The following is a 105,375-nucleotide window of genomic DNA, read 5'->3' on the forward strand; positions in this document are numbered from 1 at the left end:
CGCTACATTGAGCATCTTGCTCGCTACATTGAGCATCTTGCTCGCTACATTGAGCATCTTGCTCGCTACATTGAGCATCTTGCTCGCTACATTGAGCATCTTGCTCGCTACTAATACCCAATTTAAATGCATGACAGCTTAAATGATTTATTATAGACTCAGCTAGCCGATATGGGTTTAGCTAGTCAGATGCTGAAGTCAAGATACATTTCCAGGGATTTAACGTAGTGACACAGACAGCCACATTAGCGGTAACACCATTTCGCCAAAAACTGAGGACACCTTTAACTAAAAACAAAATTACAGTTCTGCAAATCAATCTGGGAAAACGCTGTAATCTCGCCTGTACCCATTGCCATGTGGAAGCGGGACCCAAACGCACGGAAGAACTGACTCCAGAAATTTGTGACCAACTTATCGAACTAATTCATCGCTTTCCGCAAATCCAAACCGTTGATTTAACCGGGGGTGCGCCGGAAATGAATTATGGGTTTAAACCCTTAGTTGAAGCAGCGCGGGCAACGGGAAAAGAAGTCATTGTACGGTCAAATCTAACCATTTTCTTTGAACCGGGATACCAAGATTTACCCGAATACTTTGCCCAGCATCAAGTGCGCGTGGTTGCGTCGCTTCCCTGCTATTTAGAGGATAATGTGGATAAAATGCGGGGGAAAGGAGTTTACAATGATTCGATTCGGGCAATTCAACGGTTAAATCAATTGGGGTATGGAAAAAATCCGCAGTTAATCCTGGATTTGGTTTATAACCCGGCGTTGCCTGTGAGCGAAGATTTTTCCTTAACGCCGAATCAGGTGAAGTTGGAACAGGATTATAAATGGTTCCTTAAGGAAAATTTTGATATTGAGTTTAACCAGTTGTTTACGATTACCAATTTGCCCATTGGCAGAACTAAGTTTTATCTGCAACGAACCAAGCTGTATACGCCGTATCTGAAGTTTCTGGAAGATAATTTTAATCCGACGACGGTGGAACATTTGATGTGTCGGAATGAACTCTCGATTGATTATCGCGGAAATGTTTACGACTGCGATTTTAATCAGATGGAAGAAATACCCGCTAACTCTGGTACTGGGGAAACGTTAACCGTGGGTAAGCTATTAGCAGCAGGAAGCTTAGATATCATTGACGAAATTCGCACAGCTTCCTATTGTTACGGTTGCACCGCCGGGTGTGGTTCGAGTTGCGGTGGTGCTTTGACTTGAGTGCAGCGGGCATAAAAATACTGGGGAAGCTTCGTAGATACGATGAAGCTGGGGAAGCTATTTCTGAGGTACACAGACAGATCCCCGACTTCTTCAAGAAGTCGGGGATCTTGCTTAATTTATAATGACAAATGACCAATGACAAATAACCAATAACAACTCATAATTCATCATTTCTCATTTGCAGTGCTAATTTGGCAGCCCCAACCATTCCCGCCTGATTACCTAGTGTAGCGGGAAGTAACTGTAAACCTGTACGAGAACTCGGTAACACTCGACGTTGAATTTCTGCCCAAGCCGCCGGGAAGAAAAATTTGGCACTTGCACTAACTCCACCGCCAATAATAATCGCTTCTGGAGTAAGGATATAAATCAAACTCGCTAATCCTGCGCCTAAATCCCGTCCGTAATGGTGCCAAAATTCTAACGCCTTTGGATTGCCTTCATTTGCTAAAATCCCAAGTTCAGTTGGTTCTTTTCCGGTACGGCGACGAATTGCCCCAATGGACAGATATTGTTCCAGAGAACCTTGATTGCCACTATTACAAGGCGGACCCTCTGGATTTAACGTGATTAACCCTAACTCCCCGGCTGCGCCCTGATGACCAACAAAGAGTTTCCCATCTAGAATAACTGCACCGCCGACGCCAGTACCCAACGTCAGCATAATCAGATGGCGAAACTGACGTCCTGCACCTAACCAAGCTTCGCCTAAACCCGCACAATTGGCATCATTGGCGATAATCGTCGGACAACCTGTTTTAGCTTCTAACCAATCCGCTAAGGGAATATCATGCCAATCATTGAGGTTAATCGCCACTCTCGCAATTCGTCCGGTTGCATCCGCAGGTCCGGGAGTCCCCACTCCAATGGCAATCACGCTATGGTTAGTATCAAGTTGTGCGATCGCGTCAGCGATTACCTCAACCACGGCTTTTGGAGTTGAGGGTTGGGGCGTCGCCACCGTTAATGATTGGATGCAAGTGCCATTTTTCTGGAAAAGTCCCAGCTTAATCGCGGTTCCACCTAAGTCAATACCAATTACGTCATTTGTCATTTGTCAGGGAACAGGGAACGGGGAACACCTCGACTTACCTCGACTCCGCTCGGTAACACGCTCGGTGTGTCACAGGGAACAGGCTATATTAAACCATACTAATCAGCAATGTTGAATGAATTCCAAAAGGCTTGGAAGTCTTGTTGGGCGCGGCGGTAACTAGCTTCTTTCTGTTCTAAAACAGCTTGGGAGATTTTGCCATCTTGGTATTGTTCTTGGGCGAGTTCAAATTCGAGTTTAGCAATCTGATACGCTTGTTTTTTAAGCGTGCCTTCTACAGAACCCACCCAGTTGGGAAAGCCCAGATACTGCGTTTCCCAGTCAGTATGACCAATTTCGGCAATTTTGCGATCGCCTAAAATGGGTTGGCTGGTTTCGGTTAACTCTTGGAAGCTGGACAGGGCATTTTTAATTTGTTGAATGCGTTCTAGAGAGTTTGACAGAGAAAAGCGTTCGTTTAGAGTATAGTCAATGGGTTCATCAGGATGAACCGGAGAAAGAGATGAGTTATTTTGAGATACATTAGCGGGTTTAGGCAGTTGGGCGACAGAACTTGTCCACCAAAACCCTGCACTAACTAGGGGAATGAGTAGTAACCCACTCATGGCGGCGAAACGTATAGACTTGGGTTGGATAAATTTCATAGAAATTGGCTGACAGAATTCCCAGCCTTGAAAAGTTATGTCTTAATTATTCGACGAGAATGAGATGATTTCCGGTTCCTGGAAAAGTTTTGACCCTTCGCTGCGCTACGGAACCTGATTTGTAGGGGCGGGTTTAGGGACTTTCTTTTCACTATTGATGATAACATTGGTGCAAAACCCTGATTTGTAGGGGCGGGTTTAGGGACTTTCTTCTCGCTATTGATGATAACGTTGGTGCAAAACCCGCCCTGACTAAGGTTGGGCTTAAGCTATCATGCATTTAAATTGGGTATTAGTAGCGAGCAAGATGCAAAGCCTGCGGCATGGCTTCGCTTAACGCACTACATACAAGGATTTCGCCATTATTGACATTAAGGTTTAAACCCCCTGCTTCCCCAGCTCCCCCAGCTCCCCCAGCTTCCCCAGCTCCCCCAGCTCCCCCAGCTCCCCCAGCTCCCCCAGCTCCCCCAGCTCCCCCAGCTCCCCCAGCTTCCCCCACTCCCCCAGCTTCCCCCACTCCTACAGCATTAAAACGGCGATTGTGTCAAAGTGTTAATGATTGTATATAGTGTTTCAATAAATAAGGAATTGGTGAAATTAATGATTGGGACAACTATATCCCGTCAACATGAAAACGTCCGGCAAGTGATTCAGAGCTACTACCAACTCACAAAACCTCGCATTATTCCTCTGCTGTTGATTACGACAGCCGCAGGGATGTGGATGGCATCTGAGGGGCAAGTTGATCCCTTGTTACTACTCATTACCCTGGTTGGAGGAACCTTAGCTGCTGCTTCGGCTCAAGTCCTCAATTGCATTTATGATCGCGATATCGATTATGAGATGCTACGCACCCGTAGCCGTCCAATTCCCTCAGGGCGGATACAGACTCGTGATGCCTTGTTATTCGCGATCGCTCTCGGATCTGCATCGTTTACCCTATTAGCCGTCTTTGCCAATCTTCTAGCTGCATTATTGGCAATGTCGGGCATTATCTTCTACATGGGGATTTACACCCACTTACTCAAACGCCATACACCCCAAAACATCGTGATTGGCGGTGCAGCCGGGGCAATTCCAGCACTGGTGGGTTGGGCGGCGGTGACGGGAGAGTTGAGTTTACCCGCCTGGTTACTGTTTGCCGTCGTCTTTTTGTGGACTCCTCCCCATTTCTGGGCGCTGGCTTTGATGATTCGCGAGGATTACGCCAAAGTCGGGATTCCCATGTTGCCTGTTGTAGCAGGTGAAGAGTCTACAACCCGTCAAATCTGGGTTTACACGTTGTTAGTTGTTCCAGCGTCGCTGTTATTTATTTATCCGTTAGGAGTATCGGGTGTGGTGTATGGTGCGATCGCGCTGGTGTTAGGTAGTATTTTTCTGCAAAAAGCATGGCAGTTATTACAAAGTCCCACCGATAACCAACTGGCGCGAGGGCTGTTTAAGTACTCGATTCTGTACATGATGCTGTTATGTACTGGCATCGTGGTGGATAGTTTACCGATTACCCAGCAACTCTCAACCGCTTTAGCTGACAATTTGCAAACCTTGGTGAGTGCGATCCCGTTTTTGCCGTTTCCGGTTTAATGGGAATAACCAACTGTGGTAGAGACGTTGCATGCAACGTCTCTACTAAATGATTCGTGCTAATCGATGTCTGAGGTTATGCAATGCTAAAATTTCATCAAGCTCCTGATGCAAGAGGCTAGTCAGCATGACGAAGATCGAAGTTGAACTCGACCAAAAAACCCTTGAAAGTGCCAAGCTTTTGGCAGAGTCTCGGCAAAGTACATTACCGGAACTGATTGCAGACGTTATCAAACTACTAGTCCGGCAAAAAAGAACAAAAGATCCTTGGTTAGGATTAGTTGCTGATGAACCGGAACTTGTTGGTGAGATACTTGAAGAAGCCCTAAAAAATCGGAGAGTACAGTTATTCAACGAAAAAATTGGAAAAGGCACTGCTTGACACAGACATTTTGTCTGAAATTTTTAGGAGAATTAATCAAAGGGTTATAGCTAAAGCTACTGCTTATCGTGCTGTTTTCGGTTGCTACACAATTTCGGTTATTACCGTTATGGAGGTTGTCCAAGGTTGGCATAAACGTCAACGAGAAGATCGTGTTCACGAGTTTTTAGCTACACTTACCTCTGAAGAGGTTTTGACACTAGAACTGCCAGATGCCGCATTAGCAGGGCGTATCTATGCGGATTTAGAACGAATAGGACAACCCATTGGTTATCCTGACTCAATGATTGCTGCGATCGCTCTACAACATAATCTTACTTTGGTAACTGGCAATTTATCTCACTATCAGCGAGTTCAAGCCTTAGGTTATCCTCTGAGGTTGGATAATTGGCGAATTTAAATCGAAACGTTTAGTCTATAATTTTTCTTTATTTTCCTACTCGACAACGATAAAGTTTATATTTATATTCACCAGCCCATGACCCATAAGAGCGATCGCGAAAACAAGGCTGCGCGTCTAAATCAACTTTAGTCCGAAAATCCACTAACCATAAATCGAAGGGGCGTGGCAGTTCAGTTAATGTGTTTTGTAAGCGTGCGATCGCGTCTGTATAGGTTCGGGTTTGGGGATCACGATCCGCTAGAAAAAATTGGGCAGATGTAGTTCTATCCGTTTCAGAATTATTCCTATCCGATAATCGTTTAAATTCCCAGGCTAACCCCATCAGTCGCCCAGTTTGTCCATGATGCTTGTGAGTGGTGGCGATGAATACGGGAGATTGAGACGCCTCTTGGATTACAGGTGCAAGCAAGTCGGGACGGTGATTTTGTAAGTACCCTAAATTCCCAATTGCGGTGAATCCTCCCATTAATCCCATCAGCCAAATCATGACCACAATTGCTTTGCCATGCTTTAGTCTAGAAGCTGAATCAAATGTCACCTGATGCCAAACTCCAGCCAGTATCCCCGCAAATAACAGGATCACAGCCGGAAAGTAAACGAACTGAAACCGCGCCCCTAGAGTTAAGTCCATACTTAAACCGTAGGTGATGCCCAAGACTAACGCGATCGCACTCCCTAAATATACCGACAAAATCTGCAAGGCTAAACGGCGATCAGAAAAGTGCTGTTGGAGTTTCCAGCCATTAGCGAGTCTCGGTATCAGGCTAACCACAAATACCACCGTTACGATACCGGAGATTACCACGATCCAAATCGGCAGAACAGTTGTGGCGGTGGGAAGCAAGACGATCATACTCAGCCCCCAAATAAACAGCCGCCCGATGGGTGCTAACCATTCACCAGTCAGATCCCCGTCGGCTATCCAGGCTGTGGGTTCGCTACCGTAGATACTGGATAAAGCAGGTAGCCAGACTAAACCCCCGACAAGCGTCCCTAAAGCAACCCCATAGATACGCCGCCAATGCGATCGTACCAAAATCTGAGGATATTTCCTTCCCTGTTGCCAAGCCTGCGTCAACAGCACCACCCCTTCGGAAAAGAGGGTTAAGCTGAAAAAATAATGGGTGGCGATTCCCAAACTATTGACACCCACCCACACTAATCCCATTCCTACTGATAACGGTTCCTCACGGTGGATACCCTGAATTGCCACAACTAAACAGGATAAAGACGCAATCACCCATAAAATCGCCAGAGTGTAGTGACGTGCGTCTTGGGCGAGGAAAATCCCGTAAGGTGAAACCGCCATCATCGCGGCGGCAATTTGACCGACTAACCGAGAACCAAACGCCCAATACCCCAAAGCATATAGGCTGGGAATAGCCGCAATTCCCGATAATGCCGAGAGCGATCGCGCCCCCCATAAGGATACCAATCCGTCATCGGTAAGAAATACCTTTATCCACAAATGGGTTAAGACAAAATAAATCGGCGGATGTGTACTTTCTTGGCTTAAATAGTTGACAACTGAACTAATATCTGAATCAGCCACAGGATGCAAGGGATAGAGCAAGATATCTGAACTAATCCACTGATTCAGTGGCACGGTTTGAAAACTGTTGCCTAAACTAAAGACCATCGTGGCGAACTCATCAGTCCATGGGGGTAGAGACACCAAACGACTCAAGCGCAAAATTGCACCAAGGGCTATCCATAACACGAGTAGCCCAAAGTGCAACCAATGTCGTTGTTTAGGGTTCATGGTTCATGGCAATTGATACACCAAGGCTTGAAACCAAGCAAAAAGCGATACCTGACCGAAAAAATGGGTCTCAAGTCTCGTCCTTCTAGGACGGCTTTTTTATGCCCTTGATCCAGTCTCGAACTACTTCTGATATCATTCTGTCTGTTTGTTCAGCATACTGTTTAAGTGTCTCAAGCTCTCTATCTGAAAGCCGTACTCTTAATGTTTTTTCTCTGGGCATCGTGGCAGATATTGTGCTACTCTATACAAGTAGTCTAGCACAGGCGAAAATTCGTGAGTATCGCCAATCGAACAATCGATATTTATCACGTCAAGTGATGCTAGTACATGAGGCGCGAGTAACAAGACTGAACAACGCATGGACTCAAACGAGTGCCGATACCGCCAAAAGTGCACGACTTGCGGGCTGTCATAAGACTAGAAAAATGTACGGTAGGGCATACCGAAACGTAGAGAGAAATCTCTAAACGCTTAGGGAGCAGGTTCCCTCTGGGGTTATCTAAGTTAGGCTCAATACTTGGTAGTTTTCTACGGGTAGAAAGGTTTAAGTATTGCAGCAAGGATAGATAACTGTAAGGTGTGTCGCGGAACTAAGAATCCCCGTACTTGTAGGACGGGGAGTGTCAAAAGACTGTCTAGATATCGCTCTTTAGCTTAATCAGCGAGAAGCCTCACGTCTCACCCCAAAGGGAAGCGTGGCATGAATCGCCAGTAATGCCAATAAATAAAAGTGGCATTGCATACCCCAGGATGTGGATCGCATTTTTCTGATGCTAGGCTGTAGACTCGCGGGAGTCTCAGGGGGTTAGAAGCTGTTACTCTGCCTCTTCTGCCTCTTCTGCCTCTTCACCCTCGACGGCTTCTTCACCCTCTACGGGTTCCTCGACGGCTTCTTCACCCTCGACGGGTTCCTCTACGCCTGCATTTTGGCAAGCGCCCAAACTAACTCCCAAAGCCAATACCAGCAGCAAACTCAGTAATTTCTTAGTCATACACTCCCCTTGGTGTTAAGGACTGCGTCAAATCAGACGTTATGTTAGCTTACTATAACTTTATAGTTTTAACACGACTACTGCTTTTTTCCTTAATCCAGCGAGAATGATCCCACTCTAACTGATCGATAAGAGTAGTACTTCGCTACGCTGCGCTTACGCGCCGTTTGGCTAACGTAAGAGTGAAGGAAGATGTATCAGATAGACTGGAATGACATTCACCCGCTTGTCTGACCCAGTTGTCTGAAGATTGGTTATGATTCAGTAAATTCTGAAGAACTACGTAGTCTAACTAAATTAGCTGCATAATTGTTAATATAGGGTTTCTTTAGCGGTTTAGCCTATAAAATCAGGACAAGCCGTCAAAGTGGGTGCGGAGGATTGTTTAAGGAATGCATTGTGTTTTCTAATTTTTATCACGCTTTTCAATTGATCCAAGCTTGGATCAAGTATCCCCCAAGGCAAGCAGCACTAACCCAAAAAATCGTTGATCGCATCCGTAATTCCCTGGAATTGCAAGTTGTTGTGCAAACAGCCGTAGACGAAATTGCGGCGTTGCTTCGACTTGATTGTTGTAGTTTTTTCTGGTACTGGGAAGAACGGGAACAAGTTGAGATTGTCTGCGAACGCCGTCAGCATGAGCATCAGCCTTCGTATTTGGGAGAGTATCCCCTAGAATGTTTTGGTACTATGGCAAGGGCGATCGCCGAAGGGAAACGGATCGTTAATCGTGGCACAGCGCACTTGACACCCACAGGACTACGGTGGAGAATTCAACAGCTTTTACACAAATCCTCTGCCAATCCCCCATCACTCATTGCCAATCCCTCCCTCTGGGACTATAAAGCCAGCTTATTGATTCCCGTCACAGGTAAAGAAAACGGAATTGGGTTTATTGCTTGTCTTTGTGAGCAATCTCGGTTTTGGGCAACTCCAGAAATTCAATTTTTAGAGTCTATCGCGGAATCCTTAGAAATTGGTATCCGTCAAGCTCAACTCTATGAACAAACCCAGAACCACGCCATTCGGGAACAACTCGTTAATCATATTACCAATCAAACTCGCCAGAGTTTTGATCCCCAGACCATATTAACGGAAGCGATTAGCCATCTGTGTTCAGCGTTGGAAGTGGATCGATGTTTGGTGCATTTAGTCAAGGATTACCAAACCTCAGATCTGCCAGCCGTCAACTCAGAAACCGCCGCTACCTGTAATGGTGAGTCATTAAACCGGGATCATCTCTATGAGGTGTATCGCCAACCCTTTACCCCTTGCAAGGACACGTTCAATCCCCAGGGTCCAATTACCCAGTGGATTATTCAGCACCGACGGGCGGTAGTGATTCCTGACGTAACCCAAGATGAACGGATTGATACCAACAACGAAGAATACCAATCTGCCCAAATCAAATCCTCGTTAGTGGTTCCGGTTCAAGCCCATGGTAAACTTTATGCCATTTTGTTCCTCAATCAATGTGCTTACATTCGCTATTGGTCAAAACACGATCAAGAACTGGCACAAGCTGTCGCCGATCAGCTCGCTATTTCCCTGCAACAGGCATATTTATATACCCGCACCCAGCAACAAGCGGCACATAATGCCATGCAAGCCCAAAAACTGGCAGAAATGATTGAAGAACTGCGGCTGACCCAAGTCCAACTGATTCAAAGTGAAAAAATGTCCAGTTTAGGCAGAATGGTAGCTGGGGTGGCTCATGAAATCAATAATCCCATTAGTTTCATCTATGGTAATATTCCTTACTTAGAAAATTATGTCAATGACTTGCTGCGCTTAGTGCAAGCCTACCAAACTGAATATGCGAACCCCTCACCGACACTGGAAAACCTCTTAGAGGAAGTGGAAATTGACTTTTTAAGCAAGGACTTACCGAAAATTTTGCAATCCATGCAATCAGGCACCCGGCGAATTCAGGAAATCGTACAGTTATTGCAGAGATTTTCTCGGCACAACGAAGCCTCCTTGAAACGGATTGATATCAACGCGGCATTGGAAAATACGTTGTTAATCCTGCACAACCAATGCATCAATACGATTAAGATAGATCGGCATTACGACAACCTGCCTCATATTGAATGTTACCCTAAGCCGATCAATCAGGTATTTCTCAATCTGCTGACGAATGCCATTGAAGCACTCAATCGTTCGCCCAATTCTGATAAAATGATTACCCTGCGAACGCAATGGAAACCGAGCATCCATTCCTCTGATGAGGATCGGGTAGAAATTAGTATCGCTGACAATGGTGTAGGCATTAATCCAGAGGTTCTCTCAAGTATCTTTGAGCCATTTTTCACCACCAAAGCCGTTGGAGAAGGTCGAGGTTTGGGTTTAACCGTGAGCTATCAAACCATTGTTAATCAACATCAGGGGCAACTAGACGTGCGATCGCAACCGGGTCAAGGGACTGAGTTTATTTTGCAAATCCCAGTGCGCCATCATCATGCCCTAAAATCGAGTCCCTCGTCCTCTCAATCCCCCACTCCTGCTTCTGACTTGTCACGGGAAGTCGCTAAACCTAGTTGACAGGGGAGATGGGGAGATGGGGAGATAGGGAGATGGGGAGATGGGGAGATGGGGAAGAATTTTCTCAGTCAATGGTTAACAGCCAACACTCTTGCCCTCAAAACTCGGTAGGGGCGAGTTTTGTCACATCCGTTGTCAGGTAAGAAATGATAATAGTCAAACTTGCTCCTACACAAAACTAAAAACTCAAAACGCAAATATCTGCCAAACGCTTATGAATGCTGTCTCTCGTTCTGTTCCAATTCAACGTCATCCTTCTCGCCAAGTTCCGGTTTCCTCGAGAAGGCGGTCATCTCGATCAAGCCCTGTGTCCCCCTTGGCGTCTAGAACCAGTCGCCAAAAGGTAGAAAGGCTTGACACCTCACGAGAACGGACTCCTGGCTGGTTGCGATCGCTGATGATTCTGCAACGCGGTTCGGATGTGATCACGCTGATCCTGGGTATTGTGACACTAACCATTTATTCCTGGACTGTATATACCCAGCAGCAGTGGACGCAAGAATACCGAAAATTGGGAACGCTCCAGCGAAATGAGCGTGATCTGACAACGACGAATGAAATCATCAAAGATCAACTCGCTCAACAAGCGGAACGCCCTGCCACAGGTTTGGTAACACCTACTACTGCCAATACCCTTTTGCTCTCTCCGGCACCTCAGCGCCAATTCCAGGAATCTCCGAATCAGACGCCTGATCAAGAAACCCTGGCACAGACTCCTTTGGGATACTGAGGGAGCAAAGGGGCAAAGGGGCGGAGGGGCGGAGGGGCAAAGGGGCGGAGGGGCGGAGGGGCGGAGGGGCGGCGATAATATATTGCACCTAGCTAATCTCTCAACTCCAGTTGGGCAGGATGAATGATCGAATGCAGAACTCAAAACTCAAAACCAGGTTCCCTACGAGGGTCACGAAGGGTCAACACTCAAAACTGAACACTCAACAGTCAAAACTGTTTCAACGCCCTGGGTTTAGATTGCTGTTAATTTGGGTAATCATGATGGCAGGGAGTTTTGGGCTGTTATTCAATTTATATCGGCTGCAAGTCGTCATCTCACCTAGCTTGGAAGAAAAAGCAAGGCAACAGCAGATGATTTATATGCGCCCGTTTATTCCGCGTCGTCCAATAGTTGACCGTAATGGTAATGTTTTGGCGGTGGATCGGCGCGTATATACCCTTTACGTTCATCCCAAACTGTTTAAGCTATCCAAAGCCAATATAGCGACTCAGCTAGCGCCAATTCTGGACAAATCGTCTACTGACTTGGAAACGCTATTTAATAAAAGAAATACGGGGATTCAAGTTAGCGGGTCATTAACGGAAGATACAGCGAACAAAGTTACTCAATTAAGTTTGGATGGGATCGAACTGATTCCCAAATATTCTCGCCTTTATCCTCAGCAAGAATTAGCCGCTGATGTGGTTGGATACGTCAATGTTGATCATCAAGGTCAGGCAGGAATTGAGTATTCTCAGGAAAAATTATTAGAACGAGAAATTCGCACGCTGCGAATGAGTCGGGCAGGTAATGGTACATTGATGCCGGATCATATTCCAGAAGGGTTTCTCCACTCAGATGATCTGCGGTTGCAACTGACCCTCGACAGTCGCTTACAACGTGCGGCACGTTCTGCCCTTAAGCAAAAAATTAAGGAATTTAATGCCAAACGAGGTACTGTAATTGTTATGGATGCCTTGGATGGTTCCTTGTTGGTGTTAGTCTCAGAACCAACCTATAACCCGAATCACTATTCGACCTCTGACATTAGTTTGTTTAAAAATTGGGCATTGGCAGATTTGTATGAACCGGGTTCCACATTTAAGCCCTTGAATGTGGCGATCGCGCTGGAATCTGGAGTCGTTCGTCCTGATAGTTTATTTAATGATACGGGTTCGATTCAGATCGGTCGGTGGCCCATTGCCAACTATGACAAAAAAGCCCATGGCATGATCAATCCGGCACAAATCCTGCGACATTCCAGTAACGTGGGCATGGTGCGGATGATGCAGCAAATGCAGCCTGAGGTTTACTATGGTTGGCTAGAACGATTGGGATTAGGGCAGAAACTGGAAACAGATCTGCCCTTTGAAACCGCCGGACAGCTCAAAAATCAGCGAAATTTTACCAGTTCCCCCATCGAACCCGCAACAACAGCGTTTGGTCAAGGCTTTTCCCTAACGCCGCTTCAGCTTGCTCAACTCCATGCTACGTTAGCCAATGGGGGTAAGTTAGTTATGCCTTATATGGTACAAGGACTTTTTGATAGTCAAGGTCAGCTATATTGGCAACCACGCCTGAGTGCGCCCCGCCCTATCTTCTCACCAGAAACCAGTCAGAACGTTCTGGAAATGATGGAAACTGTGGTTAGCCAAGGAACGGGAAAAACGGCTCAAATTTCAGGGTATCGAGTGGCGGGGAAAACGGGAACGGCTCAGAAAGCTAGTCCCACGGGTGGGTATTTTACCAATGCCAAAATTACCAGCTTTGTGGGAATTCTCGGTGTGGATTCTCCTCGTTATGTGGTGATGGCGGTGGTGGATGAACCGAAGGGAAATGCTTTTGGTTCTACAGTCGCTGCACCGATTGTTAAGTCAGTCATGGAAGCTTTAATCGCGATCGAGCAGATTCCGCCAAGTCAGCCCACAGTAGCGACAGAATGACACGTCCAAGGGTGGCAGAAAAAATCTGGCTAATCACCTTTTCAGCTCCCCTTGTGACACATTTAGGTTTATTAGCGGTTGGAGAAGTGGGCATATCGCTGCTGGTGGATTATTTCGAGTCGGGATAATGCCTCTGGTGTATAGCGTTGGGCTTCAATACATATTGATTGCCAGAGGATATTGAGGGCGTCGAGGTTGGGACAATAGCGTATGAGCGTGCGACAAGCGGCAATCCACTGTTCAATTTGGCGGTAGCTGACGAAGTAACCGCCGATTCCTTTGATATGTACCCAAAGAACGTTATGCCATTTTTCCCAGTTGAGGATACGCTCTTGGGGGATTCTCAGGAGCTTGGCGATTTGCCCAAGGGTGATGACGAAGGTTTTGGGGTTGATGCGATGGCGTATGGGTTGCATAGCTTTACTATTGAGGTAGATGCTTTACCGAATTTTTGTGTCAACATATATAATATATGCGGTAGAGCATCAATATGTAAATACCTTCCTTGAAATTAGTTGGAGTGTTCTAGTCTTCTTCTATGACGTGAAATCCAACTTGTTCTGCAATCAGGCTTAAATATTTAGATGTAGCGAGAGTCGGCTCATAAGCGCTGTTTTCCCACTGACTAACTGTCGCCTGTCGTACACCAAGCTTTTGGGCAAACTCTGCCTGAGTTAAACCCATGTAGCGACGTAGTGCCTTGATGAGTTGAGCATTCCATAGCACAGCGTCACCCAGATGCGGAACTTTAGGTTTAGCTGTAGGTTGGCGAAATGTCACCCGTTGTTGCTCGAAATCGACATCCTCAACCCGATATCCGGCTTCCATCCAGGCAGAAGCTTGCAGTGCGCCTTTACTGCGATTGCTCCACCATGCCCGTTTTTTCCGTGCTGAGTCGGGTAAGGTGTCATTCATGAGTTTCTCGATTTCTGCAAAGGTGAGAATGACTTCATCTTGATTACTCTCTTGCAGAAATGCCAGGAGTGGCTGGTACTTGCTATCTGGCTTCATGGGGCAAAACCTCTACGCCCATCAATGTCTGTGGGTTGAGATGTTGGCGGGATTTCTTTTTTGGTGCAGTGAGAAAGGGGCATGAAGCTGTGCTAAGGGACTCTTGACCATCTCTAGGATGCCAGAAAATTGGGGAATGCGATCGCTCTATCCTGCCAAATTGCCAAAGGGTGAGATGTTCAGTCTAACTGCCATAATTGTTTTATGGGACAAGAAAACTTAAAGGAGACTGGCGATGAAGGGACGTAAACTGGGGTCATTTCTATTGATGGGCATGGTACTGGGGTTGACAGCCAATCCCGCTCAGGCGTTACCCGGTCAAACCGTGGAAACCGTCGCCGCTTGGATTGCGGCTCATCCTACCTTAGAACCCGGTATTGGCGATGGGTTAGTCGTGACTAAGCAGAATACCGCCGCTCAACGATTTAAATTTGAAGCCTCGGTGCTTCCTCCAGGTCAAATCGCCTTTCCCACGAATCGCCGCCTGATTCAAAGTGAGCAAATTTCCTTCTATGACATGATTAATGGAGTGACTCCAGAACGACTCACGGAGTCACTGCGAGTTATTTATGGTCCAGCAATCTATCAAGATTACCAGAGAGCTAACCTGGTATACGCTTATCCCACACCCGCAACCATCGATTTAGCTCGGCGACAAAATCGACCCATGCTAATAGCACGACAAGGCGAGCTTTTATTAGGCGATCGCTTTGCCTATTGGTTAGAAGTGACTCGAACTGAGAATGGCAAACCAATTAATGGGCGGATAACGGTTTTCTTGCCCGAAGATTTAGACAAACTTGAAGTTGAATTGCGAAATCGTTAGTCATTGGTCATTGGTCATGTCCGTAGTTATTTGGAAAGGAGTCTTAGCCTTTTCCCTTCCTACCTGCCTGTCATATCATATCCTGACGATTGCCCTTAATGGCAATACTTTAATAACAAGGATTTCAGGCGTTTTTATGAGGAGTATTTGATCGGACATGATATCATTTGTCATTCATTTGCCAAATACCTGAAAAAATACTCTCAACAGCACGAGCAATGCGCTTGAGATCTTCATCGAGCAGGGGGGGCCAATTCACACTAGCCCGACGCCCTGCTTCAAACTGTTCTCGGCTCTCATAAGCCAATAAATATAAGGCGTGAACAAGTTCTCGGTCTAGAGTCGATGCATCTCGCAGACGCTCAAATATCATTTTTAGGGCTAATAAAGTATTGGTAATCTGACCTGGAATCGGTGGTTTGTACGACTTGAGTCGAACCAAAAATGCGTCTTTATTTTGGTCAGATATTGTGGCTTGATTAATCACAAAGTTACGGGCTGTTTTGTAATCCATTGAATTTTAATAGACGAGTTGGCGCTGATGATTTTGTGTGAATATTACTATCACTAAATCCGGATTAACTATTCTCTTTGTGCTGGCTTTGTGCTGGGGACAAAGTAGAAGGAAGATGGCATAGTGCAGAAGGCTGCAAGGAAAAAGTACCCAAATTATAAAGGGAGTTACTTAAGCGGATTTAGTATAATACCATTTCTTTGTAACATTACACATCATATTCACCCCTACCTACTTCATTGACGCAGGAGGAAGGCTCACACTACCTCTGCTTTCTGTTCTCCATTCCTGGTTTTCTGTTCCCTAATCTCCACCATTAAATTCAATTTTCAATCTTATAAGTGCGACAGGTTGATATCCTAAATATCTGGATTTTAGTCTTCATCCATAGTTGCTTCGGTTCGACTCCCTTAGCCATCAAATTTATAGAATTTATTATTTCTTCCAATTTTATGCGGATTTGGCATTGAACTGTCTGAAACAAGTATTACACGACTTACGAATTTGAGATATTTTTTGTAGAGATTAATTTTTAACTCTCCTTAAAGAAGCAAAAACGTCAGTCTTGCTGTATAAGCGCTGCAAATGACATCTACAATGCACATTTATAATTGGGTTTTGCTCGCTAGTCTATCCCTATCTGAACCAGGAAGACTTGATTCCTCTTTTCTGGTAAATCAGCAAAGGTTAGTGCTAGCTTCAACAGAACAAAGTCCGCCCCCTGGTTGTAATCGAACTGATCCTCCTGACTGTCAACCTCGATAGTAGACCACTTTGAAAATAAAGCTAGTTGAAAATACCTCGTCCTAACCCGCTTTTTATAGTCGGGTTATTTATGTTTAAGGACAAATAACTAACGACCAATGAAAACTTTACCCAACCGATTTCCACCTGCCATGAAAACTCAACGGAATGACCTGCGGTAATTGCAGCCGACAGGCAGGTTCTTGATCAAGAGCATCGCTATCATAGATCCACACTTCACTTTGGTTAGAATTTCCATCATAAACGACGGTTAATACCCACCCCTGTTCTGGATTAAGCGCGTCGGGTGCATGGATGGGTTCTGAGGGATAGCGATTCTTGCCCAAATCGGCTTCGATTAGGGTTTGGGTTTGACAATCAAACCGTGCGATCGCACTATAAATTTCGCGACGGTGATCCATATCTTGGCGATGCAGTGCCATATAAATAGAACGGGAGGCTTGACCCACTTGCGCGTCTGGAACCACTGGAAACTCGGCGTATCGATCTAGCAATTCCCGTTCGGCGATAATCATCCCAGTTTGGGGATTGATCTCGACTTGCCATAATGTCTCGTGGGTAACCGTATGAATCTCACCGATTGCGATTTCTTGGAGACGTTGGTTTGTGCCAAAATCCGGATACCGAATAAATTCGACCACGATAGAACCCTGCTGATTCACATAGCCATTGGCAAAATGCCACTGAAACCAAGGATCAGCTTCGCTACGGGCGACTAATGAAAGCGTTTCTCGGTCAACGATTAAAATTTGGGTTCCTAATTGGGGACGCCATTCCATCGCCTCCCCAAAGCTACTCACCCCCAAGGCGGCGGGTAGGAGATTTACTCGTACAGGTGGCACGAAAAAGACAAGATAAGAGCCTGCGAGGACAAAATCATGAACTAGGGGTATGCCTTTGAGTGGTATCGTTCCTTTTTGGATAATTTTGCCTGTTGAGTCGCTTTTGTAGAGATTTAAGCTGGAATTAAGTCCGAGGCTGATGCCAAAGTTAAATATCTCCCCCGTTTCTGGATCACACTTGGGATGGGCTGAAAACGAGTCTCCCTCGCCTAAATAGTCTAAGCGATCGCGCCCCCAGGTTTCTAAGGTTTGCAGGTCAAGTGCATAAGGATTCCCGCCTTCCCACAGGGCTAACAATTTATCCGGTAGGGGTAATACAGAGGTATTTGCCCTGTTTTTCACGGGTTTACCCCACCGTTCCCAGATTCGCCCTGCGGCTTTGGTGCCATAGCTAGGATAAAGTAATGTCCCGGCGGCGGCTTCTTCTTGATAGGCGGAGGTTTGCACGTAGCGATAGACCCCAGTCGCTGTCGCATCGGTGAAATGAACCGCTAAAATAGCGCCATCCCCATCAAACCAATGTCCCATCCGTTGACCTCCTCGTTCTAGACGGGCTGGTCCATTGCGATACAGAGAGCCTCGTAACCCTTGAGGAATTCTGCCAGAGAGAATTGGTAAGGGGGTTAGGGGAATTTCAGTGGCGGGTTGAGCGATCGCGTTTGCCCAAGCTTTACGGGTTGATGGTGGGGTAGCTGTTTGCATGGTTCCCGATTCTGGATGACTGTTTTTTCTATATTAGTTAATTTTTGTAACAAAATGCTGTCTATTTTTTTAGGCAATTTTTATTCAACCCCAGTCATTGACTAGCTTGCAGCAATTATTCTTTGTCCCTCTTTGCCTAAATAGGGGGTTACACCCCTCATCCCCAAAGTGCTATAGTTTGATATGTAGATGCACCCTGATAATCAAGAGAGTCGCGCAAGTGACTCTTTTTTTTTTTCGACATTCTGCCGATTACATTACAGATTTTAACGGAAAGTAAATTAGTTTATCATTTTGATCCCATTTTCCGGAACAGTGATAAATTAAGAATTGAAGCAATCAATCAAGCTTCCAGTGACAGATATTACACTTTCGTTCACTGTTGAGTTCAGGAGGTAAAACGACTATCCATCTTATCTCTGTTGTATCAGTAATATCTGCCACATCAGATAGTGAAACGATCCTAATTAACAATAGCAGCCCACCCATAGCCGCTAATATTTCCTCAATTAACGTGTCGGGAGCAATGCAACTGAAGACAACTCAAGGGTAGTGGTTCAGTGCAACTCTGTTTAGCATAGTGATAGCAAGAGGAAATCCCTTAGATGAGTCAGGTAAGGCTGCTATTGTTTTAGCGGGTTTGGCGATTCGCCTTCCCCTGCTCCCCTAAAGGGCGGGTTTAGTCACATCCATTTCATAAACGATAATAGTGAAACCCGCCCCTACAACCCTGCTCTCCCGCAGATACAAAGCCGCTCAAGTATTTCCATGCCCGCTGTACTAGCTCCCCCTCTCCTCATCCCCCTCATTCCCCTCATCGTCAACGCCTGGTGATCGCTACTATAAGATTTAGGTGTCAATCAGCCGTCGGTTGACCAATAAAAAGGACTAGATAACTAAACCCTTAAATCTGGGGTGGGCTTCAGGGACATGGTTTCCGACGCCGCACCCGACAACGTGACTCGTCATTAGACGAGGCTTTTTGCCCAGCGAAATAGTTTGACAGTTTTGCCATGACAATTTATTTTTATAAGGTTGAGGAACCCTATGGCTGCTTTTCCAACTTCTCTCCCCACCCAATCCAGATCGATGGCTGGTATTGGCAAACCGTTGAGCATTACTATCAAGCGCACAAGTTCGTCGGAACGACAGACGAAGCCTTGATCAGGACAATCAAAAATGTGTCAACACCAATGGAAGCCGCCCTCCTCGGACGCGATCGCACCCGTAATCATCGTCCTGATTGGGAACAGGTTAAACAACAGATCATGTGGCGAGGGGTTTTGACCAAATTTCTCACCCATCCTGATATTCAGGAAATCTTGTTGAACACCGGAGAAGAAGTGATTGTTGAAGATTCTCCCAGGGATTACTACTGGGGTTGTGGTAAGGATCAAACCGGTGAGAATCATTTGGGAAAAATGCTGATGAATGTCCGTCAACATATCCGACAGCATTTAGCACAGGCGAACTGCAAACTCGTGGATCGGTAAATCTGAGGACGACAGGCGCTTACTCTGGGGCTTTCAACTAATTCAGAGGAAACGGTAGAATCAAATTTACCGTCTGATTCGCTTATGTGCATCTAATTTGTCTCAGGGAAATCCTGATCAGGGGTGTAGGGTGTGGGGGTATGCCCATCAAAGGCGTGACATACAACTCAGGGCGTTCAGGTTAGGGCGATCGCTCACGGCTGGGTTTTTATGTGAAAACTGATTTCAGCGCTCAGAATCCTTACACTATTAATTAAGTATATTCACACAGATTTGTGAAGTCGGTGCATCGAGCTAACCATCTGATTCGTAACTTGGATTGCCCTCTAACCCAGAATCAGACCGTGTTTCATAGGAGTAGGACAGTGTTACAGCCAGAACTCGATCAAGAAGACTTGTTGCGCCGGATCACGAATCGGATTCGCCAATCCTTAGAAATACAAGAGATTTTAAATGCCACAGTTGCAGAAGTGCGATCGTTGTTAGGAACCGATCGCGTCATGGTTTACTGCTTTAATGCGTCGGGTGGTGGACAGGTGATTGCTGAATCAGTCAACACCAATCGACTGTCTTCTCTCAACGGATTAAACTTCCCCGCCGATGATATTCCCGAACAAGCCCGTCAATTGTACCTCACCGAGCGCTTGCGTTCCATTGTGGATGTTTCTGGGGGACTGATTGGTTTATCACCCTTAGAACCCTCAGAAACAGAGAATCGCTCCACGCCGCAACCGATTCACTATCGTCCCGTAGATGCTTGTCATGTCAAGTATTTACGAGCAATGGGGGTCCAGTCTTCAATGGTCTTACCCATTGTCCACTATGATATCCAGGCTCAACGCTCCCAGAAACGACTCTGGGGACTTTTAGTCTCTCATCACGTCACATCCCGTACCATTAGCCAACGGGAATTGCAGATTGTCCAATCGGTGGTGGATCAAGTGTCCATTGCTATTGCCCAATCTAATCTCTTATCCCAAACCCGTCAGCAGCATCAGATCGAAGCGACGATTAATCGTGTCTCCACCTTGCTGCATTCATTACCCACGATTCAACTTCAAGCTGCATTACAAGAAACGGTTAGCGCTCTATCGAGTTGGGGAGGTAGACTCTATATAGCCCCAGACCAAGTGAATCCTAGGGCAGAGTGCCTTATATGTGGCACACAACCTACATTTGGAGATCAAGACAGTCCGACGACGATTGAAGAGCATCCTTTGTTTGTCCAATGGGTAACTGGAAATATAACCCCTGACAGGCACAATGGCTCATCCGCATCTAATTCGAGTCCCGTTGGTTGTCAGCCGCTCATCGTCAACGATTTGTATCAAGTTTCAGAGTTGGCGAGTTTGGCTTCAGCTTTTGATGCTACTCCCATTCGAGGGTGGTTAGTAATACCCTTGTATTATCGCTCCTCATTCCTGGGGTATCTGAGTATTTTTCGCTCTCAAGTGATGCAAGAAATTTTGTGGGCGGGAGAGTTTAACCCCAATGAACAACAACGCAGTCCCCGTCAATCCTTTGAACAGTGGCGAGAGGTGAAACGGAATCAAGCTCAACCGTGGACGAATTACGACATTGAACTAGCGATCGCACTCGGTCATCATTTTGCCATGGCGATCGAGCAATATAAACTTTATGCTCAAGTACAAGCCCTAAATAGTAACTTAGAATGCCAAGTGGCTGAACGCACAGCTAAGTTACAACAATCTCTAGAGCAAGGGCGGGCGCTACAGCGAGTGACCAACCAAATTCGCAGTACTCTTGATCTGAAAACCACCCTACAAACGATTGTACGAGAAGTTCGTCAACTGCTGAACACTGACCGAGTGATCATTTATCGGTTTACCGATGATTCCCACGGTCAAGTTATTGTGGAATCGATGACAGGTGAGTGGTTATCGCTTTTGGATATTGATGATCCGCAGCAGTATTTCTCGAAAGCCCAGATTCAAGTGTATAAGCGAGGTAATTTAGGAGTGATTAAGGATATCACTCAAGCCCGATTAACTCCGGATCAACAAGAGTTCTTAAAACGTTGTCAAGTACAAGCCGCTTTAATTGTTCCCATTGGCGTGGAGAATCCTCAAACTAATGAAATACCCATTATGCTGGATAGTCTTCCTTGTCCCAGATGGGAGCAACCTCTGTGGGGATTTTTAATTGCTCAAGAATGTAAAGCTAGGCGAGATTGGCTTCCCTCAGAGATTAAACTGCTAAAAAAGTTAGCCGATCAAGCGGCGGTGGCGATTCAGCAAGCGGAATTATTTACCCATACTCAAGCCCAAGCCCAACAATTGGCAAGTGCGTTTCACCATCTAAAGCAAACTCAAGCCCAACTGATTCAAACCGAAAAAATGTCGAGTCTGGGACAGTTGATTGCGGGAGTCGCTCACGAAATTAATAATCCGGTTAATTTTATTTATGGTAACCTGGTTTATACCAGTCAGTATGCTCAGGATTTACTGAATATTATTCATTCCTACCAGAAATATCATCCTCAGCCAGAGCCAGAAATTATTGAATTGTTAGATGTTATCGACTTGGAGTTTTTAGAAGGAGATTTACCCAAGCTTTTAGAGTCGATGAAAATGGGATCGGAACGGATTCGCAAGCTAGTTTTGTCGTTGCGAAACTTCTCCCGCCTGGATCAAGCCGAGAAAAAGTTAGTGGATATTCATGAAGGGATAGAGAGTACATTACTGATTTTACAATATCGCCTGAAAGGGAAACCCAATTATCCAGGGATTCAGGTGATCAAAAATTATGGGGAGTTGCCGTTAGTTGAATGCTATCCCAGTCAACTCAACCAGGTTTTTATGAATGTTTTGAGCAACGCGATCGATGCGTTAGAAGACTGTAATCCAGATAACCAGAGGATTACGATTTCCACAAGTGTTCAATCTAAGATTAGTGAGAACCAATATAGTCCGAATAACACCACACAAATAGAGAAAAATCAAGGCTCATCTCCAACTCATATCATCATTCAAATTGCTGATAGTGGTTCAGGAATTAGCCCAGAACTTCAATCACAAATTTTCGATCCCTTTTTTACAACCAAGCCGATTGGTAAAGGAACGGGTTTAGGGCTTTCGATTAGTTATCAAATTATCGTGGAAAAACATGGGGGAATATTTAAATGCAGTTCTCAGCCAGGAGAAGGAACTGGATTTTGGATTGAGATTCCCATTCGTCAGTCTCAAAGAGGGGAGTAATAATATTATTTCCTTATCCCGCCGATCGCGTTTTTTAACCCAAGTGCGTAGGGGCTTGGTAACCAAGCCCCTACATTTTTATTATGGGTGAGCAAGCCGGACATCATATTATTCAGGTTTTATGGTAATTTCTCCTACCATACCTGCTTCTGTATGTCCAGGAATTGAACAATGAAGTTCGTAGGTTCCGGGTTTCATTGGCACAAATACCCACTCAGCCTCGCCACCGGGTTTCAGTTCCAGTTCATGGATTGCTCCTTTAACTTCGACTTTGGCGGCTTCAACTTTTTGAGTCCAACTCGCATCAGCAAAGTCTTTGGCGGTGAAGTAGTGCTTTTGGGGACTAGGATTATCCAGCAACAGTTTATAGCGTTTACCTGCGACAAACTCAAATTGGTTAGGGAAGAACTTCAATTCATCGGCTGAATTGCCCAAACTCACGTTAACCTCTATGGCTGGAGTCGCCGCGATCGCTGGGAAGCATACTAGGTTAATTCCTAGAATTAGTCCAATGATTGCGGTTAAGCATCGGCGAAGGCATTGATTTTGCCAGGGGTGATTTAAGGATAGTTTTTTGAGCATCATAGTATTCAGATATTGCACTATTTGGATCACATCGTTACGATTACTAGATTATCAGGATGGAGTAATTCTTTCGCCTTACTATGGGGCAAAGTTATAGGCGAAATGATACAACTTTAGCTTTTAGCCAGGGGTTTAACCCAACCCCTGGCTGTTGGTGAGACTGCTACACCAATATTCCCTCTTGATTACTGCTATTATTCCTAACTTCCAAAGGCAAAAATATCGTCATCACTTCCCCAGTTTGCGGTCGCTGACGCACAATTAATTTACCGCCCAAGGCTTGGAACAAATGCTTGGTCACGTTTAGATTTAAACTCAGACTGCCTGTTTCTGGCTGAAACATTAATAACTGACCAATTGACTTTAACGTCTGACAGGTTGACTGTCCAAACTTATCCAAATTCCCCGAATTCTCTGGGTTAGGTTGGGACTGAAATTGCAACTTTAACTGGTCTCCAGCGGGAGTGACCTGCACCTGAATATGACCGCCGGCTGGTAAGGTACGGGTAAAATTCTCCACTAAACCCGTCAACACCTGATCTAACATCGAAGGATTACTCACCACCGTGGGCAGATTTTGCGGCAATACGACATCCAAGCTGACATTACGCCGCTGTGCCTGCTTTTGCCAGTGGGGAATACTAGTCTGGAAAATTTGAGCCAATGACATTGATGTGAGATTAACAGGGGTTTCTTTCACCGCTTTTGTTTCTAATTCAACGGCTCTAAAAATTAACTCCATGCGGTTAATCTGTTCTGTACATTCATGATCTATGATTTCCAGACGCCGAATCACTTCTGGTGCTAAATCTTTACGTTTTAATAATAATTTAGTTAACGTGCGAATCGTCGTTAGGGGTGTGCGAACTTCATGAGTTAAAGCTTGCAGAAGTTCCACATCCGGCGCGGATTCACGGAGTTGGGACACTCGATGATTAACACGGGTTTCTGACTTAGCTAAGGGTTGCCAATCCCGGTCTTCAATTGTCTCACTGTACGCTGGGTCTGTAGAGACTTGAGTAACTGAATTAATCGGGGTTACTGCTATGGTTTCATTCTTCGGTTCTACAGAATATTCCGGCATATTTTGCAGCAACTGACGCCCAAATTGCATAACAATTTTATAATCGGGAGGCTGAGGCGCAAACTGCTTAACTAATGTATCTAAATGACTCAGTTGATGGGGATTGACTAATAATAAACGAGGATAAAGAGACGCCCAAGCTTTTTGTACATCCTCTGGATCAAAGGAAAAGCGAAATCCAGGTACACCATTGGGATCGTCTCCCGCCGCCATAACTAAACTAAAGCCACGGGTAAAGACTAAGCAAAACTGCTCCTCAGTCAATGAGTCAGCCGGAAATAAGCAGAGTTCATAAGTAGTATTAACCGTACCTTGAGCTTTTTCCGGTTGAGCTGGAGGCAATTGAAAGGGCATAAAACTCCAAGGGTTTACTGTTTCAGTCGTAAACACCCCCGTTTGAAAATGAGAAAGCAAATCAGAGTGGCTTAAAACAGGTGCAGGACCGGCTAAAACTAACCCGTTTAGAGATGCTGAGTTGTCCCCTTGATCGTCTTGGCAAAGGACTTGTAAGAGTAACTTTTCCAGAGACGCGATCGCACTTTGCCATTCTCGCTGCGATCGCCTTTCGTCTCTCATCCGCTGACTCGCCGCACTGCGCTGTCCCTTATTCATGACAACCGTTGTCGATTCAACCTGAGATTCGACCGGATTGTTCACCCCAGTCGGCGTATTCTGAGCTAAAACTTCGCTGATGTTTGGTAACAACCACTTTTGCACCACTATCTATCCCCATGAACTGCCAATTCTACTTGTCTATCTATGAGGATACTGGCTCTCGTCATCTCTCCGGGGTCGTAGAACCGAACCCCTGAGTCGCAATTTCCGTGGAATGGTCTTATGTCTTATGTCTTATGTCAGGAAACAGGCGATAGAGTGTTGATGTAGGGGCGGGTTTTACGATTATCGTTTCGTACTTTACCCAGATGTGACTAAACCCGCCCCGACTACCTCATCCAATCATGATTCATACAATTCTTTCTTCCTACAGATGGACAAGTGACTAATAGTGGTTATCTCGCACGATTGATGAATGTCTGCCAGAGAAATGTAGAAATAGGGGTATCAGGGTGAAAACCTATAGATAAATGGAGGCGGATACTATGACGTTAGGTCAATATCAGCGAGGTGTGGGGGTCTTTCCGACGCGACAAGCTACCGAAGATGCTCTAAAACATCTGAGAGATGCCAATTTTCCCATGAACCAAGTATCAGCCATTGCCCGGGATGAGGAGCAAATTGCTGGCGTTGAAGTGCAAGATGATACCGAAAATGAAGCGGGTGAAGGTGCGGCGGCTGGTGCAGTTGCGGGGGGAGTTACAGGAGGTATTGTAGGTTTAATTGGTACTTTGGGTGCGATCGCGCTTCCTGGAGTTGGACCCATTTTAGTCGGCGGTGCAGCCGCTTCAGTGATTGGCAATACCCTCCTAGGTGGGGCGGTTGGTAGTGCGGCTGGCGGCTTATTTGGGGCATTACTTGGATTAGAAGTTCCCGAAGCCGAAGCAAAAATTTACCAAGATCGCTTAGAAAAAGGACATTATTTAATCCTAGTGGATGGCACACCAGAGGAAATCAGCCGTGCGGCTTCTATCCTGAAACCTCAAGGAATTCAAGAGTGGAGAAGTTATAACCGTCCTGAGGTGAATACTCCCGCTCCCGGCTATACTCACCCAACGGCGGCTCCGGTGGGATCTCCTACACCCCTTGGCGCGGCGTACACAGGCCCCTTTGGTGAACCTTTGGGTGCAACGCCGACGGGTGTAACTCCGGTTACTCCACCACCAACAGCACCAACACCTGTAACGCAAAATCAGCGAGCGATTGGTGTCTTTTCTTACGAGCAAAATTTAAAAAATGCTCTCGATGGGTTAAAAGCGGCTGGATTTGACATGAACCTCGTTTCAGTGATTGCCAAAGACGCCGAACATCCCGATCAGGTGTCTGGGGTGAGAGTTACCGATCCAGTGAGTCATGAAAAAGCTAAAGATGCAACCACAGGGACTGTAGCTGGGGGTGTCTTGGGCGGATTAACTGGATTACTGGTTGGGTTAGTCACCGTAGCAGTTCCTGGTGTGGGTCCGGTGGTATTTGTTGGAACCGAAGCCGCCGCGATCGCATCTGCATTAGGCGGAGGAGCTATTGGTGCAGCCGCTGGTGGTTTGGTCGGTATACTCGCGAACTTAGGCGTTCCCGAAGAGCAAGCCAAAAAATATAGCGATCGCCTCTCTTATGGGGATTATCTGGTGTTGGTTCAGGGAACGGATCAGCAAATAAGCCAAGCCGAAACCATTCTGCGCGATCGGGGTATTGAGGAATGGGATATCTACAACAGTCCTAGCGCTCCCATGACTCATCCTGGTCGTGTCTTTCCATAGTTAATTTGACACTCCCCGCTCTATAAGTGCGGGGATTCTTAGTTCCACTATGGACTTGACTTTTCACGGTATGTGGAGCAACGTGAGTATTGATTGTGTAGGGGCGGGTTTCACAACCATCTTTTTGGTTGCACCCAGATGTAACTAAACCCGCCCTGACTCAGGTTTCTAGACTTCCCGTGAAAAGTTAGCTATGGACGAGGTATCCAGCCTCGAAAGAAGGAAAAAAATAAAGGATACGGGAACCCGCGCAGGCGGGTTTCGTTTGTGTAGCTGCGGTTACCCTACGGGAAGCCGCTCCGCGTCTACAACCGCCAAGCTAACCTAGTTTGACAGAAAACCCTATCACCCATAGGATTGATAGTTCTAGTTAGCACTCAACGTGAATCCCTTCTGATCAGTCCAAGTTTGGCTATAAGTAGTTATATCTAAACTTAGTGCTGGTCTAGTCCTAAAAAATATGTCATCCATCCAACGATTGACCCCAAGCAAAAGTAAGCGTAAATTTCGTCTCGCGCTTTTGTGGGAACGAGCGGTTGCACTTGTGGCTTCGCTGAATTACCTATTGGTTTTGTTTGACTTAACCTACCTACCTCTAAGAGATTTTTGGCTACATGGGGAAGTCCAATTATTAAGTTTTGACATCGGTCCGGTTAGTTTTTCCGGTTTGCCCTTAGAGGTTCCCCTACCGCCGATTACCCAGTGGTATGACCCAATCAAGGGGATTCAACCCTATCGAGACACAGAGCAATATTTGGATAAGGTTGATGAATTAAAAGCGGAGATTGATGCAACCAACCTAAGAACAAAGCTGAGAAGCTTACAGTCTCCTGAAGTCACCCAACTTTTAGAAGACCTGCGCCAACGCAGCGTAGAAATGATTGAAACAAACCCGTTCCAACTTGCCAATAAAACGGGAGATTTGGAAAAAATAAAAAATAAGATGCGGGAGCATATTGCCAATGACGAGGATTCTGCCAAAGAAGCCTTTATAGAATTTTGGAGTCAAGCAAACTTAACCGCTAAAGATCCGGAGAATGAACTCGAATTTTTCAACGAGGAGATTCGTCCTTTAATTCAAGCCAACTACTACCGTCCCATTGGAGAAACAGGCGATTTTGTCGATTACTTTGGACTCGTTGATTTCCCGTTTTTCCTAATCTTTTTGACAGATTTTTTGGGTCGTACTTGGTTCATCAGTCGCCAGCGAACAGGGGTCAGTTGGCTCGATGCGATGTTATGGCGTTGGTATGACATCTTTTTCTTGATTCCCCTCTGGCGCTGGCTGCGAATCATCCCGGTGACAATTCGACTGGATCAGGCGAAGCTAGTTGATATGAGTGCGATTCAGAAACAAGCGCGTCAAGGATTTGTCGCTGAAATCGCTGGCGATATGACCCAAGTGGTAGTGATTCAGATTATTAACGAACTCCAATCTTCCATTCGCCAAGGGGAGATAGCCAATTTTCTTCAGCAACGGGAAGTTCGCCCCTACATCGATCTCAACGAAACCGACGAAGTCGCAGCACTGACTAAGATCATGGTGCAGATGACAGTTAATCAGGTGTTTCCTGCTATCCGTACCGATATAGAAGACTTGCTACGGCATAACGTGGACAAAATTTTGAATCAGTCTCAAGCCTATCAGGGACTAGAGAGAGTACCAGGTGTAGAAACAATTCGCAATCAGTTAACCGAACAACTGGTACACCAAATTACCCAAGCGCTTTACGATGGATTAGACGCCGCGATCGCAGATGATCCAGTTGGAGATCAAATTCTGCAACGGTTAATTCGTCATCTGGGCGAAGCTTATGGCTCTCAAATGCAGACCCAGAAAACCTTAGATGAAATTCAATACTTGCTCAACGCCTTCTTAGAGGAAGTCAAAGTTAATTATGTCGAACGCTTGTCCCAAGAGGACTTAGAAGACATTCTTGACCAAACCCGGGCAATTCGGCAAAAGCGACAGGTGTAGTTGAGGGAGATGAGGAAGATGAGGAAGACAGGGGAGGTGGAGGGTTAACTCACGCACCATGTCCGACTAGCGAAGCAAAGGGTCAACACTCCACCGTCACCCCCCTTTGCTTGTGGTAATCCGATCCCACAACGTGCAAAGATTGCGCTAAACTCTAACATAGCAACGGAAGTCACTCTATCCTGATGTCGGCGTCTGGGGGAACTATAAAACTGTTCCCAAGTACACAAGCAGGGTAGAGATTGTGTTAATTATTGCTAGGCTTCTTGGCAGAAATTTTACCTGGAGGTGGGTTGAACCCACTTTTTTTGTTGAAGTTTTTCTATGACTCATCCCCTGATTCCACAACTAATCGATTTGGCAACCCCAGTAGCCGAAAAATTGGGATTGGAGTTCGTTGGGGCGGTGTTTCACACGAACAGACGTCCCCCTGTACTTCGGGTAGATATCCGCAACCGCGACGGCGATACGGGTTTAGATGACTGTGAACGCATGAGTCGGGCTTTAGAAGCTGAATTAGATGCCGTGGATTTGATTCCAGATGCTTATGTTTTGGAAATTTCTAGTCCTGGGATCTCGCAAGAGCTAACGACAGACCGAGACTTCATCGCATTTAAAGGATTTTCCGTGGTGGTCAACACCGCTGAACCTGACCAAGGACATAAAGAATGGCGAGGGAAATTAATTCGCCGGGATGATACCCGTGTATATATCAACCAAAAAGGACGGGCGATCGCCATTCCTCGCGAGCAAGTGACTAAAGTTCAGTTCGATGAGCAGGGTTAAACCCGTTTAGATCTTATGGAATTTAGTCATTGAGCATGGGTTGCGGTTGTTCACGACCCCTAATAAACAGTTTATGGAGATTTGCCTATGTCTATCGTTAATCTGCCGGGACTAAAAAAGATGATCGAAGAGATCTCTCAAAGCCATAATTTACCGAAATCAGCAGTCCAACAGGCACTGAGAGAAGCACTGATCAAAGGCTACGAGCGCTATCGTCGAGCGCAACGCATAGAGCGACCTCATTTTGATGATGAGTATTTTAACAACTTTGAGGTCGATTTAGATATCGAAGAAGAAGGCTTCCGCATTCTTTGTACCAAAACCATTGTTGAGGAAGTTGGCAACACCGATCATCATATTTCCCTCAAAGAAGTTCAAGAAGTCGCATCAGAGGCACAATTAGGTGACTCGGTGGTTCTGGATGTTACCCCAGATCAACGTGATTTTGGTCGAATGGCAGCTATTCAAACCAAGCAGGTACTCTCCCAAAAACTACGGGATCAACAGCGTAAGTTGATCCAAGAAGAATTTGAAGAGTTAGAAGGAACGGTTCTCCAAGCCAGAGTGCTACGATTTGAGCGGCAATCGGTGATCATGGCGATTAGCAGCGGCTTTGGTCAGCCGGAAGTGGAAGCTGAACTGCCTAAGCGCGAACAATTACCCAACGATACCTATCGCATTGGCAGTACCTTTAAGGTTTTTCTCAAAAAAGTGCGTGAAGGTCCTCACCGTGGACCCCAGCTTGTGGTTTCGCGAGCTTCGGCTGGTTTAGTGGTCTATCTGTTTGCCAATGAAGTCCCAGAAATCGAAGATGAAGTCGTGCGAATCGTGGCGGTGGCGCGAGAAGCTAATCCACCGTCGCGTCATGTCGGACCTAGGACTAAAATTGCCGTGGATACCCTAGAGCGGGATGTTGATCCCGTTGGGGCTTGTATCGGCGCTAGGGGATCGCGCATTCAAGTGGTCGTTAATGAATTGCGCGGCGAAAAAATAGATGTGATTCGTTGGTCGCCTGATCCCGCTACCTATATAGCCAATGCTCTGAGTCCCGCACGAGTAGAGGAAGTCTTATTGGTGAATCCGGAAGGGCGTCAAGCTCACATTTTGGTCGCGGAAGATCAGCTCAGTTTAGCTATTGGCAAAGAGGGACAGAATGTTCGCCTAGCAGCTCGTCTCACAGGTTGGAAGATTGATATTAAAGATATCGCCAAGTACGACTACGAAGCTGAACACCAGAAAATGCAGGAGTTACAAGCCGCGATCGCACAGAGGGAAGCCGAACTCGCTGATGAACAAGAGGATGAGGAGCAACTAGAGAGAGAAACTTCCTCACCAGCCGAGTTAGAGGCAAAGGTGACAAATCCTCAATCTCTAGCCGAGGAGGAATTTGCTGAAGACGAGGAGGAATTTGCTGAAGACGAGGAAGAATTTGCTGAAGATGAGGAAGAATTTGCTGAAGACGAGGAAGAGGAGGATATTTTGTCCTAATCTTAGGAGGATCAGAGCAAGGCTGTAGATTCCTTAAGGGCGTTGAACCCTTGCACCTAACTTGATCAAGAGGGAACGGGGAGAGATTTTCATGGAGGCTGGTGTACGCCGTTGCTCAAGACACCCTCCTCACTGTCCTCACCTCGTTTACCGAGATAGGTTATGCCGTGAACAGTAAACTCATGCGAGCCTACACCAAAATCATTGTCCGAATCTTATGGAACCCAATTACCGACGTTGCCTAAGTTGTCGCCGGGTGGCTCAAAAACAAGCATTATGGCGAGTTGTGCGAATCCATCCCTCGCGACAGGTAAAATTAGATCAGGGCATGGGACGTTCGGCTTATATCTGTCCTCAAGCGAGTTGTCTGGCGGCTGCTCAGAAAAAAAATCGATTGGGACGAGCGCTGAGGGCATCGGTTCCCGACGAAATTTATCAACGATTATGGCAGCGTTTAGAACCTTGTCCCTGGAGCATCCAACGCAGCAGCGATTGAGCCAATGCATCCAAAAAACTCCAGCAAGGCTCTCAATGAACCTAAGCAATCGCTAGGATGGTAAAGGAGTACCATTACTAATGGTGTTCGGAGGTGAGTCTGACCCTGATCAAGTTAACAACTCCTACCTGAGGAAGAGACTGAGGATCTAGGGATCTAGAAAATCTATCTAGTTTTGTTAAGATTTGTGTAAGTTAACTATCCAGGCTCTGATTAAGAGTGTAGAGATATCCAACTGGCTTACAGTCAATCAATGATCGCCTGTGTAACATGAGTTATTGGTGAGTTATCGAGTAGACTCTTAAAGACACCTTATTGATTTAAGCCAATCCGGCACGGAAACCAATGACCACGCACGCTTTCAATCATTTAGCTATGGTGTAACAATATGTACGACGGGGGAATAGTGGATGAACAACGGCAAAGTCAGAATTTACGAATTATCACGGGAATTGAATTTGGACAACAAGGACATTTTGAATATTTGCGAAGGACTTCATATTGCAGTCAAAAGTCACAGTAGCACGATTACAGAATCTGAAGCTGAGCGAATCAGAGCGGCGGCGGAAAAATATGCTGAGGGGATCACTAGCCTCAAAGGTCGTGACCAAACAACCTCAGCATCTGCTAACCATACAGATGGACACTCTAACAATAATAATCAGCGCAAACAGCAAATTCTGAGCGTTAAGCCTAAGCCTCGTTCCAGTTTTAGCTCTTCCCAGGGATCAGAATCTGGGTCAAAGTCTTCTCAACCCCCCGTCAAGCCGACTGTGAATCCACCGCGTCCACCCGCCCAGCTTAATCGACCGACGACACCAGTGAATTTGCAGGAGGACGATTCTGACTCAGAAACAGAAACAGAAACAGAAACACCAACTCCATCTCAAGGGTCACAGGAGAACGATACTAAAGCTGAAGTGGAAGCAAAACCCAAACTTATCCAACCCCCCGTTCGGCCAGCGTCACCGAAACCCAGTCAACCCACCCAGGTCGAACGACCGAAATTGAAGCGCGAGCGATCGGATGAGACTCCATCAGAGTCGGATGACCGTTCTCAGCCGCCTGAATCGACGAGTTCTCCTGAACCGCCAACTCCGGTTCAAACTCCGGCTAAATCTCCAGCCCCAGCTCATCCGAAACCTCCGGCTCAGCCTGTTCCTAAACTTCAATCTCCCCCCAAACGCTCCCGACCGACTCGTCCGGGTGAGAGTCCTGAAGTGGCGGCTATCGATTCGGATTCTCAGGAACAGAAGCAGGAGGAGGTCGATGAGGGCGTAGAAACCCTTCTGGAACCGCCGGAACTTAAAAATCTTAAAGTCAAACGACCCACGCCGCCACGTCAGTCGAAGAAACGTGAATGGATTGATGAAGAAGAAGATCGCGAAGGAGCTAAACCCGGAAAAGCGGCTAAGCTCAAGCGGCGACCTAAACTGATCGAAGAGGATGAGGAAGAGTTTGATGGTGACTACCAAACAGCTGACACTCCTGTGGCAGTCAGTATGTCAGTTGCTCGTCCTCCTAAACCTAAATCTCAAACGGGACAGACTCCCCCACCAACGGCAGCCAGTCAGGTTAGGAAAAAGCCAGAAGTTAAAACCGGCAGTAAACCAGAAAGTCGCGATCGCCGTCGTGAAAAGCAAGAAGTCGCTGAACGTCCTGAGCAAATTGTCTTAAACGATTCGCTAACCGTTCGAGAACTGGCGAATAAGCTCAACCTTGCCGAAACAGAGGTGATTAAGCAGCTATTCTTCAAGGGACTGGCAGTGAATATCACCCAAACCCTGGATCTGCCCACCGCTCAAATGGTTGCCGAAGAACTTGGCGTTGATGTTCAAACAGAAGAAGCTGAATCAGAAGCCGCTAAAACCGAAATGCTGGATGCGGCTGACTTGGAATACCTGGTTCGACGTCCACCCGTAGTCACAATCATGGGTCACGTCGATCACGGTAAAACCACGTTGCTGGATGCCATTCGCGAAACCAAAGTGGCACAAGGCGAAGCGGGAGGAATTACTCAGCACATCGGTGCTTACCATGTCGATGTGGAGCATGAAGATAAAGTCCAACAGGTGGTCTTTCTGGATACTCCAGGTCACGAAGCCTTTACCGCGATGCGGGCGCGAGGAGCGCGAGTAACCGATATTGCAATTTTAGTTGTTGCTGCCGATGATGGGGTACAACCGCAAACCCGAGAAGCGATTAGCCATGCTAAAGCCGCTGAGGTGCCGATTGTGGTTGCCGTTAACAAAATTGATAAGGAAGGAGCACAACCTGACCGAGTGAAGCAGGAGTTAATGGAACATGGATTAGTTCCAGAAGAATGGGGCGGTGACACGATCATGGTGCCCGTGAGTGCGATCCAAAAAGAAAACTTGGATACGCTCCTGGAAATGATCCTGCTCGTTTCTGACATTGAAGAACTCTCCGCTAACCCCGCCCGATTAGCCAAAGGTACGGTTATTGAAGCCAACCTGGATAAATCAAGAGGTCCAGTTGCCACATTGTTGGTGCAAAATGGCACGCTGCGGGTGGGTGATACTCTAGTGGCGGGATCGGTCTTCGGTAAAGTACGAGCCATGATCGATGACCGAGGCAAACGAGTAGACGAGGCAGCACCCTCCTTTGCCGTAGAGGTATTGGGTTTAAGCGATGTCCCGGCTGCTGGTGATGAGTTTGACGTCTTTGAACAAGAAAAAGAAGCTCGCGCCGTTGCGGATACGAGAAGCCAAGAACAGCGCGAATCTCGTCTGCAACAGGTGATGTCGTCCCGCCGAGTCAGCCTGAATAGCCTCTCTGCCAAAGCTCAAGAAGGGGAACTCAAAGAACTCAACTTGATCCTGAAGGCAGATGTACAAGGTTCGGTTGAAGCCATTCTGGGTTCACTCAAACAGTTACCCCAAAATGAAGTTCAAATCCGAGTCCTATTAGCGACGGCTGGAGAAGTCACCGAAACCGATGTTGACTTAGCGGCGGCTAGTGGTGCGGTAATCATTGGCTTTAATACCACTTTGGCTCACGGCGCTCGTTCTGCTGCTGAACAAGAGAGTGTTGATGTGCGCGAATACAACATCATCTATAATCTCTTGGATGACATTCAAGCGGCGATGGAAGGGTTACTGGAGCCAGAATTGGTGGAAGAACCCTTGGGTCAAGTGGAAGTCCGAGCTGTCTTCCCCGTCGGTCGCGGTGCGGTGGCAGGTTGCTACGTACAGTCAGGCAAAGCAGTGCGAAACTGCAAGATCCGAGTGCAACGTCGGGGTCAAATGATCTACGAAGGGGTGCTTGATTCGCTGAAGCGGATGAAGGATGATGTCAAAGAGGTCAATGCCGGATTTGAATGCGGTATTCGTATTGATAGATTCAATGATTGGACTGAAGGTGACATCATCGAAACCTATAAGATGGTGAGCAAGCGCCGGACTCTATCAGCGACTTAGGTGATATGTGATTAGTCCTTGGTTAATGACTAAGGACTAATCACAAAAGATAAAGGACAACCCAATGCGCTCTTTTTGGTCTGAACCGTTCTTGTGGATACATTTGGCGGGTTTAGCCGCACTGCCCCTAACGTTAGAGGTTGTCGCGCTAGGACTGGCAACGGGTGAACCCCTGTTACCTATCTGGCTAGAACTCTTAATTGTGGCAGTTATCGGCATCGCACCAGTTTTGTGGATGCAATTGACCCGCCCCTTTGACATTTTTAGTCTGCTCGTGGTGGCTCTGACACCTGATCGCCTAACGGAATCCCAGCGGCGACTGTTGAGCTTATTTGACCGGAAAACCAACCCGCTGCTAACGATTATGGCAGCAGGTTTTATGGTATGGGTACTGTGGCAAATTTATAGCATCGCTCCTTTAGCTGCAGGGGTCGTTCCCTGGACAGTTCAATGGCACATCGCTGGATTGGCTTTGGCAGGAGTTGGGTTTCTGGCAAGCCACTTATTTTTGCAAGTGCCTTTGAGTGTGGTGCAAGTTCTATTCACGAGCGAGGCGGAGTGGGCAGCCACTCAACCTTATCCAGTGGAAAAAATACCGGAAAACTTTACAGTACCAGGGTTTCGGGTCAAACAAATTTTACCTGCGATCGCCCCAGAGTCTTCCTCGGCTGAATCGTCCCCTGAACAGGTGGATTAAAACGGATTAGCGTGACATAAAAGTCAAGGGAGCTTGTTATCCTTACGTCCAGATGGTAGGGGCGACCCGCTTGCACAAATAAATGATGGTGTCCACTCAATTTACTCGGGTCGCCCTTCTTGTTCAACATCACGACGTCAAAAAAAAACAGGCATGTTGGCAATCAGTTGTTGCAAATGTAACAATTTAAACAACGCAGCTCCGTTATTCTGAAAATAAGGTTAAAAAATACAAATAACAGTTAAGAATTGCTACGAACTCATTCTGTTCAGATCACGATAAAGGTTTATGAAAAGCACAACTGTATCCGAATCCAACCAAATTTCCCCAGATAGTCCAGTTTGGGACAATCTCAAAGAAGCGATCGCCGCCAGTTCTGGATTTCAACGCTGGCAGATGGAGCATCCCGCCGCCCATCACCTTCAGGATCGCAGCTTGGAGCATCGGGTGCGTCGGTATTTGCGGGATACCCTCGAGACTCTGGCTTACTAAAAAAGGTCAATTGGAGGCAAACCCTGACTCAGGCGGGTAATCTGTTGCAGGATATCCGCTAGGCGATCGCCTTCAACATGAACATCGGCGGTTGGATAATTGTCTAGGATCTCGATCAGGGTGATTTGATTATCATTGAGCGCCGAGATCACGAGGGCAGATCGCAAAGACTGGCGATTTGCCCGGTTAGTCGGAGTATGAATCACCTCACTCACTCGATCAAGCATTACTTCTCCCACAGGAGTATTGAGAATCCGAGAAAGCATAATCCCATTAACTGAAATAGGTTGGGTTAAAGTCGTCCGTAGTTCTTCGGGTTGCTTCCCAGCCAAATCCAGATACGCTTGTAGAGAACGTGATAACTCACCTGTTTGGGCAAATGTCGAGAGTTCGGGAACCGATATCGTCTCTCGCAGAAAACGATATTTTAAGACGACGGATTCTGAGGCGTTAGCAGCCCAGCTATAAGACCAGACGCCAACGGCAATGATCCCACTATACAGAAAATGTCGTAAATTCGATAAATAGTTAGACATTTAAATTAGGAATAGGGAACAGTAAAATAATCAACAATCAACAATCAACAAATTAAGGTAATAAAGTACCATCCGGCATAATGGCGTAGCTAAGTTTAGCGTTATTGAGGATAGTATTATCCAAATCAGCCCCTCTCAAATCAGCCCCTCTCAAATCAGCAGCCGTCAAATTCGCATTACTTAAATCCGCCGCCCTTAGTTCAGCAAGGCTTAAGTTAGCACCAACTAGGTTAGTACTCCCTAATTTAGCCAAATTTAATCCAGCGCCAGCCAGATTCGCACGAGTTAGATTCGCACTGATTAATACTGCCACAATCAGATTAGCTCCAGTTAACTTCGCATCCGTAAGATTGGTAGAAACCAGGCTCGCACCACTCAGGTTTGCATACTCAAGATTGGCACGTCTTAAATCGGCGCGGATAAGATTAGCACCAGCCAGATTAGCCCCCATCAAATTCGTATTGCTCAACAGAGCATCTGGCAATTGTACTCCGCTCAAATCACACTCGACACAGCTACCTGTTTGGCGCAATTGTTCTAGGTGTGCTGGATTGAACGCCTGCGCTGAGGGGTGTAGCCAGATAGAGGCAAACAGGATTAGAGGAGGAAAGACTTTAAATGTCATGGCATAACTTTTTAGGATGGCTAACTGTGATGACTCAATCCGAAACTCTAGAATCTATGACTCCTATCACTTAAAGCTTAGACTATCGTCACCAAAAATTAACGGTTTGCATCACCCGCCCTTTAATTAAAATCACAGATAGTGAGAAGATACTGGCAGTTGACAGGTCACAAGAGCGACAATCAGAGGAGTGGGTTATGCTAGAAAGACTACTGCTAGCGATCGCGGTTACATTCTCAGTGTATCTATCGGTAGACGGTGGATTTGACAAAACACCGATCCCTTCAGTCTTACAACTTCCCACCTTTCCCGAACAAAATCTGAGTCCATGGCAATAAACAAACGCGATGACACTTAGCAGCGATTTATGGAAATCTAACCAAGACTTGGTACAGGAGTGTCTAAAACACCCTTTTGTCCAAGGTATCGCCACAGGGACACTTGAACGCCGCAAATTTGCTTACTATGTTGGTCAAGATGCTTTTTTCTTAGAAGCGTTTGCTCGCGCTTATAGCGTAGCCGCCGCTAAATGTTCCGACTGGGATGGGTTTAATACCTTTCATAGTCTTGCTGGTGGCGTTCTCGAAGAACTACGCCTGCATCAGAATTATGCCATAGCCTGGGGAGTCAACTTACACCAGATTGAACCCGCCATAGCGACGCGGCGTTATACTGACTTCTTGTTGGCAACAGCTTGGGGAAGTGAGATTGGTTTAATTACAGTAGCAATGACACCCTGTATGCGCTTGTATGCGTTTTTGGGTCAAGAATTAGCCAAGGATGGCATTCCCGAACACGCCTATACGGATTGGATTCGCACCTATAGTAATCCTGAGTTTGAGCAGTTAGCGCAGCAATTAGAGCGGTTGACGGATCAATACGCCCAACTCTCAGCCCCTGTCAAATCCAGTTATCGCTATGCTATGCTGTGTGAACGAGACTTTTTTCATTCAGCGTGGCAAGCTGGTTCTTAATAGCTAAATAGGAACTAAAATAGCGTTTTGAAAAAAGTTATAAATCTCCCTCATTGCCAAAGTTAAAAAATCAATTTAGTTAGCTGATTAAGATTAACCTTATATTTTTTCGATTAATCCACGATGTTTAGATTTTTATCCCATGATAAATAGATTTCCTGATTTTATCATTGTTGGTGCGGGTAAATGTGGTACGACTTCATTACATAACTATCTCGCTCAACATCCTCAAATTTATATGTGTCAAAAAAAAGAAACATTCTTTTTTATTAATGAAAAAACGCGAGAAAAACACAAGCCATGGGGAGCAGTGACTACTGTTGAAGACTATTGTTCCTTGTTTCAAGATGCACCCAAAGGTAGTGTAACTGGGGAAATCTCTACCAACTACTATGCCTATCCCGAATCAGCCCAATTGATTTACCAGCACATACCGACAGTTAAAATCATTGCTATATTGAGAGATCCAGCAGAACGAGCATTTTCTAGTTATCAAATGCATATTCGTCAGGGAATTGAAAAGAGAAGTTTTGAACAAGTTATTTCGGAAGACAACAAATATGTAAAACGAGGATTTTATTTTTCGGAAATTATTCCTTATTTTAAAATATTTAATCGCCAGTCTATTAAAATTTTATTGTACGATGATTTATGCCAAAATCCTATTGCGTTTATGCAAGATTTGTTTAAATTTATTGAAGTAGATGATAATTTTATTCCAGACATGAGTAAAAAAGGAAGAAAGGGTGGACTACCTAAAAATCAATCTTTAAATCAGCTATTAACCAAACCTAATTTACTAAGGAGTTCTGTTGCGGCTGTTCTGAAATTAGCTATGCCACTACAGGTTCGGCAAAAAATTAGAGCAGTACTGATTAAGAAGAATACTTACAAAGCGAAGCTTTCTCCAGAAGCAAGAAGAAAGTTAATTGAATTTTATAAAGATGATATCCTTAAGCTTCAAGATTTACTTGAAAGGGATTTATCTAATTGGTTGTCTATGCCAAATCAAGTCAAGGAATAGATAAATATTGAATATATTCCTAAATTATCTAATAACGCTATTTGAACGGTAATAGCACAGACTTAAGTAAAGTTGATAACCGTGTTCTAATGCTAAAGACGGTAGGATCAATGGCAACAAAGCCTTATTTCTGTGCTATTCATTTTTAACTAGAGCTTGCTGCACAAAGCCGAAACCCTTATCAATCAAGGCTTTGAGGAAGTTTTCTGGCAGATCTTGTGCAAGAAAATAAGACAGGATTTGTAAAAAACTAGCACTATAGCGAGAGAGACACTTGCAGGAAAACGATTCTGTGGTGGATTAAACCCTCTTCCCTTCTGCCCTGGAGCCTCCTGCCTTCTGCCTCTTCCCCCACCACAAGACTCCCTGAAGCAGACCCTAAGTAGGTTTACCGTTTAACCAATGGGAACAATTTAACCCAGTAAGTTCCTGCAATTGAATGATATCATCACGGTAAAATTTGAGCATTTCTGTCCTTACGTATTCTGATAAAGGTGGCAAAGGCTTTTCTTGTTTTTTTTCTATAAACGTTTTAATTGAGGGCAAAATTGGTCTCAAAATAAATTTTAAAGCATTTTTTATATTATTTCTAGAGTTGATAATTTGCAACGCTTTCCTGGAAGAATTATCAATTTTTAGAGTCCCTTTATGATAGTGTTCTTGAAAATCAAAATTAAAAGTTGAATCTACATTAATAAAAGCAAGTATTTCCTTGAAAAACTTTTGTTTTTCATGCACTATATCATCGTATAACAAAACCTTAATTTGCTCTCTATCAAATTTATCAAAATATCCTTTTAAGTTTTGATAATATAAACCGGGCTGGCGAAATTTTTCTTGAGCAGAAAAAATCGATAAAATAACTGAATCAAAATTTTTTATCTCTTTTAGAGTAAAATTTTTCTTGCCAGCCCATAAAATATGAGAGTAGGCTCTTTCAGCAGGATTTCGCAATACAGCAATAATTTTTATATCAGGGAATAAATTTTTAATTTTAGTAGCAACTCCATCACCATGAAGATAAACACTAGAAACCTCACCTAAAGCTTTTTGAGTAGTAGCTCCTTCAAATTGAGCTAGATATTCTCCTGCATCTTCAAGGGAATTTATGTAAGGTTTACGACTCAAGCGGTCACTACCTTTATTGGATATTAAATATATATCAGGATGTTGTTTAAGATAATTATGGATAGAGGTTGTAGCTGCTTTATGCGCCCCTACTACTATAAAATTAGGATGTCTCATTTTTACGACTCACTTGGCTCTCTCTTCATTTTTTATCTAATCTTTTCAGGATTTTCGACATATTTTTCCTTTAATTTTTTGCCATAAATTGTTTGACGTTGGAGTTGGTAACAATTCATCATCAGGCATGGCTTCACCAAGATAGCGATAATACTTCCAGATATCCCAATAGGGGCAACCGGGCTGGATGCGAATACCTGCCCAGTGTAAATAGTCTAGCGGTTGATTAACATTTGGGTCAATCAGGTGATGATCTTGAACCTGAAAATGGTTACTACCTGCCCAACTTCCTGGCGCACCACCGGGACGACGCACAATATTAAATCGTTGGGGAACCTGCTTCAATATCATGTAATTGATAATGGGTTGGTCAGAGGTTTTTTGCGAAAAGTCAAAGTATTCCGGATGGGACGCGCATTCAGTGAAGGTTTGATATAATATTTCTTCAGATATTATATTTTTTTTAGCTCCCCAAAATCCGCCGTTAAACATATCCTGAATATCATTCTCGTTAAATACATTATTTTCTAATACTTTTGGCGTAAATACATTTTTTATCCCGCCGCTATGTTGATAGTCATAGCAGATAAAATCATACTTATCTAAATAGTCTATTGTTTCTATGATTTTATCAAAAACAACAATATCCGTGTCGATATAAATGAATTTATCAAAAGAGCCAAACCAACAGGCTTGTTTGCGAAATTGATTCGGTCTAGCAAAAAAGCCTTGACCAAAAATTTGATATAACTGGTTCGAGAGGCGATCTATGAATTCTAAATCTTGATAAATCTCTACACCATAGGCATCTTTAATGATTGTAGCGATTCTCTGATAATTATCGTCGTAAGGAATTAACACAATCGGTGTATCCGGATCGTGTAACCGGATACTCTTCAGCAGGGCAATTGTCTGCTCGATGACTTTATCATTGGCTGTAATATAAATTCCACAACTCATTAAAAATTCCTCGATTCATGTTGATTAAATAATCTAGGGCGTTAGTTTTAGTTTTCTCAAGATTTTAGTTGCCAGACTAGGCGGCTGATTATAGGGTTTGGGCTTCGTGGTGAATTTCGGACGTTTTTCGGGTTCATGAAGGTAGCGATAATGCAGAAAAATATCACGATAGGGAAAGTCTAAATTTTCACCGACACAAACTTTCTTGATCAGTTTAGAGGAAACACCAATGTAGTGCAGATAGGTTAAGCGTGTACCTTTATCGTATAATATGTTATCCCTATTCGTGAAATGTGAAGACGTGACCGAATTCCCCGTTTTTTGAGGAGCTGGTAGAGTTAAGGCAAAGTTATAAATGGGGATATCAGACCGCATTCTCATGTAATTTAAAACAGACTGATTGGGCGCCCGCAAGTATAACACGTCGGCTTCTCCTGCGGCTAGCTGAGAAATTAACCAATCTCGTCTCTCTTGAGGAAACAAATTTTGTTTTGAGGCATAAAATCCCGAACAAAATATTTCAGATTTAATTCTACCTTCATCAAACAGTTGAAATAAAATTGGTGATTCTAGGTTGTAAATATGTCCCGGATCTTTGTATTGAAAGTCATAAACGACAAAATCACTCTTCTCTAACTGTTTAAAGATGAACTCTAACGAATTCATGACCAACGTGTCAGCATCAAGATAGATAAATCGCTCAAACGGACTATCCGGATCAAAGGCACAGTAGCGGTGATTTTCACCCACTCGATAGAATTTTGTAGTGATTCCTTGCTCCTGCCATACCTGTAAAGCATGGGGATGGCTTTTCCATACCTGATAGGAGAAATCTTCCCAGCGCTGGAACAGGGCAGCATCCTCAAGCAAGGTAACATTTTTGCGATTGGCTAATTCTAATCGGACTTTATCTAACTGGTTGTTATAGGCAATTACACACACAGGTATGTCTGGACCTGCATTGGCTTCAATACTATTAAGCAACGCCACGAGTTGATCATAAACGGCATCGTTAGCCAGGGTATAAATTCCTTCTTTCATCAGGTTTAATTGAGTTTTGTCACTAAATTAGATATGAAGTTAAGCAGATTCAATTTATGCAAAATTATCTGACGGGCTTCAGCGATCGCGTCCTTGGCTTCATACCAAGCATCCGGGGTTGAGGTTACTTCTTTAATATAAGCGATGCCCTGCTCATCTAGCGTCGGTAGCCGCAAAAAGCTTCCGGGTGGCAGTAATTTATCTGCCGCCGAACCGCCGTAGTAAATAGGTAAACACCAGGCTAGTAAAGCATCCCAGAGTTTTTCGCTGACATACCAATCATTCCCGGCATAGTTTTCGATCGCGAGATTATAGTAGTAAGGTGCCATGCCATGCCATTTGTTTTTCAGGCTACCCTTTGCCTGCGCCCAGTCGGGTAATCCGCGCCCGTAGAGGTCAAACTCAAACCCGCTCTCTCGTAATGACTTCAAGAAGGCTAACCGTCTACGATGTTCAGGAGTGCGATCGATTCCAGAGGTGATCCAACTACAAGCGTGTATTTTTTCCGGTGGTATCATTTCATTTAATTCTCGGAAGGAATTCGCGTGATACCAAATCGCGGGCATATAATCAGGGGTTGGGGCAAAATCATCGGGTCCAGAAATGTAACCGCAATAGTTTTTCGCGGCTTCATAGTTTGTCTTGTGGTTTTTAACAACTTTTTCCAGGGGCGGTTCTCGTAATAAGTAGATTATCCGCTCTTTGGGAACGCCGCGTAACTGGGAGGCTACATCAGGTTTTGAACTCTTTTTTTTGCGTAAACGTTGCCACCAGGGGAGTTGAGGGCGAGGTTTGGGAAACGAATACTGGTACATGAGCAGAAAATCCGGCTCAGGGGCTTGGGAGAGCATTTGCATGTTATCCCAGATTCCACAAGGGTTTGGCGTTTGTTGCCATAGCCAGTCCGCTTGATTAAGCCCTCGATAACTACTTATCATTCCGACAATTTTTCTGCCCATGTTTTTTTGTCAGTCTACCGTATCAGTCTTAGCATTTATCCGGTCAGTCAGCCAACTGTAAAAAATTGGGAAATAGATTTTAGGGTTAAATCGGGCGCACAGACGTGCGCCCCTACGGTTTCCGGGCTAATGGTTAATTGATCTTGCTTAGGTGTGCCACACTACTACTACCAAGGACTACCCACCAGGGTTAATGCACTCCAGTAGTAGGGATGGGTAAAGTCTTGGTCTCCCAATTTGGCAAGCTCGGGGTTTAAGGGAATCTGTACATCTCCAGCGATTAGCTGTTTTTCCTCTAATCGGACTTCACCGTTGAGCATCGCCAGTTGAGCTTGTCGCAGGGCTTCGGCTTTAATCGGCGCTTGTTGCAAATGGTCATAAAAGCTGGTCATGAATCCTAGCGTCCCTGCATCGCTAACATACCAGAGACTCCCTAAGGCGGACTTTACTCCGGCTTGTATGGCTAATCCAGCAAAGCCTAATTCGGCTTCTCTATCGCCTAAGGCGGTGCGACAAGCGCTTAGGACTAACAGTTCTGTGGGAGGATTGTTTAATCCCAATTGTCGCAATTGATCTAATCTGAGTTTCTGGTTCCATAACTGGATATAGGAGTTAGACGCCTTCCCCGATTGAAACTCGCCGTGAGTGGCTAAGTGGATAATACCAAAGGGTTGAGATGAACGGATTTGCTTGAGATTTTCTAAGGTAAAGGCTTCGTTAAGAAATGCTTTACCTTGCCACAGAGGACCTGCGATCGCGGATAATTCTAAGGGTACAGCAGGTAAGGGGTTCAAATCCTGGAAGGTATCAGCGCCCATCGCCAATACACCAACATTCCGAATATCCACATAGCGAGTATCGGTGAGCGATAGACTAGGCATTAAGCCAACGCTGTAGCGTTCAACCAGAAATCCTTTACCATCATGCAGCGCCGCGACAGGTAAAGAACGCAATCCTGCATCCATGACAAAGGCAAGATTATCAATCTCTTGGGCTTGTAAGTTTTCTTCTAGGGGAGCAACAAGCCATTGATAAAGTTGTTGTCCTGGCGTGATATAGTCACGGGGAATCCTGACGTTGGTGATGTTGCGGCGAAATTCCTGAGCGACTTCTAGCACTTTCCCACGGGTTACTCCAGCGATGCGTCGCCGAATTGGGGGTTCATCGGCAGAGATGATCAACAGTTCTAATTGATCACTATCTTGGGGAGTAATTGTAACATGGGGTCCGGAGCGATTGAAGTAGTTATCAAACGCTTCGGTATTATTTGTTTCTAATCCGGTATAGTTGGTGTTTTTTGAGATTTCAGTTGGCGCAAAGCTGACATAAATGAGTGCGGGTTTTTCCCCAGTTGCCTGTTCAATTTCACTGAGAATTTGACGCGCTTCTGTTTCGCTTTTGATGGGAGTGCTTAAGCGATTGGATGCGATGGGTTGGACAACCGAGAACGATTCGATTTTCTCTTCTACTTCATTTTGTATTAGAGCAGTTGGCGAAATTTCGATTGGTGGTATCGGTGTTGGTGGTATCGGTGTTGGTGGTATCGGCGTTGGTGGTTCATCAACGTTAATACTAACCTGTTGTGGTTCAGAGAAGGACACGCGATCGCTCCCTACAATAGTAAAGGCTGAAATATCCCCTATCTCATCCGTTGGCGGAGTATATACCAACACATCATTGACGGAGAGTTCTGTTTCCGAAGTCACTGGTGTCCCATCTTCTAGCGTTAGCGTTCCGGCAGTGATTTCGCTAATTTGGATCGTGGTATTATCACCATTTTCATCTGCCACTTCTATATCTAAATCCGACAATGTAAATGTAATCGATTCGTTGGTTTCTGTCGTCGGCAATTCAGCATTGGCGGTTAAACTTGGGGATTCGTTGACAAAGGTAATCGTTATATTACCTTGGGAGGAGATATCGTTATCTGGAATCAGAGTACCTGGAGAGGGAAACTGTTGAACAGGCAAAATCGTACTGTTTTCGCCTGCATTAATTCCACCTGCTGTTCCATTTATACTTGCATCTCCTACCGTAAATAAGTCATTATCAATTCCACCATTATGAGTAATGTCTACTGTACCCGAATCAGTATTTCCTTGAGTCGAAATCGTGAAGCCCGTTTCAAGTGTTCCCACACCCCTGACTAAACCGTTGGGAATTCCATTGGCAGTGATGCTAACATTACCCCCGATTCCATCAGCTAAATTAGAAGTGGCTGAAGTGTCGATACTCTCAAATATGATGTTACTTCCCACTAAGGTTACTGAATTACCTGTTGCTGTTCCGGTTTCCTCTGAAGCAAAAGAAGATGCCGTTGTCTCAATAGCTCCGGCTTGAATCCCCTCCGCAGCATTTACGTTAACTTCACCTCCCGTTGCCACACCAGCAACACCACTCTCTTCATCAAAAGCCGAAGACAATGCAGAAGAATTAATGGCATTGGTATTGATAGAACCAGCTTCAGAAGTTAAGCTCACTAATCCCCCACTAGCAGAACCAGAAGTCCCAAAAGATTCACTAAAAGACGAAGCTGAAGTATTAATTATGCCTGTAACAGCGATATCGCTTCCGGCTTCAATAGTTACTGAGCTACCTATACTATTCAGTTCACCGTCACTGCTACCTGAGGTATTAATTCCATCAGTGGCGATCGTGCCAGCAGCAACTAAGTTTACAGCACCCCCTTGGGAATTGTCATCTCCTATGCTGAACGCTTCTTGATTAGTGGAAAATGTATTAATTTCGCCCGTTTCAATCCTTCCTCCTGCTTCTAAGTTGACTGCCCCTCCTTCAGAACCATACTCGTTATTCCCTTCAAAAAATGAATTAATCGCACCAGTAATAATATCGCCGTCCGAGGTCAAGATAACAGATCCACCTGTGGCAGAGACAAAACCCGCCCATGTTGAACTCGAATTAATTTCTCCTGTCGTAATCCCTCCAGGGGCAGACAAATTTATCGCCCCTCCATCTGTAAAAGTTGAGCTAGAGTCGAGAGTTATTCCAGTGGTATCAATAGCCCCACTATTACTTGTAAACTCAATGCTACCGCCTGCTGTGCTAATGTCAGCATTAACATCAATGTTATTCTCAGCTTGTAAGAACAAGTTTAGGACATAAATATCACTGGTATTACTGATGGGAGCATTTACGATAATATCATTATCAGCTTCTAACCTTAACGTTGTATCCACAGCATTCAAAGAGATATCAAGGGCAGCGTCTACTGTAATAGTGCCTTCCTGATTTCCTTCATTTCCTTCCTCTCCTGCTGTCGTAATCGTGACATCAGTGCCGCCATTGAGAGCATTTACGATATCATTGACATTGATTTGAGATTCAGCAGAAGGCGTAAAAATTCCACCCGTAAAAGTACCAGTAGGAGCATCATCTGTAATGGTGACATTCCAAGGATCAAGTAACCAACTCCCAGGTAAACCATTAGCGGCACTAGTATTTACTGTTCCACCAATAGATTCCAACACGTTTTCCCCGGATGTCTCTACAAAACCACCATTCCCACTTTCTGTCCCTCCTCGCGCTGTGATTGTCCCAGAAAAGCGGGTAAAATCATCTGACCAAACAATAACACGTCCACCATTCCCATTAAAGTTAGCATCAGCATTAATAGTTACTTGATTACCAACTACCGTGGTGTCAGCAGTTGGAACTGTACCTTGTCCTTTATACTCGCCCCCAACTCGGATTTCACCCCCACCTGTGTCACCCGAAACATTAATTTGGGCTTGATCGACTAAACCGATAACCGTTCCGAAAATATCTACATTTCCACCAACTGAGTCAGCGGAAGCATCCACTATTCCCGATACAATTGCGGTTCCTAGTTGCTGAGGAATTACCGTACCTGCGGTAGTTTGTACCGTGTTATCTTCATTAACCGTTAAACCCGTTTCCTCATTACTCCCGGTGAGTAATTCTGGCAACAGTAATGGTGTGATAGAGTTAGGGTTATTTGTGGATACTTCCAAACTTAACACTTGTCCTGTTTGCGTCAGACGCAAACGGCTGGTTCCAGGAACTGCCGCAATGGTAATTGTGCCACCAGTCGCTTCCATTGTCCCTGTATTGATCACATTTCCCCCAACTAGGGAGAGTGTCTGCCCTTCGGATACAACTAAATTGCCTGCATTAACGATACTTCCAGGCTGTGAAGTGGCAAACTCAAAGGCATTGGGATTACCGACAAGGTTGATATAATTATTTGAACCGACAGCGTTAAACCAACCCCCATCGAAACCAATTCCTGTAGCCGTTGTTGCCGTAAAATCAGCCGGAACATTCAGACTAGCGTTAGCCCCAAATACGATACCCGAAGGATTCATTAAAAATAAATTGGAGTTACCGCCTGTGACTTGAATTAAACCATTAATGATTGAAGGATATCCGCCATTGACTCGCCCTAGTATGTTTTGGATCGAGGGTTGAGAAATAAAGTTGGCAATTTGTTCGCTGTCTAGTCCAAATTGACTAAAATTGTGGAAAAGATTGGTTCCATCTCCGGATAATGTACCGCCTGTGATATTGATCTGATCACCTATTGGTGTAACCTGAGTTTCTGTACCATCTGCTGCTGGTGTAATTTGTGCCTGTGCTGGCATACCATTGATAGCGGCGATGAGGGGAAGTGCCGCGAATGATAGGATCTGTTTCAACACTTTACGAATTGGACGGGTACAGGGAGGCTTTACAGATGAATCGGATCGGTTGATTGAACTGCGGCGTGCGATCGCCCAAGCAACAGCTTTACTGGCTTGCAGACGTTGCTCAATGGAGTGCTGATAACATATACTTGCTGAATGATTGCGATAATAATAGAGCGGTTTTTTAATGTGGTATACTTCTGTTAGTTCAGAAAGTCGTAAGGATAAATCGTAATCTTCAACATAGTAAAATAACTCATCAATTCCTCCCACTTGGTTATAAACAGAACGACGGATTAACCGGAAGTGAAAGGTCATGAATTTTTGTAGCATCCCTTCTTTAGAGTAGGGAATACGACACCGACTGCCATAACCTGTCACGTTACCACTTTCATTGATTACCTGGTAGTCGGTGTAAACCATCCCTACGTCTGGCTGAGTATCCAGAATTGCCGCTGTTTCCGCCAATGCAGAGGGTGCTAATCTGTCATCACTATCTACCCAACCAATATAGGAACCTGTGGTTTGGGCGATCGCACGTTTCAGGGAAATACCTCGTCCTTGATGTTCAGCCGCGATAACCCGGACTCGTGGATCACGTTTAGCATAGTCTTGGGCTATCGCAACCGATCCATCTGTTGACCCGTCATCCCACACAATTAACTCAAAATCTCCCCCGGTTTGTGCCAGTATGCTGTCAATCGCTGCACCGAGGTAACGTTCTCGGTTGTAGGTAGTGATGACAAGAGAAATAGCGGTAGTCATAGCATCCTCCGGAAAGGTGATTTTTGGGTTCTTGATGCGTGGATCATCAAACGGTGGAAAAACTGAGATCGGCTGGTGCGATCGCGGATTTGACCTTACTCTCTATCGTAGTCGAGGGATTGGCGATCGGCTAATTTTAGAAATTAAATGATACAGTTCAACCTGATATCTATAAGGGCACGACAATGCCATGCCCCTACAGCTATTTATCAGGTTTTAAATCAGCGATATTCAAGGTCAGATTTAACCAGTTGCTCAAACTTTCACTTCATCGGCAAAACTAGCCCGACGGACAAAGTAAAAGGGACCAGCAATGGAACCCCAAATATGTTCATCGGTTACGGGATCGCGTCCCCTATCTAAACTGATAAACTGATTTTCGTTAATTTCAAACGTGCTGTCCAAATAAGTTTCTTTTCCTTTGCGGAAAACCTTACAGGCTTTGCCCGGTTCAACGTGTCCCTGAAAGCTTTTGCCTGTCCATTCGACAATCATATTACAACCAGGAAGTTTATCTAGCTGATCGGTGGTTAGGGTTTGCAGGCGGTTAAGATCACGAGATGCGCCGTAAAATTTTTCTGGCTCTTTAACGGTGTAATTTTCAATTTCAATATGATCCCCAACAACCATTAATTTCAACACCCGTAAGCGGTAAGGGACGTTGAGAAGATAGTCATACGCTTGTTCTACAAAGAAACTGACGCCATCTAAGAGTGACGTGGGGAGGGGACGCATAAATACCCGGATATGGGCGTAAAAGGGCGGATTGTCAAAGGCTTGTTGTTGGTTAGTAAAGTCAGCCGCCATCCAACGGGCTAATGTGGCAATGTCAGTAGAATGAGTCATTATTAACGATCTTTTAATCGAAATATTGGATCTGGATCAATATTAAATTGATTTTATTCCCAATAACAGAGGCATTCACGTCTTGATTGCTGTAGCCTAGTAGAGTTGAGCGGTGAGCAAACCTCTGTGGATGCAATTCTAGAGCAAGCCAAAGATCTGAAACAAGCCCTAACGAACTTCGTACTCGAAGCCGACGGAGAGTTAGCCGTCGCCTTAGAAAGCTATGCGGCTGATCAGTTGATGCGAGAATCCTACGATATCAACCAGCGCAACTTGGTTATTGATACCTTCTTAACTGAGGGTGAAGTAGACAATCAGACACCGTTGGATCTGTTCCTAGAACACCATCCCAATTTAACAGCCAGCGATCGCACGTTGTTAAACCGCTGGCGAGATAGCTTTATTGGCTTGTTTGAACTTACCCATATCCTCCCCGATGGCTTTGAACTGAAAAATTGGCTCACCGATAAGCATTACACCGTCAAACCGACTCATCCCACTACCATAGAACAGATGCAGAGGTTTAAGGTTGGGGAAATCTTACTCACTCGCCTCGCCCCTGTCACCGATACCTACTGGATGATTTTAAGTCCCATTCTTGCCAAAGGGCGCTTGAGTCAGCCCAAGCTAGCCGTAGCCATTGGGGAATTCAAGAACAACTACAAAAATGCCCTTTACCGTGATGCGCCGGAACTGTTAGAACAGGCTTGGGACTCTGTAGCGACTTATCATCAGTCATTTGTAGACTTTTTTGGACGCGATCGCATTACCCTCCCTGGATACCAACTCAATCAAAAATTGGCTCAACTGCGGGATAAAATGACCCAAGAACGTCTAGCGGCGGCTGGGATTGATCCGTCGAAATCCCTGACAGAGATGATCCAAGATTCAGGTACGGATGAGGAGGAAATCAAATCAGCAGCGGTGGAAGCGGGTGCAGACGCCACAGCCGTTAGCAATATGTTGGATAACTCCACTAACTCTCCCATGGTGACGCCTAAGGTGGATTTACCGGACGATATCCGCAACGCTGAACAGGTGACTGTTTTTTCTCATCCCCGTTGGGGTCAGATGTTTCTTCCCAGTTACTCTAAGTTTCAGGACATGCTAGCATCCGACGACTGGCAAACTTATCCCAATGCTGAACAACGAGTCCACAAATACTTAAATGATCCTCAGATTAACTTGTTTATCTGGCAACAGCTAGCCGAGGAATATCCCACTCAACTGGAGACGGTATTACAAACAGTGTTAGATCGTCGAGATTTTAATCTCCAGCAGGATTTAGAACCCACACTTCACCAAGAGTTTCATAAACCCCTAGAACCGGAACTCCCAGAAATTGCTAGCGTTCCCCTGCATTTGCACAATCTGTTTGAGTCGGCTGTCGCTGAGGTTCACAAATCCAAGTCTAAAGGTAAGCGGAAAAAGAAAGCCGCCAAAGGCTTCCAATAATCCCTTGGGTAGGTTAGGATAGGGCAAATTATCTACGAATATCTCTATCGATGGATAGAAAAATCATTCGCCTTTGCCTATTTATCGTGAGTTGTAGTGCGGTGGGACTTGTTGTGGGAGGAACTGCTGCTCAAGCTGAACTGAATCAGTGTTTAGGAATCGCGACACCGACCGATGATTGCTTGTTGCAAGATCCCATGGTTAAAACTGTCGAAGGAATGGGAATAGGTTTATTAGCAGGCGTTGGTGCTTCGGTTGGCGCAGCTTGGCAGATTTGGCAAAATAAGTCAGTTGGTGGGGACAAGTAACGTTAATGGTTATTTGTTATTCGTCATTTGTCATTTGTCAGGGTTGAGCGGTAACAACTGCATAATTTCCATGCACATCAGTTTATTTATTAGTGCGGTGCGTCTTTTACCCCATCCGTGTCAACTTAAGCTCAACCCCTCACCAGAAGCCCCTCTCCCAACCCCCCTCGTTCCCTCTCCCAACCCCCCTCGTTCCCCCCTGCGAGGAGGGATGACTAAGGATGCTTCGCTTTTATGGCAGGGGAGAGGGGAGTAAGAGAATCCGATCCCTTTTCTCCCCACGGACCGGAGTTGGGGTTAGGGGATGAGGGGGAAAATGTCGAGAAGTAGATAGACACAGCTTAAAACCTTGCCAGCATTGGTTTTCTACCTTAAGTTGTCACCAATGCTTTTACTCCTACCCCTATAAAATAGGCAAAAAGCAGATATTAACCTTACAGTCTTCTGCCTTCTGCCTTTTGCCTTCTATCTTATTTTTTGATTAGGCGGATTTCTGAGTGACTAAACCCCAGATAAAGATCAACAGCAAGGCACCGAGAACGGCAAAGATAATACTGCCAATACTCAGAGCGCCTGACGCGGCGGCGGCGGCTCCGGACGAGCCTAACAAGAGTTTACCCAGAAACCCTCCGACTAAAGCACCGAGAATCCCTAAGCCAATGGTGGCAAAGATTCCGCCCCCTTGGTGTCCGGGATAAATCAGTTTAGCGATCGCGCCTGCAATTAGACCTAATACGAGCCAAGCAATAATATTCATAGAATTCTCTCCTTAATGTAATGTTTATTGTGTCTATGTGTCTATGTCTCTATTAGGTTCAGCCTATCAATTCCCTCTAACTCCTCGCTTCTATCTAATTAAATAAATTAACTCTGTCTAAATCAGTATTTATGATTATCCGAAGATGTAGAGACGTAGCATGCTACGTCTCTACATTCAAAGATATAACTTTTCCTCCTCCTGCTCCCCCTGCTTCCCCTGCTTCCCCTGCTTCCCCTGCTTCCCCTGCTTCCCCTGCTTCCCCTGCTTGCTTCCCTTGCTCCCCCTGCTTTTCCTATCTACTATGTTTGAGCGCAACTCGGTATTAGTGGGGGCGCTTGCGTTTTAATCCAAGCCAGCCTAGGGAACTAAACATTAACAAACCCAAGACAGAACTGGGTTCCGGTACACTTTCAACTGCAAAGACACTCAAGGTTCCACTGGTTTCATTGGCGGTAACCACCAAGGGATTACCATTAGGACTCTCGTTAGCGCCAATAAACAGCAACCCTTCCAACCCTAAATCACCGACAGCAGCTAACTGTTCATCTGTCGGATCAGGATCTCCCTCTTCATTCAAGTTAAAATCAACAGAGAAGTCACGGTTGTTGACATAATCCAGGAAGAAGGGGTTAAACGGATCAGTAATGTCATAACTGATAATGCCACCAATGCGTTCCAAACCAATAAAGGCAATAGTGCGACCAAAGAGTTCCGCAATCGTCACCGCTTGAGGTTCAGGTCCCTTATCATCACTGCGATCGTCAAATAGGTTGAGTTCGTCGTCGGAGTTGAACAACTCTGGGAGAAACTCGGCTGTAATCTGTTCAAATGCATCACCACTGTCAAAGATGAGTTCGCCGTCTGTATCAAAAATCGAGAACGAACGTCCACCAAAGGTATACAGTTCGTCAAAGTCCCCATCGCCGTCTGTATCCCCTAGAGTATTAGTCACTTTTAAACGACCTAGATTTTCATCCTTTTGCAGTTCCTCTGCATTGGGGAAAGCCACGGGGTCAAGCAGTAAGTCGCCTACTCTTACCTCTTCACTAAAAAAGTCAAAGTCCCGGCTGTCACCTTCGTTAGCGCTCACCAGATAGGTTGTGCCATCCACGGTATAGGAGGTAATTCCATCAGGTTGGTACATCCCGAACAGGTTGTCGTAATTCGCGATATTGATCGCGCCGTCTTCGTTGCTGGCGTCTAAGGCATTCGGTGGCAGGCTATAATCTTTGAAACCTAGCCCAATCACTTTTTCTACCTGACCACTAGCGATATCCACTACCGCGATCGCATTGTTCTCTTGCAAAGTGACATAGGCTTTTGTGGAATCCTGGGACACAGTTACAAATTCGGGTTCCAGGTTTTGAGAGGGGTTATCAGCGTTGGGTCCAAACAGGCGAACATTGTCTGGTATAGAAACACCATCGAAGTTAGCTGTTGTGACATTAAACGTTGCCAAATCAATAATACTGACCGAACCCTGGGGATCTTCTGAGTAATCATCACTCAACTCCCCTTCATTCGCCACGATAATCTTGGTGCCATCTGGGGTGAAGGTGAGTGAGTCCGGGACTGAACCCACGGAAACCGGGTCATGGATGGAATTTCCCTCTGAGTCGAAGAACAACACCAAACCCGAATTTTGCGGCATCGGATTGGTGACAGAGACAGCAAATCGACCGTTGTTATAGCTGACGCTGTTGGGTGACCCAAATTCAGAAACGTCAATGGGTTTGAACAACGACGGACTCGTCGGATTGCTAATATCAAGGATATCAATCTGATTTTGACCGGAACTGGTTACGAACAACCGTTGAGTGATCGGATCATACGCCGTTTGTTCAGCGGTGCTTTCGGCAAAAATACCTGTCGAGAAGGAACCGATGGGTGTCAGATTGAGATTAATCGCGGCGGCTGGTGTCGCCACCATACCGAGTAAAACGGCTGACTGTAGGGTTGACTGAACTATACTCGGCATTCGATGAATGAGTGAATTTTGACGCCTAGACATGGGTGATGAACCTCCTGATTCGGATTCGGATATGGTCGATAGCGATAATTAACCCCAAGAAGTTACATTTTGTAAAGCAACATTGCCGCTGATTTGGGTAAGAATGGCTGATATTCTTACCTTTCTTAATATATTCAAGCTAAATGAACACCGTTTGTTTGCCAGGAACAGAACGACCCATGCACAATTCCCACCCAGCGCTACAGAGCAATTTGTTTACAAAAGTTAACTTGAAAAGTCGAGTCAAACTACCTAGTTATGCACTTCTTATTTAGCATGGTCTTGCACCAATAAAGAAGAGTTCTGGGACAGGTTCATCAACTCTTTAACAAAAACCCGGAAAAACTTCACAGAAACTTTATGAACAAATCTGTCAAAATTTGATATGTATCCAGCAAACCGACAAAATAATCTTAAAGGCAAAGAGGTATCCCCATACCTGGAAACTGGAGACGCCTTTCGAGTCTAAACAGACAAAAAAAGCTGAGGCGAAACAACTGCACGGTTATCAACGACAATTTGTGATTATTGAGAGTTTAAACAAATGTTGCCAAAATTTTTGAAAGAGGTTGTCCTGCTGGGCTTGTTCACCACCCTCGTAAGTTGTGGTTCTACCGAAGAGAACAGCTTATCACAAACGCCAACATCGACGCCAACCCCTCAATCCACCGCTACTGGAACCCTTGTCCTTGCCGACGTTAACAAAAATGCCGCTGCCAAGCTAGAGAATTTCCAGCCCATGGCGGATTACCTAGCCGCCCGCTTAGAAAAATTTGGCATTGGCGTCGGTGAAGTACAAGTTGCCCCCGACTTAGATACGATGGCAAGCTTACTCAAAGAAGGCGAAGTCGATATCTACGTTGACAGTCCCTACCCGGCTATGATTGTCAGTGATAAATCGGGAGCCGCACCCATCCTGCGCCGTTGGAAGAAAGGACAAGCTGAATACTATGGCGTGATCTTTACCTTGGCAGAGAGTGAGATCGACTCCTTAGCCGATCTCAAAGGTAAAATGATTGCCTTTGAGGAACCTGTCTCCACCTCCGGCTATTTTTTACCCCTGAATACCTTGCTGGATGCTGGTTCGAAGATGAACGAAAAGGGTTCAAAAAACGAAGCCGTCGCCGCCGATGAAGTAGGGTACGTTTACAGTGGGGATGATGAAAATACGATTCAATGGGTACTCAGTGGCGAAGTCGCAGCAGGCGCGGCGGATTACTCATTCCTGGAAGAAATCCCTGAAGAAAGCCGGGAAGCCCTCAAAGTTCTAGCGGAAACCCAGAAAATTGCTCGCCATCTGGTTGTCATTCGACCGGGTATGGACCCAGAGTTGGTACAACAGATTAAGACAGTGTTAATGGAAATGGATCAGACAGCTGAAGGGAAGGAGGTACTCACCACCTTTGAGGAAACCGTCAAGTTTGACCAGTTCCCGGTTGAAACCAGTTTGGATAAGATGCGCCAGTTGTATGAACAGATAGACAACAAATAAGGGGTAGATGCTGTCCTGAACGACAATTTGCCCAGATGTACTAGCCAGGAAATAACAGTTATCGGAATAAGGGGAGGAAGATCAGTGGTATGGCTAGATTCAACCCAAAAAAAGGTTCACTAGCCACCAAAATAACGTTGGCGATGACCACGTTAGTGATTGTGGCTGTCGCTAGCGTCACCATGCTATCCCTACGCCGTCAGCAAGAAACCTTTCGCGATGAACTCGAACATCAGGCTGACCTATTGCTGGATACCTTAGTCGTCGCCACCCAAGATTCGCTCTACTTTCTCGATGTCTCCTTTATGAAGGAACTCATGGAAGAGTTGGGCAAGGATCAGGTATTAGTGGCAGGTCAGATTTATGACAAAGATGGACGGGTGCTAGCGGATGCCTATAGCCGCAATGTTTTATCATATGGGGTCACTCCTGATCCCTTAGGCAAAGAACTGGTCGAAAGTAACGAAACAGTGTTTAAATGGCAGTCTGACCAACTCCTTGCGGGTAAAGCCGTCGTTTTGGGACGTCAGCGCCTCGGCGCCCTCAGTGTCGGGCTTTCGACAGCCCCGCTGAAGGCAAAGATGGCGGCGGTGCGGAATGAAGGGATTGCCATGGGATTAGCGGCGGCGATGGTGGGTACGCTGGTGGCACTACTCCTGAGCCGTTCGATTACCGAACCCTTAAAGCAGATGACCGCCGCCACCCAGCGTCTGGCGAAAGGGGATCTGAGTCAGAAGATTGCGATTGACACCAATAACGAACTGGCGGTTTTAGCCGGTGCCTTTAACAGCATGACCGACCAACTGCGACATCTGATCGAGAGTTTGGAACACCAGACTGAAGATTTGCGGCAAAGTGAAGCCAAAAATCGTGCCTTGCTGAATGCGATTCCCGACTTAATGTTTCGGTTTAGCCAAGATGGGATCTTTCTGGATTTTAAAGCCCCAAAAGGAGAGTCTTACCTACAATCATCAGAAACCTGGGTCGGTCAACCTGTCTCTGAGGTTTTACCCCAAGAGGTGGCTACATTATGTTTAGAGTATGTCGAGCGAACGTTAAAGACTCAAGATATCCAAATTTTTGAGTATGAGTTGTTTGTGGAGGAACAGCGGCGGAATTTTGAAGCACGGTTGGTGGTCAGTGGTGAACAAGAAGTTTTAGCGATCGTTCGGGATATTACAGATGCGAAATTAGTCCAAATTGAATTGCAACAGGCAAAAGAAGAAGCAGAAGCGGCTAATCGGGCGAAGAGTGCCTTTCTTGCTAGTATGAGTCATGAGTTAAGAACGCCTTTGAATGGTATCCTCGGCTTAAGTGAGTTACTCCGGGAGGATGCCGAGGATTTAGGGTATACCGATTTTGTCCCGGATCTCCAGCAGATTTACGACTCTGGACTCCATCTTTTGAATCTGATTACCGATATTCTGGACATTTCTAAAATTGAAGCCGGGAAGATGAGCCTCTATCTGGAAAGCTTTGATATCTCTACTTTAATCGTTGAAGTTCAGAAGACGGTGCAAACCCTGATTAAGAAAAAGACGAATACTCTAGAGGTTCATGGCGCGGCGTCCCTTGGCACAATGCATGCTGACCGAACTAAGGTTAAGCAGTTGCTATTAAACCTAATTAGCAACTCCGCCAAATTCACGGAGAAGGGCACGATTGTCCTGAGTGTTACTCGTGAAAGTCAAGGTGAGGAAAATGGTAGCTCGAAAGGGGACATTAAAGTGCTGCTGGCGAATGGAGAATCCCCTATTGTTTCATCGGCAACCCTCGATAGTGCTTCAATTCCTGATGCTGGGAATGATGACCAAACCTCGGATTGGGTTATTTTTTCGGTCTCCGATACTGGCATTGGTATGAGTCCAGAACAGACGGCAAAGATATTTCAGCCGTTTGTCCAAGCCGATGATTCTACCACGAAAAAGTACGGAGGTACGGGTTTAGGATTGGCGATTTGCCAACGTTTCTGTGAGATGATGGGCGGTAATATTACGGTGAAAAGTGAGGTGGGTGTTGGTTCAACGTTTAGCTTTTACTTACCAGCTAAGGTCAAAGCTCCGAAGCCGGAAAAAGTCTCTTTATCACGTTAATTCGGTGGATGAAATTACAGTTAACGACGGGGATTGTCATTGGTCATTTGTCATTGGTCATTTGTGGACAAACACCGTAGGGGCGACCCGCTGCACAAATGAACACGACCCACCCATTAATTTTATCGGGTCGCCCTGCATCAGGTATCGGGAATTATAGCAACCGCCATAGCGGTTAGGACACATCATTTATGTAGAGACGTTGCATGCAACGTCTCTACAATGATGCCGAACGTCCTCATCGATGTGTCTACTGCTATATCCTGCATCCGGTATCAGGAATTAGTTGAAACTTGTTCCCTATTCCCTATTTCCTATTCCCCGTTCCCTATTCCCTATTTTCTATTCCCTATTTTCTATTCCCTGTTCCCTGTTCCCTACCCTCACCACAACACGTATTCAGCAACCCCTAAGTAATTAATCCAGAACGGAGTGCATGGACAGCGGCTTGGGTACGGTCATCAACGCAGAGCTTATTCAGAATATTGCGAACATGGGTTTTGACTGTGCCTACTGTAATATAAAGCTTATCCGCGATCGCGGCATTACTCGCTCCTGCCACAATTAGCTCAAGCACCTCTAATTCCCGTTCGGTTAAGGGATAGGCTTCGATGACTTGTTCGTACTCTGGACCTACCCCATCAATCTTGACGGTTCGATCTTGATTCGCCGCCATTTCAGAGGATGGATCTCGTTTTACCTGTCGTAAAACAATACTGGCAATCGCTGGATCAATCCAGGCGTTCCCTTCCTGGGTTACTTCTAACGCCTCGACAAGCTGTTCAATTTCAATATCCTTCATACAATAGGAATCAGCTCCAGCCGCAAAAGCAGCCAGTACCGCATCTTCACTATCATGCATGGTTAAGATCAGAACCCTTGTTTGTGGCTCCTGGGTATCTGTATGGCTACTCTTGAACTTGCGAGTCAAATCAATGCCATCCATATCCGGTAAACCGATATCCACAATAGCGACATCGGGTTTCAGGCTTTCCAGCAGCTTCAATCCTTGAGTCGCATTCGCCGCTTCTCCGACGACTTCAATTCCATCCTGTTCTTGTAAAGCGGCTTGTAAACCCATCCGCGTAAGGTTATGGTCTTCAATCAGGACGACACGCATAGGACTCACCATCAATGTTTCAGAACTCAAATTCGTTTTATCTTGGTCATTGAGAGATGTAGGACTGTTTGACTCCTTCTCTCGGATTTGGAGAATTTTCATTATTCAATCAGCCTAACCTAATCCATGCTTAGATTTAATCACGATGAAGTGATTCTTCGTTTCCGATCGCGCTGATACCCTGGAGTCAGGTCAGACAAGGATAACGCTTTCTTTAGCATCCTTAAGCCTAAAAAGTCAAGTATTGCTATCGGCATCGATTACTCCTTCCTCGCTAGTGCTTCCCCCGCTAGTGCGACGTGGCAATAAAGATAATCAACACTATGGCAGATCCGTGGCAGATGTACATCTATCAATAGTATTAAGCCGTTTCAGTTGAGCCAAAAATTTGGCAGCCAAGAGACTTTCTAGTGCAAGAAGGCAAAAATAACTGAACAGCTAATATCTTCCCCTGCTTCCCCTGCTTCCCCTGCTTCCCCTGCTTCCCCTGCTTCCCCTGCTTCATCGTATCTACGAAGCTGCTCAAGTATTTCCAAGAGACTTTCTAGTGATTATGCCTATGGACTGAGACGAAAACCATAGCCACCAGCATACAATCTAAGACAAAGGTTGGACTATCTTCAATGCCAGCTTAGGCAAACTCACTTCCCAGAACAAGCTGTAACCTCCATTAATTGAGTTGTGCGTTAGGGCAATAGCATTGGCGCACCAGTTGCCATTCTCCCTGGGATACAACAGTGAGCTTAATGCTGACCTTGGTGATGAAGAAATCCTTCAGTTCTGCTCGTTGATGAAAGAAATGCTCAATATTCTGCTCGTTGATGATGAGGACATCGATCGCTTAGCTGTGCGTCAGGCTCTGGATGCCACGGGCTTGTCAATCAATTATGTTGAAGCCTGTGACTATAATAGCGCGATCGCTCTCATTGAGCGTGAGACATTTGACTGTGTCTTTCTGGATTACTCTCTCCCCGACAAAGATGGATTAAGCCTGGTGCAAGATTTGCGAAAGGCTGGCGTCAAGATTCCCTTGGTGGTAATCACCGCTCACGGTAATGAGCAAGTCGCCGTGGCGCTGATGAAAGCTGGGGCGTCAGACTACCTGTCTCAGGATAAGGTTTCACCGACAAGTTTAGGACGGATTCTGCAAAACGCGATTCGCATCTACCAAGCCGAACAGCAGGTGGAACTGGCTCATCAGCAGTTGCGCCAGACGAATGAACAGCTAGTCCGGCAAAATCAAGAATTAGCCCAACAACGGCAACAAATTCAACGTCAAAATTTAAAATTAAAAGAACTCTCTAAACTTAAATCACAGTTTTTAGCCACGACATCCCATGAATTGCGGACGCCGATGAATGTGATTATCGGCTTTGCTCAAATGCTCCTACTCCAACGCCATGGATCTCTGACATTCTCACAATTAAAGATGGTACGATGTATCTTAAAAAATGGCAAGCATCTGTTATCACTCTTAAGTGAAGTCTTAGATTTTGCTCAAATTGAAGCCGGGGCTTTGGAACTTAAGGCGGAAGAATTTAATATCGATCAAGTGGTCAATTGCACGGTTAATGATGTTCGTCCCTTGGCACTACAGAAAGGCTTAGACTTATCGATAAAAATCCAACTCGAAAATTCCTCAATTATCAACGATCGCTCTCATTTGCACAAGGTCTTAAAACACCTGCTCATGAATGCGGTTAAATTTACCAAATCAGGGTCGATCTGGGTCAATGTATACGAGGTTGAATCGCAACGACTGATTATTGACGTTGAGGATACGGGAATTGGTCTGTCTCAAGCCGAATTAGACTATATTTTTGAAGCCTTCCGCCAAGTTGATCAGACCATAGCCCGGCAATACCCCGGTACAGGGCTAGGATTAGCAATGACCAAATCCTTAGTTCAATTGATGCAGGGCAAGATTACGGTAGAAAGTCAAGTGGGAGAAGGGTCAATTTTTCGCGTCGAACTGCCGCGTTATATTTCTTATTCGGGGAAGTTGACAGAAATTAAAGTACCTGCCTATAATTAAATCTTTTAAAATGTTTTGGAGTTACGATGCTTTTCAAGTATAAATAGATGAAAAATGAATCTACCTGAGCCAAAAATAGAGCAGATTCTGGCAGTTGATGATGCGCCAGACAATTTATTCCTAATGCAAACCATCTTAGAAACTGAAGGATATGACCTCAGTTTAGTTGAAGATGGATATTCCGCATTAGCAATCGTTGAAAAATCACCTCCTGATTTAATCTTGCTGGATGTAATGATGCCCCAAATGGATGGTTATGAGGTGACTCGGCGGATTCGTCAAAATAGCAGTTTGGCGTTTATCCCAATTTTGCTGATCACCGCTTATGAACAGTCGAGTGCGATTGAAGGACTCGATGCGGGGGCGGATGATTTTATTCGCAAACCTGTGGATGTGGGGGAGTTATTAGCGCGAGTGCGATCGCTACTGCGACTTAAGCACAGTATTGATGAACAAGTGCGACTGGCGCGTCAGCGAGAAGATTTCGTCTCTCGTCTCACCCACGATTTGCGAACCCCCTTAGTCGCCGCTGATCGGATGCTGAGTTTATTGAAACGGGGAAGCTTTGGAGAGCTTCCTGATTCAGCCGTAGAAGCCGTCGTTTCTATCCAGCAAAGCAACCAACATTTAGTCCAGATGGTGAATACGGTGTTGGAAGTTTATCGCCACGATGCTGGGTCTAAAGAGTTAACCTTTGTTTCAATAAATCCTCAGGAAATGATTAAGGAAGTCGTTCAAGAACTGACTCCCTTAGCCCAGGAAAAAGGATTAGCGTTAAGGCTGAATGTAGGAGAGTGCGCTATTTCATCTAATTCAGACGATTGTCGGGTGATGGGCGATCGGCTTGAACTCCGCCGCGTATTCACTAATCTAATTGGCAATGCGGTCAAGTTTACGGAAAAGGGCTCGGTCGATATTAATTTAGGTTTAGAATCGGATTCCACAAACTCGGCAGATGGTCAACCCCCTTTAGTGACAATTTCCATTCAAGATACGGGATCAGGTATTCGTCCAGAAGATCTTGCTACTCTTTTCCAGCGATTTCGCCAAGGAAAGCATAAGCGATCGGGGAGTGGTTTGGGATTATACTTGTCTCGTCGGATTGTAGAAGCTCATCAGGGTAGGATTGAAGTCGAGAGTGAGTTGGGCAAAGGTAGTTTATTTACGGTTTATTTGCCCGCACAAACGTGAAGCTGGGGGAGCTGGGAACAGGGAACAGGGAACAGGGAACAGGGAACAGGGAACAGAGGTTGTAGTGGACAAACGAACTGTTGTAGAGACGTTGCATGCAACGTCTCTACCTCTCCAGTAATACAGCCGAAGAATGGTAAAACAGGGCTTTTTCATGGCAACTGTATGACACCGTATGGGTAAATTTTGTCATTTTCCCAAAATTGTGCGGAAATTGGTCAATGAGTCCTGTATTTTCTTTACAGGAAGAATTATTTTCATCCCAACCCATTAGAGATACTATAGGATTCCTTTGGAAAAATCAATCGAGGAGTCCCAACTTGGCATTTGTCTAGGAAGACAGAGATTTATCCACTTTAGCGATACTTTAGGGATACTTAAGTTTTTGGTACAAAAGGAAGTAGCTTTTCGCTTTGATGATGCAACGCCAGAAAACCTGATTAGTCAAATCGACGAGTTTATACCGTGTTATTCATGTAGGTGATCCTTGTCCCATGTTACTGCCAACCATTACCCGTCAGCTTGTCAAAAGCGCTAAACGCAGTCAAAAGATGCCATTGCGCGTGGTTCTGGTGGTTCCCTTTCTGCTCCAGATCTTTGCGGCGGTAGGGTTGACTGGATATCTCTCCTTTCGCAATGGACAGCAGGCGGTTGACAATCTGGTTACGCAGTTACAGACCGAGGTTAGCGATCGCATCGTACAACATGTCGATAGTTACCTGGAAACACCTCATCTAGTCAACCATGTTCTCGTCAATGCCGTGCGTCGGGGTCAGGTGCTCCCTCAGGATCAGCCCAGTGAGCGCTATCTGTGGCAACTCGTACAGATTACCCACTCTATTAATACCATTCAGTTCGGCAGCGAGCAAGGAGAGTATATTGGCGCAGGCTATACCGAGGATAGCCGCTTAGTGCTGAAAGTTGCCGATCAATCCACTAACTATAACTTTCATACCTACACAACCGACAGCCAAGGGAATCCTAAACAACGGTTAGATAGTCGCGCCAATTATGACCCTCGCATCCGCCCCTGGTATAAAGAGGCTGCTTTTAAAGGTCAAACGGTTTGGAGTCCTATTTATGTCATGTTTAGCCATTCTCGGTTAGGGATTACCCTAGCTGAACCGGTATTTGACGACAAGGATAAATTATTAGGTGTGGTTGGTACTGATATTTTACTATCTGAAATTAGTAAATTCCTCAACAGCTTAAGAATTGGTCAAACAGGACAAGCGTTTATTATTGAACGATCCGGATTACTGGTTGCCAGTTCCACATCAGAACAGCGATTTATTCAGGATGGCGATAAAACTCAACGCCTATTTGCTACTCATAGCCGTGATCCCTTAATTCAATTAACCGCGCAGTATTTAAACCAAAACGTTGATACCTTAAACCAGAATAACCAGAGCCAACAGCTATCCTTTAATCTAAACCGCGATCGCTATTATTTACAAGTCACCCCTTTCCAAGATGATCATGGCTTAGATTGGTTGATTGTGGTGGCGATACCGGAAGCGGATTTCATGGAACAAATCCATGACAATACCCGCACCACGATTAGCTTATGCTTCGCGGCGTTTGTTGTAGCAACAGGGTTAGGAATCTTCACCGCCAGACGGATTACCCAGCCGATTACCCAGTTAAGCATAGCGGCGGCGAAAATTGCCCAGGGCAAATTTAACCAACAGGTAAAAGTCGATAGCAAAATTCCGGTTCGGGTGCATGAACTTGAAATTTTAGCTCAATCCTTTAATCAAATGAGTCAACAGTTATACTCCTTCTTTACCGCCCTAGAAAAAAATCAAACTGAGTTAGAGTCACGAGTTGAGCAACGCACCGCCGCCTTACGCCTGTCTGAAGAAAAGTTTGCTCTCGCCTTTCGCTCATCCCCGAACCCAATTACGATTACTACTCTGGCTGAGGGAACGTTTATTGAGGTAAATGAAAGCTTTCTCAAGATTACCGGATATGACCTAGAGGATGTGATTGCTCATACTTCTATTGAACTCAATTTTTGGGTTGAACCCCAAGAACGTACCCGACTCCGTAGCCTATTACAAAAGACAGGTGCTATTCGGGATCAAGAGTTTCATTTTTATACCAAATCGGGTCAAGTCAGAACGGGATTGTTATCCGCAGAATTAATTACAATTGGCGAAGAAGAATGCATACTGGCGGTAATTAATGATATCACCGAACGCAAACAGGCTGAACAACGAGTTGAGTTACTGCTAACAATTAGTCAAGCGATTAATGCCGCCCCTGATTTTCAAGCCGCCTTAGAAATTGCCCTGCATCAAGTGTGTCAAACTACGGGCTGGATTTATGGCGAAGTCTGGATTCCAGCGACAGACGGAATGGCATTAGAATGTAGCCATCGTTGGTATTACAAACAGACCGGACTTGATCCAGAGGTTATCACCGCCCTGCAACAATTCCGAGAGTATAGTGAAGCCCTAACATTTTTACCCGAAGAAGAAATACCGGGACGGATTTGGTGTCACGGTGAACCCGAATGGATTAGTGATATTGCCACCGAAACTGATGATGTTTTCTTGCGACTCAAATTGGCAACCGACTGTGGGTTAAAATCAGCCTTTGCTGTACCCATTGTTGCCCCAGCGACGCCGCAAACCTCTGCCCCGGTTTTAGCGGTGTTAGTGTTTTTTATGGCAGAAGAACACCAAAATGATGAAAATTGGATTGAATTGGTGTCTGTCGTATCGGCGCAGTTGGGTCCAGTTATGCAGCAGAAGAAAGCCGAGGCAGAAATGAAGGCACTCTTTGCCGCGATGACGGATATGGTTCTGGTGGTGGATGCGTCGGGTCGTTGTCTGAAGGTGGCACCTACAAATAAAGGAAAATGGTGTAAATCTCCGGGGGACATATTGGGAACAACTCTGTTGGAATATTTCGATTCCAGTCAGGTAGATTTTATTCTCAATAGTATTCGAGAGGCGTTGTTAACTCAAGCTACGGTGAATATCGAGTATTGCATCAATCTGGCAGGAGAGGATATTTGGTTTGCGGCGAATTTGTCACCGCTTTCCGATGATTCGGTGATTTGGGTGGCGCGTGATATTACCGATCGCAAACAGGCAGAGGTGGCATTACGGTTAGAACAAGAAAAATCGGAACAATTATTACTGAATATTTTGCCTGAACTAATTGCAGAACGGCTGAAACAAGACCAATCAGCGATTGCGGAGAATTTTGATGATGTGACAATTCTGTTTGCGGATATTGTCGGGTTTACGCCGTTATCGGCGCGGTTAAAACCGATTGAATTAGTGAATTTACTCAATCAGATGTTTTCCACATTTGACCAGTTGGCAGAACGTCATGGTTTGGAGAAAATTAAAACCATTGGTGATGCTTATATGGTGGTTGGCGGATTACCACAGCCGAGGGAAGATCATGCAGAAGCGATCGCGCAGATGGCGTTGGATATGCAGCAGGCGATTACTCAGTTTCAAGCCGAACACAGTGAGTCATTGCAAATTCGCATTGGAATTAATACCGGATCAGTCGTGGCGGGGGTGATTGGGATTAGAAAATTTATCTATGACTTGTGGGGAGATGCGGTGAATGTCGCCTCGCGGATGGAATCGTCGGGAGAACCGGGACAAATACAAGTCACAGAGACGACATACCAGCGATTACGCGACAAATTCCAGTTTCAGGAACGAGGTGCGATCGCAGTTAAAGGGCGCGGGGAAATGACAACCTATTGGCTAATGGGAACGTGTTGAGTGTTGGTTGATCCTTCACGACCTTCGAGGACATGATCTGTAGGGGCGGGTTTAGGGACTCTCTTGTCGCAATTGATAGTAACGTTAGTACAAAACCCGCGATGTGTAGGGGCGGGTTTAGGGACTCTCTTGTCGCAATTGATAGTAACGTTAGTACAAAACCCGCCCTGACTCAGTGTTGAGTTCACTCCCTTCCATCTCCCAGACGTGCCATGGCACGTCTCTACAGTGGTTCGTGCTTTCTCGCCAAGATCCTGATACCCTGAATTTCAGGGATAAATTGACCCTTGCCGATCGCAGGATACCAAGAGCATGACCAGCAAACCCAAAATTATCGTTTTGGATGATGACCCCACCGGTTCCCAAACCGTTCACAGTTGCTTGCTGCTGACGCGCTGGGATGTGCAAACTCTACGGTTAGGACTAGCCGACGCTTCACCGATTTTCTTTGTCCTGACGAATACGCGGGCGTTAACCCCAGAGGAAGCCGCCACAGTCACTTGTGAGGTTTGCCATAATCTGAAAATTGCCATAGAAACTGAAGGAATCGACGATTTTCTTGTCGTCAGTCGCTCTGATTCCACCCTACGCGGACATTATCCCGTGGAAACCGATGTGATTGCCCAAGAAGTGGGACCCTTTGATGCTCATTTCTTAGTTCCTGCATTCTTTGAAGGTGGACGAGTCACCCGCGACAGTATTCATTATCTAATGGTGGATGGTGTCCCTACACCCGTCCATGAAACCGAATTTGCCCGTGACTCGGTATTTGGCTATCACCACAGCTATTTACCCGATTATGTGGAAGAAAAGACCAAGGGAAGGATTAAAGCCGAAAACGTTGAGCGCTTTGTCCTCTCTGATATTCGTTCAGGAAGTTTAGAACGCCTCCTTAATTTGAGTGGGAACCAATGTGGTGTCGTTGATGGGGAAACTCAAGCCGATTTAGATAAATTCGCCGCCGATGTCCTCAGCGCCGCCGCCCAAGGGAAACGTTTCCTATTTCGTTCTGCTGCCAGTATTTTAACCTCTCTGGCGAGTCTGGGCGCTCAACCCGTCCCGCCAGAGAATATGGCACAGTATGTCAGAGAAGGGAAACCGGGCGTTGTGTTGGTGGGTTCTCATGTTAAAAAGACCACCCAACAGCTTGAACAACTCCTGAAACTCTCTGATATTGTCGGCGTTGAGGTGGATGTTAGTCATTTACTTGAGGAGTCAGCATCCCAACGGGATTCACTTTTAGCCAAAGTTGTCGCCGCCGTTGGCGAGATTTACAACTCGAATAAAACAGCCGTCATTTATACCAGTCGTGAGGAATTAGTCTTTAAAGACGTGCAAACTCGGTTAAACTTTGGCGCAGCAGTTTCGGCATTATTAATGGATATTGTTCGAGACTTACCCAAAGATATTGGCTTTTTAATTAGTAAGGGTGGAATTACCTCAAATGATGTCTTAAGTACAGGATTAGACTTAAGATCTGCCCGGTTACTGGGTCAAATTATTCCTGGCTGTTCTGTCGTGCGAACCCCATCGGATCATCCTCAGTTTCCAGATTTGCCTGTGGTACTCTTTCCCGGCAATGTCGGAGATGCAGATGGGTTAGTGACGGTTTATCAGCGTTTTTGCCATAAATAGGTGCTGCTGAATAAGTGTTGTGGTGAGGCAAGGGAACAGGGAACAGGGAACAGGGAACAGGCTGACAATTCCAAAAGACGCGAGCATCTAGATGCCAAAACTAAAGCACTTGTTTGGTCGAAAAAGATATTGAACTCCCAGTCTTGTCTACCTTATCCATTAATACAGCAAGCCCTATTTGCGGAATACAACTGCAAGATAGAGAGCTAGACATTTGCACCACAACTTTTCCTCTTCCTTCTGACTCCTTTTCTGTTCCCTAAGTCATAAACCTTCTCCTCTCTCGCTTAGAGGCTGCGGACGTTTGTTATAATAGCGTTTAGTTCAAGAATAGAGACGTAGATCACAAAGGAGAACTCATTAGAGTCACGCCGGATGGTGGTTTAAGTTACCTCTAAAGCAGATTAAATTCACCGAAAATTAGGACTGTTCTCAATTAATCCTCCAGCCAAATACCTGAAGATTAACTATGTTGAATTTATCAGGTAAAGAAGATTATGCAATCCTCTGATCGAAATATCCTTAACCCAAACAAATCCTCAGCGTCAGCTAGAAAGCAAGAGTTGTTTAAGAAACTAGAACGAATACGAATGGCACCTGAGCGCCTGCTGGAGGAGTATGCGGCGGGCGAACGGGATTATCGGGGATTTAACCTCAGCAACCTAGAGTTAAACGGCGTAGATCTCCAGAGAATTGACTTGAGTCAGGCAAACCTGGAAGGGATTGTCTTAGAAAAAGCTACGTTGACACGGGCAAACTTCACCAGAGCCAACTTATGTGGGGCGAATTTACGCCGAGCGGATTTGATTTGGGCAAATTTACATTGTGCTAACCTACGAGGGGCAAATCTGAGAGGAGCTGATTTAAGCGGCGCTGATTTGAGTGGTGCAGATTTGACCGATGCTGATTTAGGCGGAGCCATACTACCCGACGGAACGATTGTTTTAACCAGTGAACAGTCGAGTCTCTTATGTGGTAAGCTGCGAAAATTGCCACTCAAACCGTCCAAATAATCCCCAAGAGAGAGGCTAAGTAGGACGCGATCGCACACGATAATATCTATAAGCTGTCATGCATTTAAATGGGGTATGAGTAGCGAGCAAGATGCAAAGCCTGCGGCATGGCTTCGCTAAACGCACTACTACAAGGATGCTCACCATTATTGACATTAAGGTTTAAATGCCGAACAGCTTACAAGGATGCTCAGGTCTAATTGAATTGTTCCTCCCCCCTTCTTCCCCAGCTTCCAGACGTAGCATGCTACGTCTCTACATGGCTTCCCCAGCTTCCCCAGCTCCCCTATCCCTAAAAACATTGTCAGCGTACTCTAACTCTAAGCGCGATCGCACACTTGACCATGGCATATCGATTAAAGGCATCCGAATCTATATCTGAGGGAGTTCAGCGGATTGCTTACGAACAGATAGACAAAGCATTAGCCCAATTTTGGCATGATTAAAGCAGCGCGGGAACGGGTCAAAGATTGGTCAATTAAAAGCAATGACTGGTCAACGATACAGGAGAGTGTTCAGCGTGTCTATAAACGAGGGGATAAAGCATTAATTGTAGCCTTTAATCAGCCTAGCGTTGAGAATTTTCACGATTGGCGCAAGCGGGTAAAATACCTTTGGTATCACCTGCGACTGCTTAAATTAGTATGGTCAGATTTAATGGCAGAAATGGCATCACAGACGAAACAATTAGCCGATTATCTAGGGGATGACCATGATTTAGCGATGTTGCGTCAGCTACTGGAACAGGAACCCGAACTAGGCTGCGATCGCACTCAACTAGACGCCCTAATTGGCTTAATTGACCGCCGCCGACTCCAATTGCAGCAGTCAGCATACTGTTTAGGACAGCGCATTTATGCAGAGAAACCAGGAGTCTTCGTTGAGCGGATCGGCGTATACTGGCAGATTTGGCGATCGGAACGTGAGCAACCCAGTTCGCAGTTGCGCTTGTAGTTGCGATGCGAGCGCCATCAACGCATGGCTGAGAGGAACTTACCGATCATTAATCCACTTCCAATGGACCAATCCCCTTCTGTGTGGTAAAATGCTTTAACTCCTCCACCAACTTACTATCATTCGACGCCGTTCTCGCCCCCGCCTGGGCTGCCCAGTGTTTCAGCGCTTCAATTTGCTCCCGTGCGATCGCAGCAAGTGGTACCGTTTCTTCTATCGCCCGCACAATATCCTCTGTGGTAAAATCTCGCCGTTGTCCATTCACCACCGTACCATAAGCTCGATGCATGGCATCAATAATCACCTGTTCAATCTCTGCCCCACTAAAATCCTTCCCCTGTCGTGCTAATCTAGCTAAATCAAAATCTCGTAACCGAGAAGGGCGTAAGGGTTGCAAATGTACCTTAAAGATATCCTTGCGTTCGGCTTCCGTGGGCAAATTCAAAAAGAAGATTTCATCAAATCTGCCTTTTCGCAATAACTCAGCGGGCAAAATCTGCACATTATTCGCCGTCGCCACAATAAAAACGGGACTCGTCTTTTCCTGCATCCAGGTAATCAGCGTACCAAATACCCGTCTGGATGTACCCGAATCCCCATCAACGCCAGCACCAATATTACCAAACGCCTTATCAATCTCATCAATCCATAATACACAAGGCGCGATCGCTTCACTAATTTGAATCATCTGGCGCACCCGACTTTCACTTTCCCCGACAATCCCGCCAAATAATCGCCCGGTGTCTAACCGCAATAAGGGCAAACGCCATTCATGGGCAATGGTTTTCGCGGATAGCGATTTCCCGGTTCCCTGAATTCCCACCAGTAAAATTCCCTTAGGATTGGGAATTCCATAGCGTCGCGCTTCTTCGGTAAATGCATCTTGGCGCATCCGTACCCATTGCTTGAGATTCTCCAATCCACCGACATTTTTTAATGATTCCTGGGCGGTGAAAAAGTCTAAAATTCCCGTTTGGCGAATCGCTTGTTTTTTCTCCCCTAATACGCCATCAATATCTGTTTCATTCACCTGTTGTTTGGCGGCTAATGCCTTTGCCAATACCCGGGCAATTCTGGCACGACTCAATCCCTGACAAGCTTTAACTAATTGTTCCCGCGCTAATCCAGATACATTTAAGTTTTCTGGTTTGACCAGAATATTAATCAGATAATCAATTTCCTGGGAATTAGGCAAGGGAAAATCAATAACCGTAACTTCCTCACTCAATTCTGCTGGCACTTCTAAGGTATGACTGGTGAGGATTAAGGTTTTGCGAGAACGCTTAAGTTCCTTGGTTAGATTCTTCAATTCTCGGATCACGGGCGCATTGCGATCGCTCTGAGGATTTTTTAAGATAAAATGTAGATCCCGGAGGACAAATAAGCTATTTTCCTGAGGATCAGTCTTGCGAATCCGATGCAGCGCCCCCATAACTGAACCCTTATCCGCCCCATTATCCTCCCATCCCCGCACAATATCCCAGAGTAAAACTTGGCGTTCGGGTTGAGATTGTACAGCAACTGAATGTAATACTTCTTCCACGGGTTCTTCTTCAACCGCCACGATATAAAGTAACGGATAACGCGCCCGGATCATTAAATCTAATTGTTCGATTAAGGTTTGATGGGGATTAAAGGTATTAGTCATTTGTCAAAACACTGATTTCACGGATTTATTGTCTAGATGGAGTAGGGAGGTGGGAGCTTATTCACACTGATTACACAGAAAAGTTTGTTCTCTCATTTTGACAGTGTAATTAGGAGTTTAACGTCATGATGAAACCCGCGCCTACCCAATTTTTCTTAATTTATCGTAATCACTAAATCCAACTGGAAAATCGGTATGCTCATCATAATCGGCATTGTCTAGATTAGCGTTTGTCAGCTTGACTCCTTTTAGTTTAGCGCCCCTCAAGTTGGCGTCACTCAAGTCTGCTCCGATTAGATTTGCGCCAACCAGATTAGCTTCGGTAAAATTAGCTTGGCTTATATTAGCGTTACTCAGGTTTGCCCAACTGATAATCCCTTGAGTCAGATTTGCCTCTTGCAGGTTAGCATTACTTAAATCTGCCCCTCTGAGATTTGCCTCTGTGAGTTCAGCTTGACTGAGGTTTGTCTCCTTTAGGGAAACACCAGTTAGGTTAACATGGCTGAGATTTGCCTGACTGAGTTCTACACCGTTTAGAATAGTTTGGTTGAAGTTCGCGCCTTTAAGGATTGCTCCGGTTAAATCGACTCGATTAAGATAGGCTCCACTGAGATTAGCATCACTTAAATCAATCTCGCTCAAGATTTCCCACTGCAAACAAATCCCACTTAAATTCGCTCTTGAGAACGCCCGATGTCCGGCTTCGTAACGGTTGAGGAGTTCCTTGGCTAATCGGATACTGTACTGAGTTAAGGCTGATTCGGCTTGAGTGGTGGCGTGTTTTTCTAGGAGAGAATAAGCAGTTTGGTGAATCTCCCACACTTCATCATCTAAGGCTTGAATAAGTATCGCTATGCCCTTTTGCCGATAATTCAGAGCGTTATGGAGGGCGGCAATTTTGGCATTCAGGGATAGGGGAGAGGATGAGGGTGTCTGATTCAACTGCTGTTTTACGGCTTCAATTCCGCCTAATACAGCGTCTCCTCTGGAGATTGAACCGCCCAAAACCACATCAGTGGCTTGAGGTTGATCTGGATAAGCTGTCATAGATAACAAAATAAGGGCACGATACTACCGTACCCTTTTTATGCTGTTCAGGGTTCATTGCTATTAACAATTAGCCCTAAACCTCTATACTAATAGACAATTTATGTCAAGAGTTCCGACTCTAGTCAATCGCATCCGCCGTATCTTCTAATGCTCGCTGCGCTGATTTACTGGCTTTACTTGCTTTATCTTGCACAACATCGGCTGTATCTTCTGCGGCGCGTTTCGTCTTTTTGGCTATATTTTCACCCGTCTCTTGTACCTTGTCTTTCGTGTCTGCGGCTGAACGTTTGGCAGACTTAGCTACATCTTCAGCAACATCTTCAGTTTTTTCCTTTGCCTCTTTTGCCGAACGCTTGGCAGACTTGCTTACATCTTCAGCCGCATCTGTTGTATTGTCTTTGAGATTTTCAACACCCCTCTGAGTTCCCTCAGTCACACCCTCAGTGAGATTAGTAGCTGACTCTTTCACATCTTTGCCGAGTCGCTCAACTCGTTTATTCAGCGGCGCTCCTTCTTGATAATTCTCGATAAACTTTTCAGGAGTATCCGCCTTCTTCTCTAGATTTTTCTCTGCGTTTTTAATTAATTTGTCCGCATTATCCTTTGCCTGACGAGACGTTTTCGGAGAATCAATCCCCTGATAGTCCTTCGCTCCGCCTGTAGGCGTGAGAACTTCAGTAACATTTTTGGTTACATCGTCAGCCGTCTTCGCTGATACTCCACTATTGCATCCTGTACTGATGAATACAAAGATACCCGCTAAAGCCACGGTTAATAATTGAGTAAACCGTTTATTTTTTAGCCAATCTATCATTCTGCTCATAAAAAAATCTCCTTACTTTTATTGTCAGTGAATTATCCTAAGTCTAAAGCCGTCACCGTTCTCAGCTTAATCGAGCTAATTCAGGTTGCTCTACCGAGTTGTTTGATACGTTTAACCTACGGCTGACATCAGGATTTAGAGACATATTGTTCTCTGTGTAACTGTCTCCCCCCTTCTTGTAGGGGTTATTCGTACCTCCAGCTTGAACCGGAGGATTTTCTGGACGCCCACTGTCTACCACTGTACTACTACACGCCGTACCAATCAGTAGCATCACGCAGGCTAAAGCCAGTGTTAATATCTGTCGCCAAATCTCAGTCAGTCGTTTCACGCTATACTCCTAAGCGATATGCACCTCACGATTGCCTAGCTTATCACTATCCAGGCGATCGCTATCTCTAGCCAAGGTGACATTCTACTTTATCCTGGAAGCGACTCGTCTCTAACTGAAGACAGAGAAAAATCATTTGCACTCTTCAGGAGCGTCTCTTCTCTTCTGCCCCCCTGCACCCCATCTAAACCGAAAACTTCTCGATCTACTGATTTTCGGGTTTCTCTTCCAAATTAACATAGTCCCGAAGCTGAGAAAACACTCGGTAAGCATCTAGCTGAAATTCGGAACTTGTAGTATTATCCATTTTGATCAGATTATATTGGACATTTTCCGTATGAATGGCAAAGGTAATTTTAAACACTTCAAAAAATGTAATCACCCAACGACAGTCCTCTTCCGAATAATTGGTGTAATATTGAATTAATTTAGCAATGCAAGTTTCTAGATGATTACGCGAGTTCGGACAAATCATAATGATTTTCAGCAAGAGCATCGCTAAGGTTAAGTGATGACCTTGAGACATGAGTAAAATAAACAGGGGTGACGGCTCATCCTGATTTTCAGTGGTTAAATATTCAATTAAGCGGTTACAGGTTCTCAGGAGTAATGCCGCCTCTATGGTTGTATCATGGTAATCTTTGTAGAGATCATTTAATTTCTCAGTTAAGGTTTGATTTAAGGATTTAACTAGCTCTTTCTTTTTAACCGAAAATATCAGATAGTTTTGTAAACTTTTCTTAAATCGTTTATAGTTAAAATCTTTGGTTTGTTCTAAAAATATATTAGCGACATTTTTATAGTTAAACATTCCATGCTTAACTACGATTTTTTTAATTAGATCAACAACTTTATCCCCTAAACCTGTAGGATTATTGTAAATAGGTTTCCGACAAATTGCGGATTTAGAGTGCGCCGTATACATTGCCAAATCAAACTTGAACTGATCTTTGAGTTTTTTTGACAAGATTCTCGCCGCTTCACGTTGCTCCACGGGGTTGTTCAGATTTGTATACTGGGGAACGAGTAGATAAGAGATATAACGGTTACTCCAATGACCTGGATCTGAAGTTACTTGTTGAGTAATAAATAATTGAAGTTCGTGATAGTCTTGACTGTTAATGAAATTTAACAGCCATGCTCTTTGACGGCTTAATGTTTGCGATAATGTTTTTCGCGTCAGTTTTACATCAGAAAATAGGGATACTAAGTCTTGGCTAGCCGTAAAATTTCTTGAGATGTACCAATTATTAATAACAATATAACAGGAACGTTTAAGGGTATTTGTAAATTCTTTTTCATCGTTAGCAAAAAGTATTTCTGATAAAGCGTTAATCGCTTCTGGATTACCTTCTGATGCATTGTAGTCAATAAATAACCATTTAAATTCTTGCAAAACGGTTTCTGGCGGTTGCTGTTTAACCGTATCTAGCAAAAATTGATAGATAACATCCTGTGCCTGCTGAAGAGGGAATCCTAGCTGGTTGGATTGAGTACGAGACTCAGTATGACGAGTATCTAAGATAACTTCCCTGATCATGAAAATCCAAGAGGACGCTCACGCCCTTACTGAAGGTCTAATAGTAGCAAGTTGATGACACCCTGCGTCAAGGCTACCGCTCATCGACGTGTTCAGCTTGACGACCTCACAATTGATATTGACATAAATTCATCATATATATTTTCGCGAAAATATATAGGGGTTGCTGAATAAGTCTTGTGGTGAGGCGAGGGAACAGGGAACGGGGAACAGGGAACAGTAAAGAATGTCCTCAATACTGTTCGGTTAAGGGGAGCGGGGGAAGCAGGGGGAGCGGGGGAAGCAGGGGAAGCATGTAGAGACGTTGCATGCAACGTCTCTTAGCAGGGGGAGAATAATGCTTAAGTCAGCGAGGCGAACGTTTATAGCGAAGACAGCGCTTACTACATACAAACCTTTAAGACTGATCCGACTCAGATTTCATCCGGTTAATTTCCCGTTGTAATTCTTCGAGTTGACGCTGTAATCGTTGGGCTTCCTGGTTTTGCTGCGCTTGGGATGGCACATTGACTGATCCTTCGTCGGTTACTCGTCGATAATTGCCCTGACGAATTTGACGATAGTCTTCTGATTTGACCCAATCTCGCAGATAGCGCAAGCGTTCAACCGGAAAAGGATGGGTAAGAAACGAACCATTCCCACCGTTGTATAATAAAAACTTATAAACTTGATTAAGACTATCTTGGTCAAGGTCTTGAAATCGATCGGATTGGCGGATAAATTCATCAAGGCTGCACTCATGACCATAAACATGAGAACCCCCCGATAGTTTCATCATTGTTTTCATGACGATATTGATATCATCGATGACCAATAAAGCCGCCCGATCTGACGATAACTCTGCTTTCCGCCGCCATTCATAAAAGGCAAAGAGTAAACCACTGGTGACAATATTGCCGATACCAAAGGTTAAATCTCCCAGAAATGCCGCCGCACCCATCGCCCAGATTCCCATCTGAATTAAAATCGTGTGACCGCATTTGATATGTCCCAGTTCATGTGCCAACACGGTGCGAATTTCGACTTCAGTGAGTAAGTCTAATAATCCTGTGTTCAACACGATATAGGGATGATCCTGTCCTAAGGCATAACTGTTCACTTGGGGATTTTGACTGACAAATAGGGTGGGTTCGGGATGGATATCTAAATCCCGTACACATTCGCGAAATAAGCTGTAAATTGTGGAATATTGGCGCGGTCCCACCTGGATACTGTTGCCCATCAGATAGACGAATTGGGGACGTTCGTAGATAAATTCGACGAATTTGCGGGCAACTAGGTTAAATCCAGGAACACTCCGTAGGGCATCCTCAGCTTGTTGGTCAAGAGGGTGTCGGAAGGCGTCGCTAGAAATTCCAGGATAGGTGGGCATAGGGACGTTGAGGCTGAAACGTGAAAGTTTGTCTTTCTATCCTAGCGATTTGTAGAGACGTTGCATGCAACGTCTCTACTGGCATTTAACCTCTAGTTTTGGCTGACCAAACGCGAGTGGGTAATCCCCAAATGTAGATAAAGCCTTCAGCGGCTTTGTGATCAAACTGATCTTCAGAGGTATAGGTTGCCAGTTCTGGGGTATAGAGGGAATTGCTAGACGCTCGTCCGACAATCGTGGCATTCCCTTTAAAGAATTTCACCCGCACGCTTCCGGAGACTTGCTCCTGAGTTTGTTGAATGAACGCATCTAGAGCATCTTTTAGGGGAGAGTACCATAACCCCTGGTAAATAAGCTGGCTATAGGTGTCTTCAATCCCTCGCTTATACTGGCTGACATCAGATGTCAACGTGAGGCTTTCTAAGTCCCGATGGGCATGGATTAAGGTTAACAGAGCCGGAACTTCATAAATCTCTCTAGATTTAATGCCGACAACCCGATTCTCAATCATATCAATCCGCCCCACCCCATGATTTCCGGCGACTTGGTTAAGCTGAGTAATCAGGGCGACGGGTTCAAGGGCTTGACCATTTAACGAGATCGGAAGTCCTCGCTCAAAGCCAATATCCACGTATTCTGGATCATTGGGAGTATCCGCGATCGCTTTGGTCATCAGATAGATTTCTTCCGGCGGTTCAGCCATGGGATCTTCGAGAATCCCCGCCTCAATACTGCGACCCAGCAAATTCCGGTCAATACTATAAGGAGACGACTTTTTCACTGGAGAGGGAATCCCGAACCGTTCCCCATACGCGATCGTATCTTCCCGGCTCAACCCCCACTCCCTGGCGGGTGCGAGAACTTTCAAGTTGGGGTCGAGCGCCGTAATCGACACATCAAACCGCACCTGGTCATTCCCTTTACCTGTGCAACCGTGAGCCACGGCATCTGCACCATACTTGTGGGCAGCTTCGACCAATAATTTAGCAATCAGCGGACGCGCTAGCGCCGTGGACAAGGGATAGCGATTTTCATACAGCGCATTTGCCTGAATCGCGGGAAAGGCATAATCGGTGACAAACCGTTCAGTCGCGTCCGCCACCAGAGACTCGGCTGCGCCCGATGTCAAGGCTTTTTCTTTGATCGGTTCTAACTCATCACCTTGACCTAAATCGGCGGCTAGCGTGATCACCTCCTTCACACCCCATTCCTCTTTGAGATAAGGGATACAAACGGAAGTATCGACGCCACCTGAGTAGGCTAGTACAACTTTTTCAGCACGACCCATGAATTTCTCACCCTGGGAAACAACCAGGACATCATTGTGACAGATCCCGTCTCTAAATCAAAGATTATGAGACGCACCATGGCGTGTCTATTCATTCGAGGAAGCATGACCTCAGCCTATTCGAGTGGAGGGGAGAGTGAGTAATTACTCTTCAGAATCCCCCGCATTCTATGCGCGGGGAGTCGTCAAGGCTTAACATAGAACGTCCATGGTAAGGGTTGATCAAAATCAACGCCGGATTCTCCGTCTGTCGCTATCATGGAATTCACTTCTAAGACAGACTGATTGGATGAGCTAGCCACACCCACACGCTTACTTAGTGCAGGATGAATGGAAATACCTGCTGTAGGGTGAAGCGCTAGCGCCGTTTGGTCTGCTAGGAAGGACATATCGAACCGAACCAGTGCAACGGTGTCAGATTGATTTATTAGGGTAGCATCTGGGCAACTATTCACAGGCAAGCCTGGTCGGTGATGTAAACCGATGTTACCGTCAACCATGACCAATTGGTCAGCTATTTATCCCTATACCCCTCATATCCTGCTTGTCTGGCTGGGGGTTTTTGCCTTAGTCGCCCTACTCACTGGGTTAATCTCCATGGGGATACGTCAGTCCCTCTCACATTTATGTCAACGGTCTAAAGCCTTGACAAATTCCCTCAACTCTGATTCAGAGTTGCGTGCCTTATTTGAGGCGATGACGGAACTAATTTTCGTCAAAGATCGCCAAGGACGTTATCTGAAAATTGTCTCAGCAAATCCAGATTTGTTAGGTCAACCGGTTGAAGCGATGCTGGGCAAAACGGAGTATGATCTTTTGGCGCGATCGCAGGCGGATCAGTTTGTCGGGTATATTCACCAAGCCCTCGATAGCCAACAGACGGTTCAGGTTGAGTATCGTCTCACCTTAACGGATCGAACCGTTTGGTTTTCCGCCAGTATTTCACCCATCTCAAAAGACTCTGTTCTCTGGGTAGCACGGGATATTACCGAGCATAAACAAACCCTGGAAGCCTTGCGAGCCAGTGAAGCACAGTATCGAGATTTAGTCGAAACCCCCAATTGCATTATTTTGCGGTGGGATGTTCAGGGGCAAATTAAATTCATTAATCGTTATGGTCAGACATTTTTTGGCTACGATAACGATCAACTACTCAATTGTTCTCTAGTCGGAACTCTCGTCCCGAATACGCCGCGATCGCAACGGATGCTGTCTGTTTTGATTCGAGCTATCCGCAAACGTCCAGAACGCTATCGGATCAGAACCGTGGAAACCATTCATAAGACGGGGAAAACGGTTTGGGTTACCTGGGCAAATAAACCAATTTTCAATGAGGAGGGTGAATTAATTGAAGTTCTCTCAATTGGCACGGATGTGACAGAACGCAAGCAAGCTGAAGCCGCCTTGAGAGAAAAAGAGGAATATTTACGATTAGTTATCGATAATATCCCGCAACAAGTCTTTTGGAAAGATATCAACTTAGTCTTTCTCGGTTGCAATAAAAAGTGGGCAAAGACAGCCGGGTTAGACAATCCAGAGGTTGTGGTGGGTAAAACAGACTATGATTTACTGCCCAGTCGAGACATTGCTGAACTCTACCGCCAGCAAGATGCGCGGGTGATGAGTCGGAATCAAGCCGAATTTCATGTTGTCGAAACCAAACAAAAACCCCCCGTTGATGGACAAACGGTTTGGCTGGATGTGAGTAAAATTCCCATCCATGATGCCCAAGGTAAAGTCGTTGGCGTTTTAGGGGTATTAGAAGATATCACCCAGCGTATTCAAGTTGAGAAACAGCGCCTCCAAGCGGAAGCTGACTTGCGGGCGGAACAGGAAAAGTCGGAACGCCTGTTATTAAATATTTTGCCAGAGGCGATCGCCGAGCAGTTGAAACAAAATCACAGTACCTTAGGCAAGTACCATGGGGAAGCCCTAATCGCTGAGCAATTCGACGATGTGACGATTTTGTTTGCGGATATTGTTGGGTTTACACCCCTATCAAGCCGAATGCCACCGACGGAATTGGTTCAATTACTCGGAACCATTATCTCCACGTTCGACTTACTGTCTGAGGAGTATGGGTTGGAGAAGATTAAAACCATTGGTGATGCTTATATGGTTGCCTGTGGTCTACCCTTACCCAGATTCGATCATACTGAAGCGATCGCGGATATGGCATTAGAGATGCAACGGGTGATTACTCAATTTCACATGGATACCGGAGAAGCATTTCAACTGCGAATTGGCATTAATACCGGACCGGTGATTGCTGGAGTCATCGGGATGAAAAAGTTTATTTACGATCTGTGGGGAGATACGGTAAATGTCGCCTCGCGGATGGAATCTCAAGGAACTTCTGGGGGAATTCAAGTCACTCAGGCAACTTACGAGCGGTTAAAGGATCAATATGTGTTGGAAAAACGCGGGATTATTGAGGTGAAGGGAAAAGGAGAAATGCTTACCTATTGGCTAACAGGAAAAGCATGAAATAGTTTTGACCCTTCACTGCGGAAAGAGGGCATGGCGTGTGAGTATGTAGGGGCGGGTTTCACTATTAGCGTTCTTACCTGTTCCCCAGAAGATGCCCTCTAGGGGTATTGCGAATTATTACAAAAACTTGTTGGATTTAATTGGGTATAGTATGAAAACCGCCAAAGGTCATCAATGAGGAAACCAATAATCATTTTCACAAGTCTGATGGTTTTGACAACTGGGACGCTAGTTGGCTGTTCCCAGACTGAAACCACCAGCGACACTCAGACACAAACAGAAACTCAGAGTGCAACTCAGGCAAGTCAAGGGAGTGGAACCCTGGAAATCCGGGCGAATGGAGAGGATTTTGTCCGCCAAGGTTTTATATCAAAAGATGGATGGCAAATTGCCTTTGACCATGTTTATGTCAACTTAGCCGATATCACCGCTTATCAAAGTGACCCGCCGTTCAATGCTGAGGCGGGTAGCAAAGTGCAAGCGAAAGAAAAAGTGGTTCTTGACAAAACCCACACCGTTGATTTAGCCGCAGGTGGGGAAGATGCCGAACCGATTCTCGTCGAAGACGTTGCCGATGCCCCTGCCGGACAATATAATGCTTTATCCTGGAAAATGGTCAAAGCTGAAGAGGGACCGGCTGAAGGTCAAACCCTAGTTATGGTAGGGACAGCCGAGAAAGAGGGGCAAACGATTGACTTTACCGTTGCCCTGAATCAGCCCTTAGAATTTGTCTGTGGGGAATTTGTGGGCGACGAACGTAAGGGAATTCTTGCTCAAGGGGATACCGCCGACTTGGAAGCAACGTTCCACTTTGATCACCTCTTTGGTGATGCAGGCGCACCCGCTGATGATGAGATTAATACTGGTGCGTTGGGGTTTGAGCCATTAGCGACTCTAGCCAACGATGGCACACTAGAGTTAGACCAACAGCAGCTAAAGTCAGAACTCTCCCCAGAAGAATACCAGAAACTTCAGGAAATTCTTCCCAGTTTAGGTCACGTTGGTGAGGGTCACTGTGAAGAAATCCAAACTGTTGCCAACGAATCGAGTTAAATTGGTCATTGGTTATTTGTCTTATGTCATTTGGCGATAAGGAAAATTATAACGAATGATAAAGAGTAGTTATGGTTACCAACTGGGTTTCAATCGTTTCTATGACATTAAGAAAATGTGAGCGATGAAGAGGAAATTTTTAGTCCCCCTTATCCTAATGTTAGTGATGAGCTGGTCAGCTAAAGCTACAGCTCATGGTGCCAAGATTAACTATGAAACTACCCAGGCGATTAAAATTGATGCGGCTTTTGATAACGGCGAACCCATGTCCAATGCCCAAGTTACGGTTTACTCTCCCCAAGATCCTTCTACTCCTTGGTTGCAAGGAACCACCGACGAAAAGGGTAGCTTTGTCTTTGCTCCCGATCGCTCACAACCGGGAGAATGGGCAGTTCAGGTTCGCCAAGCGGGTCACGGAGATTTGATTACTATTTCTATGGGTGAGGATCAATCAGCAACAGAGAACACCGCCGATAGTCAAGTGATGAGTATTCAATCCACGAATGACTCCTTCACACCCATCCAAATTGTGGTGATGTCAGTTGCGGTGATCTGGGGTTTTGTCGGTACAGCACTCTATTTTGCCCAAGGAACAAAACAGGCTAAGTAGGTGGTCACAATTAGGTTAGAATTGTTCATTGTTCATTGTCAAAAAATCAACAATTAGATCAGGCGGGTTTTGAACAAATGTTATCATCAATCATGAAACGTAAGTCCATAAACCCGCCCCTACAAGTCAGGGTGGGTTTTGAATAAATGTTATTATCAATTGTGAAACGCAAGTCCCTAAACCCGTCCCGACAAACCCGGTTCTATCGAGGGTTGTGAAGGGTCACGCGCCCTGCCCTCTTGCCGAAGTGAAGGGTCAAAACTACACAAAAATTATGCATATTCCTGATGGCATCCTGCCTGCTTCTGTCTGTATCACAGGTTACGCAGCTACAGGAGGTTTCACTTGGTACTCCCTGCGCCAAATTAACCGAGATCCGAATCCCCAAGAGAATATTCCCAAAGCATCTCTACTCACCGCCGCCTTTTTTGTCGCCTCTTGGATTCATATCCCCATCCCACCAGCGAGTGTCCATTTGATTCTGAATGGGTTGTTAGGCACAATGTTGGGATATTATGCGTTTCCCGCCATTCTCATCGGTTTATTCTTTCAAGCCGTGATGTTTCAGCATGGTGGTTTATCGACTCTAGGAGTAAACGCCACAATGTTTGGCGTTCCGGCAATTTTGGCGTATCACCTATTTCAATTGCGCCTAAAATTCGATAAGGATAATCGAGTGGTGACGGGTATCTTTGCCTTTATCGGAGGTGCGGGAGGTTTGGGGATAGCCACTCTGCTATTTTTCGCTTTAGTGATTACTAATATTCCCGCAACTATAGATGCATCAGCCGAAAAAATGGCAATTTCCGGATTGGTATTGGCTCATATCCCACTCATGGCAATTGAGGGCGCGTTTACGACAGCCGTGGCTCTGTTTTTGAAGCAAGTCAAACCTGAATTGTTGGAGAGTTAATGAAACACGGACTGGATTTTTATGCCAATTTGGACTCTCCGATTCATCGTTGGGAATCCCGTTGTAAACTGATTGGCTTATTTAGCTTAATTTTTGCGTTTTCATTTGTTGAACAGTTAAGTTTACTCCCAGGGATGATCGTTGTGACACTGGTGTATTATTACCTCTCCAGATTACCCTTCTCGTTTTTGCGATCGCGGCTGCGCTACCCCGGTTTTTTTTTGCTGGCGATTACTCTACTTTTACCGTTTAGCGTGGGTAGTACGGTAATTGTTCAGATAGGTATTTTGAGTCTATATCAAGAAGGAGTCGTGGCGCTAGCGCTGATTGCGACTCGATTTTTATCTATTCTCACCGTGAGTTTAATTCTCTTTGGTACAGCCCCGTTTTTGAGTACCGTCAAAGCCATGCGATCGCTGGGACTTCCGGCGGTATTAGCGGATATGACGCTATTGACGTACCGCTATATCGAACAGTTTGGTGAAGATTTAACCAAAATGAAACGGGCGATGCAACTGCGGGGGTTTCGGGCGACTCGTTTCTCGCGCCGCAATCTGAATGTGCTGGCGTCTCTAGTGGGTAGCTTATTGGTTCGTAGTTACAACCAGTCTCAGCAGGTTTATCAAGCGATGATATTGCGAGGGTATGGTTATACTCTGCACCATCGTAAACCGCCTAATCCCAAGAATCGTGTTTCTGGTGGGGATTTAATTAGTTTGGGAATAACTGTTGCGATCGCCCTTGGGTTTGTTGTTGCTGAAATTCTGGTAGAAAGGCAGTCGTAACCGGAAACAATTTCTCCAATCCTTACTAATGACGAATGACAAATGACGAATTATGAGACCACAACAACAACTTGTATCTAACCCAGACAGTGCCAGAGAACCGGCAATCGCGGTTTCTGATTTGAGTTTTTCCTATCCGGACAGACCTGAGGTTTTACAAGGAGCTAATCTTAATATATATCCTGAAGAACGAGTCGGTTTAATTGGACCCAATGGTGCGGGAAAAACAACGCTATTTCTCTCGATTTGCGGTATTTTAACACCAACATCTGGAGATATTGGCTTATTTGGAAACCCCGTTGTTGTGGGTGAGTTTCGCCCAGAAATTGGCTTCGTGTTTCAGAATCCCAACGACCAGTTATTATTACCGTCAGTATGGGAAGATGTCGCCTTTGGTCCACAGAATATGGGCATGTCAGAGGATGAGGTCAATGATCGCGTTCAAGATGCGCTGTCCCTGACAGGTGTGGAAACGCTGGCAGAACGGGTTCCTCACAATCTTTCTGGGGGTGAGAAATGTTTGGTCGCGATCGCGGGGGTGTTAGCTATGCGTCCTCAATTGGTTCTGTACGATGAACCCAGCGCGAACCTAGACATGCGCTATCGTCGTCGTGTGATCAACTTTCTCCAAACCGCCCAGCAAACGATTCTGATTTCCTCCCATGACTTAGAACTGATTATCGAAGTGTGCGATCGCGTGCTTTTACTGGATGAAGGACGAATTATTGCTGATGGAACTCCCCAGCAAGTTATGGCTAATGAATCGTTAATGAACGCTCATGGTTTGGAGATGCCGCACTCCCTGCGTCTTCATCATCAGTAGCGGAAAACTACAGTCTGAAAAACCCCAGTCTGAATTCGCGATCGCGCCCATTTTTATGGATGAAAGCCACACCGGTGAAAGCCCTGTAGGGGCGACCCGCTTAGCTTACAGCGCTTTGCGCTGTAATAAAGTACAGTAGATCAAAGTCCCCCTTCAGATCCCCCTCCCGTCCCCCTACCCCCTTCCGTCCCCCTATTTGATCCCCCTCCCGTCCCCCTATTTGATCCCCCTTCCGTCCCCCTTCAAAAGGGGGAGACCAAAGGATGCTTCGCTTTTTGTTCCATGGGGAAGCCAAAGGATGCTTCGCTTTTGGTTCCATGGGGGATTTAGGGGGATCGACAATGTACCGCATAGCAGAGCAAACTGCTGTAATGAACAACACCAGTCCATTTAATGAAATCGGGTCGCCCTCTCCTTTACCCTCTGTCACAGAAAGTGTATCTTAGGAATCTCATACAAAAATCCCTGACCTAAAGGATTAAGTCAGGGACGATAGTGTGAGGAGTGCATGAAAAAATGGACTTAGGTTAGGTTGGAGTCACTGAGGTGCGATGAAACTATCGTGTTGGTTATCGCACCAATTGCTGAACTCACGTTTGACAGGCTTAAACTTTCTGCTTACCTTTACGGCGAGAAGCAACTCCTAGAGCCGCGACTAATCCTAGTCCAGCTAATGTTGCCGGTTCAGGAACCGTTTCACTGATTGGGTCAGGTAAATCACCGTTGAAGAGATAGTTATTCGATTGTCCCCCTCCTGTTAGTGAAGCGGTAATTAAGTTGCCGTTAATTTGAGCATTGTTAAAGTCGAAAGCAGCGAAAGGCGCTAAAATACTGCCTTGTATTCCGATGCCACTGGCTGACAGCTCCCCAGCTTCATAGAAGTTGTAGATAATGTTCTGTCTCTGATCAATACCACCATTGAAATTGAAGCCAAAATTTTGTAATGATGCGGCGTTTCCACTAATATTCACAATGACAGTCGAACCTGGAGTTACATCAATGTTGAAGCTGCTGGCAGTGCTTAAATCAGAGGCATTGAGATGAAAAATGTTTTCGTCTTCATCTGAACCCGTTAATGTAATTCCACCATGAGCTATTTCTGGTGTACCCGTAGCCTCTAACCCTCCTAAAAATTGAGATAATGCTTGTAATTCCTGACTAGCTGCAGCGAAGTCAATGGGATTATCTTGGCGAAGCGTTCCCCCATCCTCAAGAGTTACATTAGTAAGTTCTCCTGTTTCTCCGTAAACTGCATTGCCTCTAACTTGACCATTTTGAAAGGCTAAATTTTTACCAACAATCAAGACATCACCGTTGTTCCCGTCTTGAGGCAGATTCATTCCTGCATAAAAATCTGATAATGTGACATTTCCGCCAATGGCGACCTTACCCTCAGAATCAGTATTACTTTGATTCACATCGCCTAGCACAAATATATTATAGTCAGAAGCGATTCCGAGATTAATTGCATTAGCCTGGGTAGATAATCCTAGTACCATCGTCGCCGCAATTGATAAGGGAGCTACCAATTGTCTTACGCGCGAAAAAGTTTGATTATTCATCTGTAAAATTCAACTGTGTAAGGAACACTGAGTTTTAGGTATGACTCTTAACTAATTCCGTTGTGTTAGATGTTGAACCTAACCTTTGCTCAGTTGTTTTTATCTTATTCAACAAACTGACTAGATGTCAGTAGAAATGAAGGAAGATCATCAAGTCTTCATGCTTTTGAGTAACTTGATGAAACTAAGATGAAAAGTAGGGGGAGCAGAGGGAGCAGGGGAAGCAGGGGGTGTAGGGGCGGGTTTGACGGATAACTGATGGCGCCAAACCGATAACTTAACTAAAAATATATTCCGCTTCCCTCCCCTCGCAGGGGAGGGCTAGGGAGAGGTCAAACCAAGGTATAGCACTACGCATTAAGGTTAGGACAATACAATGGGGTGAAAAGGCAACAGGCAATAGGCAATAGGCAACAGGGGAATGTCCTAACGTATCCCCGTAGGGCTATATTGCAGATTTTTGAGCTTACCTTGACACCAATGCAAGCCTTGCATCCCCACATAAAAAAATTTACTATTCTCCGAATCGATATATAATCTCTAGACGGAGAATAGTTTATTGATATATTTTTGACTAAATACCAAAGATGGTGTAAGTAGTCGGACAAAAGAAAACGGTGCTGTATTAAGTTTTGTAAACCACCTTTAAACCCTTACTGTTCCCTGTTCCCTGTGGCACACCGAGCGAAGTCGAGGTGTTCCCTGTTCCCTCATCTCAACCGTTAACGTTAATTGTGTCCACCCACTTATGTCTACCTTTATCTCAAGGTTTAATGGTGGAGGCTAATTTCCGTTCCATCGGAGGTAGATGATAATTATTAGATACCTCAGAAGCATTAACATCTGATAGGACAGTCATTGGATGAGCTGGCGACAGATGAGATGGTGGCATTTGCTTCATTTCTTGGACTTTCAGCAAAATTAAGTACTCATAAAATGCTTGTAAGGTACACCAAGCCATTCCTGCTTTGCCATCCAGACAACCACCCAGGAAGAAATACATATAAATCCACCGTAACAGGGGTCTCAAAGGTAAACGCAGGGATAAATCTTTGAGCGCTCGACGCCGTTCAACTTCTGATCGACCAAAGAATAAGTTCCACCAATTGACATTTCCCTGTTCTAACTGACGGACTGTCTCAGCCGCTTCATCGGTGGAGTAGCGATTGTGCTTCTCTATCCAACGACTCAAGCCTTTACTACAGGTATAGTGGGGATAGGTTTCTTGCAGAAAACTGGTTGCTCCATTACAAACTTCCCGTTCTGTGTGACCGTAATCTGTGAACCAAACCTTTCCTTTTTGGAAAAGACGCATTTGGTAACGGGGGTATTGGGTGCTGTGGCGAATCCATTTCCCCATAAACATTACTCGCTCTGCCACATAATAGCCAACCGCATCTGGGCGTTTTATTGCCGCTAAACTCTCTTGAAACAGTTGAGGAGTCATTCGCTCATCTGCTTCTAAGATATAAACCCATTGATACTTTGTGGGAATCGCTTCTAGCATCCAGGTTCGTTGCTTGCCATGACTCTCAAACTGATGTTGCACGACACGAACGGGGTAGCTGGAGGCAATTTCTACAGTACGGTCTGTGCTGTAGGAATCTACCACTATGACATCATCCGATAGCTGGGCTGACTCAATGCAAGCCGCAATATCTATTTCCTCGTTGTGGGTCAGAATGTAGATGGAAAACATAAGTTAAAGAATGAGTGAACGATTAAATGAGTGTTAGCTTCCTTTACATAGACCAGTAATGCTACCTTGGAACTCAAAAGTTATCCTGTAGAGGCAGGTGTAAGCCGTGTAGGACAGCCTCAAACTGATAACTTATCAATAAAACCAGCCCTTAGTCACAAATGAAAAGCTTGCCCTGAGCCTCGTCGAAGGATCAAAAGATTTTTTTTACACTACCTATATTTTGATAGGTTTTCTATCCCTGTGTCTAGGTCTATCCCCAATCTTTGCCTAATCTTTACATTGGCTTACTCAGTCTAACATTTCAGCCAAGTCGCTTCCGCCAGGAAGAGGTCAGCAAATCTCCTTGGGCTATAGAAGACTGATATCATCCCATTTTTGCCTTTGTTACCGGAATTAATGGGTCTAAAGCCCCGTCCTTTAGTGATGCCTTAGCGTTGTGTCGGCAATCGGAGAAGCAACCTAAGAACAGTGAGGTAAGTAGTCGGACAAAAGAAAACAGCACCGTACCACCGATTCTTTTAGGTCGGTGAGGATGTCAACTTGGCTTCATGGCATACAATGGAAAGGCTGTGCAAAATTCGCTAACTGACAACCATGGCTGTACCCAAGAAGAAAACATCAAAGTCAAAACGAGACAAACGTAGAGCTAACTGGAGACGCAAAGCATCATTGGAAGCGGAAAAAGCCCTCTCTCTGGGTAAGGCAGTTTTGAGTGGACGTTCGACGTTTGTCTATCCGACTGAAGAAGAAGAGGAAGAAGAAGCCTAGTGTAGGGTGGCAGGAATTTGTGAACACCTCCGTTCAGGGAGGGGAGATGGGGGAGTAGAGACGTATCAGGCTATGTCTCTACACTCTCTTTTCGGGATGGTTATCTAGACAAGTTGAACTATGATCGGAAAATTTTTCCACAAACCAGAACCAGAACAGAGCGATCGCGTTCCTCCAGGTCAATACCTGACCAAGGGTTTCCCGGTTCTAACTTATGGTGAGACTCCCGAAGTTAACATTGATGACTGGGAATTTCGGGTTTGGGGTTTAGCTACACCCACGACCTGGCGTTGGTCAGATATGATGGCAATGCCTCAACATGATTTCACCAAGGATTTTCATTGTGTGACCCGTTGGTCAAAACTGGATGTGCAATGGACGGGGATTAGGGTAACTGACTTTATGAGTCAGGTTGAACTTGACCCTAAAGCCACCCATGTTATGCAACATTGCTATGGTGGCTATACCACAAATCTGACATTGGATGAGTTTGTACGCGAGGATAACTTTTTTGCTCACACCCTATTCGGTGAACCTTTACCCCCAGAACATGGCGGTCCTCTGCGTTTAGTGGTTCCCCACCTTTACGCTTGGAAAAGTGCTAAGTGGATTAATGGTTTAGAGTTTCTTAACCACGAGGAATCGGGATTCTGGGAACGTAATGGTTATCACCGCCGAGGTGAACCTTGGGCAGAAGAACGGTATAGTTTCTAGTACAAGAAGGCAGAAATAACGCCAACAGCTAACATCTTCCCCATCTGCCTCATCTTCCCCATCTCCCCATAACTTATTCAACAAACCCTAAGTACGCCCTTTCATCGACAACGACAACCGCCGGATCAGAGGATTTATCCGGTAAAAGTGGGGCAATCAGACGCACTACCGCCCCCGTTGCTAAACCAAAAATAAAAGCGCGATGCGTTTGCCAGAGTGAGGCGATATGGGATTTAAGAGAACCCGGATAGAACGATTCGGTGGAAACATCATTTCGTTCAGAGGGATGAAGCGACTCAGGAAACCACAACGTCGCCCCGGCTGTATGACACAGAGGCTGTAGGGTTTGGGCGGCGGTAGGCATTGTTGCGATCGCAGCTAGGGGGTGAAAGTCTGGAAATAGCCACATAGGTCTTTAGAATTTAAATTGAATCATAGCAGTTAATGATCAAAAAATAAATTTCAGCACCGCTTCAGCCAAATTTCAGGATAAAAAGACTGAAATTTAACGCACCATCTATGAAAGTTTTTATCGATTAATACCGCTACCTTACAGCAGTTTACAAACCTTTATTATAACGGGTGCAACTTATCAAATATTAACAGGCAAAAGTTAAATCACATAACTCTGGACAAGTTTACAATACATCGGTACTATAAATAAGCAAAGGAAAGACTATTAATGTTAGGGGTAGACTGAGAATATGGCTAGCACTCATACAGGTATCGAGTGGACAGACCGAACATGGAACCCCACAACTGGCTGCAACAAAGTTAGTCCAGGTTGTACCCATTGTTATGCAGAAGCACTAACTAAACGGTTTCATCAGAATTTTCCCAATGGATTTGATTTAACCCTGCATCGGGAACGCATAAAAGAACCCTTGCGTTGGCGCAAGCCAAGTCGCATTTTTGTTAACTCTATGAGTGATCTTTTTCACGAAGACGTGCCTATCGAATTTCTCAAAGACGTGTTTGATGTGATGGGTCAAACTCCGCAGCATATCTATCAAATTTTGACCAAACGACATGAACATTTAGTTGAATTAGCGTCTCAGTTAGAATGGCATAACAATATTTGGATGGGGGTATCGGTTGAAAATCAGGACTATGTTCATCGGGTTGATTCCCTGCGACAAGTTCCAGCAAATGTGCGTTTTCTCTCTTGTGAACCACTTCTCGGTGATTTACATCTTAATTTAACGGATATTCATTGGGTTATTGTGGGTGGCGAATCGGGAAATAGATATCGTCCGATGAAGTTAGAGTGGGCGCAAAGTATTCGTGATCAATGTCAGAGGTTTGATGTCGCATTTTTCTTTAAACAATGGGGAGGTAGAACACCAAAAGCTGGAGGAAGAGAACTGGATGGAAAAATTTGGGATGAGATGCCATTAGCTTGGAAACAACACCAACAGCAATGGGGAAAAGATATCCCACTATCTCGTCATCAGTCTACGAAACAACTTAAATTGGTGGAAAAGTAACTCGTACTGTATCGGCAAATGTGTTTTTCCGGCGCTTAGATGGTTCTGCTGTAATTTTGCCTTTAGCCTCTAGTTTTAGAAGAGCATCTTTGTAATTTTTCTTGATGTACCGTTTACCAATATGATGTCTTTGATAAACCTCTATCATCGTCATTGTTTGACCGGCAAACTCATCTAATAACATATCTGTAAGTTCATCCAGTGGACGTGAAAGTTCAAAAAGTAAAGGTTGGAAGTTTGTTGCCAGATTATACTCAAAAGATGGAACACCTTGTTCGGTTGTCGAACTTTCTTTTGCCATAATCTCTTTCATAATCTCATAACCTCTTACATGCTTACTGACAAAAATTAGATGATGGCTAGTACGGTTGCCATTTTCATGTCGAAAACGGAAAGGAAGCACATACTCTCCACCCATTTCTTTTAACGCTTCACAAATTTCTTCGACAATAGCGATTTCTTTGTTGGCTGGGTTTAGTAACTGCAATTTTTCTCGAAGTTCTGACGCACGTTCTTCGCCAAATAGAGCATTTATATGATTTTTTACGGCATCGTTACCTAGTCCCATATTAATCCGGTTGTAGTTAAAGAAAAATATACAGTCACACCCCCAATTCTTAACCACAGAATTAATCAGTTGTAATGACAATCCTTTATATCCCCAAGGATCGACAAAAAATAGAGTGGGAACCAATTTAACTTGTTCAAACCTCTGAACTATCTCTTCACCAATTTCATGGTTTATAACAATGGGTTTATTTTTTAGTTTATTGATATTGTGAATTGACTGAATGTTGTTCTGGAGTGACTGTGTATTATTTGCATCAGCATCATTAAAAAGCGTTATCAAGCGTTCTCTAAAATCTGGTTCTCGAATAGCAGTTTCCAGTACACGCAACGGTGTCGATTCGGAACCATCTTGATATCGACCAGGACCGGCAAACAAGTCAATATAAGCAAGTTTCAGCTTCTTTGACTTTTGCTTTTGTTCTTTTTGTTTCAAAAATCCAATGATAACTTTTGCCCATGCCCAAAAGTATTTCTCAACTATTCTGGCTTTAACGAGTGATTGTTCCTTTTGTTCATCAAAAAAAGACGACTTGTTCATAGTAATATCTTAAATTGGATAATTCCAAAAACTATGTAACACTATTTTTTTGCCTAGTGGGTATTTTCCGAAACCCCGAATAAGACAGATGACTGGCTATCAAGTTTGACCCATTTTAGCGGCTTTTTGAATCGTCTCTAAGGTTAATACACCAATTACCTTTCCTTCATCCATGACAGGTAATCTCTGAGTTCCTTTTTGTAAGAGGAGGGATAAAGCTTGACGCAAATTCTCGTGAGGCGCGATCGCACAATTGTCCTGATGCTGATAATCTGGAGAAACTGGCTGCATTGCTGCCTCTACTGGCTGTAAACTTAATTGACGCAACATATCATCGGCACCCATTAACTCCCGGACAAAATCATTAGCCGGGTGCGTCAAAATATTTAACGGCGTATCAAATTGGACAATTTCACCCTTTTGCAAAATCATAATCTTGTCCCCCAGACGCAGCGCTTCCTCCACATCATGGGAGACAAAAAGAATCGTTTTATGCAGTTGACGCTGAATTCGTAAGATTTCGTCTTGCAAAGATTGGCGGGTAATCGCATCAATGGCACCAAAAGGTTCATCCATTAGCATTAACTTCGGATCACCAGCCAACGCCCGCGCCACGCCAACACGCTGCTGCTGTCCTCCGGATAGCTGTGCCGGGTAACGATTCCGGTAAACTTGAGGGGGTAGTTCGACCAGCGTCAATAACTCATCAATGCGAGACTGGTATTTTGAGCGTGACCATCCCAGAAGCTTGGGAACAACGGCAATATTTTCCGCCACCGTCTGATGAGGAAATAAGCCAGACTGTTGAATCACGTAGCCAATTTGCTGACGCAGCGTCGTGACTTTCATTTTGCGGATATTAACCCCATCCAGATAAATCGCACCGGATGTGGGTTCATACAATCGATTGACCATCTTGAGAACTGTGGTTTTACCACATCCCGATGGACCTAAAATGACGACCAGTTGACCTGCTTCAATGTCGCAGGTTACACCATTTACCGCAGGTTGGGGCGTCCCGGGAAATTGGAGATGAACTTGATCAAAACGAATAGCACTCACTGATTTGGCTGATTTTTGCTAAAGTTGGCTAATTCTATTGTGGGATTGGAGTGACCAATGACAGATAAAAGGGTAATATTTCCTGACAAATGACCAATGACAAATGACAAATGACAAATGACCAATGACCAATGCTGACATTTTAATTCTCTCCAATGGTCCGGGTGAAGTCACCACCTGGGTACGTCCTGTAGTCAAAGCCTTGCGCCAGCAACTAAAATGCGATCGCACATTCGTCCGCATCTCGGTTATCCTGTCTCCTTGTCCCAATGCTACAGGCAAAGAAGCCCAGATTGTTCAATCCTACCCCGAAGTAGACCGAGTGCAAGGGGCAGAGCATTTCTTTCCCTTTTTACTTTGGGGGAAAACTGCCGAAAATTGGGACTGGCGCGATCGCGGCGTGGTGGTATTCTTAGGCGGCGATCAGTTTTTTCCGGTTGTGATTGGTTCTCGCTTAGGATATCGTACCGTTGTTTATGCCGAATGGGATGCCCGTTGGCATCGCTGGATTGATCGGTTCGGGGTGATGAAACCAGATATTATCGCCAAAGCCCCGAAAAAATATCGCCACAAGTTAACGGTAGTTGGAGATTTAATGGCAGATGTGGCTAGAGGGAGTAAGGGAGCAGAGGAGAAGGGGAAGCAGGGGAAGCAGGGGAAGCAGAGGGAGCTGGGGGAGCTGGGGGAGCAGGGGAAGCAGGGGAAGCAGAGGGAGCTAGGGGAGCAGGGGAAGCAGGGGGAGCTGGGGGAGCAGGGGAAGCAGAGGGAGTTAACACTTAACACTTCCCCAATTGAATGGATTGGTTTACTTCCAGGGTCAAAACCTGCCAAATTGATTCAGGGAGTACCATTAGGGTTAGCTATTGCTGAACACATTCACAACGTTAGACCTCAAACCCGTTTTGTGATTCCTGTTGCACCAACCTTAGATTTACCCACGCTAGCCCGTTTTGCTGATCCCCAAGAAAATCCCCTGATTCAGAAATTAGGATGGGGGGCGGCGAGATTGGTGATGCTAGATAGGGGAGATGAGGGCGGGTTGAGCAATATCCGGGTGACAACAAACGATAGTAGTCAAACCCGCCCCTACATTCAAAATCAGGTTTCCTTGAGCGAAGTCTCTACATTATTCAGGGCGGGTTTTGAACCCAAGCTATCATCAATCGCGAAACAAAATTCCCTAAACCCGCCCCTACACTCAAGACTCAAAATGGCGAGTGGTGTAACCGTAGAACTTATAACCGAATTTCCCGCCCATGAGATATTATCCCAATGCTGTCTGTGCTTAACCACAGTGGGAGCGAATACGGCTGAATTAGGTTCCCTCGGTGTACCCATGATCGTCTTATTACCCACTCAGCAACTGGATGCGATGCGGGCTTGGGATGGATTACCCGGATTGTTAGCCCGGTTACCCGGAGTAGGAACGAGCTTTGCCAAACTGATTAATTGGCTGATTCTGCAACAAAGACGCCTATTTGCGTGGCCCAATATTTGGGCAAAAGCGGAAATTGTCCCAGAAGTCGTGGGTCAACTGAAACCTCAGAATGTGGCACAATTGGTACTTGAGTATTTAGAGCATCCCGAAAAACTAGAAGACATGCGATCGCGCCTGCGGGCAGTCCGAGGTGAATCAGGTGCCGCCCAAAAGTTAGCGCAATTGGTGCAAGAGGAACTAACTAATCCCCAACCACCAATGACAAATGACAAATGACTATTTTGGAGTTAACGTGTCAAGCATAACCCTAGTAGTGATATCATCCTCCTACAGGGTAATCACATCACCGAGCGACGTTGCCCATCGTCTTCTGCTATTGGGAGTCCCTATTGTATTGGAGCTGTAAGCTATCGTGAACGCGACTGAAACCCCAACCCTACCAGCGCTGCAAACTGAAGTGTCTCGCCTTCGGGAAGAGTTACATCTGAGAGATCAGCTCGTGCAGCAACTCTCTCAAGAGCTATTTCGCTTGGTTAAAGGCAATGCGAACTTTAAACCGCCAGCCGAGGTTTCTGAGCGTCATCAAGCCCAAATGCGAGTCTTGCGCGAACAGTTGCAAGATGTGGAGCAGCAAGTCAGATTTTACCAAGAGCAGATTACAACTCGCGATCAAGAAATTTATCAGTTGCGCCAGTCTGTGCAAGAATTAACCGATCGCTCTCGCATGTTAGAGCAGGTGGTTCAGGAGCTACCCCAAATTTATCGCCAGAAGTTCGCTGAACGCATGGCACCGGTGAGAGAGAAGGTGAGCCACTTACAACGAGAGAATCGCCAACTTCATGCTGAGTTGCAAAGTGTCAGCTATCGGCTAGCGGTCAGGAATCGCAATATCACTCATGTTGACCTACCCAGTTTTGGGCGTCCGACGAATAGCCCAATTCCTACCTTTGGTAGCGTTTAGAAAGCTGTTAAGCATTTGGATTGGGTACTAGTAGCGAGCAAGATGCTCACACTACAAGGATGAGAGCCATTGTTGATATGCATCATAGCGGATCAGCATGGCTTTCCTATCGTAAGACAGATGTATTGAACCTACTATCTTCGTTGAAATTCAGATCATCCGTTTTTTCAGCCAAGTGAATCAAGGGATACAAGAGTTTCTACCAGATGAGACTGTCCCCCTAGTGGTAGCGGGTGTAGACTATCTCCTGCCAATTTATAAACGAGTGAATTCTTACCCCCATCTTTTGGACGAAGGCATTACAGGTAATCCAGAACTCTCCAAGCCAGAGGATCTCCATACCCAAGCTTGGGCAATCGTGCAGCCTAAGTTTCAACAAGCAGAGAAAGACGCAATTGACCGCTTCAGAGAATTTTCTGGAAATAATCAGGAACAAGCCTCTGCTGCCCTGAAAGAAGTAGTGCAGGCGGCTTATAATCAACGCATTGATTCGTTGTTTGTCGCCGTCAACCATCAGCAGTGGGGTAGCTTTGACCCACAGAGCAACACGGTGCAGCTACATGAGCAACACCAGGCTGGTGACCAAGATTTATTGGATTTAGCAGCCGTTTATACGGTTTTGAATGGTGGAACAGTTTTTGCTGTAGAGTCCGAGCGCGTACCCGCTCAATCATCGATCGCGGCAGTTTTCCGCTATTAAGTTGCTCTATAGTTAGCGATCGTGATGAATCATCCGGCAACAATAAGTAAATTTGCTTGAAGGATTGATTGCAAGTACCCTATTGATGTTACGATTCCCATCAGTGCCGTGGGTCACACGGGAATCGTCAAGACGCCATGCGTCTGATTGTGTGTGAGGAAGTTCGATAAAGGGATGTTTTGTCCGTGATAGACGCAAAATTAACTTCTGGGCGGTCGTTTAATTTAACGGGTTCCAGCCTCTTGACGTTACTAGCCGTTGGTTTGAGTCTGGGATCATTGATTCTAGATGGGTTGGGGGAACGCTCCCTGTTCGCCGGAGTCTCCATGACGTTGCCTCTGTTGATTTGTGCAGTGCTGACAGCGGCACTGGGATATTGGGTTGTCCCGTTTCTGCAAACGTTGAAAATGGGTCAGATTGTCCGGGAAGATGGACCCCAAACTCATTTACAAAAAGCTGGAACCCCTACCATGGGTGGGGTGTTTTTTGTACCTGTGGCGGTAATAGTTGCTCTAGTTTGGTCGGGATTGGCACTGGCAGGGCAAGAGTTTGTGAATGTTTTAGTTGTATCCGTTGTGACCCTGGCTTACGGGATGATTGGCGGGTTGGATGATTGGCAAATTATCCGCCGCCGTTCTAATAAAGGCATTTCCCCTCGCCTGAAATTGGCACTACAGATCAGCGTGGGGTTGATGTTTTGTATTTGGCTGGCAGCAAGTCAACCGATTAGTATTACCGCGATCGCACTCCCGTTTGGGATAGTCTTACCCTTAGGATTACTGTTTTGGCCCCTGGCGCTGTTTGTTCTGGCGGCTGAAAGTAATGCCACGAATCTTACCGATGGGGTGGATGGATTGGCTGGAGGAACCTGTGCGATCGCGCTTTTGGCACTGGCTGCGATCGTTGCCCCAACGTCACCGGGTTTAATGGTGTTCTGTGCCTGTCTCAGTGGCAGTTGTCTGGGGTTTGTTGTGCATAATCGCCACCCCGCCGCTGTGTTTATGGGAGATACCGGTTCCCTGGCTTTAGGTGGCGCTCTCGCGGCGGTAGGATTATTGAGTCAGAATCTTTGGTGTTTATTTGTTCTCAGTGGCATTTTCTGTTGGGAATCGATCTCGGTAATTGCCCAAGTTGCTTATTACAAAGCCACAAAAGATGAGGCTGGAGTCGGTAAACGGCTGTTTAAAATGTCACCGTTTCATAACCATTTGGAATTAAGCGGTTGGTCAGAAACCCAAATTGTCGGTGCGTTTTATTTGACAGGCGGGCTGTTAGCGTTGGTTTGTTTAGGATTGCAGTCGGGTTTTTGAGCGATCGTTCAGTCAATCTGTAACCAGGCTTTTAATCAGGGCGGGTTTTGTTGTTCAGTTATCGGTGAGCTAGGAGACAAAAATCATGGGATTACTTCTAAAATAACCTTATATAATAGCCCGATATATTGGTCAAAATCAAGTATTTAACCACTGATTCCTGGGTTGTGCTTAAGACTAACGTTTGCCAGTCTAGAAGGGGCACAGATGCCTTAATAGAGTAACAGACGGCAAACACAACTGATTCGTTACGGTTCGCCCCAAACCTTGATACCTTAGAGTTTCCTACATTAGACACAGCGAAAGAAATCAGCACGAAGTTCATGGTTGATGATTGGTAATTGGGATAGCGACTGGAACGAGCAATCACCAGATCGAACCGTCCCATCTCAGGTTCGGGAACCCCCCCTTCATGAGACAGGCTAACCGCGTTCAGTATAGAGGTTGGTAGCCGAACCAAGGATATTGAAGCTCACATTGGCTGCTGATTGAACTAGATTTTGGTTCAACAGTCACGCTCCCCGACTTCACCAGTATTTGTAGTTAAGCGAACTTGGAACACTCTTATGGCAAAAGTAGTTGGAATTGACTTAGGTACGACAAACTCCTGCGTAGCTGTCATGGAAGGGGGTAAACCCACCGTGATTGCTAACGCAGAAGGCGGACGTACAACCCCTTCAGTTGTGGCGTATGCCAAAAATGGCGATCGCCTGGTGGGTCAAATCGCCAAACGTCAGGCGGTGATGAACCCGGAAAATACGTTCTACTCGGTTAAACGCTTCATTGGACGTAGACATGGCGAAGTCACCAATGAAGCTACCGAAGTCTCTTATAAAGTCCTCAAAGTTGGCGATAACGTCAAACTGGATTGTCCCTCTCAAGGCAAACAGTTTGCACCAGAAGAGATTGCGGCTCAAGTGCTACGGAAGCTGGTCGATGACGCCAGTAAGTACCTGGGCGAAACCGTGACTCAAGCCGTGATTACGGTTCCGGCGTACTTCAACGACTCCCAGCGTCAAGCCACGAAAGACGCGGGTAAGATTGCTGGCGTTGAAGTCTTGCGGATTATTAACGAACCCACAGCGGCGTCTCTGGCGTATGGCTTAGACAAGAAGAGCAACGAAACAATTTTAGTCTTTGACCTTGGTGGTGGAACCTTTGACGTATCCATCCTGGAAGTCGGTGATGGTGTCTTTGAAGTATTATCCACCTCTGGTGACACTCACTTAGGTGGTGACGACTTCGATAAGAAAATAGTCGATTTCCTCGCCGCTGAATTCCAGAAATCCGAAGGGATTGATTTACGCAAAGACAAGCAAGCCCTGCAACGGTTAACGGAAGCGGCGGAGAAAGCCAAGATTGAACTCTCCAGCGTTACCCAAGCTGAAATCAACCTACCCTTTATCACCGCTACCCAGGAAGGTCCCAAGCACCTGGATATGACCTTGACTCGGGCGAAGTTTGAAGAACTCTGTGCAGATTTAATTGATCGGTCTCGCATTCCGGTTGAGAATGCGGTGCGTGATGCCAAAATCGATAAGAGTGCGATCGATGAGATTGTCTTAGTCGGGGGTTCCACCCGGATTCCAGCGGTAAAAGAGGTAGTTAAGCGGGTATTGGGTAAAGATCCCAACCAAACCGTGAACCCCGATGAAGTGGTTGCAATTGGTGCAGCGATTCAAGCGGGTGTCTTGGCGGGTGAAGTTAAAGACATTCTGCTCCTTGATGTTACCCCTCTATCCTTGGGTGTGGAAACCTTGGGCGGTGTGATGACCAAGATTATCCCCCGCAACACCACTATTCCTACTAAGAAGTCAGAAACCTTCTCCACGGCTGTGGATGGTCAAACCAACGTCGAAATCCACGTTCTCCAAGGTGAACGGGAAATGTCTGGCGATAACAAGAGTCTGGGGACTTTCCGTCTGGATGGGATTCCCCCTGCACCGCGCGGCGTTCCCCAAATTGAAGTTACTTTTGATATTGACGCCAATGGTATACTGAACGTTACCGCGAAGGATAAAGGTACGGGTAAAGAGCAATCGATTAGCATTACAGGCGCATCTACCCTACCCAGTGAAGACGTTGATCGCATGGTTCAGGAAGCCGAAACCAATGCAGCGGCGGACAAAGAGCGGCGTGAGAAAATCGATCGCAAGAACCAAGCCGATTCTCTGACGTATCAAGCCGAGAAGCAGATTAATGAGTTGGGTGATAAAGTCTCAGCAGAAGATAAGACGAAGGTTGAAGGCTTGATTAAGGATCTGCGTGAGGCGGTTTCTCAGGAAGATGATGAGAAGATTAAGACGCTGACCACAGAATTGCAACAAGCACTCTACAGCATTAGTGCTAACTTGTATCAACAAGCGGGGGGTCCAGAACCCGGTGCTGCTCCCGGTGGTGCGGGTGGACCTGAAGCTGGTGCGGCTCCCAGTGGTGAATCCGGTGGTGGTGATGATGTCATCGACGCTGAATTCTCGGAAACGAAATAGCCGGTTAGGATTAGAGGTTAGCCAGAGGCTAGCCTCTATTTTTAATCATTATAAGCGACGCCTTACAACTGGCGTCGCTTTATTTGTGAGGACTTATAGCATCTCGGCTGTTTACCGTTCGAGTTCCCTCCCCTTGCCAAGGGGAGGGTTAGGGAGGGGTAAAATCAAGGTATTGCAGAGTTTTGAGCTTAGGTTAGGCTTGATCAGGATGGGTTAGACAGGTATTTTTTGGAGCAGGAGAAGGAATGGCATACTGGCTTTTTCAAGGCAATCCCAAGTATTACCGGATTATTGATGCAATTCGCGATTTTGTGCAAATGCCCTGGTTGGTGACTCGCTACGCTAAGGATATGGCGGCGGGTGATGGGGTGTTGGTTTGGAAAGCCGGACAGGATGCGGGGATTTATGCGATCGCGGAAATTATTGAACCGCCTAAACTGTTGGATAAAGTCCCAGATATTGGCTATTGGATTGACAAGACTCGTTTGGGAAGCAAGCCGCAAGCGCGGATTCGGTTTACGACGAAACTGTTAGAGAAGCCTCTATTGCGGGACGCTTTAAAACAAGATGCGGTGTTGAAGGGTTTGGGGGTGATTCGCGTACCTAATGGGACGAATTATAAGGTGACGCCTGAAGAATGGCAGCGCGTTCATGAGTTGAGAGGTTGTTTGTGAACTTAGTTTTATGTAGAGTGGGCAAGGCGGCTCAACGATAGAATATACCCATCAAGCTTTATGACCCCTCCCCACTTACCGTTATTTTGGGTATCTTGACTCAGGTATGCCAGATATCAGTCTACTAAGTTACATTGAAAGAGGCAGTTTAAACAGCTTCCCTATCGATAATAATCATGCACCAACGGGAATTTCAGCAATCTATTCTAGATCTTCTTTCTTCGCTGCGGGGTTTAAACCCACTAAAGCAGTTATTTTGGTCTGAACTGAATTACGAGCGAGAAAATCAACCCCTGTCTCGGCGGGTGTGGACGGATACTGCCTCACAAGTCTTGGCAGAAGATCCAGTTTTGTTGGCGTCTGGAGGAAATGATTTTCACGTTATTTATGCACGGTTGCAGTCTCGACGATTACTAGTGGGTGATGAGCGTACCGTGGTTAATCAACTGTTGAACAATCATCCTTATGCCCTATTTGTTTTTTCTAACAATGAGCAAGATCAGTGGCATTTTATCAATGTCAAGCTAGTTGGTGACGAGGGACAATCAGACGATAACCGAAATCCTCAGAGAAGACGACTGTTTCGTAGAATTACAGTTGCTGAAACCGAAGGTCTCAGAACGGCTTCAGAAAGAATAGCCCTACTCGATTTAGAACAGATTCCTCAAGCTTATCCCTTAGATATTCAGCTTCTTCACGACCAAGCTTTTAATGTTGAAGCAGTTACTCAGCAATTCTTTGAAGAATATAAAGCTCTCTTTAGTATCCTTCAAGATGACCTAACCCGACAAACCCATGACAGTCATTGGGCGCACGATTATGCTTTGCAGTTCCTCAACCGATTAATGTTCCTTTATTTTATCCAGCGCAAAGGGTGGTTAGGGAACAATAGAGAATTTTTGCATAGGTTTTGGTCTACTTATCAAAACTCAAATCAACCGATTAACTCCTTTGTTAATCAGTGGTTAAATATTTTATTTTTTGATGCATTTAATAATCGTTTCCATGGAGGTCATCGTCACTTCCCCAATGAGATACAATCCATTCTACAACAAGCGCCTTACCTGAATGGAGGATTATTTCGCGAAAATGAACTTGATCGACAATATAGTTTTTCCATAACTGACAGACGTTTTGCCCAAGTTCTTATCTTTTTAGAACGATACAATTTCACGATTAACGAAGACACCCCACTGGATCAAGAAGTGGCTGTAGATCCAGACATGATCGGTAAAGTATATGAAAGTTTGGTGAATGTCTCCAATGAAGCTGATGAACGGGGAGATGCAGGCATTTTCTATACACCTCGTATTGAAATTGACTTGATGTGCCGACTGTCTTTGGTGGATTATTTGACTCATCACTTAGGGGTTAATTATAAAAACCTATTATATGAAGTCATATTAGCCTTAGAGTCAGAGGAAAAAGCTATAGCTGACCAAAAGTTAGCCGAGGCGAAGCTTTGGGATAAATTAGACAATCAATTGCGTCATTTTACTTTACTTGATCCAGCCTGTGGTTCTGGTGCATTTTTAGTCGGATTTCTCTCAGTATTAGATGATTTGCAACAACGGGTTAATCAACAGTTAAACCGAGAAGAATCAGCTTATGAGCGAAAAAAGCGTATTATTGGTCAGTCCCTTTACGGGGTAGATGTCATGGATTGGGCTTGCCGTATCGCTGAACTTAGGCTATGGTTGGCTTTGATTATAGATGCAGAAATTCCGGCTGAGGAACTATATATCAGACGTGAACCCCTACTACCCAACTTTACTTTTAAAGTTCGACCAGGAGACAGTTTAGTACAAGAAGTTGGTGGGATTGACTTTAGACAAATTCGGAGTTCTATCAGAATTGCACCAGCTATCAAAGGTCGTATTACTCGCCTGAAAACAGAAAAGCTGAAATTCTACAATAATGATCAAACCTGTGAATTCAACTCGGATCGAGACATTCGTCAAGAGGAACTTAGACTGTTCCGCGATATTTTAGATAACTGCCAACACAGGATTCAGGAACAAATTAAAAGCATTCACCGGAAACTTGAAGAACCAGAACATGAGCAAATTCCACTCCTAGAAGGTGTCAGTAAAGTTCAGTCTCGAAAACTGAAATCACAAATGGCTGAGTGGCAAAATCAGCTAAAATCACTCAACCAAGAATTATCTCAGATTAAACAAGCCCGTGCTGCTCTCAAACCTGATGCAACTGTACCTTTTGTTTGGGACATAGCGTTTGTCGAAATTTTTGAAGGAGAACAGAAGGGCTTTGATATTGTGATTGGTAATCCTCCCTATGTGCGTCAGGAAAATATTGCAAATCCTTTTTTAGACCGTGACGATATCACAACTGACAATAAAAAAGATTATAAAGCCAAGCTAGCTCGTTCCGTCTATCAGCTTTTTCCTAAATTATTTGGATATCAACCCCAAAAAGATATCAATCCATCGAAGCCGGAAAAGGCTGTTGCTCACAAGCTTGACTCAAAAAGCGACCTTTATATTTATTTTTATTTCCACGGTCTATCGCTTTTGAATTCTCAAGGCTCATTCTGCTTCATCACCTCGAATTCCTGGTTAGATGTGGACTATGGATCAGATCTACAGGAATTGTTACTCAGGCATTGTCATGTCAAAATGGTGTTAGAGAATGGAGCTAAAAAGTCGTTCGCTTCGGCTGACGTTAACACAGTTATTACTCTACTTTCTGCACCTAACGGAAATTCTGACTGGGGACTGAATCAAACCGCGAAGTTTGTTACTTTTTATGTGCCGTTTGATCAGGTTTTGTCACCTACAGTTTTCCAGTATATTGAAGCACAAAACCAGAGACAAACTACCCAGGAGTATCGAGTCTATCCGATAGAGCAAAGTGACTTACTTGAGGAGGGTTGGGAGTATCCAGAAAATACGGATGCAAAGCAAAAAGCTTCTTATGGCTTCAGTCTTGGGGAGTATGTGGGTAATAAGTGGGGAGGAAAATATCTACGCGCACCAGACATTTATTGGGTAATCATAGAAAGATGCCAAGATAAACTGGTGGAGTTAGGAAACATTTCTGATGTGCAGTTTGGTATTAAGACAGGAGCTAATAAGTTCTTTTACCTAGATGAATCAAGAATTCAAGAGTGGGAAATAGAAGCAGAGTTTCTCAAACCCGTTATCCTACGTCCTGCCGATATTGTAACGCCTGAGATTCAGCCAGAACATCTCAACGTTTTCTTACTCGTAGCTGACAAACCCCGAAATCAATTAAGAGGAACAAAAGTCGAGCAATACATTCGTTGGGGCGAAAGTCAAGGTTTTGATAAAACAACTACTTGTAAGGCTCGCGGACGTAAGCAGGGTGAATGGTATCGTCTCCAAGCGCGTGAGCCAGCTCCTCTGGTGCTACCTATCATTAACAAAATGCGACTGGTGCTAGGATTAAATGAATCAATGGCGCAGGTTGATAATAACTGCGTAGAAATTAGACCCCATGCTAAGGTAGATGTGCATCTCACAGCAGCTTTGATGCTTGGTACATTTAACTTCATTGAAAGACATACAGAAGGTCGAAGCTATGGGTGTATGCTGAAAGTGCAAACCTATGAAGCTAAACGTCTGCTCTTACAAGACCCCCGCAAAATAGCACCTGCTGACGCCAAGCGTTTACTTGATGCTTTTCAGAATATTCGTTCCCAGAAATTTCAATGGCTAATTCAGGAAATGGAAACGCCAGAACGCGAAGTGTTTGACCGCGCTTGGCTTTCAGTTCATGGTTTCCATTCTGATCAAGAACAAACAGCAGCACTTGAAGCAATCTACGCCGCCGTTCGTAACCTCTCAAATGAGATGAATGCACAAGAGAAGGATTGGGTAGGAAATCGACCAACAGTACGACAAGAGGGTAATCCACAAGATGTGATGAAAGGTAAGAGGGGAACTCGCTTAAGTCCAAAAGAAAAAAGTGAGCGACACGAAAGGCTTGAAGCCGCTAGACGTTTAAGTGGAATTTGGGCTGACTTACCGGAGGGATGGGAGGATGACGACCAATAATCATGACGGCTACTACCCGTGACCTTGCTCACCTACCATTAGGGACAAGGGTCTTTGTGGACACTATTATCTTTGATCTATACTTTCGGAGTAAATCTACCACCTGTACAGCATTTATTAACCGTATTGCTAAAAGAGAAGTTTACGCCTACGTGAATACCCAAATTCTTTCAGACCTCTTGCATAAACTGATGCTAGCCGAAGCCGTAAACAAGGGATATATTACACGTCGTAGCGCTTCTAAGTTAAAGAATAAGTTATCAAGTAACCGCTCAGTAGCCAGTAATTTAACAGATTATCAACAACAATTTGAAGATATTTTGGCGCTGGGTATTAAAGTCCTGCGGATTAGCCAAAAAACATTAGTTGAAACTAAACGAGAACGCACCCAGTATGGATTGATGACAGGTGATTCTCTGCATCTGGGGACAATGAATCGACATTCTACTCCCATCGATAATATAGTTACTCACGATAGTGACTTTGCTCATGTACCAAATTTAAATATCTGGACACCAATGGATGTAATTTCTTAACGAGAAGATAACGCCAACTCACGATATCACAACCGCAACCAAAAACTGGTAGTAGTAGCCGTAGTAGCCGTAGGGTGGGTGAGATGGTGCCTAATTAATGCAACAAACCAGTTTAATGAACGCGCCGTCGTAACCCACCAAGTTATCCGCTTTCTCACCACTCAAAAACAATGGAATGAAGCGCTTGATTTCTGCTGTGATTTCAGGTACTATTTCATCATGGGAAAATGTGCGCTCCTATAACCCCCTTTTCCCGAACATTGGCAGTCTCGACCATCAACTTCTAAGTCTCAGACTTCTTCTCCCTAAACTTACCCTTCAACCGCCATCGGGAGTGAGACGATGCTTAATTAATACAACAAACCATTGAATAAACGCGCCGTCGTAACTCACCGAGTTATCTGGCTTTCTCACCACTCAAAAAAAATCCCATGAAGCGCTTGATTTCTGCTGTGATTTCAGGTACTATTTCATCATGGGAAAATGTGCGCTCCTGTAACCCCCTATTCAAGAACATTAGCAGTCTCGACCATCAACTTCTAAGTCTCAGACTTCTTCTCCCTAAACTTACCCTTCAACCGCCATCGGGAGTGAGACGATGC

Annotated in this window: 83 protein-coding genes and 1 pseudogene; 48 read left to right on the plus strand and 36 right to left on the minus strand. The window is 45.3% G+C overall.

Annotated features, from left to right (window positions below; all coding sequences use genetic code 11):
• Positions 1 to 227: 227 nt before the first annotated feature.
• Positions 228 to 1,223, plus strand: a complete 996-nt coding sequence (gene arsS / locus RIB93_RS15820; RefSeq protein ID WP_446373696.1) for an arsenosugar biosynthesis radical SAM (seleno)protein ArsS — start codon at positions 228 to 230, stop codon at positions 1,221 to 1,223.
• 160 nt (positions 1,224 to 1,383) lie between these two features.
• Here the strand turns inward: arsS and RIB93_RS15825 are convergent, their stop codons facing one another.
• The 3 genes from RIB93_RS15825 to RIB93_RS15835 all read right to left on the minus strand — a co-directional run bounded on the left by RIB93_RS15825 (position 1,384) and on the right by RIB93_RS15835 (position 3,441).
• A complete protein-coding gene (locus RIB93_RS15825; RefSeq protein ID WP_446373697.1) occupies positions 1,384 to 2,280 on the minus strand; it encodes an ROK family protein in 897 nt (298 codons plus the stop codon).
• 98 nt (positions 2,281 to 2,378) lie between these two features.
• Positions 2,379 to 2,924 (minus strand): hypothetical protein, encoded by a 546-nt coding sequence (locus RIB93_RS15830; RefSeq protein WP_446373698.1) that lies wholly within the window; start codon positions 2,922 to 2,924, stop codon positions 2,379 to 2,381.
• Between the two features lie 292 nt (positions 2,925 to 3,216).
• Positions 3,217 to 3,441: a hypothetical protein gene (locus RIB93_RS15835; RefSeq protein WP_446373699.1), complete on the minus strand. Its 225-nt coding sequence runs from the start codon at positions 3,439 to 3,441 to the stop codon at positions 3,217 to 3,219.
• A gap of 83 nt (positions 3,442 to 3,524) precedes the next feature.
• Here RIB93_RS15835 and RIB93_RS15840 point away from each other — a divergent pair, with 83 nt between their 5' ends.
• The 3 genes from RIB93_RS15840 to RIB93_RS15850 all read left to right on the plus strand — a co-directional run bounded on the left by RIB93_RS15840 (position 3,525) and on the right by RIB93_RS15850 (position 5,290).
• Positions 3,525 to 4,508 (plus strand): heme o synthase, encoded by a 984-nt coding sequence (locus RIB93_RS15840; protein ID WP_446373770.1) that lies wholly within the window; start codon positions 3,525 to 3,527, stop codon positions 4,506 to 4,508.
• Positions 4,509 to 4,635: 127 nt separating this feature from the next.
• On the plus strand, positions 4,636 to 4,890 hold the full coding sequence (locus tag RIB93_RS15845) for a hypothetical protein (RefSeq protein ID WP_446373700.1): 255 nt from the start codon (positions 4,636 to 4,638) through the stop codon (positions 4,888 to 4,890).
• On the plus strand, positions 4,871 to 5,290 hold the full coding sequence (locus RIB93_RS15850) for a PIN domain-containing protein (protein WP_446352026.1): 420 nt from the start codon (positions 4,871 to 4,873) through the stop codon (positions 5,288 to 5,290). Before RIB93_RS15845 ends, RIB93_RS15850 begins: the two co-directional genes overlap by 20 nt.
• A 28-nt stretch (positions 5,291 to 5,318) precedes the next feature.
• Here the strand turns inward: RIB93_RS15850 and RIB93_RS15855 are convergent, their stop codons facing one another.
• Positions 5,319 to 7,055, minus strand: a complete 1,737-nt coding sequence (locus RIB93_RS15855; RefSeq protein WP_446373701.1) for a glycosyltransferase family 39 protein — start codon at positions 7,053 to 7,055, stop codon at positions 5,319 to 5,321.
• An 818-nt stretch (positions 7,056 to 7,873) separates the two neighbouring features.
• Positions 7,874 to 8,050, minus strand: coding sequence for a hypothetical protein (locus RIB93_RS15860; RefSeq protein ID WP_446373702.1), 177 nt, complete (start codon positions 8,048 to 8,050; stop codon positions 7,874 to 7,876).
• A gap of 399 nt (positions 8,051 to 8,449) precedes the next feature.
• Here RIB93_RS15860 and RIB93_RS15865 point away from each other — a divergent pair, with 399 nt between their 5' ends.
• From RIB93_RS15865 to RIB93_RS15875, 3 genes are all read left to right on the plus strand, one after another.
• On the plus strand, positions 8,450 to 10,594 hold the full coding sequence (locus tag RIB93_RS15865; RefSeq protein ID WP_446373703.1) for a GAF domain-containing sensor histidine kinase: 2,145 nt from the start codon (positions 8,450 to 8,452) through the stop codon (positions 10,592 to 10,594).
• 307 nt (positions 10,595 to 10,901) lie between these two features.
• Positions 10,902 to 11,324 carry a hypothetical protein gene (locus RIB93_RS15870; protein WP_446373704.1) on the plus strand — a complete coding sequence of 141 codons (423 nt, stop codon included), beginning with the start codon at positions 10,902 to 10,904 and terminating at the stop codon, positions 11,322 to 11,324.
• 260 nt (positions 11,325 to 11,584) lie between these two features.
• Positions 11,585 to 13,249: a peptidoglycan D,D-transpeptidase FtsI family protein gene (locus RIB93_RS15875; RefSeq protein ID WP_446373705.1), complete on the plus strand. Its 1,665-nt coding sequence runs from the start codon at positions 11,585 to 11,587 to the stop codon at positions 13,247 to 13,249.
• Between the two features lie 71 nt (positions 13,250 to 13,320).
• Here the strand turns inward: RIB93_RS15875 and RIB93_RS15880 are convergent, their stop codons facing one another.
• Complete coding sequence (locus tag RIB93_RS15880; protein ID WP_446373706.1) at positions 13,321 to 13,665, minus strand: hypothetical protein; 345 nt, start codon at positions 13,663 to 13,665, stop codon at positions 13,321 to 13,323.
• Between the two features lie 109 nt (positions 13,666 to 13,774).
• On the minus strand, positions 13,775 to 14,260 hold the full coding sequence (locus tag RIB93_RS15885) for a helix-turn-helix domain-containing protein (protein WP_446373707.1): 486 nt from the start codon (positions 14,258 to 14,260) through the stop codon (positions 13,775 to 13,777).
• Positions 14,261 to 14,495: 235 nt separating this feature from the next.
• Between RIB93_RS15885 and RIB93_RS15890 the strand changes: the two genes are divergently transcribed.
• Entirely contained in the window at positions 14,496 to 15,086 is a 591-nt protein-coding gene (locus RIB93_RS15890) for a hypothetical protein (RefSeq protein WP_446373708.1), read from the plus strand.
• Positions 15,087 to 15,249: 163 nt separating this feature from the next.
• Here the strand turns inward: RIB93_RS15890 and RIB93_RS15895 are convergent, their stop codons facing one another.
• Positions 15,250 to 15,600 carry a Dethiobiotin synthetase gene (locus RIB93_RS15895; protein ID WP_446373709.1) on the minus strand — a complete coding sequence of 117 codons (351 nt, stop codon included), beginning with the start codon at positions 15,598 to 15,600 and terminating at the stop codon, positions 15,250 to 15,252.
• Between the two features lie 872 nt (positions 15,601 to 16,472).
• A complete protein-coding gene (locus tag RIB93_RS15900; protein ID WP_446373710.1) occupies positions 16,473 to 17,909 on the minus strand; it encodes a carotenoid oxygenase family protein in 1,437 nt (478 codons plus the stop codon).
• 1,013 nt (positions 17,910 to 18,922) lie between these two features.
• On the opposite strand from RIB93_RS15900, the gene RIB93_RS15905 reads away from it, so the two are divergent.
• Complete coding sequence (locus tag RIB93_RS15905; protein WP_446373711.1) at positions 18,923 to 19,402, plus strand: NADAR family protein; 480 nt, start codon at positions 18,923 to 18,925, stop codon at positions 19,400 to 19,402.
• A gap of 365 nt (positions 19,403 to 19,767) precedes the next feature.
• Entirely contained in the window at positions 19,768 to 22,620 is a 2,853-nt protein-coding gene (locus tag RIB93_RS15910) for a GAF domain-containing protein (RefSeq protein WP_446373712.1), read from the plus strand.
• A 108-nt stretch (positions 22,621 to 22,728) separates the two neighbouring features.
• Here the strand turns inward: RIB93_RS15910 and RIB93_RS15915 are convergent, their stop codons facing one another.
• Positions 22,729 to 23,205, minus strand: a complete 477-nt coding sequence (locus tag RIB93_RS15915; protein WP_446373713.1) for a cupredoxin domain-containing protein — start codon at positions 23,203 to 23,205, stop codon at positions 22,729 to 22,731.
• Between the two features lie 163 nt (positions 23,206 to 23,368).
• Positions 23,369 to 25,009 carry a sensor histidine kinase gene (locus RIB93_RS15920; protein ID WP_446373714.1) on the minus strand — a complete coding sequence of 547 codons (1,641 nt, stop codon included), beginning with the start codon at positions 25,007 to 25,009 and terminating at the stop codon, positions 23,369 to 23,371.
• Between the two features lie 380 nt (positions 25,010 to 25,389).
• On the opposite strand from RIB93_RS15920, the gene RIB93_RS15925 reads away from it, so the two are divergent.
• From RIB93_RS15925 to RIB93_RS15960, 8 genes are all read left to right on the plus strand, one after another.
• A complete protein-coding gene (locus tag RIB93_RS15925; protein ID WP_446373715.1) occupies positions 25,390 to 26,661 on the plus strand; it encodes a histidine kinase in 1,272 nt (423 codons plus the stop codon).
• A 460-nt stretch (positions 26,662 to 27,121) separates the two neighbouring features.
• Positions 27,122 to 28,639: a hypothetical protein gene (locus RIB93_RS15930; protein ID WP_446373716.1), complete on the plus strand. Its 1,518-nt coding sequence runs from the start codon at positions 27,122 to 27,124 to the stop codon at positions 28,637 to 28,639.
• A 324-nt stretch (positions 28,640 to 28,963) separates the two neighbouring features.
• Positions 28,964 to 29,425 (plus strand): ribosome maturation factor RimP, encoded by a 462-nt coding sequence (rimP, locus tag RIB93_RS15935; RefSeq protein ID WP_446373717.1) that lies wholly within the window; start codon positions 28,964 to 28,966, stop codon positions 29,423 to 29,425.
• Positions 29,426 to 29,512: 87 nt separating this feature from the next.
• Positions 29,513 to 30,913, plus strand: coding sequence for a transcription termination factor NusA (gene nusA / locus RIB93_RS15940; RefSeq protein WP_446373718.1), 1,401 nt, complete (start codon positions 29,513 to 29,515; stop codon positions 30,911 to 30,913).
• 217 nt (positions 30,914 to 31,130) lie between these two features.
• Positions 31,131 to 31,409 (plus strand): YlxR family protein, encoded by a 279-nt coding sequence (locus RIB93_RS15945; RefSeq protein WP_044206893.1) that lies wholly within the window; start codon positions 31,131 to 31,133, stop codon positions 31,407 to 31,409.
• Positions 31,410 to 31,819: 410 nt separating this feature from the next.
• Positions 31,820 to 34,849, plus strand: coding sequence for a translation initiation factor IF-2 (gene infB, locus RIB93_RS15950; protein ID WP_446373719.1), 3,030 nt, complete (start codon positions 31,820 to 31,822; stop codon positions 34,847 to 34,849).
• Between the two features lie 64 nt (positions 34,850 to 34,913).
• On the plus strand, positions 34,914 to 35,546 hold the full coding sequence (locus RIB93_RS15955; protein ID WP_446373720.1) for a low-complexity tail membrane protein: 633 nt from the start codon (positions 34,914 to 34,916) through the stop codon (positions 35,544 to 35,546).
• Between the two features lie 288 nt (positions 35,547 to 35,834).
• Positions 35,835 to 36,038, plus strand: coding sequence for a hypothetical protein (locus tag RIB93_RS15960; protein ID WP_446352016.1), 204 nt, complete (start codon positions 35,835 to 35,837; stop codon positions 36,036 to 36,038).
• On the opposite strand, the gene RIB93_RS15965 is transcribed toward RIB93_RS15960, so the two are convergent.
• Positions 36,035 to 36,574, minus strand: coding sequence for an alpha/beta hydrolase (locus RIB93_RS15965; protein WP_446373721.1), 540 nt, complete (start codon positions 36,572 to 36,574; stop codon positions 36,035 to 36,037). The genes RIB93_RS15960 and RIB93_RS15965 overlap by 4 nt on opposite strands.
• 52 nt (positions 36,575 to 36,626) lie before the next feature.
• Positions 36,627 to 37,199, minus strand: coding sequence for a pentapeptide repeat-containing protein (locus RIB93_RS15970; RefSeq protein WP_446373722.1), 573 nt, complete (start codon positions 37,197 to 37,199; stop codon positions 36,627 to 36,629).
• Positions 37,200 to 37,396: 197 nt separating this feature from the next.
• Here RIB93_RS15970 and RIB93_RS15975 point away from each other — a divergent pair, with 197 nt between their 5' ends.
• From RIB93_RS15975 to RIB93_RS15985, 3 genes are all read left to right on the plus strand, one after another.
• The gene (locus RIB93_RS15975; RefSeq protein ID WP_446345504.1) at positions 37,397 to 37,537 is read left to right on the plus strand and encodes a hypothetical protein; all 141 of its coding nucleotides are present in this window, start codon (positions 37,397 to 37,399) and stop codon (positions 37,535 to 37,537) included.
• A 9-nt stretch (positions 37,538 to 37,546) separates the two neighbouring features.
• Positions 37,547 to 38,173 (plus strand): TenA family protein, encoded by a 627-nt coding sequence (locus tag RIB93_RS15980; protein WP_446373723.1) that lies wholly within the window; start codon positions 37,547 to 37,549, stop codon positions 38,171 to 38,173.
• 142 nt (positions 38,174 to 38,315) lie between these two features.
• On the plus strand, positions 38,316 to 39,197 hold the full coding sequence (locus RIB93_RS15985) for a sulfotransferase family protein (protein WP_446373724.1): 882 nt from the start codon (positions 38,316 to 38,318) through the stop codon (positions 39,195 to 39,197).
• Positions 39,198 to 39,575: 378 nt separating this feature from the next.
• On the opposite strand, the gene RIB93_RS15990 is transcribed toward RIB93_RS15985, so the two are convergent.
• From RIB93_RS15990 to RIB93_RS16015, 6 genes are all read right to left on the minus strand, one after another.
• Complete coding sequence (locus RIB93_RS15990) at positions 39,576 to 40,442, minus strand: sulfotransferase (RefSeq protein ID WP_446373725.1); 867 nt, start codon at positions 40,440 to 40,442, stop codon at positions 39,576 to 39,578.
• A gap of 45 nt (positions 40,443 to 40,487) precedes the next feature.
• Positions 40,488 to 41,402, minus strand: coding sequence for an Npun_R2821/Npun_R2822 family protein (locus tag RIB93_RS15995; RefSeq protein WP_446373726.1), 915 nt, complete (start codon positions 41,400 to 41,402; stop codon positions 40,488 to 40,490).
• 33 nt (positions 41,403 to 41,435) lie between these two features.
• Positions 41,436 to 42,443 (minus strand): Npun_R2821/Npun_R2822 family protein, encoded by a 1,008-nt coding sequence (locus tag RIB93_RS16000; RefSeq protein WP_446373727.1) that lies wholly within the window; start codon positions 42,441 to 42,443, stop codon positions 41,436 to 41,438.
• A gap of 5 nt (positions 42,444 to 42,448) precedes the next feature.
• The gene (locus RIB93_RS16005; RefSeq protein ID WP_446373728.1) at positions 42,449 to 43,402 is read right to left on the minus strand and encodes a glycosyltransferase family 10 domain-containing protein; all 954 of its coding nucleotides are present in this window, start codon (positions 43,400 to 43,402) and stop codon (positions 42,449 to 42,451) included.
• Positions 43,403 to 43,569: 167 nt separating this feature from the next.
• Positions 43,570 to 48,831, minus strand: a complete 5,262-nt coding sequence (locus RIB93_RS16010; RefSeq protein WP_446373729.1) for a CHAT domain-containing protein — start codon at positions 48,829 to 48,831, stop codon at positions 43,570 to 43,572.
• A gap of 255 nt (positions 48,832 to 49,086) precedes the next feature.
• Positions 49,087 to 49,677: a CpcT/CpeT family chromophore lyase gene (locus RIB93_RS16015; protein WP_446373730.1), complete on the minus strand. Its 591-nt coding sequence runs from the start codon at positions 49,675 to 49,677 to the stop codon at positions 49,087 to 49,089.
• A 126-nt stretch (positions 49,678 to 49,803) separates the two neighbouring features.
• On the opposite strand from RIB93_RS16015, the gene RIB93_RS16020 reads away from it, so the two are divergent.
• Both RIB93_RS16020 and RIB93_RS16025 read left to right on the plus strand, forming a co-directional pair.
• On the plus strand, positions 49,804 to 51,132 hold the full coding sequence (locus RIB93_RS16020; RefSeq protein WP_446373731.1) for a hypothetical protein: 1,329 nt from the start codon (positions 49,804 to 49,806) through the stop codon (positions 51,130 to 51,132).
• Positions 51,133 to 51,182: 50 nt separating this feature from the next.
• Complete coding sequence (locus RIB93_RS16025) at positions 51,183 to 51,440, plus strand: hypothetical protein (RefSeq protein ID WP_446373732.1); 258 nt, start codon at positions 51,183 to 51,185, stop codon at positions 51,438 to 51,440.
• Between the two features lie 481 nt (positions 51,441 to 51,921).
• Here RIB93_RS16025 and RIB93_RS16030 read toward each other — a convergent pair whose 3' ends face one another.
• Complete coding sequence (locus RIB93_RS16030; RefSeq protein ID WP_446373733.1) at positions 51,922 to 52,197, minus strand: GlsB/YeaQ/YmgE family stress response membrane protein; 276 nt, start codon at positions 52,195 to 52,197, stop codon at positions 51,922 to 51,924.
• 325 nt (positions 52,198 to 52,522) lie between these two features.
• Positions 52,523 to 54,211, minus strand: coding sequence for a choice-of-anchor I family protein (locus RIB93_RS16035; RefSeq protein ID WP_446373734.1), 1,689 nt, complete (start codon positions 54,209 to 54,211; stop codon positions 52,523 to 52,525).
• A gap of 544 nt (positions 54,212 to 54,755) precedes the next feature.
• Between RIB93_RS16035 and RIB93_RS16040 the strand changes: the two genes are divergently transcribed.
• Both RIB93_RS16040 and RIB93_RS16045 read left to right on the plus strand, forming a co-directional pair.
• Entirely contained in the window at positions 54,756 to 55,703 is a 948-nt protein-coding gene (locus tag RIB93_RS16040; protein ID WP_446373735.1) for a phosphate/phosphite/phosphonate ABC transporter substrate-binding protein, read from the plus strand.
• An 89-nt stretch (positions 55,704 to 55,792) separates the two neighbouring features.
• Positions 55,793 to 57,796 carry an ATP-binding protein gene (locus RIB93_RS16045; protein ID WP_446373736.1) on the plus strand — a complete coding sequence of 668 codons (2,004 nt, stop codon included), beginning with the start codon at positions 55,793 to 55,795 and terminating at the stop codon, positions 57,794 to 57,796.
• A gap of 409 nt (positions 57,797 to 58,205) precedes the next feature.
• Here the strand turns inward: RIB93_RS16045 and RIB93_RS16050 are convergent, their stop codons facing one another.
• Positions 58,206 to 58,925, minus strand: coding sequence for a response regulator (locus RIB93_RS16050; RefSeq protein ID WP_446373771.1), 720 nt, complete (start codon positions 58,923 to 58,925; stop codon positions 58,206 to 58,208).
• Between the two features lie 398 nt (positions 58,926 to 59,323).
• Positions 59,324 to 59,452, minus strand: coding sequence for a hypothetical protein (locus RIB93_RS16055; RefSeq protein WP_446373737.1), 129 nt, complete (start codon positions 59,450 to 59,452; stop codon positions 59,324 to 59,326).
• 164 nt (positions 59,453 to 59,616) lie between these two features.
• Here RIB93_RS16055 and RIB93_RS16060 point away from each other — a divergent pair, with 164 nt between their 5' ends.
• The 6 genes from RIB93_RS16060 (at position 59,617) to RIB93_RS16085 (ending at position 69,499) form a co-directional block, all read left to right on the plus strand.
• Positions 59,617 to 60,951, plus strand: a complete 1,335-nt coding sequence (locus RIB93_RS16060) for an ATP-binding protein (RefSeq protein ID WP_446373738.1) — start codon at positions 59,617 to 59,619, stop codon at positions 60,949 to 60,951.
• A gap of 54 nt (positions 60,952 to 61,005) precedes the next feature.
• Positions 61,006 to 62,142, plus strand: a complete 1,137-nt coding sequence (locus RIB93_RS16065) for a hybrid sensor histidine kinase/response regulator (protein ID WP_446373739.1) — start codon at positions 61,006 to 61,008, stop codon at positions 62,140 to 62,142.
• Positions 62,143 to 62,636: 494 nt separating this feature from the next.
• A complete protein-coding gene (locus RIB93_RS16070) occupies positions 62,637 to 65,897 on the plus strand; it encodes an adenylate/guanylate cyclase domain-containing protein (RefSeq protein WP_446373740.1) in 3,261 nt (1,086 codons plus the stop codon).
• A 312-nt stretch (positions 65,898 to 66,209) separates the two neighbouring features.
• Positions 66,210 to 67,532 carry a four-carbon acid sugar kinase family protein gene (locus RIB93_RS16075; protein WP_446373741.1) on the plus strand — a complete coding sequence of 441 codons (1,323 nt, stop codon included), beginning with the start codon at positions 66,210 to 66,212 and terminating at the stop codon, positions 67,530 to 67,532.
• Positions 67,533 to 68,122: 590 nt separating this feature from the next.
• On the plus strand, positions 68,123 to 68,545 hold the full coding sequence (locus RIB93_RS16080) for a pentapeptide repeat-containing protein (protein WP_446373742.1): 423 nt from the start codon (positions 68,123 to 68,125) through the stop codon (positions 68,543 to 68,545).
• Between the two features lie 438 nt (positions 68,546 to 68,983).
• Positions 68,984 to 69,499 carry a CHAD domain-containing protein gene (locus tag RIB93_RS16085; RefSeq protein WP_446373743.1) on the plus strand — a complete coding sequence of 172 codons (516 nt, stop codon included), beginning with the start codon at positions 68,984 to 68,986 and terminating at the stop codon, positions 69,497 to 69,499.
• Between the two features lie 49 nt (positions 69,500 to 69,548).
• On the opposite strand, the gene RIB93_RS16090 is transcribed toward RIB93_RS16085, so the two are convergent.
• From RIB93_RS16090 to RIB93_RS16125, 8 genes are all read right to left on the minus strand, one after another.
• Positions 69,549 to 71,147: an AAA family ATPase gene (locus tag RIB93_RS16090; RefSeq protein ID WP_446373744.1), complete on the minus strand. Its 1,599-nt coding sequence runs from the start codon at positions 71,145 to 71,147 to the stop codon at positions 69,549 to 69,551.
• Positions 71,148 to 71,288: 141 nt separating this feature from the next.
• Positions 71,289 to 72,194: a pentapeptide repeat-containing protein gene (locus tag RIB93_RS16095; protein WP_446373745.1), complete on the minus strand. Its 906-nt coding sequence runs from the start codon at positions 72,192 to 72,194 to the stop codon at positions 71,289 to 71,291.
• Positions 72,195 to 72,315: 121 nt separating this feature from the next.
• Positions 72,316 to 73,020, minus strand: coding sequence for a hypothetical protein (locus RIB93_RS16100; protein WP_446373746.1), 705 nt, complete (start codon positions 73,018 to 73,020; stop codon positions 72,316 to 72,318).
• A gap of 61 nt (positions 73,021 to 73,081) precedes the next feature.
• Positions 73,082 to 73,351, minus strand: a complete 270-nt coding sequence (locus RIB93_RS16105; protein WP_446373747.1) for a DUF6658 family protein — start codon at positions 73,349 to 73,351, stop codon at positions 73,082 to 73,084.
• A 205-nt stretch (positions 73,352 to 73,556) separates the two neighbouring features.
• The gene (locus RIB93_RS16110) at positions 73,557 to 74,891 is read right to left on the minus strand and encodes a hypothetical protein (RefSeq protein ID WP_446373748.1); all 1,335 of its coding nucleotides are present in this window, start codon (positions 74,889 to 74,891) and stop codon (positions 73,557 to 73,559) included.
• 397 nt (positions 74,892 to 75,288) lie between these two features.
• Positions 75,289 to 76,263 carry a M48 family metallopeptidase gene (locus RIB93_RS16115; RefSeq protein WP_446373749.1) on the minus strand — a complete coding sequence of 325 codons (975 nt, stop codon included), beginning with the start codon at positions 76,261 to 76,263 and terminating at the stop codon, positions 75,289 to 75,291.
• 85 nt (positions 76,264 to 76,348) lie between these two features.
• Positions 76,349 to 77,551: an argininosuccinate synthase gene (locus RIB93_RS16120; protein ID WP_446373750.1), complete on the minus strand. Its 1,203-nt coding sequence runs from the start codon at positions 77,549 to 77,551 to the stop codon at positions 76,349 to 76,351.
• A 185-nt stretch (positions 77,552 to 77,736) separates the two neighbouring features.
• On the minus strand, positions 77,737 to 78,051 hold the full coding sequence (locus tag RIB93_RS16125; protein WP_446373751.1) for a hypothetical protein: 315 nt from the start codon (positions 78,049 to 78,051) through the stop codon (positions 77,737 to 77,739).
• Here RIB93_RS16125 and RIB93_RS16130 point away from each other — a divergent pair.
• The 6 genes from RIB93_RS16130 (at position 78,035) to RIB93_RS16155 (ending at position 84,225) form a co-directional block, all read left to right on the plus strand.
• Positions 78,035 to 80,038, plus strand: coding sequence for an adenylate/guanylate cyclase domain-containing protein (locus tag RIB93_RS16130; protein WP_446373752.1), 2,004 nt, complete (start codon positions 78,035 to 78,037; stop codon positions 80,036 to 80,038). The two genes, RIB93_RS16125 and RIB93_RS16130, sit on opposite strands and share 17 nt — an antisense overlap.
• 210 nt (positions 80,039 to 80,248) lie before the next feature.
• On the plus strand, positions 80,249 to 81,094 hold the full coding sequence (locus tag RIB93_RS16135) for a DUF4382 domain-containing protein (protein ID WP_446373753.1): 846 nt from the start codon (positions 80,249 to 80,251) through the stop codon (positions 81,092 to 81,094).
• Between the two features lie 166 nt (positions 81,095 to 81,260).
• On the plus strand, positions 81,261 to 81,704 hold the full coding sequence (locus tag RIB93_RS16140; RefSeq protein ID WP_446373754.1) for a carboxypeptidase regulatory-like domain-containing protein: 444 nt from the start codon (positions 81,261 to 81,263) through the stop codon (positions 81,702 to 81,704).
• Positions 81,705 to 81,978: 274 nt separating this feature from the next.
• Positions 81,979 to 82,617 (plus strand): cobalt transporter CbiM, encoded by a 639-nt coding sequence (gene cbiM / locus RIB93_RS16145; RefSeq protein WP_446373755.1) that lies wholly within the window; start codon positions 81,979 to 81,981, stop codon positions 82,615 to 82,617.
• The gene (cbiQ, locus tag RIB93_RS16150; protein WP_446373756.1) at positions 82,617 to 83,402 is read left to right on the plus strand and encodes a cobalt ECF transporter T component CbiQ; all 786 of its coding nucleotides are present in this window, start codon (positions 82,617 to 82,619) and stop codon (positions 83,400 to 83,402) included. Before cbiM ends, cbiQ begins: the two co-directional genes overlap by 1 nt.
• A gap of 52 nt (positions 83,403 to 83,454) precedes the next feature.
• The gene (locus RIB93_RS16155) at positions 83,455 to 84,225 is read left to right on the plus strand and encodes an energy-coupling factor ABC transporter ATP-binding protein (RefSeq protein WP_446373757.1); all 771 of its coding nucleotides are present in this window, start codon (positions 83,455 to 83,457) and stop codon (positions 84,223 to 84,225) included.
• Positions 84,226 to 84,830: 605 nt separating this feature from the next.
• Here the strand turns inward: RIB93_RS16155 and RIB93_RS16160 are convergent.
• Together RIB93_RS16160 and RIB93_RS16165 are read right to left on the minus strand one after the other, a co-directional pair.
• Positions 84,831 to 85,787, minus strand: coding sequence for a choice-of-anchor A family protein (locus RIB93_RS16160; RefSeq protein ID WP_446373758.1), 957 nt, complete (start codon positions 85,785 to 85,787; stop codon positions 84,831 to 84,833).
• A gap of 763 nt (positions 85,788 to 86,550) precedes the next feature.
• Positions 86,551 to 87,486, minus strand: coding sequence for a glycosyltransferase family 2 protein (locus tag RIB93_RS16165; RefSeq protein WP_446373759.1), 936 nt, complete (start codon positions 87,484 to 87,486; stop codon positions 86,551 to 86,553).
• 597 nt (positions 87,487 to 88,083) lie between these two features.
• Between RIB93_RS16165 and rpmF the strand changes: the two genes are divergently transcribed.
• Together rpmF and RIB93_RS16175 are read left to right on the plus strand one after the other, a co-directional pair.
• Positions 88,084 to 88,257, plus strand: a complete 174-nt coding sequence (gene rpmF, locus RIB93_RS16170) for a 50S ribosomal protein L32 (protein WP_006101025.1) — start codon at positions 88,084 to 88,086, stop codon at positions 88,255 to 88,257.
• Positions 88,258 to 88,377: 120 nt separating this feature from the next.
• Positions 88,378 to 88,971 carry a sulfite oxidase-like oxidoreductase gene (locus RIB93_RS16175; RefSeq protein ID WP_446373760.1) on the plus strand — a complete coding sequence of 198 codons (594 nt, stop codon included), beginning with the start codon at positions 88,378 to 88,380 and terminating at the stop codon, positions 88,969 to 88,971.
• 100 nt (positions 88,972 to 89,071) lie between these two features.
• Here RIB93_RS16175 and RIB93_RS16180 read toward each other — a convergent pair.
• Positions 89,072 to 89,380: pseudogene (locus tag RIB93_RS16180) on the minus strand (precorrin-3B C(17)-methyltransferase); the annotation flags it as partial.
• Positions 89,381 to 89,675: 295 nt separating this feature from the next.
• On the opposite strand from RIB93_RS16180, the gene RIB93_RS16185 reads away from it, so the two are divergent.
• The gene (locus tag RIB93_RS16185) at positions 89,676 to 90,458 is read left to right on the plus strand and encodes a DUF5131 family protein (protein ID WP_446373761.1); all 783 of its coding nucleotides are present in this window, start codon (positions 89,676 to 89,678) and stop codon (positions 90,456 to 90,458) included.
• On the opposite strand, the gene RIB93_RS16190 is transcribed toward RIB93_RS16185, so the two are convergent.
• Together RIB93_RS16190 and RIB93_RS16195 are read right to left on the minus strand one after the other, a co-directional pair.
• Positions 90,439 to 91,566, minus strand: coding sequence for a three-Cys-motif partner protein TcmP (locus tag RIB93_RS16190; protein ID WP_446373762.1), 1,128 nt, complete (start codon positions 91,564 to 91,566; stop codon positions 90,439 to 90,441). The genes RIB93_RS16185 and RIB93_RS16190 overlap by 20 nt on opposite strands.
• Before the next feature lie 99 nt (positions 91,567 to 91,665).
• On the minus strand, positions 91,666 to 92,628 hold the full coding sequence (locus tag RIB93_RS16195) for an ABC transporter ATP-binding protein (RefSeq protein ID WP_446373763.1): 963 nt from the start codon (positions 92,626 to 92,628) through the stop codon (positions 91,666 to 91,668).
• A 124-nt stretch (positions 92,629 to 92,752) separates the two neighbouring features.
• Here RIB93_RS16195 and RIB93_RS16200 point away from each other — a divergent pair, with 124 nt between their 5' ends.
• The 8 genes from RIB93_RS16200 to RIB93_RS16235 all read left to right on the plus strand — a co-directional run bounded on the left by RIB93_RS16200 (position 92,753) and on the right by RIB93_RS16235 (position 104,773).
• Positions 92,753 to 94,342, plus strand: a complete 1,590-nt coding sequence (locus tag RIB93_RS16200; RefSeq protein ID WP_446373764.1) for a lipid-A-disaccharide synthase — start codon at positions 92,753 to 92,755, stop codon at positions 94,340 to 94,342.
• Positions 94,343 to 94,478: 136 nt separating this feature from the next.
• Complete coding sequence (locus RIB93_RS16205) at positions 94,479 to 95,027, plus strand: Npun_F5560 family protein (RefSeq protein ID WP_446373765.1); 549 nt, start codon at positions 94,479 to 94,481, stop codon at positions 95,025 to 95,027.
• A gap of 148 nt (positions 95,028 to 95,175) precedes the next feature.
• A complete protein-coding gene (locus RIB93_RS16210; protein WP_446373772.1) occupies positions 95,176 to 95,727 on the plus strand; it encodes a baeRF3 domain-containing protein in 552 nt (183 codons plus the stop codon).
• 188 nt (positions 95,728 to 95,915) lie between these two features.
• On the plus strand, positions 95,916 to 97,037 hold the full coding sequence (gene mraY / locus RIB93_RS16215) for a phospho-N-acetylmuramoyl-pentapeptide-transferase (RefSeq protein ID WP_446373773.1): 1,122 nt from the start codon (positions 95,916 to 95,918) through the stop codon (positions 97,035 to 97,037).
• A 566-nt stretch (positions 97,038 to 97,603) separates the two neighbouring features.
• Positions 97,604 to 99,526 carry a molecular chaperone DnaK gene (dnaK, locus tag RIB93_RS16220; protein WP_446373766.1) on the plus strand — a complete coding sequence of 641 codons (1,923 nt, stop codon included), beginning with the start codon at positions 97,604 to 97,606 and terminating at the stop codon, positions 99,524 to 99,526.
• Positions 99,527 to 99,771: 245 nt separating this feature from the next.
• The gene (locus RIB93_RS16225) at positions 99,772 to 100,200 is read left to right on the plus strand and encodes an EVE domain-containing protein (RefSeq protein WP_446373767.1); all 429 of its coding nucleotides are present in this window, start codon (positions 99,772 to 99,774) and stop codon (positions 100,198 to 100,200) included.
• A gap of 176 nt (positions 100,201 to 100,376) precedes the next feature.
• A complete protein-coding gene (locus tag RIB93_RS16230) occupies positions 100,377 to 104,237 on the plus strand; it encodes an Eco57I restriction-modification methylase domain-containing protein (protein ID WP_446373768.1) in 3,861 nt (1,286 codons plus the stop codon).
• 56 nt (positions 104,238 to 104,293) lie between these two features.
• Positions 104,294 to 104,773 (plus strand): type II toxin-antitoxin system VapC family toxin, encoded by a 480-nt coding sequence (locus tag RIB93_RS16235; RefSeq protein WP_446373769.1) that lies wholly within the window; start codon positions 104,294 to 104,296, stop codon positions 104,771 to 104,773.
• Positions 104,774 to 105,375: the final 602 nt, after the last annotated feature.

The organism is Coleofasciculus sp. D1-CHI-01, assembly GCF_040218875.1.
In the GTDB taxonomy this organism is placed as follows: Bacteria; Cyanobacteriota; Cyanobacteriia; order Cyanobacteriales; family Coleofasciculaceae; genus Coleofasciculus.

What these genes read in the sequence shown, in the direction of transcription:
- RIB93_RS15965 (WP_446373721.1), bottom strand. Translation starts at nt 36,574, where the DNA reads ATGTCTAACTATTTATCGAATTTACGACATTTTCTGTATAGTGGGATC.
- RIB93_RS15885 (WP_446373707.1), bottom strand. Translation starts at nt 14,260, where the DNA reads ATGAAGCCAGATAGCAAGTACCAGCCACTCCTGGCATTTCTGCAAGAG.
- RIB93_RS16230 (WP_446373768.1), top strand. Translation starts at nt 100,377, where the DNA reads ATGCACCAACGGGAATTTCAGCAATCTATTCTAGATCTTCTTTCTTCG.
- RIB93_RS16130 (WP_446373752.1), top strand. Translation starts at nt 78,035, where the DNA reads ATGTTACCGTCAACCATGACCAATTGGTCAGCTATTTATCCCTATACC.
- RIB93_RS16160 (WP_446373758.1), bottom strand. Translation starts at nt 85,787, where the DNA reads ATGAATAATCAAACTTTTTCGCGCGTAAGACAATTGGTAGCTCCCTTA.
- RIB93_RS15855 (WP_446373701.1), bottom strand. Translation starts at nt 7,055, where the DNA reads ATGAACCCTAAACAACGACATTGGTTGCACTTTGGGCTACTCGTGTTA.
- dnaK (WP_446373766.1), top strand. Translation starts at nt 97,604, where the DNA reads ATGGCAAAAGTAGTTGGAATTGACTTAGGTACGACAAACTCCTGCGTA.
- RIB93_RS16005 (WP_446373728.1), bottom strand. Translation starts at nt 43,402, where the DNA reads ATGGGCAGAAAAATTGTCGGAATGATAAGTAGTTATCGAGGGCTTAAT.
- RIB93_RS15930 (WP_446373716.1), top strand. Translation starts at nt 27,122, where the DNA reads ATGTCATCCATCCAACGATTGACCCCAAGCAAAAGTAAGCGTAAATTT.
- RIB93_RS15875 (WP_446373705.1), top strand. Translation starts at nt 11,585, where the DNA reads ATGATGGCAGGGAGTTTTGGGCTGTTATTCAATTTATATCGGCTGCAA.
- RIB93_RS16200 (WP_446373764.1), top strand. Translation starts at nt 92,753, where the DNA reads ATGACCAATGCTGACATTTTAATTCTCTCCAATGGTCCGGGTGAAGTC.
- RIB93_RS16015 (WP_446373730.1), bottom strand. Translation starts at nt 49,677, where the DNA reads ATGACTCATTCTACTGACATTGCCACATTAGCCCGTTGGATGGCGGCT.
- RIB93_RS15960 (WP_446352016.1), top strand. Translation starts at nt 35,835, where the DNA reads ATGAAAAGCACAACTGTATCCGAATCCAACCAAATTTCCCCAGATAGT.
- rpmF (WP_006101025.1), top strand. Translation starts at nt 88,084, where the DNA reads ATGGCTGTACCCAAGAAGAAAACATCAAAGTCAAAACGAGACAAACGT.
- RIB93_RS16155 (WP_446373757.1), top strand. Translation starts at nt 83,455, where the DNA reads ATGAGACCACAACAACAACTTGTATCTAACCCAGACAGTGCCAGAGAA.
- RIB93_RS15905 (WP_446373711.1), top strand. Translation starts at nt 18,923, where the DNA reads ATGACAATTTATTTTTATAAGGTTGAGGAACCCTATGGCTGCTTTTCC.
- RIB93_RS15970 (WP_446373722.1), bottom strand. Translation starts at nt 37,199, where the DNA reads ATGACATTTAAAGTCTTTCCTCCTCTAATCCTGTTTGCCTCTATCTGG.
- RIB93_RS16075 (WP_446373741.1), top strand. Translation starts at nt 66,210, where the DNA reads ATGACCAGCAAACCCAAAATTATCGTTTTGGATGATGACCCCACCGGT.
- RIB93_RS15895 (WP_446373709.1), bottom strand. Translation starts at nt 15,600, where the DNA reads ATGGATTACAAAACAGCCCGTAACTTTGTGATTAATCAAGCCACAATA.
- RIB93_RS16185 (WP_446373761.1), top strand. Translation starts at nt 89,676, where the DNA reads ATGGCTAGCACTCATACAGGTATCGAGTGGACAGACCGAACATGGAAC.
- RIB93_RS16070 (WP_446373740.1), top strand. Translation starts at nt 62,637, where the DNA reads ATGTTACTGCCAACCATTACCCGTCAGCTTGTCAAAAGCGCTAAACGC.
- RIB93_RS16030 (WP_446373733.1), bottom strand. Translation starts at nt 52,197, where the DNA reads ATGAATATTATTGCTTGGCTCGTATTAGGTCTAATTGCAGGCGCGATC.
- RIB93_RS15830 (WP_446373698.1), bottom strand. Translation starts at nt 2,924, where the DNA reads ATGAAATTTATCCAACCCAAGTCTATACGTTTCGCCGCCATGAGTGGG.
- RIB93_RS15880 (WP_446373706.1), bottom strand. Translation starts at nt 13,665, where the DNA reads ATGCAACCCATACGCCATCGCATCAACCCCAAAACCTTCGTCATCACC.
- nusA (WP_446373718.1), top strand. Translation starts at nt 29,513, where the DNA reads ATGTCTATCGTTAATCTGCCGGGACTAAAAAAGATGATCGAAGAGATC.
- RIB93_RS15900 (WP_446373710.1), bottom strand. Translation starts at nt 17,909, where the DNA reads ATGCAAACAGCTACCCCACCATCAACCCGTAAAGCTTGGGCAAACGCG.
- RIB93_RS15915 (WP_446373713.1), bottom strand. Translation starts at nt 23,205, where the DNA reads ATGATGCTCAAAAAACTATCCTTAAATCACCCCTGGCAAAATCAATGC.
- RIB93_RS15990 (WP_446373725.1), bottom strand. Translation starts at nt 40,442, where the DNA reads ATGAGACATCCTAATTTTATAGTAGTAGGGGCGCATAAAGCAGCTACA.
- RIB93_RS15860 (WP_446373702.1), bottom strand. Translation starts at nt 8,050, where the DNA reads ATGACTAAGAAATTACTGAGTTTGCTGCTGGTATTGGCTTTGGGAGTT.
- RIB93_RS15980 (WP_446373723.1), top strand. Translation starts at nt 37,547, where the DNA reads ATGACACTTAGCAGCGATTTATGGAAATCTAACCAAGACTTGGTACAG.
- RIB93_RS15925 (WP_446373715.1), top strand. Translation starts at nt 25,390, where the DNA reads ATGACGTTAGGTCAATATCAGCGAGGTGTGGGGGTCTTTCCGACGCGA.
- RIB93_RS15840 (WP_446373770.1), top strand. Translation starts at nt 3,525, where the DNA reads ATGATTGGGACAACTATATCCCGTCAACATGAAAACGTCCGGCAAGTG.
- cbiQ (WP_446373756.1), top strand. Translation starts at nt 82,617, where the DNA reads ATGAAACACGGACTGGATTTTTATGCCAATTTGGACTCTCCGATTCAT.
- RIB93_RS15975 (WP_446345504.1), top strand. Translation starts at nt 37,397, where the DNA reads ATGCTAGAAAGACTACTGCTAGCGATCGCGGTTACATTCTCAGTGTAT.
- RIB93_RS16175 (WP_446373760.1), top strand. Translation starts at nt 88,378, where the DNA reads ATGATCGGAAAATTTTTCCACAAACCAGAACCAGAACAGAGCGATCGC.
- RIB93_RS16090 (WP_446373744.1), bottom strand. Translation starts at nt 71,147, where the DNA reads ATGACTAATACCTTTAATCCCCATCAAACCTTAATCGAACAATTAGAT.
- rimP (WP_446373717.1), top strand. Translation starts at nt 28,964, where the DNA reads ATGACTCATCCCCTGATTCCACAACTAATCGATTTGGCAACCCCAGTA.
- RIB93_RS16080 (WP_446373742.1), top strand. Translation starts at nt 68,123, where the DNA reads ATGGCACCTGAGCGCCTGCTGGAGGAGTATGCGGCGGGCGAACGGGAT.
- RIB93_RS16135 (WP_446373753.1), top strand. Translation starts at nt 80,249, where the DNA reads ATGGTTTTGACAACTGGGACGCTAGTTGGCTGTTCCCAGACTGAAACC.
- RIB93_RS16125 (WP_446373751.1), bottom strand. Translation starts at nt 78,051, where the DNA reads ATGGTTGACGGTAACATCGGTTTACATCACCGACCAGGCTTGCCTGTG.
- RIB93_RS16100 (WP_446373746.1), bottom strand. Translation starts at nt 73,020, where the DNA reads ATGAGCAGAATGATAGATTGGCTAAAAAATAAACGGTTTACTCAATTA.
- RIB93_RS15890 (WP_446373708.1), top strand. Translation starts at nt 14,496, where the DNA reads ATGAAGGGACGTAAACTGGGGTCATTTCTATTGATGGGCATGGTACTG.
- RIB93_RS16190 (WP_446373762.1), bottom strand. Translation starts at nt 91,566, where the DNA reads ATGAACAAGTCGTCTTTTTTTGATGAACAAAAGGAACAATCACTCGTT.
- cbiM (WP_446373755.1), top strand. Translation starts at nt 81,979, where the DNA reads ATGCATATTCCTGATGGCATCCTGCCTGCTTCTGTCTGTATCACAGGT.
- RIB93_RS16095 (WP_446373745.1), bottom strand. Translation starts at nt 72,194, where the DNA reads ATGACAGCTTATCCAGATCAACCTCAAGCCACTGATGTGGTTTTGGGC.
- RIB93_RS16065 (WP_446373739.1), top strand. Translation starts at nt 61,006, where the DNA reads ATGAATCTACCTGAGCCAAAAATAGAGCAGATTCTGGCAGTTGATGAT.
- RIB93_RS15995 (WP_446373726.1), bottom strand. Translation starts at nt 41,402, where the DNA reads ATGAGTTGTGGAATTTATATTACAGCCAATGATAAAGTCATCGAGCAG.
- RIB93_RS15955 (WP_446373720.1), top strand. Translation starts at nt 34,914, where the DNA reads ATGCGCTCTTTTTGGTCTGAACCGTTCTTGTGGATACATTTGGCGGGT.
- RIB93_RS16035 (WP_446373734.1), bottom strand. Translation starts at nt 54,211, where the DNA reads ATGTCTAGGCGTCAAAATTCACTCATTCATCGAATGCCGAGTATAGTT.
- RIB93_RS15945 (WP_044206893.1), top strand. Translation starts at nt 31,131, where the DNA reads ATGGAACCCAATTACCGACGTTGCCTAAGTTGTCGCCGGGTGGCTCAA.
- RIB93_RS16040 (WP_446373735.1), top strand. Translation starts at nt 54,756, where the DNA reads ATGTTGCCAAAATTTTTGAAAGAGGTTGTCCTGCTGGGCTTGTTCACC.
- infB (WP_446373719.1), top strand. Translation starts at nt 31,820, where the DNA reads ATGAACAACGGCAAAGTCAGAATTTACGAATTATCACGGGAATTGAAT.
- RIB93_RS16110 (WP_446373748.1), bottom strand. Translation starts at nt 74,891, where the DNA reads ATGATCAGGGAAGTTATCTTAGATACTCGTCATACTGAGTCTCGTACT.
- RIB93_RS15985 (WP_446373724.1), top strand. Translation starts at nt 38,316, where the DNA reads ATGATAAATAGATTTCCTGATTTTATCATTGTTGGTGCGGGTAAATGT.
- RIB93_RS16120 (WP_446373750.1), bottom strand. Translation starts at nt 77,551, where the DNA reads ATGGGTCGTGCTGAAAAAGTTGTACTAGCCTACTCAGGTGGCGTCGAT.
- RIB93_RS16225 (WP_446373767.1), top strand. Translation starts at nt 99,772, where the DNA reads ATGGCATACTGGCTTTTTCAAGGCAATCCCAAGTATTACCGGATTATT.
- RIB93_RS16025 (WP_446373732.1), top strand. Translation starts at nt 51,183, where the DNA reads ATGGATAGAAAAATCATTCGCCTTTGCCTATTTATCGTGAGTTGTAGT.
- RIB93_RS16010 (WP_446373729.1), bottom strand. Translation starts at nt 48,831, where the DNA reads ATGACTACCGCTATTTCTCTTGTCATCACTACCTACAACCGAGAACGT.
- RIB93_RS16085 (WP_446373743.1), top strand. Translation starts at nt 68,984, where the DNA reads ATGATTAAAGCAGCGCGGGAACGGGTCAAAGATTGGTCAATTAAAAGC.
- RIB93_RS16115 (WP_446373749.1), bottom strand. Translation starts at nt 76,263, where the DNA reads ATGCCCACCTATCCTGGAATTTCTAGCGACGCCTTCCGACACCCTCTT.
- RIB93_RS16165 (WP_446373759.1), bottom strand. Translation starts at nt 87,486, where the DNA reads ATGTTTTCCATCTACATTCTGACCCACAACGAGGAAATAGATATTGCG.
- RIB93_RS15825 (WP_446373697.1), bottom strand. Translation starts at nt 2,280, where the DNA reads ATGACAAATGACGTAATTGGTATTGACTTAGGTGGAACCGCGATTAAG.
- RIB93_RS16140 (WP_446373754.1), top strand. Translation starts at nt 81,261, where the DNA reads ATGAGCTGGTCAGCTAAAGCTACAGCTCATGGTGCCAAGATTAACTAT.
- RIB93_RS16045 (WP_446373736.1), top strand. Translation starts at nt 55,793, where the DNA reads ATGGCTAGATTCAACCCAAAAAAAGGTTCACTAGCCACCAAAATAACG.
- RIB93_RS15845 (WP_446373700.1), top strand. Translation starts at nt 4,636, where the DNA reads ATGACGAAGATCGAAGTTGAACTCGACCAAAAAACCCTTGAAAGTGCC.
- RIB93_RS16000 (WP_446373727.1), bottom strand. Translation starts at nt 42,443, where the DNA reads ATGAAAGAAGGAATTTATACCCTGGCTAACGATGCCGTTTATGATCAA.